At 67.8% G+C, this 111,830-nt stretch carries 99 protein-coding genes and 2 pseudogenes (1 of these 101 running past the window's edge); 51 read left to right on the top strand and 50 right to left on the bottom strand.

The window, feature by feature from the left end:
* The 9 genes from B2J86_RS04215 to B2J86_RS04255 form a co-directional block, all read right to left on the bottom strand.
* Positions 1–623, bottom strand: a 623-nt coding sequence (locus tag B2J86_RS04215) for an electron transfer flavoprotein subunit beta/FixA family protein (RefSeq protein ID WP_173024793.1), incomplete at its 3' end; no start/stop codon positions are given.
* Positions 620–1,636, bottom strand: a complete 1,017-nt coding sequence (locus B2J86_RS04220; RefSeq protein ID WP_169170102.1) for a nitronate monooxygenase family protein — start codon at positions 1,634–1,636, stop codon at positions 620–622. The genes B2J86_RS04215 and B2J86_RS04220, both read right to left, overlap by 4 nt.
* 7 nt (positions 1,637–1,643) lie before the next feature.
* Positions 1,644–2,636: a tripartite tricarboxylate transporter substrate binding protein gene (locus B2J86_RS04225; RefSeq protein ID WP_169170101.1), complete on the bottom strand. Its 993-nt coding sequence runs from the start codon at positions 2,634–2,636 to the stop codon at positions 1,644–1,646.
* A gap of 73 nt (positions 2,637–2,709) precedes the next feature.
* Positions 2,710–3,918: a CaiB/BaiF CoA-transferase family protein gene (locus B2J86_RS04230; protein ID WP_169170103.1), complete on the bottom strand. Its 1,209-nt coding sequence runs from the start codon at positions 3,916–3,918 to the stop codon at positions 2,710–2,712.
* A 76-nt stretch (positions 3,919–3,994) separates the two neighbouring features.
* Positions 3,995–4,804 carry an oxepin-CoA hydrolase, alternative type gene (locus B2J86_RS04235; protein WP_169170100.1) on the bottom strand — a complete coding sequence of 270 codons (810 nt, stop codon included), beginning with the start codon at positions 4,802–4,804 and terminating at the stop codon, positions 3,995–3,997.
* The gene (locus B2J86_RS04240; RefSeq protein ID WP_173024794.1) at positions 4,801–5,931 is read right to left on the bottom strand and encodes an acyl-CoA dehydrogenase family protein; all 1,131 of its coding nucleotides are present in this window, start codon (positions 5,929–5,931) and stop codon (positions 4,801–4,803) included. The genes B2J86_RS04235 and B2J86_RS04240 overlap by 4 nt, the downstream gene beginning before the upstream one ends.
* 10 nt (positions 5,932–5,941) lie before the next feature.
* Positions 5,942–7,150, bottom strand: coding sequence for an acyl-CoA dehydrogenase family protein (locus tag B2J86_RS04245; protein ID WP_169170098.1), 1,209 nt, complete (start codon positions 7,148–7,150; stop codon positions 5,942–5,944).
* A gap of 14 nt (positions 7,151–7,164) precedes the next feature.
* Positions 7,165–8,346 (bottom strand): acetyl-CoA C-acyltransferase, encoded by a 1,182-nt coding sequence (locus tag B2J86_RS04250; RefSeq protein ID WP_169170097.1) that lies wholly within the window; start codon positions 8,344–8,346, stop codon positions 7,165–7,167.
* A gap of 135 nt (positions 8,347–8,481) precedes the next feature.
* Complete coding sequence (locus tag B2J86_RS04255; protein ID WP_173024795.1) at positions 8,482–10,599, bottom strand: 3-hydroxyacyl-CoA dehydrogenase NAD-binding domain-containing protein; 2,118 nt, start codon at positions 10,597–10,599, stop codon at positions 8,482–8,484.
* A gap of 112 nt (positions 10,600–10,711) precedes the next feature.
* Here B2J86_RS04255 and B2J86_RS04260 point away from each other — a divergent pair, with 112 nt between their 5' ends.
* The gene (locus B2J86_RS04260; RefSeq protein ID WP_173024796.1) at positions 10,712–11,626 is read left to right on the top strand and encodes a LysR family transcriptional regulator; all 915 of its coding nucleotides are present in this window, start codon (positions 10,712–10,714) and stop codon (positions 11,624–11,626) included.
* Between the two features lie 108 nt (positions 11,627–11,734).
* Here the strand turns inward: B2J86_RS04260 and B2J86_RS04265 are convergent, their stop codons facing one another.
* The 3 genes from B2J86_RS04265 to B2J86_RS04275 all read right to left on the bottom strand — a co-directional run bounded on the left by B2J86_RS04265 (position 11,735) and on the right by B2J86_RS04275 (position 15,574).
* Positions 11,735–12,952 carry a M20 aminoacylase family protein gene (locus B2J86_RS04265; protein WP_169170094.1) on the bottom strand — a complete coding sequence of 406 codons (1,218 nt, stop codon included), beginning with the start codon at positions 12,950–12,952 and terminating at the stop codon, positions 11,735–11,737.
* Positions 12,953–13,208: 256 nt separating this feature from the next.
* Positions 13,209–14,309: a porin gene (locus B2J86_RS04270; protein WP_173024797.1), complete on the bottom strand. Its 1,101-nt coding sequence runs from the start codon at positions 14,307–14,309 to the stop codon at positions 13,209–13,211.
* 209 nt (positions 14,310–14,518) lie between these two features.
* Positions 14,519–15,574 (bottom strand): porin, encoded by a 1,056-nt coding sequence (locus B2J86_RS04275; RefSeq protein WP_173024798.1) that lies wholly within the window; start codon positions 15,572–15,574, stop codon positions 14,519–14,521.
* 317 nt (positions 15,575–15,891) lie between these two features.
* Between B2J86_RS04275 and coq7 the strand changes: the two genes are divergently transcribed.
* Positions 15,892–16,509, top strand: a complete 618-nt coding sequence (gene coq7, locus B2J86_RS04280) for a 2-polyprenyl-3-methyl-6-methoxy-1,4-benzoquinone monooxygenase (RefSeq protein WP_169170091.1) — start codon at positions 15,892–15,894, stop codon at positions 16,507–16,509.
* A gap of 9 nt (positions 16,510–16,518) precedes the next feature.
* On the opposite strand, the gene B2J86_RS04285 is transcribed toward coq7, so the two are convergent.
* Positions 16,519–16,968 carry an OsmC family protein gene (locus B2J86_RS04285; RefSeq protein ID WP_173024799.1) on the bottom strand — a complete coding sequence of 150 codons (450 nt, stop codon included), beginning with the start codon at positions 16,966–16,968 and terminating at the stop codon, positions 16,519–16,521.
* Between the two features lie 333 nt (positions 16,969–17,301).
* Between B2J86_RS04285 and ilvA the strand changes: the two genes are divergently transcribed.
* The 3 genes from ilvA to B2J86_RS04300 all read left to right on the top strand — a co-directional run bounded on the left by ilvA (position 17,302) and on the right by B2J86_RS04300 (position 20,340).
* Positions 17,302–18,873 carry a threonine ammonia-lyase, biosynthetic gene (gene ilvA, locus B2J86_RS04290; RefSeq protein ID WP_169170089.1) on the top strand — a complete coding sequence of 524 codons (1,572 nt, stop codon included), beginning with the start codon at positions 17,302–17,304 and terminating at the stop codon, positions 18,871–18,873.
* Positions 18,874–18,949: 76 nt separating this feature from the next.
* On the top strand, positions 18,950–19,774 hold the full coding sequence (locus tag B2J86_RS04295; protein ID WP_169637089.1) for an adenosylcobinamide-GDP ribazoletransferase: 825 nt from the start codon (positions 18,950–18,952) through the stop codon (positions 19,772–19,774).
* Positions 19,771–20,340, top strand: a complete 570-nt coding sequence (locus B2J86_RS04300; protein WP_173024800.1) for a histidine phosphatase family protein — start codon at positions 19,771–19,773, stop codon at positions 20,338–20,340. Before B2J86_RS04295 ends, B2J86_RS04300 begins: the two co-directional genes overlap by 4 nt.
* Before the next feature lie 37 nt (positions 20,341–20,377).
* Here B2J86_RS04300 and B2J86_RS04305 read toward each other — a convergent pair whose 3' ends face one another.
* Positions 20,378–20,818 (bottom strand): general secretion pathway protein C, encoded by a 441-nt coding sequence (locus B2J86_RS04305; protein WP_169170086.1) that lies wholly within the window; start codon positions 20,816–20,818, stop codon positions 20,378–20,380.
* A gap of 66 nt (positions 20,819–20,884) precedes the next feature.
* Between B2J86_RS04305 and gspG the strand changes: the two genes are divergently transcribed.
* From gspG to B2J86_RS04355, 10 genes are all read left to right on the top strand, one after another.
* The gene (gene gspG / locus B2J86_RS04310) at positions 20,885–21,334 is read left to right on the top strand and encodes a type II secretion system major pseudopilin GspG (RefSeq protein ID WP_169637091.1); all 450 of its coding nucleotides are present in this window, start codon (positions 20,885–20,887) and stop codon (positions 21,332–21,334) included.
* Between the two features lie 41 nt (positions 21,335–21,375).
* The gene (locus tag B2J86_RS04315) at positions 21,376–21,813 is read left to right on the top strand and encodes a prepilin-type N-terminal cleavage/methylation domain-containing protein (RefSeq protein ID WP_169170084.1); all 438 of its coding nucleotides are present in this window, start codon (positions 21,376–21,378) and stop codon (positions 21,811–21,813) included.
* Positions 21,810–22,163, top strand: coding sequence for a type II secretion system minor pseudopilin GspI (gene gspI, locus B2J86_RS04320; RefSeq protein WP_169170083.1), 354 nt, complete (start codon positions 21,810–21,812; stop codon positions 22,161–22,163). Before B2J86_RS04315 ends, gspI begins: the two co-directional genes overlap by 4 nt.
* Positions 22,164–22,883 carry a type II secretion system protein J gene (locus B2J86_RS04325; protein ID WP_169170082.1) on the top strand — a complete coding sequence of 240 codons (720 nt, stop codon included), beginning with the start codon at positions 22,164–22,166 and terminating at the stop codon, positions 22,881–22,883.
* Positions 22,880–23,854, top strand: coding sequence for a type II secretion system minor pseudopilin GspK (gene gspK / locus B2J86_RS04330; protein ID WP_169170081.1), 975 nt, complete (start codon positions 22,880–22,882; stop codon positions 23,852–23,854). Before B2J86_RS04325 ends, gspK begins: the two co-directional genes overlap by 4 nt.
* 100 nt (positions 23,855–23,954) lie before the next feature.
* Positions 23,955–25,187, top strand: a complete 1,233-nt coding sequence (gspL, locus tag B2J86_RS04335; protein WP_169170080.1) for a type II secretion system protein GspL — start codon at positions 23,955–23,957, stop codon at positions 25,185–25,187.
* Positions 25,184–25,747, top strand: a complete 564-nt coding sequence (gene gspM, locus B2J86_RS04340; protein ID WP_169170079.1) for a type II secretion system protein GspM — start codon at positions 25,184–25,186, stop codon at positions 25,745–25,747. Before gspL ends, gspM begins: the two co-directional genes overlap by 4 nt.
* A gap of 35 nt (positions 25,748–25,782) precedes the next feature.
* Positions 25,783–26,628 (top strand): type II secretion system protein N, encoded by an 846-nt coding sequence (gene gspN / locus B2J86_RS04345; protein ID WP_173024801.1) that lies wholly within the window; start codon positions 25,783–25,785, stop codon positions 26,626–26,628.
* A gap of 14 nt (positions 26,629–26,642) precedes the next feature.
* Complete coding sequence (gspD, locus tag B2J86_RS04350) at positions 26,643–28,880, top strand: type II secretion system secretin GspD (protein WP_169169221.1); 2,238 nt, start codon at positions 26,643–26,645, stop codon at positions 28,878–28,880.
* Positions 28,880–30,268 carry a GspE/PulE family protein gene (locus B2J86_RS04355; RefSeq protein ID WP_169169222.1) on the top strand — a complete coding sequence of 463 codons (1,389 nt, stop codon included), beginning with the start codon at positions 28,880–28,882 and terminating at the stop codon, positions 30,266–30,268. Before gspD ends, B2J86_RS04355 begins: the two co-directional genes overlap by 1 nt.
* Positions 30,269–30,391: 123 nt before the next feature.
* Here the strand turns inward: B2J86_RS04355 and B2J86_RS04360 are convergent, their stop codons facing one another.
* Positions 30,392–30,877 (bottom strand): CZB domain-containing protein, encoded by a 486-nt coding sequence (locus B2J86_RS04360; protein WP_169635966.1) that lies wholly within the window; start codon positions 30,875–30,877, stop codon positions 30,392–30,394.
* 163 nt (positions 30,878–31,040) lie between these two features.
* Between B2J86_RS04360 and B2J86_RS04365 the strand changes: the two genes are divergently transcribed.
* The 3 genes from B2J86_RS04365 to B2J86_RS04375 all read left to right on the top strand — a co-directional run bounded on the left by B2J86_RS04365 (position 31,041) and on the right by B2J86_RS04375 (position 34,402).
* Entirely contained in the window at positions 31,041–32,072 is a 1,032-nt protein-coding gene (locus B2J86_RS04365) for an LLM class flavin-dependent oxidoreductase (RefSeq protein ID WP_205763792.1), read from the top strand.
* A gap of 154 nt (positions 32,073–32,226) precedes the next feature.
* The gene (gene gspF / locus B2J86_RS04370; protein WP_169169224.1) at positions 32,227–33,456 is read left to right on the top strand and encodes a type II secretion system inner membrane protein GspF; all 1,230 of its coding nucleotides are present in this window, start codon (positions 32,227–32,229) and stop codon (positions 33,454–33,456) included.
* Between the two features lie 28 nt (positions 33,457–33,484).
* Positions 33,485–34,402, top strand: coding sequence for a 5'-nucleotidase (locus B2J86_RS04375; RefSeq protein WP_169169225.1), 918 nt, complete (start codon positions 33,485–33,487; stop codon positions 34,400–34,402).
* Between the two features lie 76 nt (positions 34,403–34,478).
* On the opposite strand, the gene B2J86_RS04380 is transcribed toward B2J86_RS04375, so the two are convergent.
* The 3 genes from B2J86_RS04380 to B2J86_RS04390 form a co-directional block, all read right to left on the bottom strand.
* Entirely contained in the window at positions 34,479–34,910 is a 432-nt protein-coding gene (locus B2J86_RS04380; RefSeq protein ID WP_169169226.1) for a hypothetical protein, read from the bottom strand.
* 149 nt (positions 34,911–35,059) lie between these two features.
* Positions 35,060–35,542, bottom strand: coding sequence for a DUF1854 domain-containing protein (locus B2J86_RS04385; RefSeq protein WP_169169227.1), 483 nt, complete (start codon positions 35,540–35,542; stop codon positions 35,060–35,062).
* An 11-nt stretch (positions 35,543–35,553) separates the two neighbouring features.
* Positions 35,554–37,869 carry an ABC transporter ATP-binding protein gene (locus B2J86_RS04390; RefSeq protein ID WP_169169228.1) on the bottom strand — a complete coding sequence of 772 codons (2,316 nt, stop codon included), beginning with the start codon at positions 37,867–37,869 and terminating at the stop codon, positions 35,554–35,556.
* A 196-nt stretch (positions 37,870–38,065) separates the two neighbouring features.
* Here B2J86_RS04390 and cphA (B2J86_RS04395) point away from each other — a divergent pair, with 196 nt between their 5' ends.
* The 3 genes from cphA (B2J86_RS04395) to B2J86_RS04405 all read left to right on the top strand — a co-directional run bounded on the left by cphA (B2J86_RS04395) (position 38,066) and on the right by B2J86_RS04405 (position 43,603).
* Positions 38,066–40,273 (top strand): cyanophycin synthetase, encoded by a 2,208-nt coding sequence (cphA, locus tag B2J86_RS04395; protein WP_169169229.1) that lies wholly within the window; start codon positions 38,066–38,068, stop codon positions 40,271–40,273.
* Between the two features lie 60 nt (positions 40,274–40,333).
* A complete protein-coding gene (gene cphA / locus B2J86_RS04400; protein WP_169635965.1) occupies positions 40,334–42,901 on the top strand; it encodes a cyanophycin synthetase in 2,568 nt (855 codons plus the stop codon).
* Positions 42,902–43,102: 201 nt separating this feature from the next.
* Positions 43,103–43,603 carry a CreA family protein gene (locus B2J86_RS04405; protein WP_173024802.1) on the top strand — a complete coding sequence of 167 codons (501 nt, stop codon included), beginning with the start codon at positions 43,103–43,105 and terminating at the stop codon, positions 43,601–43,603.
* Positions 43,604–43,719: 116 nt separating this feature from the next.
* On the opposite strand, the gene B2J86_RS04410 is transcribed toward B2J86_RS04405, so the two are convergent.
* From B2J86_RS04410 to B2J86_RS04425, 4 genes are all read right to left on the bottom strand, one after another.
* Positions 43,720–44,619, bottom strand: coding sequence for a PEP-CTERM sorting domain-containing protein (locus tag B2J86_RS04410; protein WP_173024803.1), 900 nt, complete (start codon positions 44,617–44,619; stop codon positions 43,720–43,722).
* A 462-nt stretch (positions 44,620–45,081) separates the two neighbouring features.
* Entirely contained in the window at positions 45,082–45,753 is a 672-nt protein-coding gene (locus B2J86_RS04415) for a DsbA family oxidoreductase (protein ID WP_173024804.1), read from the bottom strand.
* 89 nt (positions 45,754–45,842) lie between these two features.
* A complete protein-coding gene (locus tag B2J86_RS04420; protein WP_173024805.1) occupies positions 45,843–46,412 on the bottom strand; it encodes a sterol desaturase family protein in 570 nt (189 codons plus the stop codon).
* Between the two features lie 157 nt (positions 46,413–46,569).
* Positions 46,570–46,986 (bottom strand): VOC family protein, encoded by a 417-nt coding sequence (locus B2J86_RS04425; RefSeq protein ID WP_173024881.1) that lies wholly within the window; start codon positions 46,984–46,986, stop codon positions 46,570–46,572.
* 207 nt (positions 46,987–47,193) lie between these two features.
* On the opposite strand from B2J86_RS04425, the gene B2J86_RS04430 reads away from it, so the two are divergent.
* Together B2J86_RS04430 and B2J86_RS04435 are read left to right on the top strand one after the other, a co-directional pair.
* The gene (locus tag B2J86_RS04430; protein WP_173024806.1) at positions 47,194–48,114 is read left to right on the top strand and encodes a ketopantoate reductase family protein; all 921 of its coding nucleotides are present in this window, start codon (positions 47,194–47,196) and stop codon (positions 48,112–48,114) included.
* A 41-nt stretch (positions 48,115–48,155) separates the two neighbouring features.
* A complete protein-coding gene (locus tag B2J86_RS04435; protein ID WP_216842298.1) occupies positions 48,156–48,479 on the top strand; it encodes a VanZ family protein in 324 nt (107 codons plus the stop codon).
* A gap of 28 nt (positions 48,480–48,507) precedes the next feature.
* Here the strand turns inward: B2J86_RS04435 and B2J86_RS18335 are convergent, their stop codons facing one another.
* The 10 genes from B2J86_RS18335 to B2J86_RS04485 form a co-directional block, all read right to left on the bottom strand.
* Positions 48,508–50,022 (bottom strand): NAD(P)H-dependent oxidoreductase, encoded by a 1,515-nt coding sequence (locus B2J86_RS18335; protein ID WP_173024807.1) that lies wholly within the window; start codon positions 50,020–50,022, stop codon positions 48,508–48,510.
* A gap of 235 nt (positions 50,023–50,257) precedes the next feature.
* Positions 50,258–51,781 carry a mercuric reductase gene (locus B2J86_RS04445; protein WP_173024808.1) on the bottom strand — a complete coding sequence of 508 codons (1,524 nt, stop codon included), beginning with the start codon at positions 51,779–51,781 and terminating at the stop codon, positions 50,258–50,260.
* Between the two features lie 23 nt (positions 51,782–51,804).
* Complete coding sequence (locus tag B2J86_RS04450; RefSeq protein ID WP_371736134.1) at positions 51,805–53,121, bottom strand: glucoamylase family protein; 1,317 nt, start codon at positions 53,119–53,121, stop codon at positions 51,805–51,807.
* Between the two features lie 31 nt (positions 53,122–53,152).
* On the bottom strand, positions 53,153–54,811 hold the full coding sequence (gene pgm / locus B2J86_RS04455; protein ID WP_169169239.1) for a phosphoglucomutase (alpha-D-glucose-1,6-bisphosphate-dependent): 1,659 nt from the start codon (positions 54,809–54,811) through the stop codon (positions 53,153–53,155).
* Positions 54,812–54,825: 14 nt separating this feature from the next.
* On the bottom strand, positions 54,826–56,937 hold the full coding sequence (gene tkt / locus B2J86_RS04460; protein WP_173024810.1) for a transketolase: 2,112 nt from the start codon (positions 56,935–56,937) through the stop codon (positions 54,826–54,828).
* Positions 56,934–58,619, bottom strand: coding sequence for a glucose-6-phosphate isomerase (pgi, locus tag B2J86_RS04465; RefSeq protein WP_173024811.1), 1,686 nt, complete (start codon positions 58,617–58,619; stop codon positions 56,934–56,936). The genes tkt and pgi overlap by 4 nt, the downstream gene beginning before the upstream one ends.
* Entirely contained in the window at positions 58,616–59,707 is a 1,092-nt protein-coding gene (gene tal, locus B2J86_RS04470) for a transaldolase (protein WP_173024812.1), read from the bottom strand. The genes pgi and tal overlap by 4 nt, the downstream gene beginning before the upstream one ends.
* Positions 59,708–59,743: 36 nt before the next feature.
* The gene (gene zwf / locus B2J86_RS04475; protein WP_173024813.1) at positions 59,744–61,144 is read right to left on the bottom strand and encodes a glucose-6-phosphate dehydrogenase; all 1,401 of its coding nucleotides are present in this window, start codon (positions 61,142–61,144) and stop codon (positions 59,744–59,746) included.
* A 1-nt stretch (position 61,145) separates the two neighbouring features.
* Positions 61,146–62,177 carry a phosphogluconate dehydrogenase (NAD(+)-dependent, decarboxylating) gene (gene gnd, locus B2J86_RS04480; protein ID WP_173024814.1) on the bottom strand — a complete coding sequence of 344 codons (1,032 nt, stop codon included), beginning with the start codon at positions 62,175–62,177 and terminating at the stop codon, positions 61,146–61,148.
* Positions 62,162–66,082, bottom strand: a complete 3,921-nt coding sequence (locus B2J86_RS04485) for a GH36-type glycosyl hydrolase domain-containing protein (protein ID WP_173024815.1) — start codon at positions 66,080–66,082, stop codon at positions 62,162–62,164. The genes gnd and B2J86_RS04485 overlap by 16 nt, the downstream gene beginning before the upstream one ends.
* A gap of 454 nt (positions 66,083–66,536) precedes the next feature.
* Between B2J86_RS04485 and B2J86_RS04490 the strand changes: the two genes are divergently transcribed.
* From B2J86_RS04490 to B2J86_RS04500, 3 genes are read left to right on the top strand one after another with little or no spacing between them, the layout of a single operon-like run.
* Positions 66,537–66,722 carry a hypothetical protein gene (locus B2J86_RS04490; RefSeq protein WP_169635958.1) on the top strand — a complete coding sequence of 62 codons (186 nt, stop codon included), beginning with the start codon at positions 66,537–66,539 and terminating at the stop codon, positions 66,720–66,722.
* On the top strand, positions 66,719–67,741 hold the full coding sequence (locus B2J86_RS04495) for a class I fructose-bisphosphate aldolase (protein ID WP_169169247.1): 1,023 nt from the start codon (positions 66,719–66,721) through the stop codon (positions 67,739–67,741). The genes B2J86_RS04490 and B2J86_RS04495 overlap by 4 nt, the downstream gene beginning before the upstream one ends.
* The gene (locus tag B2J86_RS04500) at positions 67,738–68,328 is read left to right on the top strand and encodes a histidine phosphatase family protein (protein ID WP_169169248.1); all 591 of its coding nucleotides are present in this window, start codon (positions 67,738–67,740) and stop codon (positions 68,326–68,328) included. Before B2J86_RS04495 ends, B2J86_RS04500 begins: the two co-directional genes overlap by 4 nt.
* A 137-nt stretch (positions 68,329–68,465) precedes the next feature.
* Here B2J86_RS04500 and B2J86_RS04505 read toward each other — a convergent pair whose 3' ends face one another.
* The 3 genes from B2J86_RS04505 to B2J86_RS04515 form a co-directional block, all read right to left on the bottom strand.
* Positions 68,466–68,957, bottom strand: coding sequence for a hemerythrin domain-containing protein (locus tag B2J86_RS04505; RefSeq protein WP_173024816.1), 492 nt, complete (start codon positions 68,955–68,957; stop codon positions 68,466–68,468).
* Positions 68,958–69,113: 156 nt separating this feature from the next.
* Positions 69,114–70,145, bottom strand: coding sequence for a hypothetical protein (locus B2J86_RS04510; protein ID WP_254067971.1), 1,032 nt, complete (start codon positions 70,143–70,145; stop codon positions 69,114–69,116).
* Between the two features lie 336 nt (positions 70,146–70,481).
* Complete coding sequence (locus B2J86_RS04515) at positions 70,482–70,892, bottom strand: hypothetical protein (RefSeq protein ID WP_173024817.1); 411 nt, start codon at positions 70,890–70,892, stop codon at positions 70,482–70,484.
* Positions 70,893–72,619: 1,727 nt separating this feature from the next.
* On the opposite strand from B2J86_RS04515, the gene B2J86_RS04520 reads away from it, so the two are divergent.
* The 3 genes from B2J86_RS04520 to B2J86_RS04530 are packed head-to-tail and all read left to right on the top strand — an operon-like array spanning position 72,620 to position 74,985.
* Positions 72,620–73,522, top strand: a complete 903-nt coding sequence (locus tag B2J86_RS04520) for a glutamate ABC transporter substrate-binding protein (RefSeq protein WP_173024818.1) — start codon at positions 72,620–72,622, stop codon at positions 73,520–73,522.
* Between the two features lie 3 nt (positions 73,523–73,525).
* Entirely contained in the window at positions 73,526–74,188 is a 663-nt protein-coding gene (locus B2J86_RS04525) for an amino acid ABC transporter permease (protein WP_169169252.1), read from the top strand.
* A complete protein-coding gene (locus B2J86_RS04530) occupies positions 74,185–74,985 on the top strand; it encodes an amino acid ABC transporter permease (RefSeq protein WP_169169253.1) in 801 nt (266 codons plus the stop codon). Before B2J86_RS04525 ends, B2J86_RS04530 begins: the two co-directional genes overlap by 4 nt.
* Positions 74,986–75,628: 643 nt before the next feature.
* Here B2J86_RS04530 and B2J86_RS04535 read toward each other — a convergent pair.
* The 7 genes from B2J86_RS04535 to B2J86_RS04560 all read right to left on the bottom strand — a co-directional run bounded on the left by B2J86_RS04535 (position 75,629) and on the right by B2J86_RS04560 (position 82,945).
* A complete protein-coding gene (locus B2J86_RS04535; protein ID WP_169169254.1) occupies positions 75,629–76,693 on the bottom strand; it encodes a TAXI family TRAP transporter solute-binding subunit in 1,065 nt (354 codons plus the stop codon).
* 1 nt (position 76,694) lies between these two features.
* Positions 76,695–77,492 carry a zinc ribbon domain-containing protein gene (locus tag B2J86_RS18340; protein ID WP_173024819.1) on the bottom strand — a complete coding sequence of 266 codons (798 nt, stop codon included), beginning with the start codon at positions 77,490–77,492 and terminating at the stop codon, positions 76,695–76,697.
* A gap of 681 nt (positions 77,493–78,173) precedes the next feature.
* Complete coding sequence (locus B2J86_RS18345) at positions 78,174–78,299, bottom strand: hypothetical protein (RefSeq protein ID WP_371736139.1); 126 nt, start codon at positions 78,297–78,299, stop codon at positions 78,174–78,176.
* On the bottom strand, positions 78,296–78,622 hold the full coding sequence (locus B2J86_RS18350) for an FAD-binding protein (RefSeq protein WP_371736140.1): 327 nt from the start codon (positions 78,620–78,622) through the stop codon (positions 78,296–78,298). The genes B2J86_RS18345 and B2J86_RS18350 overlap by 4 nt, the downstream gene beginning before the upstream one ends.
* Positions 78,623–78,716: 94 nt before the next feature.
* Entirely contained in the window at positions 78,717–80,795 is a 2,079-nt protein-coding gene (locus B2J86_RS04550) for an acetate--CoA ligase family protein (protein ID WP_173024820.1), read from the bottom strand.
* A complete protein-coding gene (locus tag B2J86_RS04555) occupies positions 80,792–81,766 on the bottom strand; it encodes a tripartite tricarboxylate transporter substrate binding protein (protein ID WP_173024821.1) in 975 nt (324 codons plus the stop codon). Before B2J86_RS04555 ends, B2J86_RS04550 begins: the two co-directional genes overlap by 4 nt.
* Positions 81,767–81,790: 24 nt before the next feature.
* Positions 81,791–82,945, bottom strand: a complete 1,155-nt coding sequence (locus B2J86_RS04560; RefSeq protein ID WP_169170292.1) for an acyl-CoA dehydrogenase family protein — start codon at positions 82,943–82,945, stop codon at positions 81,791–81,793.
* Between the two features lie 180 nt (positions 82,946–83,125).
* Between B2J86_RS04560 and B2J86_RS04565 the strand changes: the two genes are divergently transcribed.
* Positions 83,126–84,457: an MmgE/PrpD family protein gene (locus B2J86_RS04565; protein ID WP_173024822.1), complete on the top strand. Its 1,332-nt coding sequence runs from the start codon at positions 83,126–83,128 to the stop codon at positions 84,455–84,457.
* Between the two features lie 6 nt (positions 84,458–84,463).
* Positions 84,464–85,560, top strand: a pseudogene (locus B2J86_RS04570) (AbrB family transcriptional regulator).
* A gap of 156 nt (positions 85,561–85,716) precedes the next feature.
* Here B2J86_RS04570 and B2J86_RS04575 read toward each other — a convergent pair.
* On the bottom strand, positions 85,717–86,595 hold the full coding sequence (locus B2J86_RS04575) for a LysR substrate-binding domain-containing protein (protein WP_173024823.1): 879 nt from the start codon (positions 86,593–86,595) through the stop codon (positions 85,717–85,719).
* Between the two features lie 501 nt (positions 86,596–87,096).
* Positions 87,097–88,986: a glutamine--fructose-6-phosphate transaminase (isomerizing) gene (glmS, locus tag B2J86_RS04580; protein ID WP_173024824.1), complete on the bottom strand. Its 1,890-nt coding sequence runs from the start codon at positions 88,984–88,986 to the stop codon at positions 87,097–87,099.
* A gap of 129 nt (positions 88,987–89,115) precedes the next feature.
* On the opposite strand from glmS, the gene B2J86_RS04585 reads away from it, so the two are divergent.
* The 4 genes from B2J86_RS04585 to B2J86_RS04600 all read left to right on the top strand — a co-directional run bounded on the left by B2J86_RS04585 (position 89,116) and on the right by B2J86_RS04600 (position 92,203).
* Positions 89,116–89,601, top strand: coding sequence for an Lrp/AsnC family transcriptional regulator (locus B2J86_RS04585; protein WP_173024825.1), 486 nt, complete (start codon positions 89,116–89,118; stop codon positions 89,599–89,601).
* A 147-nt stretch (positions 89,602–89,748) separates the two neighbouring features.
* Positions 89,749–90,738, top strand: coding sequence for a DnaJ C-terminal domain-containing protein (locus B2J86_RS04590; RefSeq protein WP_173024826.1), 990 nt, complete (start codon positions 89,749–89,751; stop codon positions 90,736–90,738).
* 2 nt (positions 90,739–90,740) lie between these two features.
* Positions 90,741–91,064, top strand: a complete 324-nt coding sequence (locus B2J86_RS04595; RefSeq protein WP_169170288.1) for a MerR family transcriptional regulator — start codon at positions 90,741–90,743, stop codon at positions 91,062–91,064.
* A 50-nt stretch (positions 91,065–91,114) separates the two neighbouring features.
* Positions 91,115–92,203 carry a diguanylate cyclase gene (locus B2J86_RS04600; RefSeq protein ID WP_173024827.1) on the top strand — a complete coding sequence of 363 codons (1,089 nt, stop codon included), beginning with the start codon at positions 91,115–91,117 and terminating at the stop codon, positions 92,201–92,203.
* A gap of 34 nt (positions 92,204–92,237) precedes the next feature.
* Here B2J86_RS04600 and B2J86_RS04605 read toward each other — a convergent pair whose 3' ends face one another.
* Together B2J86_RS04605 and B2J86_RS04610 are read right to left on the bottom strand one after the other, a co-directional pair.
* The gene (locus B2J86_RS04605; protein ID WP_169170286.1) at positions 92,238–92,432 is read right to left on the bottom strand and encodes a DUF2905 domain-containing protein; all 195 of its coding nucleotides are present in this window, start codon (positions 92,430–92,432) and stop codon (positions 92,238–92,240) included.
* A gap of 176 nt (positions 92,433–92,608) precedes the next feature.
* On the bottom strand, positions 92,609–93,742 hold the full coding sequence (locus B2J86_RS04610; RefSeq protein WP_173024828.1) for a class I SAM-dependent methyltransferase: 1,134 nt from the start codon (positions 93,740–93,742) through the stop codon (positions 92,609–92,611).
* Positions 93,743–93,753: 11 nt separating this feature from the next.
* Here B2J86_RS04610 and B2J86_RS04615 point away from each other — a divergent pair, with 11 nt between their 5' ends.
* The 7 genes from B2J86_RS04615 to B2J86_RS04645 are packed head-to-tail and all read left to right on the top strand — an operon-like array spanning position 93,754 to position 100,136.
* Positions 93,754–94,539 (top strand): SDR family oxidoreductase, encoded by a 786-nt coding sequence (locus B2J86_RS04615; RefSeq protein ID WP_173024829.1) that lies wholly within the window; start codon positions 93,754–93,756, stop codon positions 94,537–94,539.
* Between the two features lie 22 nt (positions 94,540–94,561).
* Entirely contained in the window at positions 94,562–94,933 is a 372-nt protein-coding gene (locus B2J86_RS04620; RefSeq protein ID WP_169170283.1) for a dihydroneopterin aldolase, read from the top strand.
* Positions 94,934–94,947: 14 nt separating this feature from the next.
* Positions 94,948–95,895 (top strand): tRNA 2-thiocytidine(32) synthetase TtcA, encoded by a 948-nt coding sequence (gene ttcA, locus B2J86_RS04625; protein ID WP_173024884.1) that lies wholly within the window; start codon positions 94,948–94,950, stop codon positions 95,893–95,895.
* A gap of 43 nt (positions 95,896–95,938) precedes the next feature.
* Positions 95,939–96,517 carry a DUF4136 domain-containing protein gene (locus tag B2J86_RS04630; protein WP_173024830.1) on the top strand — a complete coding sequence of 193 codons (579 nt, stop codon included), beginning with the start codon at positions 95,939–95,941 and terminating at the stop codon, positions 96,515–96,517.
* Positions 96,517–97,155, top strand: a complete 639-nt coding sequence (locus B2J86_RS04635; RefSeq protein WP_173024831.1) for a histidine phosphatase family protein — start codon at positions 96,517–96,519, stop codon at positions 97,153–97,155. The genes B2J86_RS04630 and B2J86_RS04635 overlap by 1 nt, the downstream gene beginning before the upstream one ends.
* Positions 97,139–98,308 carry a DSD1 family PLP-dependent enzyme gene (locus B2J86_RS04640; protein WP_173024832.1) on the top strand — a complete coding sequence of 390 codons (1,170 nt, stop codon included), beginning with the start codon at positions 97,139–97,141 and terminating at the stop codon, positions 98,306–98,308. Before B2J86_RS04635 ends, B2J86_RS04640 begins: the two co-directional genes overlap by 17 nt.
* Before the next feature lie 19 nt (positions 98,309–98,327).
* On the top strand, positions 98,328–100,136 hold the full coding sequence (locus tag B2J86_RS04645) for a lysoplasmalogenase family protein (RefSeq protein WP_173024833.1): 1,809 nt from the start codon (positions 98,328–98,330) through the stop codon (positions 100,134–100,136).
* Between the two features lie 27 nt (positions 100,137–100,163).
* Here B2J86_RS04645 and cobA read toward each other — a convergent pair whose 3' ends face one another.
* Complete coding sequence (gene cobA, locus B2J86_RS04650; RefSeq protein ID WP_169170758.1) at positions 100,164–101,084, bottom strand: uroporphyrinogen-III C-methyltransferase; 921 nt, start codon at positions 101,082–101,084, stop codon at positions 100,164–100,166.
* Between the two features lie 235 nt (positions 101,085–101,319).
* Here cobA and B2J86_RS04655 point away from each other — a divergent pair, with 235 nt between their 5' ends.
* Genes B2J86_RS04655 through B2J86_RS04685 form a run of 7 tightly spaced genes read left to right on the top strand, consistent with a single transcriptional unit; the run spans position 101,320 to position 107,797 of the window.
* Positions 101,320–101,664 (top strand): cytochrome c, encoded by a 345-nt coding sequence (locus B2J86_RS04655; protein ID WP_169170759.1) that lies wholly within the window; start codon positions 101,320–101,322, stop codon positions 101,662–101,664.
* Positions 101,661–102,899, top strand: coding sequence for a cytochrome D1 domain-containing protein (locus B2J86_RS04660; RefSeq protein WP_173024834.1), 1,239 nt, complete (start codon positions 101,661–101,663; stop codon positions 102,897–102,899). The genes B2J86_RS04655 and B2J86_RS04660 overlap by 4 nt, the downstream gene beginning before the upstream one ends.
* A gap of 19 nt (positions 102,900–102,918) precedes the next feature.
* Complete coding sequence (locus B2J86_RS04665) at positions 102,919–103,935, top strand: Lrp/AsnC family transcriptional regulator (protein WP_173024835.1); 1,017 nt, start codon at positions 102,919–102,921, stop codon at positions 103,933–103,935.
* On the top strand, positions 103,919–104,389 hold the full coding sequence (locus B2J86_RS04670) for an Lrp/AsnC family transcriptional regulator (protein WP_169169542.1): 471 nt from the start codon (positions 103,919–103,921) through the stop codon (positions 104,387–104,389). Before B2J86_RS04665 ends, B2J86_RS04670 begins: the two co-directional genes overlap by 17 nt.
* Positions 104,376–104,870, top strand: coding sequence for an AsnC family transcriptional regulator (locus B2J86_RS04675; protein WP_169169543.1), 495 nt, complete (start codon positions 104,376–104,378; stop codon positions 104,868–104,870). The genes B2J86_RS04670 and B2J86_RS04675 overlap by 14 nt, the downstream gene beginning before the upstream one ends.
* 4 nt (positions 104,871–104,874) lie before the next feature.
* Positions 104,875–106,149: a heme d1 biosynthesis radical SAM protein NirJ gene (gene nirJ, locus B2J86_RS04680; protein WP_173024836.1), complete on the top strand. Its 1,275-nt coding sequence runs from the start codon at positions 104,875–104,877 to the stop codon at positions 106,147–106,149.
* Complete coding sequence (locus B2J86_RS04685; RefSeq protein ID WP_254067972.1) at positions 106,142–107,797, top strand: nitrite reductase; 1,656 nt, start codon at positions 106,142–106,144, stop codon at positions 107,795–107,797. Before nirJ ends, B2J86_RS04685 begins: the two co-directional genes overlap by 8 nt.
* Before the next feature lie 55 nt (positions 107,798–107,852).
* Here the strand turns inward: B2J86_RS04685 and B2J86_RS04690 are convergent, their stop codons facing one another.
* Positions 107,853–109,871 (bottom strand): lytic transglycosylase domain-containing protein, encoded by a 2,019-nt coding sequence (locus B2J86_RS04690; RefSeq protein WP_169169545.1) that lies wholly within the window; start codon positions 109,869–109,871, stop codon positions 107,853–107,855.
* Positions 109,872–109,885: 14 nt separating this feature from the next.
* Here B2J86_RS04690 and B2J86_RS04695 point away from each other — a divergent pair, with 14 nt between their 5' ends.
* On the top strand, positions 109,886–110,458 hold the full coding sequence (locus B2J86_RS04695) for a 5-formyltetrahydrofolate cyclo-ligase (RefSeq protein WP_169634275.1): 573 nt from the start codon (positions 109,886–109,888) through the stop codon (positions 110,456–110,458).
* A gap of 52 nt (positions 110,459–110,510) precedes the next feature.
* Entirely contained in the window at positions 110,511–111,194 is a 684-nt protein-coding gene (locus B2J86_RS04700; RefSeq protein ID WP_169169547.1) for a glutathione S-transferase family protein, read from the top strand.
* 40 nt (positions 111,195–111,234) lie between these two features.
* On the opposite strand, the gene B2J86_RS04705 is transcribed toward B2J86_RS04700, so the two are convergent.
* Both B2J86_RS04705 and B2J86_RS04710 read right to left on the bottom strand, forming a co-directional pair.
* Positions 111,235–111,465, bottom strand: a complete 231-nt coding sequence (locus B2J86_RS04705; RefSeq protein ID WP_169169548.1) for a hypothetical protein — start codon at positions 111,463–111,465, stop codon at positions 111,235–111,237.
* Positions 111,466–111,683: 218 nt separating this feature from the next.
* Positions 111,684–111,830, bottom strand: a pseudogene (locus tag B2J86_RS04710) (hypothetical protein) (its annotated part continues 165 nt past the right edge of the window); the annotation flags it as partial.

A 111,830-nucleotide genomic window follows, 5' to 3' on the forward strand; every position in this document is an offset into this window, starting at 1 on the left:
TCCTCGGGCTTGACGACGTCGAGCTGCTTTTTCTTGGCCTTCATGATGTTGGGCAGCGTCACGTAGCGCGGCTCGTTCAGGCGCAGGTCGGTCGTGACGACGGCAGGGAGGCTCAATGCCAGGGTCTCCAGCCCCCCGTCGACTTCGCGCGTGACGTGGACTTTGTCACCAGAGACTTCGACCTTGCTCGCGAACGTGCCCTGGGGCAGGTTGGCGAGCGCTGCGAGCATCTGGCCGGTCTGGTTGGCGTCGTCGTCGATCGCCTGCTTGCCCAGGATGATGAGGCCCGGTTGCTCCTTCTCGACCAGGGCCTTGAGCAGCTTGGCGACGGCCAGCGGCTGCAGCTCGAGGTCCGCCGGGGTCTCGACGAGGATCGCGCGGTCGGCGCCGATCGCCATCGCCGTGCGCAGCGTCTCCTGGCTCTTGGCGTCGCCGCACGAGACTGCGATGACTTCCGTGGCGGCGCCCTTTTCCTTGAGGCGCACGGCCTCCTCGACGGCGATCTCGTCAAAGGGGTTCATGCTCATCTTGACGTTGGCGATGTCCACACCCGTGTTGTCCGACTTCACTCGGACCTTCACGTTGTAGTCCACCACGCGTTTGACGGGTACGAGGATTTTCATGAAAAGGCTCTTTCCTGGTTTTGAAGGGTGGCGGAACGCTGGCCGGCCAGTCCGGCCAGCCGTTCGGTGATGAGTGCATGGGCCTCGCCCATGATGCGGTCGATCAGCTGCTGCACGGTGGGCACGTCCTGGATCAGGCCGGCCACCATGCCGCAGGACCAGGCGCCGGCCTCCATGTCGCCCTGCTGCATGATGCGCGGATAGACGCCGGCGACCTCGGGCAGGATGTCCTCGAACGTGATGGAGGCGCCCAGCGCGCGCTCCTTCTGTAGCAGGCGCTCCACGGCCGCATTGGTCAGCACGCGCTCGGTGTTGCGCAGCGGGCGCATGACCAGGCGGGTGTCGAGTTCGCTGGCCGCGACGATGGCGCGCTTGACGTTCTCGTGCACCGGCGCCTCCTGCGTGGCGATGAAGCGCGTGCCCATGTTCATGCCCTCGGCACCGAGCGCCAGCGCCGCCACGAGCGAGCGGCCGTCGGCCATGCCGCCCGACGCGACGAAGGGGATCGTCAATTCCTCGGCCGCGCGCGGCAGCAGGATGAAGTTGGGGATGTCGTCCTCGCCCGGGTGGCCGCCGCATTCGAAACCATCGACGCTGATCGCATCGCAGCCAATCGATTCGGCCTTGAGCGCATGGCGCACCGAGGTGCACTTGTGGATGACCTTGATGCCGGCGTCCTTGAGCGCGGGCAGCCACTTCTGCGGGTTGTTGCCGGCCGTCTCCACGACCTTGACGCCGCCTTCGATGATGGCTTTCACATAGCCCGGGTAGTCGGGCGGGTTGACCGAGGGCAGGAAGGTCAGGTTCACGCCGAAGGGCTTGTCGGTCATGGCGCGGCAGCGAGCGATCTCGCGCGCCAGCAGCTCGGGCGTGCGCTGCGTCAGGCCCGTGATGATGCCCAGCCCCCCGGCGTTGGAGACCGCCGATGCCAGCTCGGCCAGGCCGACGTGGTGCATGCCGCCCTGGAGGATGGGGTGTTCGATGCCGAAAAGTTCGGTGATGCGTGTCTTCATGGGTGTGTCACTCGGAGGCAATGCCCTTGTCGCGGATCAGCTGGCCCCAGCGGGTGTAGTCCTGCTGGATGCGCTGGCCCATCTGCGCCGGCCCCTGGAACTGGGCGATGGCGCCGACGTTCAGCAGCTTGTCCTGGATCTCCTTCTCGGCCAGGATGTGCTTAACCTCGCCCGCAATGCGTTCCACCACGGCCTTGGGCGTGCCGGGCGGCGCGAGCAGCCCGCCCCAGGACACGGCGTCGTAGCCCTGGATGCCCTGCTCGGCAATGGTCTTGACGTCGGGCAGCATGGTCACGCGCTGGGGCGAGCCCACGGCGATGGCGCGCAGCTTGCCGGCTTGGATGTGCGGCAGCGCGGCCACGAGGTCGGCATACATGATGGGCACCTGGCCACCGATGGTGTCGGTGATGGCCGGCACGCCGCCCTTGTAGGGCACATGCTGCATGTCGAAACCCGCCATCTGCTTGAGCATTTCCATGCTCAGGTGGCCGAAGCTGCCGGCGCCCGAGCTGGTGTAGTTGAGCGGCGTCTTCTGCGCCTTGGCGTGGGCAATCAGGGTCTTGAGGTCGACCACATCGGGCAGCAGCTTGGGGTTGACCACCACCACGATGGGCAGGTCGTACACCGTGGCCACGGGCGTGAAGTCCTTCACGGTGTCGTAGCCGGGCTTCTTGTAAAGATGCGGCGCCAGCAGCGTCGGTGTGGCCAGCATCATCAGCGTGTAGCCGTCGGCCGGGGCCTTGGCGACCTGGGCGGCCGCGATCGAGCCCGAAGCGCCCGGGCGGTTGTCCACCACCACGGTCTGCTTGAGGCGTTCGCCCAGCTTCTGACCGACGATGCGCGCAGCTGTGTCGGTGGGGCCGCCGGCCGGAAACGGCACGACGAGCTTGATCATCTTGTCGGGCCAGGCAGCCGCCTGCTGCGCGATGGCGCTGCCGACCAGCAGCGGTGCGGCCGCCAGGGCCAGCACGGTGCGGCGGCCTATTTGCGAAAAATTCATGCCAGTCTCCTTTTGCATAAAAACAGGCTGCAGCGCTTGTGCATCAAGCGCCAGCAGCTATCATTTTTAACATTCAACCTTGCGGCAGTGTCAGTACGCCCTTGTCGCGCAGCGCCTGCAGCTCCTGCTCGGACAGCTGCAGCAGCTGCTGCAGCACCTCGCGCGTGCCCTCGCCCAGCGTGGGCGGCGCGCTGCGGATGGGCAGGCGCTGGCCGTCGAGGCGGTAGGGCGGCGCGAACACGTGCGTGCTGCCCGCCACCGGGTGCGGCATTTCCTGCAGCAGACCGCCGCGGCGCGTGCGCTCGCTGGTCAGGGCCTCGTGCAGGCCCGCGACCTTGCCGCAGGGGATGCCGGCGGCCGCCATGCGCTCGAGCAGCAGGTCGCGCGCAAAGCTGCCGATCAGCTGCTCCATCAGCGGCTGCAGGGTGTGCCGGTTCTTGGCGCGCTCGACGTTGGTGGCGTAGCGCGGGTCTTCGACGATGTCGGGGCGCATCACCACCTGGCGGCAGAACTTGTCGAATTGCTTGTTGTTGCCCACGGCCACGATCAGCGGGCCATCCTGGGCCTCGAACATGCCGTAGGGGACGATGGACGGGTGGGCGTTGCCATAGCGCTGCGGGTCGTGCCCGAGCAGCATGGCGTCGAGGCCGTAGTAGCCGGTGACCATCAGGCCGCAGTCGTACAGCGCCATCTCGATCAGGCGGCCCTTGCCGGTGCGCGTGCGCTGAAAGAGCGCCGCCAGCACGGCCTGGGCCGCGTACATGCCGGTCATCAGGTCCACCACGGCGACACCGAATTTGAGCGGCGGCGTGTTTGCCTCGCCGTTGAGGGCCATCAACCCCGTCTCTCCCTGGATCACCAGGTCGTAGCCCGGGCGCTGGGCCTCGGGGCCCGAACTGTCGTAGCCGGCCACCGAACAGTAGATCAGGTCGGGCTTGATTGCCTTGAGCTGCTCGTAGCCCAGGCCCAGCTTCTCGGCGCCGCCGGTCTTGAAGTTCTGCACCACCACGTCGAACTGCGGCAGCAGGTCGTGGATCAGCCGGGCGCCTTCGGGCGTCTGCAGGTCCACGGTGATCGACCGCTTGTTGCGGTTCATGCTGTTGTAGTAGGTGGTTTCGGTCTTGCCGATGCGCATGCCCCAGTCGCGCGTGTCGTCGCCGCGGCCCGGGTGCTCCACCTTGACGACCTCGGCGCCGAAGTCGGCCAGCACCATGCCGCACAGCGGGCCGGCGAAGACGCGCGAGAGGTCGAGCACGCGCACGCCCTCGAGCGGAAAGTCCATGCCGCCGCCCGGGGCGGCGGGGGTGTTGGGGGAAGGGGTGGGGGTGGTTGTCACAGGGGGGTTTCCATGCCAGCGCCTACGCCCGGCTCTGCCGTAGCGTAGCGAAGTCGGGCTGGCGCTTTTCGAGAAAGGCACCAATGCCTTCGCGTGATTCTTCGGTTTCCTGCGAGCGCACCATGGACTGGGCTTCCTGTTCGAGCTGCTCTTCCAGGGTGTGCACGTAGGCGTTGCGGCACAGCGCCTTGATGCGCGCCATGGCCTGGTCGGGCCCGGCCGCGACCTGGGTGGCCAAGGCCAGCGCCTGCGCGAGGGCCTGGCCCGGCTCGGCCAGGCGGTTGACCGGCCCCAATGCATGCAGGCGTTCGCCGCTGATGCGTTCGCCCGTGAGGCACAGCTCGGTCAGCACCTGGCGCGACACGAACTCGGCCAGGAAAGCGGTCGCGCCGCCGTCGGGCGTGAGGCCGACCTTCACGTAGGCCACCGAAAACACCGCGTTCTTGGCGGCCACCAGCATGTCGCAGGCCAGCGCCAGCGACAGGCCCGCGCCCGCGGCCGCGCCTTCGACGGCGGCGATCACCGGCTTGCGGCAGTCGCGCACGGCGCGCACGAGGTCGTGCAGGCCTTCGAGCTTGGCGCGGCGCTCCTCCATCGGCAGTTCGCGGCGCTTGGCCAGCTGGCGCAGGTCGCCGCCCGAACAGAAATGCCCACCCTCGCCCGTCAGCACAATGGCGCCGACGCCGGGGTCGGACTCGGCCTGCGACAGTGCCTGCGTGAGCGCGGCATAGAACTCGGGCGAGAGCGCGTTGCGCGCGGCCGGGTTGTTGTTGGACAGCACCAGCACCGCGCCAACGCGCCGCTGCAGCAGCGGGGTGTCGGCGGCGCTCATGGGCGGCCCAGCGCGGTGAAGCGCTCGAGGTGGTGGTCGGTGTCGCCCAGCTCGTGGTCGACCATCACCAGGCGCTTGGCATAGTGCGACAGGGGCAGCTCCCAGGTCATGCCGATGCCGCCGTGCATCTGGATGCTCTCTTCCGACACCAGCGCGCCGATGCGGCCGATGGTGAACTTGGCCGCCGACAGCGCGCGCTCGCGCTCCACGCGGCCCGCGTCCATGGCGGCAGCGGCGTTGATGACCGCCGAGCGCGATTGCTCCACTTCGAGCAGCAGGTCGGCCATGCGGTGCTGCAGCGCCTGGAAGCTGCCGATCGGCACGCCGAACTGCTTGCGCGTCTGCAGGTATTCGAGCGTGTCTTTCTTGGCCACTTCCATGGCGCCCAGCGCTTCGGCGCACAGCGCCAGCACGCCCCAGCCCACGGCCAGCTCCAGCGTGGCAAAGCCCTGGCCCTCGGCGCCCAGCAGCGCGTCCGCGCCCAGCTGCACGTTGTCGAGCGTGACTTCGGCCACGCGGCCGCCGTCGATGCGGCCCATGCCCCGGCGCACCACGCCGGGCGCATCGGCCGGCACGAGGAACAGCGAGATGCCGTCCGCGCTGTCCACCGCGCCCGCAGTGCGGGCCGACACCAGCAGCAGTTCTGCGTTGTCGCCCTGCAGCACCACGGCCTTGGCGCCCGTGAGGGCCCAGCCCTCGGCGCTGCGCACCGCACGGGTGGCGACGCGCGCGAGTTCGTAATGGCTGCCCGGTTCATCGTGCGCCAGCGCGGCCACGGTGCTGCCGTCGATCAGGCTGGCGATCTGCTCTTTTTGCGCTGGCGTACCGGCCGCGGCTAGGGCGCGCCCGACCATCAGGGCGCCCAGGAAAGGCTCGACCACCAGGCCCCGGCCCAGCGACTCAAACACCACGGCGATGTCAAAGCCTGCGCCGCCAAAGCCGCCCTCGGCTTCGGGGAACAGCGCCCCGATGGCGCCGAGCTCGGCGAACTGGCCCCACAGGGCGGGCGACATGCCGGTGTCGCCATAGGCGATGGCGTTGCGGGTTTCAAAGCCGTACTGCTCGGCCACGAAACGGTCGAGGGTGTCCGCCAGCATGCGGCGGTCTTCGGTGTGTTCAAAGTTCATCGCAGCAACCTCACAGGCCCAGGATCATCTTGGAGATGATGTTCTTCTGGATTTCATTGGAGCCGCCGAAAATCGACAGCTTGCGGTAGTTGAAGTAGTTGGCCGCGGCCGTGGCGGCCTCGGCGGGCCCGACGGGCGCGTCGGCATAGCCCTCGTACTGCGCCTCTTCGATGAAGGGCAGCGCATACGGGCCCACGGCGCGGCGGATCAGCGACAGGATCTCCTGGCGGATCTCGGTGCCGCGGATCTTGAGCATCGAGCTCTCGGCCCCCGGCACGCCGCCACCGGCGACCGCGGCGATCACGCGCAGGTTGGTGGTCTTCATGTTCTCGAGGTCGATCTCGACTTGGGCCATGCGGGCCGCGAACTGCGGGTCCTGGTCCAGCGGGCGGCCGTTGCGCTGCACCTTGCTCGCGACCACCTTGAGCTTTTCGAGCGCCGCGACCGAGAAGCCCACGCCGGCGATGCCGGTGCGCTCATAGGTCAGCAGGTACTTGGCGTAGGTCCAGCCCTTGTTCTCTTCGCCGACCAGGTTCTCGGCCGGCACGCGCACGTCGGTGAAGAACACCTCGTTGACCTCGCGGTCGCCGTCGAGCGTGCGGATCGGGCGGATTTCGACGCCGGGCGTGTCCATGTCCACCAGCAGGAAGCTGATGCCCGCCTGCGGGCGCACCTGCTTGTCGGTGCGCACCAGGCAGAAGATCATGTTGGCATGCTGGCCCTGCGTGGTCCAGGTCTTCTGGCCGTTGACGATGTAGTGCGCTCCTTCAGCGTCCAGGCCGCGCACGGCCGTGGTCTTGACCGAGGCCAGGTCCGAGCCCGAGCCCGGCTCGGAGTAGCCCTGGCACCACCAGTCGGCGCCGCTCAGGATGCGCGGCAGCCAGTGCGCCTTTTGTGCCTCGTTGCCGTACTTGATCAGCACCGGGCCCAGCATGTTGAGGCCGAAGGGCACGATGCGCGGCCCGCCCGCGAGCGCGCACTCGTTGTCAAAGATGAACTTCTGCACGGCGCCCCAACCGGGGCCGCCGTATTGCTCGGGCCAGTGGTTGGCGAGCCAGCCGCGCGCGTTGAGGATGGCGTGCCACTCCTCCTGGTCGGCCTTGGTCAGGCGCTGGCCGGCCTTGACCTTGTTGGCGATCCGGGCGGGCAGCTTTTCCTTGAGGAAAGCCTGCACCTCGGCGCGGAAGGCCTCTTCTTCGGGAGTGAAATTCAGGTCCATATCGTGTCTTTGCGTCAGTAAATTTCGAACAGGCCGGCGGCGCCCATGCCCCCGGCGATGCACATCGTGACCACGCCCCACTTGGCCTTGCGGCGGTGGCCTTCGAGCAGCAGGTGGCCCACGAGGCGCGCGCCCGTCATGCCGAACGGGTGGCCGATGGAGATCGCGCCGCCGTTGACGTTCAGCCGCTCGCCGGGAATGCCCAGCGTGCGCTGGCAGTACAGCGCCTGCGAGGCGAAGGCCTCGTTCATCTCCCACAGGTCGATGTCCTGCACGGTGAGGCCGTGGCGCGCCAGCAGCTTGGGCACGGCGAACACCGGGCCAATGCCCATCTCGTCGGGCTCGCAGCCGGCCACGGCAAAGCCGCGGAAGGCGCCCAGCGGTTGCAGGCCCAGGCGCTCGGCCACCTTGGCTTCGACCACCACGCAGGCACTCGACCCGTCCGACAGCTGCGAGGCATTGCCGGCGGTGACGAAGTTGCCGGCACCCTTCACGGGCTCCAGCTTGGCCAGGCCGGCCAACGTGGTGCTGGCGCGGTTGCAGTTGTCCTGGGTGGCGACCACGTCGCGGTAGCTGACCTCGCCGCTGTCCTTGTTCTTTTCGGCCATGCGCGTAGCGCAGGGAATGATTTCGTTGTCGAACAGGCCGGCCGCCTGCGCAGCGGCGGTGCGCTGCTGGCTCAGCAGCGAGAACGCGTCTTGGTCTTCCCGCGAGATGTGGTAGCGCTTGGCCACCACGTCGGCGGTGTCGATCATGGCCATGAACAGCTCGGGCTTGCGCTCGACCAGCCAGGGGTCCATGTCGGTGGGCAGGTTGTTGCCGGCGCGGATGCCGGAGATGGTTTCCACGCCGCCGGCCAGCATGGCGTCCACGCCTTCGGCCACCACGCGGCCTGCGGCCATCGCGATCGACTGCAGGCCCGAGGCGCAGTAGCGCGTGATGGTGGTGCCCGCGATGCCCAAAGGCAGCTCGGCGCGCAGCACGGTCTGGCGGCCCAGGTTGCGGCCCTGGAAGCCGTCGGGGTTGCCGCAGCCGAGGACCAGGTCTTCGATCATCGCGGGATCGATGCCCGAGCGCTCGACCGCCGCCTTGACGGAAAACGCCGCCAGCTGGGCGGCCGGCGTGGTGTTGAACTCGCCGCGGTGCGACTTGGTCAGCGGGGTGCGGGCGGTGGAAACGATGACGGCTTCGCGCATGGCTTGCTCCTTAATTGATAGCTTCCAGCGCCTTTGCTTCCTGCGTTTCAGATAAAAAATACTATGAAACCCAGTAACCGCAAGCGCTGTGCGCTCTTCTTTTGATAGTTTTCCGGTGTCTCCAGCGTCCGGCGTTCAGGCGGCCCGGTTCAGGCTGTCGAAGTTCCGGCCTTCCTGCACCAGCTTCACGAGCAGCGGCGAGGGCTTCCAGAACAGGGCGTCTTCCTTCGCGAACTCCTCGATGTCGGCCAGCACCTTGGGCAGGCCCACCGTGTCGGCCCACTTCATCGGGCCGCCACGGAAGCGCGGAAAGCCGTAGCCCGAGATGAACGTGACGTCCACGTCGAGCGGGCGCAGCGCAATGCCTTCGTGCACCACGTTGGCGCCTTCGTTGACCATCGCGGCCATGTAGCGGCGCATGATGTCGTCGGCCGTGAACGGGCGCGGCACCACGCCGGCGCGCTGGCGCTCGGCATCGACGATGGCCAGCACCTCGGGGTCGGGCTGGCCCACGCGGGCGCCCTGCGGGTAAAGGTAGAAGCCGCGCTGGGTCTTCTGGCCGAACCAGCCGCGCTCGCAGATGCGGTCGGCCACCTGCACGTAGCGGGCCTTGGGGTCGCGCGTGGCGGCGCGGCGCTTGCGCGTGGCCCAGCCGATGTCGCCGCCGGCCAGGTCGGTGACCTGGAACGGGCCCATCGCAAACCCAAAGCCGCGCACGGCCTCGTCGATTTCGTAGGGGCTGGCGCCGTCTTCCATCAGGTAGTCGGCGGCCTGCTTGTAGACGGCCAGGATGCGGTTGCCGATGAAGCCGTCGCAGACGCCGGCGCGCACCGGCACCTTCTTGAGCTTCTTCGCCAGCTCGAACGCCGTGGCGACCACGTCGGCGGACACCTTGGCGGGCACCACGATCTCCAGCAGCTTCATGATGTTGGCCGGGCTGAAGAAGTGCAGGCCGATCACGTCCTGCGGGCGGCTGGTGGCCGCGGCGATGGCGTCGATGTCCAGGTACGAGGTGTTGGTGGCGAGCACGGCGCCCGGCTTGCACACGCGGTCGAGCTCCTGGAACACGGCCTTCTTGACTTCGAGGTCTTCGAACACGGCCTCGATCACCAGGTCCACGTCCTTGAGGTCGTCGTAGGAGGTGCTGCCGGTGTAGCGGGCCAGGACGGCGGCCTTGGCCTCTTCGGTCATGCGGCCCTTGGCGACCAGGCCGGTGTAGACCTTCTCGACGTTGGCGCGGCCCCGGGCGATGGATGCGGCGTCGCGCTCGACCATGGTCACGGGGTAGCCCGCGTCCAGCGCCGACACGGTGATGCCCGCGCCCATGGTGCCGCCACCGATCACGGCGATGCTGGCGAACGCGCGCGGCGCGGCGGCCTTGGCCTCGGGCACCTTGGCGACTTCGCGCTCGGCAAAGAAGGCGTGGACCAGGCCGGCGCGCTGCGGGCTGTCGAGGCACTCCACGAACAGCGCGCGCTCGCGCGCCATGCCTTCGTCAAATGGCAGCTGCACCGCGGCCTGCACGCATTCGATGATCTTGAGCGGCGAGAACAGGCCGCGGGTCTTCTTCGCGGTCTCGGCCTTGAGAAGCTCCAGGTCGGCCAGCGCCGCCGCCGGGTCGGCGATGGCGATGTCGCGCGTGCGGCGCACGGGCGCGTTCTGGGCCAGCAGTTCATTGGCATAGGCCAGGCCCGCGGCCACCGGGTCGGCGCCCTCGGCCAGGCGGTCCACCAGACCGGCCTGCTGGGCGGCCTTGGCGCCCAGGTGCTTGCCGCTGAGCATCAGCTCGGTGGCGGCCTTGACGCCCATCAGGCGCGGCGCGCGCTGCGTGCCGCCCGAGCCGGGCAGCAGGCCCAGCGTCACCTCGGGCAGGCCGAGCTTGGCGGCGGGCAGCGCCACGCGGTAGTGCGCCGACATCGCCACTTCCAGGCCACCGCCGAGCGCGGCGCCATGCAATACCGCGACCACGGGCTTCGGAGAGTCTTCGATGCTGCGGCACACCTCGGGCAGCGACGGGGGCATGGCGGGCTTGCCAAATTCGCGGATGTCCGCGCCCGCGATAAAGGCCTTGCCCGCGCCCACCAGCAGCACGGCAGCGACGGATGCGTCGGCCTGCGCCGCCGCCATGGCCGCGGCCAGCCCCTGGCGCACCGCGACACCCAGCGCATTGACCGGGGGGTTGTCGACGGTCACGACCAGGACGGCGCCCGCGCGGGCGGTGGTGACAACGGAATCGGGGATGGCTGCGCCCATGCGGGGTTCTCCTGGTGGATTAGAAAAAAGCTTCCTATTGTTGATGCGCTAAACAATCTTGACAATGACATTGATCATTGACAGACTGTCAAATATTTTTTTACACCTAGCCATGGAACTCACTTCCCTGACCGTGCTCGTGGACATCGTGGACGCCGGCAACCTCAGCCAGGCCGCGCGCAACCTGAAGATGACGCGCGCCAACGTGAGCTACCACCTCAACCAGCTCGAAAAATCGGTGGGCGTGCAGCTGGTGCGCCGCACCACGCGCCGCGTCGAGCCGACCGAGCTGGGCCTGCGCCTGTACCAGCATGGTCGCGCCATCCAGAACGAAATGCTGGCCGCGCGCGAAACCATCACCACGCTGGGCCAGGGCCTGCAGGGCCGCGTCGGCGTGAGCGTGCCCAGCGGCTACGGGCAGATGGTGATGTCCGACTGGCTGATCGACTTCAAGCGCCTGTACCCGGGCATCGTGCTCGACGTGCTGTTCGAGAATCGCGTGGACGACCTGATCCGCGACGACGTGGACATCGCCATTCGCGTCATGCCCGAGCCGCCGCCCACCCTGGTCGCGCGCGACCTGGGAGCGGTGCGCTACATCGCCTGCGCCTCGCGCAGCTACGCCGAGGCGCATGGCCTGCCCGCGGGGCCCGAAGCGCTGCGCACCGCGCCGCTGATCACGGCCGGCGTGGTCGGGCGCCAGCTGCGCCTGCGCGCCTACCAGGGCGAGTTGCGCGAAGAAGTGACGCTGGAGCCGACGCTGATATCCGAGCATTTCCCGTTCCTGCGCCAGGGCATCCTGGCCGGGCTGGGCGTGGGGCTGGTGCCCGACTATGTGGTGCAGGACGCCGTGGCCAGCGGCGAGGTGCTGACCGCGCTGGACGCATGGCGGCTGAGCATCTTCGGCACGCAGATGTTCATGCTCTACATGCCCAACCGCCACCAGACACGCGCCGTGCGCACCTGCATCGACTACCTGCTGGGCCGCGCCCTGCCCGGCGGGGACCACGGCCTGCCCACCACCTGAAAATCAGGTCCAATCGGCTTCAAACGCTTACTGGCAAAGCGCCAGGCGCTTCTTTTCCAATAGCAAATCTCCACAACGCGTCTGGAGCGGCCAACGGCGTAGACAGGGTCACAGCATGGGCAGCGGCATGGCCTGCTCGGCCAGCCCGGCGTGCAGGGCCGCCCCCAGGGGCAGGACGTCGTCGTTGAAGTCGTAGCGGCTGTTGTGCAGCCCGCAGCTGCCCGCGCCGTTGCCCTGGCCCAGACGCAGGTAGGCGCCGGGCTTGCTTTGCAGCATGAACGAGAAGTCTTCGGCCCCCATGCTCGGTTCGAGGTCGCGCACCAGATGCTCGGCGCCGACCAGGCTCTGCGCCACATCGCCGGCGAAGATCGCCTCGCGCTCGGTGTTGATGGTCGCGGGGTACATGCGCTCGTAGTGCACGGTGGCCGTCGCGCCAAAGCCCAGCGCCACGGCGCTGCACAGCTCGTGCAGGCGCTGCTCCACCATGTTCTGCAAGGCCGGCTCGAAGGTGCGCACCGTGCCCACCAGGGTGGCCTTGCCTGGCAGCACGCTGAAGGCGCCGAGGTCGCCGGCCTGTATCGCGCACAAGCTGATCACCGCGCTGTCGAGGGGGCGCACATTGCGCGCCACGATGCTCTGCACGGCGGTGATGATCTGCGCCGCCACCAGCACCACGTCCACCGTCTGGTAGGCGTGCGCGCCGTGGCCGCCGCGGCCCGTGATCTCGATGGTGATGCGGTCGGCCGCCGCCATCATGGGCCCGTTGTTGAGGCCCACGGTGCCGGCCTTCATGGCCGGCCAGTTGTGCATGGCATACACGGCATCGACCGGAAAACGCTCGAACAGGCCGTCCTCCATCATCACGCGCGCACCGGCAAAGCCCTCTTCGCCGGGCTGGAAGATCAGCACCGCCGTGCCGTCGAAGTTGCGCGTGGCCGCCAGATAGCGCGCCGCGCCGATCAGCATGGCCGTGTGGCCGTCGTGCCCGCAGCCGTGCATAACCCCGGACTTGGCCGACTTCCAGGGAAAGTCGTTGTGCTCGGTCATCGGCAGCGCGTCCATGTCGGCACGCAGGCCCACCATGCGGCCACTGGCCGTGCTGCGCCCGCGAACCACGGCCACCACGCCCGTGCGGCCAATGCCATCGTGGATCTCGTCCACGCCGCAGACCTTGAGCGCCTCTTTCACGCGGGCGCCGGTGTAGAGCTCTTCAAACCCCAGCTCGGGGTGGGCATGCAGGTCGCGGCGCAGCGCCACGAGCTCGGGGTAGTACTGGGCGATGTGTGCAAAAGCACGGCCACCGGCCTTCAAACGGGACGCTTGCATCAAGGGACTCCAGCCCTGCCCCGCACCATGCGCTCGGGCAGCCGTACAGAACAAAAAACCATTGTGCCGCGAGACGCAGCGCCCGGCAGGCGCTCCACCCCGGCCCGCAGGCGCGCGGCACTTTGTGTCGGCAGCGCGCAACACCGGCACGGTCCTGGGCCGTGGGTGCGCAAAACAAAAAAGCCGGCCTCCTGGCAGGAGGCCGGCTTGGCAAAACGCCGGAAGCGTTCAGCCCTGGGGCTGAACACTGTCGGGGTCAGAAGCGGTGGCGCAGGCCGATGGTGAAACCGCTGCGGGACGTGGCGCCATTGGCAAAGGCGATGTTGCCGCCCTTGAGCTTGGTCCGGTCGACTTCCAGATAGGCATCGGTGCGCTTGGAGAACGCATAGTCCGCCGCCATCGTCAGGAAGTCGGCCGTGCCGTCTGCCGAAGAGGTCGCGCCCGACTGCTTGGCGCGGAAATAATGGGCGCCGAGATTGATTTGCGGCGTGACCTGGTAACCCGCGCCCACCGTATAGATGGTGCGCTTGTTGGCGTTCAGGAACATCGCCCCGCTGCCAAAGCCGCCGTTGGCGGCAGAGCCCCACATGGCGCCCAACACCGCGGAGTCGGTGGGCGTCAGCCCCGTGTCCACCTTGTTTTGGCCATAGCCCAGGTTGACGTACCAGGGGCCGGTGCGATAGGAGCCGCCCAGCGTGTAGGCCTTGACTTTCTTGCCCGAGGCAAATTCGTAGTCCTGGTAACCCGCACCTGCGGCGATGCCGTTGGCTGCATAGCGCAAATAGCCGCCGATCGACTTGCCACCCGTGGGGCTCTTTTCGTCGAACGCGTACTGCAATGCACCGCGCACTGCGCCGACTTCGGCCATGTACTTGATCATGTTGTCGTTGCGCGCACCCAGGGAAAAGCCGATCTCAGGCTTGTACACGTCCATATAGGGCGAGTAAGGGTACGAAGCATAGGTACTGGTCACCAGATCGAACAGGATGTTGTACTGACGGCCCATGGTCAGCCGGCCAAACCCCCCTTGCAGGCCCACCCAGGACTGCTGGAAGTAGGGCGTGGTGGCAGCGCCGGTGTCGGCGCCAAAACGGTTTTCCAGGTTGACCAGCGCCTTCAGACCGCCACCCAGGTCTTCGTTCACGTTGATGCCCCAGCGGCTTTGCGACATGCCACCGCCCACCATCTGGTTGAGCGATTGGCCTGGATCGCTGGCCGGTCCTTCGTTGGACGTATGGCGATAGGCCACGTCCACGATGCCGTACAGCTGCACGCTGCTCGTCTGCGCACAGGCGAAGCCGGAGGCCAGTGCGACCGCGCACAGGGCGACAACTTGTTTGAACGCGATTTTCTTCATGCCGATGTCTCTCTTTCTGCGGTTGGTTACAACCAATTCAGTTTAGTGACTCCATCGCCTTGAAAACGCATTGTTGCAAACTGCCGACACAGGGATAACCATGGGCGAGCGGGCATGCTCCAGCACAACTGGGAACCCAAAAGAAAAAGCCGCCAACCCGAAGGTTGGCGGCTTGGCGTTTCACGCTGCTGGCTCAGGCCAGCAGGGGATTAGAACGCGTGGCGGATGCCGACTTGGTAGCCGTCGACGTTTTCGCCAGCGCCAACGGTCACGTTGCTGTTGAAGCTGCCGCTCACGCCGCCCAGGTTACGGTTTGCGCCGTTCTTGTTCTTCATGTGGGCGTACGTGCCATACACAGCGGTGCGCTTGGACAGGTCGTACACGTAACCGATTGCGTAAGCGTCGGAATCGTTGCTGCTGTTCTTGTCGTCATAACGAGCGTACGAACCGATCAGCTTGCCAGGACCCACGGGCGCCGTCAGAGCCAGCATCCAGGTGTCGACCTTGGCGTTCGAGGTGGCGCCGCCCTTTTCCGAGTGGTATGCGAAGGCAGGCTTCACGACACCCAGGTCGTACGAAGCACCCAGGCTCCAGGTCTTAAGGTCGTTAGCCAAAACTGCACCCGCACCGTTATAGCCGGTTTGCACAATGCCGGCCTTGACGCGGTCAGCCGCCAGGGTCACGCTGATGGGACCGTTGTCATAGGCACCCGACAGGCCCATGTAGCGGCCCGAGCTGTTGTTGCCAGCTTGCTCGCCGAAACCGTAGTGGGCCATTGCAGAGAAGCCGCCCAGGTTGCCGGGGGTGGTGTAGCTCACACCGTTGCTCACGCGGACGGTGGTCCAGCCTTGCAGCGAAGCCAGGCCGACTTGACCGAAGGGATCGTACGAGGTGGGCTTGGCATAGCCAGCAGCCAGTTCACGGCCCAGGCGCACTTCACCGAAGTTGCCAGCCAGGCTGATGGTCGAGCGGCGCGAGAAAGCGAAGCCAGGGCCAGTGTTGTTGGCGCCAGCGCCGGTACCGGTGTCAGGCGAGATAGCGCCTTCCAGCCAGAAGCCAGCCTTCAGACCACCACCGAGGTCTTCCACGCCGCGGAAGCCCAGACGGCTGGAGGAGTTGCCGCTTTGCGTCACGCCGGTCACCGAGTTGGTGGCCGACACATGGCCAACGCCCACGTCAACAATACCGAACATGGTGACAGACGACTGAGCCATTGCAGCGCCGGAAGCAGCCAGCACGGCCAAGGCGATCAGGGATTTTTTCATTTCGAATTACTCCAAGGTTTAACGTAGGGCACCGGTACGGGAGGGATGGCAAGAGGTGACTCCTGCCATGCACCACCGGTTGCCCGGGCCAACCTCCTGGTAGGGAAGTTGTGGTCTATTGCACCAGACGGCGCCCCCTTTCGCAAAGAAATTCCCCCACAATGTCCGTCAAACCAGGATTTCGTTGCAATGAAACAACACAGGACAAGATCCTTCCAAATCGGCCGTTCTTACGCCAGCACACCCATATTTCAGGCGCATGAAAGTATCCAAAAGAAACAACAACCTCAATCAACACCAACTAGGGTAAGACGAGCATGGACAAACTCCTGACCGCTGCCGACGCCGCCTTGCGCACGCTTTTTGCCACGCCGCGCGCCAGCGAAGACTCTCCCGCCGCACTCCTTCCCGCCACCGAGCTGGACCCGGATCAAAAACGCCTGTCGGGCGCCTTGATGCGCGTCAACCATGTGGGCGAGGTCTGCGCGCAGGCGCTCTACACCGCACAGGCTGCCGTGACCCGCGACCCGCAGCTGCGCGCCCATTTGCTGGACGCAGCACGCGAAGAAGGCGACCACCTGGCCTGGACGCGTGAGCGCCTGCAGGCCCTGGGCGACCGCCCGAGCCTGCTGAACCCGCTGTGGTACGCCGGCGCGTTTGCCGTCGGGCTGGTGGCGTCCAAGGTGAGCGACCGCGTGAGCCTGGGTTTTGTGGTGGAGACAGAAAACCAGGTGGCTGCGCACCTGCAGAGCCACCTGGAGCGCCTGCCCGCGCAGGACCTGGCCTCTCGCGCCGTGGTGGCGCGCATGAAGGCCGACGAAGAGCGCCACGCGGCCAACGCCCTGGCAGCGGGAGCGCTCACGCTGCCGGCGCCGGCACGCGCGCTCATGAAAGCGGCCGCCAAGCTCATGACGACCACCGCACATTACGTTTGAAGACCTGGTTTACACCTCAACAACATCAAAACTGGTGGTGATCTCGGCCGTCTTGGCCAGCATGATGCTGGCCGAGCAGTATTTCTCGTGGCTGAGCGCAATGGCGCGCTCGACAGCCGTGGGCGCGAGCTCCTTGCCGGTCACGGTGAAGTGCATGTGGATCTTGGTGAACACCTTGGGCTCGGTGGCGGCGCGCTCGGACGTGAGCCGGACGCTGCAGCCGCGCACGTCGTGGCGCCCGCGCTTCAAGATCAGCACCACGTCGTAGGCGGTGCAGCCGCCGGTGCCGGCCAGCACGGTTTCCATGGGGCGCGGCGCCAGATTCTGGCCGCCGTTCTCGGGCTTGGCGGCGTCGGGCGCGCCATCCATGGCGAGCACATGGCCGCTGCCCGTCTCTGCCACGAAACCCATGCTCGAGCGTGTGCCCGCCGCCCCTGTCCAGCTCACTGTGCATTCCATGCCGTGTTCTCCTTGTGGTGCATCATTGCCACGATTTGACCCAAAAAATGAATGGTTTTTGCTGCAATGCAACATCTTCCCGCCGGACTGCGTTAAACTCCATCACAGCACAGCCGCCCAGCGCCAAATGCGCGGCGGGCCCACCCGGCAGGTACGCCCTGCCATGCAACGATTGTCTCCTCCATCTCCTCAAAAGGATGGATTCAGCCCCCGGCCTCACGGCCAGGGGCTTTTTTTTGGCTGCGCGGCCCGGGAGGCGCGCGGCGCGCGCGCCTATGATGGCTGCCGCGCCAGGCCGCGCACCGCGCGGGCGGCGCCGTTTCGCACCCGACCATGACCCAGCATCTCACCCCCCTCGACTACCTGAAAAAAATCCTGACCGCGCGCGTCTACGACGTGGCGGTCGAGTCCGACCTGGACCCCGCCCGCAACCTGAGCCGGCGCCTGCACAACAAGGTGCTGCTCAAGCGCGAGGACCAGCAGCCCGTGTTCAGCTTCAAGCTGCGCGGCGCCTACAACAAGATGGCGCACCTCACGCCCGAGCAGCTGGCGCGCGGCGTGATCTGCGCCTCGGCCGGCAACCATGCCCAGGGCGTGGCCATGAGCGCACGCAAGCTCGGCACGCGCGCCGTGGTGGTCATGCCGACGACAACGCCGCAGCTCAAGGTCGATGCCGTGCAGGCGCTCGGCGGCGAGGTGGTGCTGCACGGCGAGAGCTATACCGACGCCTACGACCACGCGGCCGTGCTGCAGCAGGAGCAGGGCCTGAGCTTCGTGCACCCGTTCGACGACCCCGACGTGATCGCCGGCCAGGGCACGATCGCCATGGAAATCCTGCGCCAGCTGCAAAAGCTCGGCAGCAACCGGCTCGACGCCGTGTTCGTGGCGATTGGCGGCGGCGGCCTGATCTCGGGCGTGGCCAACTACATCAAGGCCGTGCGCCCCGACATCAAGGTGATCGGCGTGCAGATGAACGACTCGGACGCCATGGTGCAGTCGGTGGCGGCAGGCCACCGGGTCACGCTGCCCGACGTGGGCCTGTTCTCGGACGGCACGGCCGTCAAACTCGTGGGCGAGGAAACCTTCCGCATCGCGCGCGGTCTGGTCGACGACTACATGACCGTGGACACCGACGCGGTCTGTGCCGCGATCAAGGACATCTTTGTCGACACGCGCAGCATCGTTGAGCCGGCCGGCGCGCTGGCCGTGGCCGCGATCAAGCAGTACGTCGCCCAACACAAGACCAAGGGCGAGACCTACGCCGCCATCCTGTGCGGCGCCAACATGAACTTCGACCGCCTGCGCTTCGTCGCCGAGCGCGCCGAAGTCGGCGAGGAGCGCGAGGCGCTGCTGGCCGTGACCATCCCCGAGGAGCGCGGCAGCTTCAAGCGCTTTTGCGAAGTCATCGGCGGCCTGCCGGGCGGCCCGCGCAACGTTACCGAGTTCAACTACCGCATCCACGACGCGGCGCGCGCCCATGTCTTCGTGGGCCTGGCCACGCACGGCAAGGGCGAGTCGGAGAAGATCGCCAAGAACTTCCAGCGCCACGGCTTCGAGGCGCTGGACCTGACGCAGGACGAACTGGCCAAGGAGCACCTGCGCCACCTCGTGGGCGGCCACTCGGCGCTGGCGCAGGACGAGCGCCTGCTGCGCTTCGTCTTCCCCGAGCGCCCGGGCGCGCTGCTCAAATTTTTGAGCCTGATGCAGCCGACCTGGAACATCTCGCTGTTCCACTACCGCAACCAGGGCGCCGACTATGGCCGCATCCTCGTGGGCCTGCAGGTGCCACCCGGCGACGCCGCCGCGTTCGACGCCTTCCTGGCCACGCTGGGCTACCCGCACGTCGAGGAAACGCTGAACCCGGCCTACCGCCTGTTCCTGCAGGCGCCCGCCGTCCCGGCCTGATACTTCAAGCAAAAACAGCGTCCAGCGCTTACTCAGTCTGCGTTGGCAGCTATTGTTTTTGAGAAACAGCGACCCCATGCAAGCGTTTCGCCACTACCTGCTGGCCGTGCAGTTCTTCACGCGCATCCCCGTCACGGGGCGGCTGGCGGCGTGGGTGGGCTTCAGCCCGGCGCTGCTGCGCGCCAGCAGCGCGCACTTTCCGGGCGTCGGTTGGCTGGTGGCCGCGGTGGCGGCGGGCGTGTACGCGGCGCTGCAGTGGGCGCTCGGCGCGCAGCCGTTCGCGCCGCTCGTGGCCGCGGTCTTCAGCACCATCGCCACGGTGCTGGTAACAGGGGGCTTCCATGAAGACGGCCTCGGCGATGTGGCCGACGGCCTGGGCGGCAGCGCCCAGAAGGAGCGCGCGCTCGAGATCATGAAGGACTCGCGCATCGGCGCTTTTGGCGCCATGGCGCTGGTGCTGGCGCTGCTGGCCAAGACCAGCCTGCTGGCGCTGCTGGGCGCGCACAGCCTCGCCGCCGCGCTGTGCGCGCTGGTCGGCGGCCATGTGCTGTCGCGCTTTTGGCCGCTGGGGCTGGTGCGCGCCCTGCCGCATGTGGGCGACACCGCCACGTCCAAGAGCAAGCCGCTGGCCGACCAGATCAGCGCGCGCGCGCTGTGGGCTGCGGGTTTGTGGTGTTTTCTGCCTCTGGCCCTTGTCTGGCAAGCGCATTCAGCTCTCTTTCTGATAGCAGGCGTGGCCTGCAGCGCGCTGGGCGCCGCGCACATGGCGCGGCGGTTTGCACGGCGCCTGCAGGGCTTCACCGGCGACTGCCTGGGCGCCGTGCAGCAGGTCAGCGAAGTGGGTTTTTACCTCGGCGCCGCGCTGGCGCTGGGGCCGCTGGCGCGCTGGGTGGGCGCGTGAGCGCCCGGCGCCTCTGGCTGGCGCGCCACGCTCAGCCACTGGTGGCCCCCGGCACCTGCTATGGCGCGCTCGACCTGCCGGCCGACGCCGCGGCCACGGCCGAGAGCGCGCGGCGCCTGGCCGCGGCCCTGCCGCACGGCCTGGCGGTGCGCCACTCTTCGCTACAAAGATGCGAGCTTCTGGCGCTTGCCCTGCAAGGGCTCAGGCCCGATCTGACGCTTCAAGCCGACGCGCGGCTGGCAGAGATGGACTTTGGCGCCTGGGAAGGCCGGCCGTGGGATGCCATGGCGCGCGCCGACATCGACGCCTGGACCGCCGCGTTCGCCACGCACCGCCCTGGCGGCGGCGAGGCGCTCGAGCGCATGCTGGCGCGCGTGGGCGCCGCGCTGCGGGACGCCCAGAGCCGCACCCACGGCGGGCGCGATGTGCTCTGGATCACCCACGCGGGCGTCGCGCGCTGCGTGCAGTGGCTGCTGCAGGCCGCGCCCGGCGCAGCGCTGCGTGCCGACGCCTGGCCGACCGCAGCGCCAGCGTTCGGCGCATGGACGGTGTGGGACCTGGAGTGAGACACCGGGGTGCGGCGCACCGATGCGCCCAGCGCCGTCACTGGCGCGCCGGCATCTCCAGCGTGATCGTGGCGGGGCCGTCCAGAGCCGGGCCCAGGCGGGCCTGGCGCGGGCCCAGCGACTGCAGCACCAGGCCGGCGTCGACCACGGCGCCGGCGCGAAACGGCTTGGCCGGCTGGCCGTCCACGGCGATCAGCGCCGCCCCGCCGCCACTGCTGCGGCCGGCGAGCACGCCCACCAGCGCAAAGCGGCTGGCCAGCGCCGGTGCCGTCGGCGCAGCGGCCGTGGACACGCCCAGCAGCCGCGCCATGGCCTGCGCGTCGGGGGCCGGCGGGGCTGCAGACACGGCCGGCACGGGCAGGCCCGAAGGCACGGCCAGCAGGCGCAGCGCCCAATAAAAGACGCTGGCCGCGGCCAGCGCCCACAGCGCCATGGTTGCCAGGCGCACGTTCCAACGGCCTTCGGTATTTGTCACCATCGCAGGATTATCATTCACGCGATCCGCGCGGCACACGCGCCTTGCCCCTACCGATTGCCCATTGCCATGAAACGCCCCCTCTCTCTTGCCCGCGCCGCGCGCCGCCATATCGCCCGGGGCTTCACCCTGATCGAACTGATGGTGGTGCTGGTCATCATCGGCGTGCTGGCCGCGCTGATCGTGCCCAACGTGCTCGACCGCGCCGACGACGCGCGCGTCACGGCGGCCCGCACCGATGTCACCAACCTCATGCAGGCGCTCAAGCTCTACCGCCTCGACAACCAGCGCTACCCCACGGGCGATCAGGGCCTGCAGGCCCTGATCGCCAAGCCCACGGCCGGCCCGCCGCCTCCCAACTGGAAGCCCTACCTCGACAAGCTGCCCAACGACCCCTGGGGCCGGCCTTACCAATACCTCAACCCTGGCGTCAAGGGCGAGATCGACGTGATGTCCTTGGGCGCCGACGGCCAGCCCGGCGGCGAAGGCAAGAACGCCGACATCGGCAGCTGGCAATAGCCGCACTTCCCCTGCCTGCGCTGCGGCGCCGGCACCACCCCATGCACCCCGCCACCCGCCGCCGCGCCCACGGCTTCACGCTGCTGGAGCTGTTGGTGGTCGTCAGCATCATGGCGCTGGCCACGGCCGGCGTGGGCCTGGCGCTGCGCGATCCGGGCCAGACACAGCTCGCGCGCGAAGGCGAACGGCTGGCGGCGCTGCTCGAATCGGCACGCGCGCAGTCGCGGGCCAGCGGCGTTCCGGTGCGCTGGCAGGCGGTGGCGGGAGGCTTTCGCTTTGACGGCGTGCGCGCCGGCACGCTGCCCGCGCAGTGGCTCAGCGCCGACACCCGGGTGCGCGGCGCCGCAGTGCTGGTGCTCGGGCCCGAACCGTTGATCGGCCCGCAGGCGGTGACGCTGTTTCTGCAAGACCACCCCGAGCGCGCCCTGCGCGTGGCCAGCGACGGTCTGCGCCCGTTCACTGCCGAGCCGGTGCCATGACGCAGCGCGGCTTCACCCTGGTCGAGGTGCTCGTGGCGCTGGCCATCGTCGCCATTGCGCTGCTCGCGGGGCTGCAGGCGACGAGCGCGCTCACGCGCAACGCGCAGCGCCAGGCCGACGTGCTGCTGGCCCACCTGTGCGCCGAGAACGAGCTGGTGCAGGTGCGCCTGTCGCGCCAGATGCCGTCCGTCGGCGACAGCCAGCACAGTTGCGTGCAGGCCGGACGCGAGTTCACGGTCGCCGTGGCGGTGCGGCCGACGCCCAACCCGAGCTTCCGGCGCGTCGATGCGCAGGTGCTGGCCGAGGGCAGCCCGGTGCTGCGCCTGTCGACCATCGTGGGGCGGCGCTAGATGGACACCCGGACGCGCGCGCGCGGCTTCACCCTGGTCGAGCTGCTGGTGGCCCTGGCCGTGATGGCCTTGCTGGCCATCGTGAGCTGGCGCGGCCTCGACGGCATGGTGCGCTCGCAGGAACAGACGCGCCAGCGCGGCGACGCCCTGCTGGTGCTGCAGGCGGCCCTGGCGCAGTGGGGCACCGACCTCGATGCGCTGCTGCCACTGGAGCACACCGTGCCCATTGCCTGGGACGGACAGGTGCTGCGCCTCACGCGCCGCAGCAGCGCCGTGCCGGACCCCGGTGCCCTGGTGGTGGCCTGGGCGCAGCGCAATGTGCAGGGACAGGGCCAGTGGCTGCGCTGGCAGTCTGCGCCGCTGCGCACGCGCGCCGAGTGGCAGCAGGCCTGGCAACAGGCCGCCCTCTGGGCGCGCAACCCGGGTGCGGCCGAAAAGCGCGGCGAGGTGGCCCTGCTTCCGCTGGCCGGCTGGCAGGTGTTCTATTACCGCCGCGACGCCTGGACCAACCCGCAGTCGAGCAGCGACGCGTCCGCACCCTCCGGCGCCCCTGGTGCGCCTGGTGCGCCCGGCGCCCCGAATGCGCCCGCTGCCCCGAGCGCGGACACCACCATCCCCGACGGCGTGCGCCTGCAGCTGGACCTGCCGCCGGGCGCGGGGCTGGCGGGGCCGGTCATGCGCGACTGGGTGAATCCGCTGCGCGGCGGCGGCAAGTCATGAGCGTGCGTCCACGCCAGGCCGGCGCCGCCCTGCTGGCCGCGATGCTCACCGTGACGCTGGTGGCCACCTTTGCCGCCAGCGCCATGTGGCAGCAGTGGCGCGCCATCGAGGTCGAGACCGCCGAGCGGGCGCGCGTGCAATCGGCCTGGATCCTGGTCGGCGCGCTCGACTGGTCGCGCCTGATCCTGGCCGAAGACCGCAACGCCGGCGGCGCCGACTACTTGGCCGAACCCTGGGCCGTGCCGCTCGAAGAAGCCCGCCTGTCGACCTTTTTGGCGGCCGAGGGCGGCGTGGCGCAGCAACCCGACGCCAGCACCGACACCAGCGATGCCTTCCTGTCGGGCCAAATCATCGACCTGCAATCGCGCCTGAACCTGGCCAACCTGGTGGTGGACGGCGCCGTGCAAAAGGACGTGCTGGCACAGTTCCAACGCCTGTTCGCACGCCTGGGCCTGCCGCCGGCGGCAGCGGGCTCCCTGGCCGAGTCGCTGCGCCTGGCCCAGCAGGCCGGCAGCAACAATGCCGAGCTGCCGCTGATGCCACAAACCTTGGCACAACTGACCTGGCTGGGCCTGGCGCCCGCCACCGTGGCCCTGCTTGCGCCGCATGTGACGCTGCTGCCGCGGCCCACCCCGGTCAACCTGAACACCGCAGGCGCCGAGGTGCTGATGGCCTGCATCGACGGACTGGGCCAGGCCGGCGCCAACAAGCTGATGGCGGTGCGTGAGATCCAGCACTTTCGCAGTGTGCAAGAGGCGCGCGCGCTGCTGGGCAGCGGTGCCACGGTGGGCAATGCGGCGCTGGGCGTGCGCTCGGACTACTTTGAAGTGCGTGGCCGGCTGCGCCTGGGCGACGTGACGGTGCAGGAGCGCTCGCTGGTGGTGCGCGACGGCGCCACCGTGCGCGCCCTGTGGCGCGAACGCGGCGCCACCGCGTGGGCCGGGGCAGCTGCGGCGCCCACAACGCCGTGAACGCGCCCCGCCAGCGGCTCCAGCACGCGCCGTCCGGCAGCAGACGTCCAGATACACCCACGACACAACCGACCTCTACAATGGCCCGCCACTGTCTTCCATGAGCACCCTGATCCTCCACCTGCCCCTGGCGCGCCTGGGGCCTAACACCGAATTGCGCTACACGCTGAGCGCCGACGGCCACCACGCCAGCGGCCACGCCAGCGCACGCGCGGCCCAGTTGCCCGAGTCCGGCCGCGCTGCCGGCGAGGTGGTGGCCGTGGTGCCGGCGCGTGCGCTGTCGTGGCAACGCGTGCAGTTGCCGCAAGGCGTGGGCCGCCAGTCGCCGCGCCTGCGCGCCGTGCTCGAAGGCCTGCTCGAAGAGCGCCTGCTCGACGACCCTGAACAGCTGCACTTTGCGCTGGAGCCCGGCGCCCGGCCCGGCACGCCCGCCTGGGTGGCCATTTGCGACCGCGCCTGGCTGCGCGAAGCGCTGCAGGTGCTCGAAGCCGCGGGCCGCCCGGCCACGCGCGTGGTGCCCGAATTTGCGCCGGGCGCCACCGCCAGCGGCCAGAGCGAGATGTTCGCGCAGGGCACGCCCGAAGACGCGCAGCTGGTCGTCACCGGCCACGGCGCCGACCTGGGCGTGGCCGTGCTGCCCCTGTCGGGCGCCGCGCTGGCGCTGGCCGGCGCCAGCGAAGACGACCCCGTGCCCGTGCGCGCCGAACCCGCCGTGGCCGCGCTGGCCGAGCGCGTGCTGGCGCGCCCCGTGCAGCTCGAGAGCGCGAGCGAGCGCGCCCTGCAGGCCGCGCGCAGCGACTGGGATCTGGCGCAGTTCGACCTGGCCAGCTCGGGCCGCACGCGCACGCTACGCAAGGCCGGCTCGCTGGCCGGCGCCGTGCTGCGCGCGCCGCAGTGGCGCGCCGCGCGCTGGGGCGCCGCCGTGCTGGTGCTGGCGCACGTGGTGGGCCTCAATGCCTGGGCCTGGCAAGAGCGCCAGGCGCTCGCCGCCAAGCAGGGCGGCGTGCGCCAGGCCCTCACCGCCACCTTCCCGCAGGTGCGCCTGGTGGTGGATGCGCCCGTGCAGATGGAGCGCGAACTGGCCCTGCTGCGCCTGTCCGCCGGTGCCCTGTCGGCCAGTGACCTCGAACCCCTGCTCGCCGCCACCGCCGGCGTCCTGCCCGCCGCCTGGCAGGCCAGCGCCATCGACTACAGCGCCGGCGCGCTGCGCCTGCGCGGCCCCGCGCTCAGCGCCGAAGAGCAGGGCCGCGCCACCGCCGCCGCGCGCGCCAGCGGCTACCAACTGGACACCGAGGGCGACAGCCTGCGCGTGCGCGCCGGAGCCACGCCATGAGCCCCCAGGCCGTCTCCCACGCCACCGCCGCGCAGCTGCGCACGCGCTGGCAGGCCCTGGCCCCGCGCGAGCGCCGTCTGGTGCGCGCTGCGTCCGCCGCCATTGCGCTGGCCCTGCTGTGGTGGGTCGGCATCGCGCCGGCGCTCCAAACGCAGCGCACCGCGCCCGCACGCCATGCGGAGCTGGATGCGGAGCTGCAGCGCATGCAGGCGCTGCAGGCCGAGGCCCAGCAACTGCAAGGCACGCCGCGCGCCGATCCCGACAACGCCCGGCGCGCGCTGGAAAGCGCGGTGACCGAACACCTGGGCGGCAGCGCCCGCCTCAGCCTCTCCGGCGACCAGGCCACCGTCACGCTCAAGGGCACGCCGGCCGATGCGCTTGCGCCCTGGCTGGCGCAGGTGCGCAGCAACGCGCACGCCGTGCCGCAAGAGGTGCACCTGGTGCGCAGCGGCGCCGCAGCGGCCGAAGGCCGCCGCACCACGGCGCTGTCCGACCTGCCCGCTGCCGCCCCCGCCCCGCTCTGGGATGGCACGCTGGTGCTGGCCCTGCCGCCGCGCTGAACGGACCCGCCGGCCTGCGCGCCCTCCTGCCCGCCATGACATCCCTGTTCCGCCCCCGTGTCCTGCCACGCAGCCTGGCGCGGCCCGCGCGCGCCGCCCGGCCGGCACGCAGCACGCGTGCGCCCTGGGCCTGGGCGCTGGCCGGTGCGCTGGCCGGCGCGCTGCCCGCGCTGGCGGCCTTTGCCCCTGCGCAGTGGCTGGCGGGCGGCGTGGCCCGCTCCAGCGGCGGCCAGCTGCAGCTGGCGCAGGCGCGCGGCACGGTGTGGACCGGCTCGGCGCAGCTGGTGCTCACCGGCGGCGCCGCCAGCCAGGACATCGCCGCGCTGCCCGGCCGCGTCGGCTGGCGCGTGCGCCCCACGTGGACCGGGCTGCGCGCCGACGTCCACGCCGCCTGCTGCACCGCCGTGCCCCTGCAGCTGCGGGCACGGCCGCGCTGGGGTGGCGCACACCTGGCGCTGGCCGACGGCCAGAGCCAGTGGCCCGCGGCCGTGCTGGCCGGTCTGGGCACGCCCTGGAACACCCTGCAGCCGCAGGGCCAGCTGCTGCTGCGCACCACGGGCCTGCAGGCCGACTGGGCTGCCGGGCGCCTGGTGCTGGCAGGCCAGGCGCAGCTCGATGCGCTGGCCATGTCGTCGCGCCTGTCGACGCTGCGGCCCATGGGCAGCTACCGCTTTGCCTTGCAGGGCGGCGAGGTGCCCACGCTGACGCTGCAAACGCTCGAAGGCAGCCTGCAGTTGAGCGGCAGCGGCCAATGGGTTGGCCAGCGCCTGCGCTTCGCGGGCGAAGCCAGCGCCGCGCCCGAGCGCGAGGCGGCCCTGGCCAACCTGCTCAACATCATCGGGCGGCGCAGCGGTGCGCGCTCCATCATCACCCTGGGTTGAACCTGGAGTACCGAATGCATTTTCCCCCCAAGCACCCCCTGCGGACCGCTATTCAAATCATAGCCTCCAGCGCTTTACTGGCAAGCGCTACAGGCCCAATTCATGCCCAAACCGCGGTGGACACGGGCAGCACCAGCGTGCGCCCGGGCGAGCCGGTCACGCTGAACTTCGCCAACGCCGAGATCGAGGCCGTGGCCCGCACCATGGCCACCATCACGGGGCGCAATGTGGTGGTCGACCCGCGCGTCAAGGGCACGCTGAACCTGGTCACCGAGCGCGCCGTGAGCCCGGCGGCGGCCTTCCAGCAGTTCCTGGCGGCGCTGCGCCTGCAGGGTTTCACCGTGGTCGAGTCCGCCGGCCTGTACAAGGTCGTGCCCGAGGCCGATGCCAAACTGCAAAGCGGCAGCGTGAGCGTGGCCCGCGCCGGCAGCAGCGGCCCCGCGGGCGGGCAGATCGTGACGCAGATCTTCAAGCTCAACTACGAAAGCGCCAGCAACCTGGTGCCCGTGCTGCGCCCGCTGATCAGCCCGAACAACACCATCAACGTCAACCCCGGCACCAACGCGCTGGTCATCACCGACTATGCCGACAACCTGCAGCGCCTGGGCAAGATCATTGCGGCGATGGACGTGTCGAACGCGAGCGACGTGGAGATCATTCCTCTCAAGAACGCCCTGGCCACCGACCTGGCACCGCTGGTCGCACGCCTCATCGATTCCGGTGCAGCCCCGGGCGCGGCCGGCGGTGCCACGCCGGGCCAGGCCGACACCTCGTTCAAGACCACGCTGCTGGCCGAGCCGCGCAGCAACGCCCTGGTCCTACGCGCCGCCAACCCGGCGCGCGTGGCCCAGGTGCGCGCCCTGGTCGAGAAGCTCGACCAGGCGCCCGTGCCCGGCAGCTCGGCGGCCCACGGCAACATCCATGTGGTCTACCTGAAGAATGCCGACGCCACGCAACTGGCTACCACTTTGCGCGCCGCCATGTCGGCCGGCAGCGGCAACGCTGCGAGCGCGGGCTCGGGCCCCGGTCCGCAGTCGCCCGGCCTGTCGCCGCCGCCGAGCAGCACGGGCAGCAGCAACGCCGGGCTGAGCACCGGCATGGGCGCCAGCCTGGGCAGCAGCGCCAGCAGCAACCAGCCGTCCACCGGCGGCCAGATCCAGGCCGACCCGTCGACCAACTCGCTCATCATCACCGCGCCCGAGCCGCAATACCGCCAGCTGCGCGCGGTCATCGACCAGCTCGACGGGCGCCGCGCCCAGGTGCTGGTCGAGAGCCTGATCGCCGAGGTCAACATGGACAAGGCGGCGCAGTTCGGCGTGCAGTGGCAGAGCCTGCTGGGCCAGGGCAACAACGTCGTCGGCGTGGCGGGCAGCAACTTCACCGTGGGCGGCATCAACCTGTTCTCGCTCGCGGCCGGGCTCTCGGGTGGGGTCACGGCCACCTCGCCAGTGCCGTCGCCGGGCTTCAACTTCGGCGTGGCGGCCAAGCACAACGGCAAGTTCGTGCTGGGCGCGCTGGCCAACCTGCTGCAGACCTCGGGCGACGGCAATGTGCTGTCCACGCCCAACCTGCTGACGCTCGACAACGAAGAAGCAAAGATCCTGATCGGCGAGAACGTGCCCTTCGTCACCGGTTCGTACTCCACCACCGGCAACACCAGCACCGTCAACCCGTTCACGACCGTGGAGCGCAAGGACGTCGGCCTGACGCTGCGCGTGAAGCCGCAGATCAACGAGAACGGCACCGTCAAGCTGGTGATCTACCAGGAAACTTCCGCCGTCAAGGCCGGCACCGAAAACTCCGCCAACGGCCCCAGCACCACCAAGCGCTCGATCGAATCCACGGTGCTGGTCGAAGACGGCGCCATCGTCGTGCTCGGCGGCCTGCTGCAGGACCAGTACACCGGCAGCCAGCAAAAAGTCCCCTACCTGGGCGACATCCCCGGCGTCGGGGCGCTGTTTCGCAGCGACACGCGGGCGCGCACCAAGACCAACCTGATGGTCTTCCTGCGCCCCGTGGTGGTGCGCGACGCGAACGAGAGCAGCCAGTTGTCGCTGGACCGCTACGACATCATGCGCGGCGTGCAGCAGGCCGCCCAGCCCGTGCCCAGCGGCACCGTTCCGGTCAACGAAGCGCCTCTGCTGCCGGCCCTGGCCGGCCGCCCCGGTGCGGCGCCCGCGGCCGCCGTGCCCGCGCCGCTGGGCAATGTGCCGACCGCCCCGGTGTCCGAGCCGCTGCCCTCGCCCCAGTGATGCGCCACCCGCTGCCCTACGCGTTTGCGCGCACCGCCCAGCTGCTGCTGGAAGACGACGGCCAGCGGCTCGTGCTCTGGCACGGCCCCGCGCCCAACACTACGGCGCTGAGCGAAGTCCTGCGCAAGCACCCGGTGCAGCAGCTGCAGGCGCTCGACGCGCACGGCCTGGCGCAGCGCATCAGCGCAGCCTATTCGCAGGGCGAATCGAGCGCCGCGACCGTGGTCAGCGAGGTGGAGTCCGACACCGACCTCTCGCGCATGATGCAGGAGCTGCCCGCGGTCGAAGACCTGCTCGAAGCCGCCGACGACGCGCCCATCATCCGCATGCTCAACGCGCTGCTCACGCAGGCCGCGCGCGACGGCGCCAGCGACATCCACATCGAACCCTACGAGCGCCTCAGCAGCGTGCGCTTTCGCGTCGACGGCGCGCTGCGCGAAGTGGTGCAGCCCAACCGCGCGCTGCACGCGGCGCTGATCTCGCGCCTGAAGATCATGGCCGACCTCGACATTTCCGAGAAGCGCCTGCCCCAGGACGGCCGCATCAGCCTGCGCCTGGGCACCCGCGCCATCGACGTGCGCGTCTCCACGCTGCCCAGCGCGCACGGCGAGCGCGCCGTGCTGCGCCTGCTCGACAAGAGCGAGAGCAAGCTGAGCCTGGAGGCCGTCGGCATGCAGGGCGAGACCCTGCGCCGCTTCGAGGGCCTGATCGCCCAGCCGCACGGCATCGTGCTCGTCACCGGCCCCACGGGCTCGGGCAAGACCACCACCTTGTACGCGGGCCTGGGCCGCCTGGACGCCACGCGCAACAACATCATGACGGTCGAAGACCCGATCGAGTACGAGCTGCCCGGCGTGGGCCAGACCCAGGTCAACAGCAAGATCGACCTGACGTTCGCCAAGGCCCTGCGCGCCATCCTGCGCCAGGACCCGGACATCATCATGATCGGCGAGATCCGCGACTTCGAGACCGCGCAGATCGCCATCCAGGCCAGCCTGACCGGCCACCTGGTGCTGGCCACGCTGCACACCAACGACGCGGCCAGCGCCGTCACGCGCCTGACCGACATGGGCGTGGAGCCGTTTCTGCTGAGTTCGTCGCTGCTCGGTGTGCTGGCCCAGCGCCTGGTGCGCAAGTACTGCCCCGCCTGCCATGGCGCCGGCTGCGACGCCTGCGGCCAGACGGGCTACCAGGGCCGCACCGGCCTGTTCGAGCTGCTGGTGACCACCGATGCCATCCGCGCGCAGATCCACAACCGGGCGTCCGAGGCCGACATCCGCGCCGCCGCGCTGGGCGGCGGCATGGCGCTGATGCGCGACGACGGCGAGCGCCTGATTGAGGCCGGTGTCACCAGCCGCGAAGAGGTGCTGCGCGTGACGCGCGACTGAAGGCCGCGCCGCGCGGCCCTATCCGGGGTTGCCTTCCATCGGATCACTGGGCGGAGAGCCGCAGACAGTGCTGCAGCACCCCAAGGCGAGCCCACAACGTGTACGGTGAAAGGCCAACCCGTCTCAGCGCCCCATCCCGCGCTTGAGCTCCTTGAGCAGCACCACCACCTGCGTCGACGACTGCCGGTAGCTGCCCTGCAGCGTGCGCTGCGCCTTGTCCAGCTCGCCCGCGCGCAGATGCGCTAGCACCGCCGCCGCCTGCACATGGAAGTAGCGGTGGCGCGCGACCAGCATGTCGAAGGCCGGAAAGCGCCCCAGCGCATCGCGCCCGTCGCCGTGCAGCCAGCGGCCCAGAAAGCAATGTTCTGCGCGGCACAGCGTGTCGGGCTGCAGCGCGGGGTCGGGCGCGCCATCGAGCATGCGCTGCAAGCGGCCCCGCAGCGCCTCGTGCGCCGTGATCGCGGTGTCGATGTCGATCTCGGTCATCAGCGTGGAGGCGTACTCCTCGTCGAGCACCAGCTCGCTGGCGTTGTCCTCGCTGGCCCAGGCGCTTTCCAGGCTGTCTGGGCCCTGTGGGCGAATCTTGAACAAGCGGTTGAAAAATCCCATGCTGCACCTCCGGCACCCCCTCCCGCGACACAAACGCCGGAGACAACGATTGGATACATTTTGTTTGATATCGGGGCGCCGTGGGCACCGCTTTCAGCGCCGATACCACAGCTGCGCCGCACGCACTGGCACAAGGGCTTGAAGAGCGCGGGACAATGGGGCCATGACAACCCCCCTCTCCTCCCCTGCGCTGTCGATGCTGGACTTGGTGGCCGTGCGCGAAGGCGGCACCGTGGCCGAGGCGCTGCAGATCGCCCTGCGCACCGCCCAGCACGCCGAGTCGCTCGGCTTCAAGCGCTACTGGCTGGCCGAGCACCACAACATGGCCGGCATCGCCAGCTCGGCCACGGCCGTGCTGGTGGGCCACATCGCCGGCGGCACGCGCAGCATGCGCGTGGGTTCGGGCGGCGTGATGCTGCCCAACCATGCGCCGCTGGTGGTGGCCGAGGCCTTTGGCACGCTGGCCGAGCTCTACCCCGGCCGCATCGACCTGGGCCTGGGCCGCGCGCCCGGCACCGACCCGCTGACCATGCGCGCGCTGCGCCGCGACCGGCTCGAGACCGCCGACGACTTTCCGCGCGACGTGGCCGAGCTGCAGCGCCTGCTGGGGCCCGCGCAGCCGGGCCAGCGCCTGGTGGCCACGCCGGGCGCCGGCACCAACGTGCCGATCTGGCTGCTGGGCTCGAGCCTGTTTTCGGCGCAGCTGGCGGCCGAGCGCGGCCTGCCGTACGCGTTTGCTTCGCACTTTGCGCCGCGCCTGCTGCTGCAGGCCATCGAGCTGTACCGCCGGCTGTTCAAGCCCTCGGCCCAGCTCGCCAAGCCCTATGTGGTGATGGGCGTGCCGCTGATCGCGGCGCCGACCGACGAGGAAGCCGAATTCCTGGCCAGCAGCACCTACCAGCGCGTGTTGGGCATCCTGACCGGCGACCGGCGCCTGCTGCTGCCGCCCGTCGAGAACTTTGCCGCGCAGCTCGACCCGCAGGCGCGCATCGCGATCGACGACTTCCTGGCCGCCGCCGTGATCGGCGGGCCCGAGACCGTGCAGCGCGGCCTCGCGGCCCTGCTGCAGGCCACGCGCGCCGACGAACTGATGCTGGTGAGCGACGTGTTCGACCCCCAGCTCCGCCTGCGCTCGCTCGACATCGCGGCCGCGGCCTGCGCGGCGCTGTCGGGCACGGCACAGCAAGGACTATAGAAAAGTGAGCTGACAGCGCTTACCTGGCAAGCGTTTGAGGCACTTTTGACCTAAAACCATCCGCCCCACTGCCACCGCAGGCGCGCGCCCGGCGCTGGCCGCGCAGCGGCTACCATCGCAAGCTGCCCCCACCACTGCGCCGCACCACCGTTCCATGCCCGCCTATTCCTATGAAGCCCTCGACGCCCAGGGCCAGACCCGCAAGGGCGTGATGGAGGCCGACACGGCCAAGGCCGCGCGCAGCCAGCTGCGCGCACAGGCGCTGGTGCCCCTGAACGTCCAGATCGTGGGCCCGGACGCCGCGCCGGGCAGCGCCGGCGCGCTGGGCCGTAGCCTGTTCACGCGCCCGGTGTTCAACGCCACGGGGCTGGCCATCTGGACGCGCCAGATCGCCGGCCTGGTGTCGTCCGGCCTGCCGCTGGAGCGCGCGCTCACCGCGCTGGCCGAGGAGGCCGACGACGAGCGCCAGCACCACCTGGTGGCCATGCTGCGCGCCGAAGTCAACGCCGGCGCGACCTTTGCCCGCGCGCTCGAGCAGCACCCGCGCGAGTTTTCCGATATTTACTGCGCCGTGATCGGCGCGGGCGAACACAGCGGCAACCTCGGCCTGGTGCTCGAGCGCCTGGCCGACGACCTCGAGGAGCGCCAGGCGCTGCAGGCCAAGCTGCTGGGCGCGGCGCTCTACCCGGCCATCGTGACCCTGATCGCCATCGCCATCGTGCTGTTCCTGGTCAGCTACGTGGTGCCGCAGGTGGCCAGCGTGTTTGCCGGCACCAAGCGCGCCCTGCCGTTCCTCACCGTGGCCATGCTGGGCCTCAGCGCCCTGGTGCGCAACCACGGGCTGTGGCTGCTGGGCGCTCTTGTATTAATAGCATTCAGCGGACGCTGGGCTTTAGCCAGGCCCGTTTTTCGTGAAAAATTCGATGCCGCATGGCTGAACCTGCCGCTGGTCGGCAAGCTCGCGCGCGGCTACAACGCAGCGCGCTTTGCGAGCACGCTGGCCATGCTGGCGGGCGCCGGCGTGCCCATCCTCAAGGCGCTGCAGGCGGCGGCACAAACGCTGAACAACCGCGCCATGCGCGCCGACGCGCTCGACGCGCTGGTGGCCGTGCGCGAGGGCGCACCGCTGGCCACCGCGCTGGCGCAGAAAAAACGCTTCCCGGGGCTGCTGGCCATGTTCGCACGCCTGGGCGAGCAGACCGGCCAGCTGCCCGTGATGCTGCAGCGCGCGGCCACGCAGCTCTCGACCGAAGTGCAGCGCCGCGCCCTGCAGCTGGCCACCATTCTGGAGCCTCTGCTCATCGTGGGCATGGGCCTGGTCGTGATGCTGATCGTGCTGGCCGTGCTGCTGCCCATCATCCAGCTCAACCAGTTCGTCAAATGACGCCGCACCGGCGCAGAAAGGCAGTGCCATGTCCGTGGGCCTGGGCGACCGACTCGTGGTCGCGATTTCCTCGCGCGCGCTGTTCGACTTCGAAGAGGAAAACCGCCTGTTCGACCAGGGGCGGGCGCAGGACTACATGCAGCTGCAGCTCGAGCGCCTCGATGTCACGGCGCGCCCGGGCGTAGCCTTCTCGCTGGTCAAGAAGCTGCTGGCCTTCAACGAACCCGGGCAGCAGCGCGTGGAGGTCGTGGTGCTCTCGCGCAACGACCCGGTCAGCGGCATGCGCGTGTTCCGCTCAGCCCGGGCGCACGGCCTCGCGAGCGTGCAGCGCGGCGTGTTCACGCAGGGCGCGGAGCCGTTTCGCTACCTGCGCCCGCTGGGCGCGCACCTCTTCCTGTCGGCCAACGGCGCCGATGTGAACGAGGCGCTGGCGATGGGCTTTCCGGCCGCCCGTGTGGCGACCCAGTCGGTACAGGCCAGCGCCACGCACCCGCAGGAGGTGCGCATCGCGTTCGACGGGGATGCCGTGCTGTTCTCGGACGAGGCCGAGCGCGTGTACCAGTCGTCGGGGCTCGATGCCTTCCAGGCCCACGAGGTCGAAAAGGCGCTGCTGCCTCTGCCCCCCGGCCCGTTCAAGCCCTTCCTGTCGGCGCTGCACCGGCTGCAGCAAAGCGGCGCGCACGGCATGCGCATCCGCACCGCGCTGGTCACGGCGCGCGGCGCGCCCGCACACGAGCGCGCCATCCAGACGCTGATGAACTGGAGGATCGCCGTGGACGAGGCGATGTTCCTCGGCGGGCTGTCCAAGGGGGAGTTCCTGCGCGAGTTCGAGCCGGACTTCTTCTTCGACGACCAGACCGGCCATGTCAGCAGCGCCGCCCTGCATGTGCCGGCCGGCCATGTCAGCAGCGGCATCGCCAACCAGCCGCCGCCGTCCGCGGACTGATCGGCGGCGGCGCGTCGGGGCCTGCACAACCGTGGCGAGGGCGGTGCGCCGCGCCGGTGCGCGCAGAGCGCGCGCTTCAGAGACCGCCGGTGCGCTTGGCCTTGGGGTCGGCGTAGGTCAGCGGCTCGTTCTTGGCCTGCTGCGCCATGCGCTCGGCCAGCGTGGTCTTGTTGATCTCCTGCGCCATCTCGATGGCGCTGCCGCTGGCGCGCCACATGGCCTGGATGAACTCCAGCAGCTGCTTGGAGATGGGCTCTTTCGGCGGCTCGGGGGGCTCCTCGACCGTTTCCTTCTTCTTGACCTCGGTCCAGTCGCGGTTGGGCGCCTCGGGCGACGACGGGGTGTCCGGCGTCGTCACGATGGCGCCCCCGCCCAGCCGGTCCATGGACTCGACCGGGTTGGCGACCTGGACGGGGCGCACAGGCACCGCACCCGACGCTCCGGTCGAATACAAGTCAGCGCCCTGGGGACGCCAGGGCGGCGATCGGTCTACAGGTGGCAGTGGCATGGCAGTGGCCCACGGTTGAGAGAAACAAAAAAGGCTTTACGGCCTCCTCGTGCACCCATTACGGCAAAAAGCCGGGGAAGTTGAGCCCTTTTTGCGCCTTTGGTGCAAAAACCGGGTTTTCACCTAGGCACTTGGACCCGGTGGGCACGCTACAGGAAGCGCTCCAGCAGCCGGCGCGAAGCCCGGTCGAGCGCCGTGGTATCGGCCACCGAATACTGCACGCCGTCGTTGCCGGCGATCAACAGCCGTGTGCGGCCGCCCAGGCGGCGGATGTCCTCCTCGGCCTTGAGCACCAGCTGGGTCGGTCCGCGATCGGTGTCCACCTCCCAGGTGCTGGGCGTCGAAAAGCTCGACACGCTGTGGATCTTCTGGATGGCGGGCACGAACTCGCGCACCGCCAGCTCCTCCTCGATCAGCGGGCGCACGGACGCGGGCAGGTCGCCCAGGCGCTCGATCCACAGCAGTTCGTGGCCGTCGCTGCCGACCAGCGACAGACCCTCGTCGGGGGCGGCGATCGGAAAGGCGCGCACGGGCAGCACGCCCGCGTGTTCGCTGCCGTCGGGCAGGGTCAGCACCAGGCGGCCATGGGCGTTGCGGTGCAGTTGCAGAGAAGGGGATGTAGACAGGAGCATGGCGTGTCGTTTCAGGAGTTGCCGGCAGGATGGGCCGGGTGCAGCAGGCCGCTGTCGAGCACGACGCCGGCGGCCTGCGCATCCTCCTCGGCACGCCGCGCCTGGGCCTCGTACAGCCGCCAGTAGGCGCCCTCGCGGGCCATGAGTTCGTCGTGCGGACCTACTTCGACGATCTCGCCGCGCTCCATCACGACCAGGCGGTCGGCCTTGCGCAGCGTGGACAGGCGGTGCGCAATGGCGATGGTGGTGCGGCCCTGCACGAGGTTGTCGAGCGCGGTCTGGATCTCGCGCTCGGTCTCGGTGTCCACGGCCGAGGTCGCCTCGTCGAGGATCAGGATGCGCGGGTCGATCAATAGCGCGCGCGCAATGCTGATGCGCTGGCGTTCTCCGCCCGAGAGCCCCTGTCCGCGTTCGCCCACGAGCGAGTCGTAGCCGTGCGGCAGGCGCAGAATGAACTCGTGCGCATGCGCGGCGCGCGCCGCGGCAATGATCTCGGCGCGCGTGGCGTCCGGCTTGCCGTAGGCGATGTTCTCGGCAATGGTGCCGAAGAACAGAAACGGGTCCTGCAGCACCAGACCAATGTGGCGCCGGTAATCGGCCACCTTGAGCCGGCGCACATCGACGCCATCGACCCGGATGGAGCCGCTGCTGACGTCGTAGAAGCGGCAGATCAGGTTGACCAGGGTGCTCTTGCCGGAGCCGCTCTGACCCACCAGGCCGATCATCTCGCCAGGGCGGATCACGAGGTTCAGGCTCTTGATGACGGCGCGGCTGCCATAGCGAAATCCGACCCGGTGCATGGCGATGGATCCCTGGACCCGCTCCAGCTTCACCGGCTGGACCGGATCGGGAACGTTGCTCACATGGTCGAGGATGTCGAAGATGCGCTTGGCACCGGCAGCGGCCTTCTGCGTGACCGAGACGATGCGGCTCATTGAATCGAGCCGGCCATAGAAGCGCCCGATGTAGGCGATGAACGCCGTCAGCACACCGACCGTGATCTGGCTGCGCGAGACCAGCCAGATGCCGAAGCCCCAGACCACGAGCAGGCCGATCTCGGTCAGCAGCGACACCGTGGGCGTGAACAGCGACCAAGTCTTGTTGAGCTTGTCGTTGACCTCCAGGTTGTGCTGGTTGGCCTCGTGGAAGCGCTGCGCCTCGCGCCTTTCCTGGGCAAACGCCTTGACCACGCGGATGCCGGGAATGGTGTCGGCGAGCACGTTGGTCACCTCGCTCCAAACGCGATCGATCTTCTCGAAGCCCGTGCGCAGGCGGTCGCGCACCGTGTGGATCATCCAGCCGATGAAGGGCAGCGGCACCAGCGTGACCAGCGCCAGCCAGGGGTTGATCGAGAACAGGATGGCCGCCGTCATGCCGATCATCAGCACGTCGGTGACGAAATCCAGCGCGTGCAGCGACAGGAAGACGTTGATGCGGTCGGTCTCCGAGCCAATGCGCGCCATCAGGTCGCCGGTGCGCTTGCCGCCGAAGTAATCGAGCGACAGGCGCAGCAGGTGCTCGTAGGTGGTCGTGCGCAGGTCGGCGCCGATGCGCTCGGACACCAGTGCCAGGATGTAGGTGCGCGCCCAGCCCAGGCCCCAGGCGGCGAGCGCCGAGGCCAGCAGGCCCGACAGGTACAGCAGCACCAGGCCGGGCTCGATCTGCTGGCCGTTCTGGAACGGGATCAGGATATCGTCCATCAGCGGAATCGTCAGGTACGGCGGCACCAGCGTGGCGGCCGTGGAGGCCAGCGTCAGCCCGAAGCCGGCGGCCAACTGCATGCGGTAGGGCCGGGCAAAGCGCCACAGCCGCAGCAGCACCCAGGTCGATGGCTGCGGCGGCTGCGCGCGCGCGCAGGCCGGGCATTCTTCGGTATCGGGCGGCAGCACGGCGTGGCAGACCGGGCAGGTGGCGTCCTGCGCGTCGGCCGGCGCGGCCGCCGTGGCGGCACCCAGGCGCGCGCTCTGCAGCTCAAAGCGCTGCACCAGGCGCAGCGCCTGCGCGTGGTGGGCCAGGCGAAAGCGCCACAGCGCGAGGCGCTGCGCCGGGTCGTGCAGCTCCAGCGTGCCCACGCCGCCATGGTCCACCAGGCGCAGTGCGAGGCCGGGTGCCAGCGGCCAGTCGCGCCAGTCGCTGGTGCCGGGCTCGCAGGCCAGCAGCCGGTCCTCGGTCAGTGCCACGGCCCCGGCGCCAAACTGCATTCGGGCGCTCAGGTCAACCTCCAGCGAGGCCAGCACGTTTTCGTGAGGTGCGAGCTGTGCTCGCAATGCGGTCCCGAGGGGGCCAAGAAAGACACCTGAGGCGTCCACAGGAGGGAGATGTTGCATTTTGATTCGGCTTTGCGCGGAAAACGCTGCACGGCGGCGGTGCGTGCAAGAGCCCGAATTCTGACCGAAACCCGCTGGCAGCACGCAACACCGTGTGCCTGCCCACGCCGCCGCACTGCACGGACCCGTGCCAAACTCGGCGCACAATCTCCCGTCATCTTCGGCACGACCGGCCTCCACTGACCCGTTGCGACCCATGGAAAAAATCAAAGACATCGAACTGCTGCGCATCAACTACCTGCGCGGACCCAACATCTGGACCTACCGCCCCGTGCTGGAAGTCTGGCTGGACCTCGGCGCGCTCGAGGACTGCCCCTCCCACAAACTGCCCGGCTTCAACGACCGCCTGACCACCTGGCTGCCGGCCCTGGTCGAGCATCACTGCGGCGTCGGCGAGCGCGGCGGTTTTCTGCAGCGCCTGCAGGAGGGCACTTGGTGCGGCCATGTGCTCGAACACGTCGTGATTGAGCTGCTCAACCTCGCCGGTATGCCCACGGGTTTTGGCCAGACGCGCAGCACCTCGCAGCGCGGCGTCTACCGCATGGTGTTCCGTGCCCGCGAAGAGCAGGTGGCGCGCATGGCGCTGCAGCAAGGCCACCGCCTCATCATGGCGGCCATCAACGACGAGCCCTTCGATGTCGCCGCCGCCGTGGCGCGCGTGCGCACCGAGGTCGACGACCGGTATCTCGGCCCGAGCACGGCCTGCATCGTCACCGCCGCGGCCGACCGCGGCATTCCGCACATCCGCCTGAACGACGGCAACCTGGTGCAGCTCGGCTATGGCGCCGCGCAGCGCCGCATCTGGACGGCCGAAAGCGAATTCACCAGCGCCATCGCCGAGGGCATTGCCAGCGACAAGGACCTGACCAAGGGCCTGCTCAAGGCCTGCGGCGTGCCCGTGCCCGAGGGCCAGGTGGTCGACAGCCCCGAGGCGGCCTGGGAGGCCGCGCAGGACATCGGCCTGCCGGTGGTGGTCAAGCCATCCAACGGCAATCACGGCCGCGGTGTGACGCTCGACCTGCGCCGGCGCGAAGACATCGAAGCGGCTTGGCACGTGGCCGAGCCTGAAGGCAGCGAAGTCATGGTCGAGCGCTTCATCCCCGGCGACGAGCACCGCTTGCTGGTGGTGGGCGGCAAGGTGGTGGCGGCGGCGCGCGGCGAGCTCGTCAGCATCACCGGCAACGGCCGCTCCACCGTGCGCGAACTCGTGGACAGCCAGCTCAACTCCGATCCGCGCCGCGGCTACGAGGAAGAGTACCCGCTCGAAATCATCGACCTGGCGACCGATTCCAAGGTACAGCTTGAACTCAAGCGCCAGGAGCTCGATGCCGACGCCGTGCCCGCCGCCGGCCGCCAGGTGGTGGTGCAGCGCAACGGCAACGTGGCCGTGGACTGCACCGACGAGGTCCACCCCGAGGTGGCCTACATCGCCCAGCTCGCCGCGCGCGTCGTCGGCCTGGACATTGCCGGCATCGACATGGTGGCGCAAGACATCTCGCGCCCGCTGCACGCGCAAAGCGGTGCCATCGTCGAAGTCAATGCCGGCCCGGGCCTCCTGATGCACCTCAAGCCCGCCGTCGGCGCGCCGCGCCCGGTGGGCCAGGCGATTGCGGAGCACCTGTTTCCTATCGAGGAAGGCAAGAGCGAGAGCGACGCCGGCCGCATTCCCGTGGTGGGCGTGGCGGGCTCGCGCGACACCTCGACCCTGGCCCGCCTGGTGGCCTGGCTCGTGCACCTGAGCGGGCGCTACACGGGCCTGGCCTGCAAAGACGGCATGTTCATGAACGAGCGCCGCGTGGACACGCGCGACTGCGCCGACTGGGAAGGCGCGCACCGCCTGCTGATGAGCCAGATGGTGCAGGCCGCCGTGATCGAGAACGACGCACGCACCATCTTGCGCGACGGCCTCGCCTACGACCGCTGCACCGTGGGCGTGGTGACCGACATGGACGGCGCGCACGACCTGGGCATGTTCGACATCCAGGAACCGGAGCAGATGGCCCGGGTGCTGCGCACCCAGGTCGATGTGGTGCTGCCCAGCGGCGCCGCCGTGCTCAATGCCGACGAGCCGCAGGTGGCTGCCCTGGCGCGCCTGTGCGACGGCGCAGTCATCCTGTATTCCACGGATGCGCAGAACCCGGCCATCGCCGCGCACCGCGCCGCCGACCAGGGCCGCGCCGTGCTGCTGCACGGTGGCCACGTCGTGCTGGCCAGCGGCAGCAGCGAGAAGTCGCTCGGTGCGCCCGAGCGCCTGGGGTTCGGCCACGACACCCCCACACTGCTGGCTGCCATCGCCGCCGCCTGGGCGCTGGACATTGCGCCCGACCTGATTGCCGCCGGCATCAAGACCTTCGAGCCCGGACTGTCCGCCAGCGGCAGCCCGCGCACCCTTCTTCCTCTCTGAGCCGCCCGACTTTGCCCATGCGTGGGGCCCCGGGCCCCGCCGCAGCATCGAAAGAACCCCATGGACGTATCCCGCATTCGGGCCCTGCGCGGCCCCAACCTTTGGAGCCGCAACACCGCCATCGAGGCCGTCGTGTCCTGCGCCGACCACGAACGCGCGATGGCGCAGATCGCCGGCTTTGAAGCCCGGTTGCGCGCGCTGTTCCCGGCCATCGGCACCCTGCACCCCGAGGGCAGCGACAGCGACATCTCGCTGGCCCATGTGCTGCAGTCCGCAGCGCTGGCACTGCAGGCGCAGGCCGGCTGCCCGGTCACCTTCAGCCGCACCGCCGCCACCGCCGAATCGGGTGTCTACCAGGTCATCGTTGAATATACCGAAGAGGCCGTGGGCCGCCAGGCCTTTGACGATGCCCAGGCCCTGATCGAGGCCGCGCTGGGCAGCGGCAGCTTCGACGGCGACGCCGTGGTGGCCCGACTGCGCGAACTCGACGAGGAAGAACGCCTGGGCCCGAGCACCGGCGCCATCGTCGAAGCCGCCGCGGCACGCGGCATTCCGTGGCGGCGCCTGACCCAGGGCAGCCTCGTGCAGTTTGGCTGGGGCTCCAAACAGCGCCGCATTCAGGCGGCCGAGATCGACTCCACCAGCGCCGTGGCCGAATCGATTGCGCAAGACAAGGATCTGACCAAGCGCCTGCTGCACGCCGCCGGCGTGCCCGTGCCGCTGGGCCGCCCGGTCGAGACCATGGAAGAGGCCTGGGCCGTGGCGCGCGAAGTGGGCCTGCCCGTGGTCGTCAAACCCCAGGACGGCAACCAGGGCAAGGGCGTGACGGTGAACATCACCGAGCGCGCCGCGCTCGAAGAGGCCTACGCCACCGCCGCCGAATACGGCACGGTGATGGTCGAGCGCTTCCTGCCCGGCCATGACTTTCGCCTGCTGGTCGTCGGCGACCAGCTGGTGGCCGCCGCGCGCCGCGAGCCGCCGCAGGTGCTCGGCGACGCCATCCACACCGTGCGTGAGCTGGTCGACCTGGTCAACCTCGACCCACGCCGCGGCGAGGGGCACGCCACATCACTCACCAAGATCCGGCTGGACGACATTGCCATCGCGCGCCTGGCCGCGCAGGGCCTTGGGCCCGACTCCGTGCCGCCCAAGGGCCAGCGCGTGGTGCTGCGCAACAACGCCAACCTGTCCACCGGGGGCACCGCCACCGATGTGACCGACGACGTGCACCCCGACGTGGCCGCGCGCGCCGTGGCGGCGGCGCGCATGGTGGGCCTGCACATCTGCGGAGTCGACCTGGTGTGCGAGAGCGTGCTGCACCCGATCGAGGAACAGAACGGCGGCATCGTCGAGGTCAACGCCGCGCCCGGACTGCGCATGCACCTGGCGCCGTCGTATGGCAAACCGCGCGCCATTGGCCAGGCCATGGTGGGCGAGGTGTTTGCCCACGGCAACGACGGCCGCATTCCCGTGGTCGCCGTCACCGGCACCAACGGCAAGACCACGACGGCGCGGCTGATCGCCCACCTGTTTGCGGCCCAGGGCCTGCGCGTGGGCATGACCAACACCGATGGCGTGTACATCAACGGCCGCCAGATCGACAGCGGCGACTGTTCCGGCCCCAAAAGCGCGCGCAACGTGCTGCTGCACCCGGAAGTGGACGCGGCCGTGTTCGAAACGGCGCGCGGCGGCATCCTGCGCGAGGGCCTGGGCTTTGACCGCTGCCAGGTGGCCGTGGTCACCAACATCGGCGAGGGCGATCACCTGGGCATGAATTTCATCACCACGGTGGAAGACCTGGCCGTGCTCAAGCGCGTGATCGTGCAGAACGTGGCGCACGATGGCTACGGCGTGCTCAACGCCGCCGACCCCATCACCGCCGCAATGGCGCCCGCCTGCCCCGGCAAGATCATCTTCTTTGCCGCCGACCGCCACCACCCCGTGATGGCCACGCACCGCGCGCAGGGCCACCGCTCGGTGTACGTCGATGGCGACTCCATCGTCGCCGCCGAGGGCTCGTGGCGCGAGAACATCCACCTGCGCGACGTGCCCATCACGCGCAATGGCAAGATCGGCTTCCAGGTCGAGAACGTGATGGCCGCCGTGGCCGCCGCCTGGGGCGCGGGCCTGCCCTGGCAGACCATCCGGCGCGGCCTCTCGGGCTTTGTCAACGACAGCGACAACGCCCCCGGCCGTTTCAACCTGATGGACTACAGGGGCGCCACCGTGATCGCCGACTACGGCCACAACCCCGACGCCATGCGCGCCCTGGTGGCCGCCGTGGACGCGCTGCCGGCCCAGCGCCGCAGCGTGGTCATCAGCGGCGCCGGCGACCGGCGCGACGAGGACATCCGCGCGCAGACCGTGATCCTGGGCGCGGCGTTCGACGACGTTTTGCTCTACCAGGACGCGGCCCAGCGCGGGCGCGGCGACGGCGAGGTGATGGCCCTGCTGCGCCAGGGCCTGCAGGGCGCCGTGCGCACAACGCACACCGAAGAGATCCACGGCGAATTCACCGCCATCGACACCGCCCTGGCGCGCCTGGCACCGGGCGACCTGTGCCTGGTGCTGGTCGACCAGGTCGAAGAGGCGCTGGCCCACCTGGCGCGGCGCTGCAGCGAAGGCTGAAGCCAGCGCACGCCAACGCCTGCGACAAGGCCCTGGTGCGCTCGCCAGGGCCTTTTGCGTTTCACTACCAGTTCAGTAGCTGCATACCCTTGCTGCATCAGCGCTAGAGGCCAATTTGGCTTGGAAATCGGGCCATCCATTTCCGGGTGCGCCGCAGCCGGACCGGCCCGACGCAGGGCCCTGCGGCACAATCGCTGGACCATGCACGCACTGCCCCGCCCCGCCCTTCTTTCGCTGCGCCTTGGCGCCCTCTGCCTGGCCGCGGCCGCCTGCGCCAGCGCCCAGGCCGAGAAGATCGGCAGCGTGGACACGGCCTTCCAGTGGATAGGCCGCGACCACGACATCCTCGTGGAAGCCTACGACGACCCCGGCGCCCCGGGCGTGACCTGCTATGTCTCGCGCGCGCGCACCGGCGGCATCAAGGGCACGCTGGGCCTGGCCGAAGACCGGGTCGAAGCCTCGATCGCCTGCCGCCAGACCGGCCCCGTCACCTTCCCCAAGCCCCTGCGCCAGCAGGAGGAAGTGTTCAGCGAACGCATGTCCCTGCTGTTCAAGCGCCTGCGCATCGTGCGCATGGTGGATGCGCCGCGCAACACGCTGGTGTACCTGACCTATTCCGACAAGCTGATCGACGGCTCGCCGCAGAACAGCGTCACCGCCGTGCCGGTGGACCGCGCCACGCCGATTCCGCTGAAAAAATAGCGGCGCACCTGTGCGCCAGCGCTCTTGCACAGCACGCAACGGCTGCCGCACTGACCAAAAAAAGCGGGGCTCCATGCCCCGCTTCGCCGCTGCGCTCCGAGGCGCCGCGCCATCGCTCAGCCTTGTTTGTTGCGCCGGCGTGTCACTGCACCCAGACCGAAAAGGGCCATGGACAACAGTGCGATGGAGCCAGGCTCCGGAATTTGGCCAGTGACTTGGGCCACCGACTTGACTGTCCAGCCAATGCTGCTGGCCACCCCATTCACGTCGTCATAAGCCACTGTCAAAAAGGCGTCATTTTTGCCACCATTTCTGTTGGTCAGAGAATTCGTGTCAAAGAATGCCAGCGCGGAGCCGCTCGTGAAATCAAGAAAACCTTGCCCATTGCCAGCGACAGAGGCGTTATTGAAGAGCGATGTGTAACTGGTGGTCGAGTCACCCGCAATCACGGCACCGCCTGCAAAGACGCCTCCCAAGAGAAGACTTCCGCCCGTGATGCCAGGGTACGTTCCTGCATCCAAACTCACACCGCCGCCCGTCGGACCGAGGATCGGGTTGTAATCTGTCGCGTTGCTATAAATTCTGAAAAATCCTCCTACGGAATTGGCCAGCGTTGTTGGCGAACCCCCCAGAGTCCCCACTTCGACGAAGTAATCGTTGAGCCCGCCAAAAACCCCGGTCAGATAGGGGCCGAACGTGATACCGCCCAGCGTGCTGGAAGTACCGCGTACGTATTCAGTCTGGCCAGTGCTCAGGTTTTCGATAGCGGCTATCGACAAGATGCCCGCCGTATCGCTGGTAGTTCCGGGCGCTGGTCTGGCTGCTGCTGCATTGCATCCGGCCACCGTCGTGCACTTGACACCCGCCGTATCCCCATAGCCCAGCGTGCCAGAGTCGTAGTTGTCGAACGTGATCTTGTAATTGCCCGCCGTGAGTTCAATGGCGTTGGCGGATACAACCGGTCCGATCAGCAGTGCGGCACCAACAGCGGCCGCTAGAAAGGTGCGTTTGAACATGGAACCTCCTACGTTAGGAATCAAAAAGGACTTGCACTGTGATCAAGCACTATCCATGCCAGATTAGAAAATGGCCATAAGACATTGATTTAGCAAAGTTTTTTTTTGAATCCGTCGGACCGGCTTCAGCGGAGTGTTAAGTAACCCGACAAATCCGGGGCCTCTGATCCTGCGCATTGGACGAATGCCACGCCTCGGTGACGCGCGGCCCTGCGACCGCGGTGCAAAAATTGTTCTGGCGCACGGCGGCGGCACACCGCCAACCCAGCGCCAGGCAGCGTACGTTGGAGGCTCATCGCGGGGGCTTGTGCCACGAGCGACCGATTGGTTTCCTTGAATTGGTCGCCCAAGACGCGGGCAAGAAAGTCTCCCCGGACGGGCCGGGAGGTGGAAATAGCCTCAAATCGCCCTCTAACGCTTACTGAACAAGGGCTGATAGCTATTTATTGGATAGCAAATGCATCAGCTTGCAGCAGCAATCTGGCGCAGCGCCTGCTCGAACACCTCCACCGGCTGGCCGCCCTGGATCAGGTGGCGGTCGTTGACGATGATCGCCGGCACCGAATGGATGCCCTGGCTTTGGTAGAAGCGCTCGCGCTCGCGCACCGCGCCGGCAAATGCGTCCGACGCCAGCACCTCGCGCGCGCGCTGCGTGTCCAGGCCCGCGCTGGCTGCGGCACGCAGCAAGACCTCGGCGTCGCTCGGATCCTGCCCCTCGGTGAAATAGGCCGTGAACAAGGCATGCTTGAGCGCCGCCTGGGCTCCGGCCGGCCCCTCTTCACCGGCCCAGTGCAGCAGGCGGTGCGCGTCAAAGGTGTTGTAAATGCGCGCGCGCTGGTCCATGCGGAACTCGAAGCCCAGCTCTGCGCCGCGCGCGGTGATCGCGTCGCGCGTCTGCTGCGACTGCGCAGGCGAGGCGCCGTATTTCTGCTGCAGGTGCTCGGCGATGTCCTGGCCTTCGGGTGCCATCTGCGGGTTGAGTTCGAACGGCTGGAAATGCAGTGCCAGCGACACCTCGCCGCGCAGGCGCTCGGCCGCCTGCTCCAGCGCATGCAGCCCGATGGCGCACCAGGGGCAGGAGATGTCGGAGACAAAGTCGATCTTCAAGGTGGTGGGAGCGGCAGGGGGCGTCATGGCGGCAAGGGCGTGGCAAAGGGTATGCCCATGGTACGGCGCCTGTGCGGCGACCGCCGCGGCCCCACAGCGCGCAGGGTGGTTTTACTTCATGCCTTGCGGTCGGCATCCGGCCGGTGGCCAGTGCCGAAGACACGGTCCCAGAGTGCCGTGGTCACGCCATAGCAGTCCCCGGGGTCGCCCGCGCGGTGGTGCAGCGCGTGCCAGTGCCGTCGCCGCTGCAGCCACCGGCCCGGGGCCATCCCATGGTGCAGCGCATGGTGCACCACCGCATAGGTCAGGTAGCCTGCGAGCAGGCCCAGCGTCAGCGCACAGGCACGCCACAGGTCGCTCAGCAGCAGGGCGGGCAGAAACACGAGCAAGGCGATGAGGGCGGCACTCAGCAGCGTCGGCGTGCAGATCAGAGCGGCAGGATGCGCGTGGTGCAGCGCATGCCAACGCCGAAACGGCTGCAGGCCGTGCAGCACGAAGCGGTGCAGACCGTATTCCACCAGGGTCCATGCCCCCAGCCCGAGCAGCGCCGTGGCCGCCAACTCCGCGCCCCGGCCCTCAGGCCCGAAAAACCCCAGGGCCACGGCCAGTGCGAGGACGGCTGCCCCATACAGGGCGAAGTCCGCCAGGTAGGCGGCCTTGCTGTGTTCCAGGGCAAAAAGACGCATGGGGCGGCCTTTCTTCGGGCCCGGGTGCCTGCCACGGGCATGGGCGCTGCAGCGCCAGGTGTGCGGCGGTCCAAGTCAGTCAGGTACGCCGGGTGCGCACACCAGAATACCACCGCAGGGCCCTGCCGCGCCCCTGCACCGCAGGCCGCTCTATCCCTCACTGGTGGGCGTAGACGGCATCCTCGGTGGCAAAGGCCTTGAACTCGATCGGGTTGCCGAACGGGTCGAGGAAGAACATGGTCCATTGCTCGCCGGGCTGGCCCTCGAAGCGCACCTGCGGCGGCAGCACAAACGCGCAGCCTGCGGCGGCCAGCCGATCGGCCAGTGCCCGCCACGCCGGCAGCTCCAGGATGGCGCCGAAGTGCGGCATGGGCACCATCGCATCGCCGACCCGGCCGGTGCGCGCCGTCGCAAATGGCTCGCCCAGGTGCAGCGAAATCTGGTGCCCAAAGAAATCGAAGTCGACCCAGGTGTCTGTGCTGCGCCCTTCGCGGCAGCCCAGCGTCTGGCCGTAAAAGCTGCGTGCCTGCGCCAGATCGGTGACGTTGAACGCGAAGTGGAAAATGGAAGGCAGTTGCATAGTGCTTTCTGAATAGGGGGGTGGGCGCCAGGCTGCCTGCAGGAACTGCACGGCGCGGCCATTGCGGCAGGCCCCGATTTTGGACCGACCATGGCAACCTGCGCCACCCGGGGCGTATATGGACTCCGGACGATGGCGCCGCACAATGGCGTCGCCGGCCACCCCTGTGTGGGCCAACCGAACTCGAACGAAAGGACTGCCATGAAGATCGCTTTGATGGGCGCGGGCGCCGTGGGCTGCTATTACGGCGGCATGCTCGCGCGCGCGGGCCACGAAGTCACTCTCATCGCCCGCCCCGCCCATGCCGAGGCCCTGCGCCAGGGGGGTCTGTGGCTGGAGACACAGGCGTTCCAGGAACGCGTTCCGGTGCAGGCCAGCACCGACGCCAGTGCCGTGCGCGGCGCGCAGTGGGTGCTTTTTTGCGTCAAATCCACCGACACCGAGAGCGCAGGCCGCGCCATGGCCCCGCACCTGGCCGATGGCGCCGTGGTGCTGAGCCTGCAAAACGGCGTGGACAATGCCGAGCGCCTGGAGGTGGTGCTGGGGCGGGCGGTCGTCCCGGCGGTGGTCTACGTCGCCACCGAAATGGTGGCGCCCGGCCACGTCCGGCACCACGGGCGCGGCGAGCTGGTGATTGCGCCATCGCCCGCCAGTGCATCGATCGCGGCCGTCTGCAGCGCCGCCGGCGTGCCCGTGCAGGTGTCCGGCAACGCCACCGAAGCCCTGTGGGCCAAGCTGGTGCTCAACTGCGCCTACAACGCGCTCTCGGCCCTCTCGGGCCTGCCCTACGGGGCGATCGTGCAGAGCCCCGACCTGCCCGTGGCCCAGGTGATGGCCGACATCGTGCGCGAATGCCAGGCCGTGGCCCAGGCCAGCGGTGTGGCGCTGCCGCACGACATCCTGGCGTCCACGCTGGGCCTGGCGCGCACGATGCCGGGGCAGATGTCGTCCACCGCCCAGGACCTGGCGCGCGGCAAGCGCACCGAGATCGACCACCTCAACGGCTTCGTCGTGCGCCGCGGCGAGGCGCTGGGCCTTGCCACGCCGGTCAACCGCCTGCTGCACACATTGGTGCGCCTGCGCGAGCAGCAGCCCACGCCCCACGAAGGCGGGGCGGCATGACGCGGCGCGCGGTGCTCCGGGGCCCTTTGCGCTGGGCCCCCGTGGCCGGCTTTTGGGTGCTGCTGCTGGGCGTGGCGGTAATGTCCTTGCTGCCGGGGCAGTACCTGCCGCCCCAGACCGTGAACATCTGGGACAAGGCCCAGCACGCGGGCGCCTTTGCCGCGCTGGGCACCTGGGGCCTGTGCGTTTACCCGCGCCATCCGGGGCGCGTGCTGATCGGCCTGCTGGCCTTTGGCGGCGCGATTGAGCTGGCCCAGGCCGCCACCTGGTGGCGCGATGGCGACTGGCACGACTGGCTGGCCGACGCCGTGGGCCTGGCGGCAGGCGCCGCGCTGGCCATGCTGCCATGGCGACGCTTGGCCTGAATGCGGGGTACTGCCTGGTGCGGCTCCCTCACGCGAGCACGAGCAGCGGCGGAATGCAGAACCAGAGGATGAACGTAAGTGCCAGCACGATGGCGCCGTCGATGCGCTCGGGCATCTCCTGCACGGTGAACCTGCGCAGGTGCTGGCACAGCCAGGCGCCATGGACAGCGCCGCCGAGGGCGCCCCAGCCCAGCAGTGCCGCCATGTCGGGCCGCGCCAGCGCCAGCAGCGCCGCCGTGGCGGGCGCAGCGACGGTCGCCGCCATCGCCAGGCGCGCGGTGTTGCGCTTGCCGAGCAGGACCACGAGCGTGCGCTTGGCCGCGGCCTGGTCGGCCGCGTGGTCGGGGCAACCGGCAAGCAGGATCGAGGGCAGCACGGCGATTCCGAGGGGAAGCGCCAGCAGCCACGGGACGCGGTGGCTCCAGCCACCGCCCTGCGCCACATAACCGGCCAGGATGGCGCCGACGCTGTGGGTCAGCGCGACATCGAGTTCGCCAAGCCCGCGGTGCGAGAGCTTGAGCGGCGGAACCGTGTAGAACAGTGCGAACGCGGCAAACACGGCATACAGCAAGGCCACCGGCAGCGCCGAACCCGCCGGAGCCGCCGCGATCAGGGCGACCAGCGCCGCCACTGCTGCCAGGAGCGCCAGGGCGATGCCCTTGCGCATCGCTGCACGGTCGAGCCGGCCGTCGACCAGCACGCGCGAGCCGCCTGTGAACGGCCCGGCGTTGCGGTTCCGCCGATCGCTGTCGAAATCGAACCATTCGTTGAGGAAGACGGTCGCGGCTTCGAGGAAAAACAGGGCCAGGTAGCCGAGCAGGTATGGCGCCATCGCCAGCGGCGGGCCCGCGCCCGCGGCAAGTGCCCCGACGGTGTAGGCGATCCACGTCATCGGGTAGAACTGCAGGCGCAACGCGGCAAGCCATGCCAGGACCCGCTGCGCACGGCGCTGCGCGGGCGAGAGGGCGCCGTGCGCCAGGCGCGCACCGCTCGCGCGCGCACGCTCCAGCCAGCGGCTGCGCTGCGCAGCGTCGGAGGCGATGACCGGTCCGAAGCTGTCGGCGCGCACCGTGCGCAGGCCGCAGTAGCCGAGCGTGGCACGGGCCAGCGCCTGGCGCCCTGGCGCCCGGTAAATGAACCGATAGATGGGCGGCGGTGTGTCCATCGTCGTGAGCAGGTCGGCCGTTCGGCCCGCGAGCAGCTTGTCCCACCGGTCGTGCGTGACATGGCGAAAAGCGAACCCTGGGACCAGGACGCGGTCGAGGAAGCCCTTGAGCAGCGCCGGGAAGGTGCCCCACCACGTGGGGTAGACGAACACCACGTGCTCGGCCCAGGCGATGTCGTGCTGCGCGCGCACGAGGTCCGGCTCCAGTGGCTGCAGCTCGGGAGAGACCGCATGGACATTCGGGTCGAACTTCAACGCGCTGAGGATCAGCTCCCGGCATTCCACGCCCGCTTGGCGTGCGCCCGCAGCGTAGGCGTCGAAAAGTGCACCGCAAAAACTGTCGCGGCGAGGGTGGGCAAGGATCAGCAGACAGCGCATGGCTCAACGCCGAAGGCGGGGATGCCCGGCCACGCGCCGTGCCATGGCCTGAAGGTCGGGACATTGGGGTCCATGGGCTCGCTCCTCTTGCCGGCCGCACCGTGCGGACAGCTCCAGACACATCCGCCACCGTTTCTCACCCCAGTCCGCGCAGTGAACCAACGTGCCGGGACAGCCATCGCAGCGCAGCCGATGTTCGCACTCGCGGCCCCTTGCGTGCCCACGCCGCACCCTCTCATCGCTGCAGCCACTTGCGTTGGAGCCAGGCCAGCAGCGGGGACGCGTGCGCGCAGGCGCAGGCACGGGCGGCCTGCCGGATGGCGTCGCCCTGCGTCGGGTAGGCATGGACCACTTCGGCCAGCCGGCGCAGGCCGATGCCGGCCACCATCGCCAGGGACACGGTGTTGATCATTTCCCCGGCGTAGCGGCCCACGATGGTGGCGCCCAGGATATGGTCGCTGCCTTCGCGGACATGGATTTTCACGAAACCGTCTTCTTCGCTGTCGGTGACAGCACGGTCGACGTCGTGCATCGGCACCGTGAAGGTCTTGACCGGGATGTGGCGCTCGCGCGCGTGCCGGACATACAGGCCGACATGCGCCACCTGCGGGTCGGTGTAGGTGCACCAGGGGATCGTCAGCGCGCTCATGCGCCGGCGCCCGAGAAACAGCGCATTGCGCACCACCAGTTGGGCAGACGCCTCGGCCGTGTTGGTGAACCGGTGCTCGAGGCAGACGTCGCCGACCGCGTAGATGCGCGGGTTGCTGGTGCGCAAAAAATCATCGACGTGGATGCCCGCGCTGGCGTCGTAAGCCACGCCAGCGCGCTCCAGGTCCAGCGCCTGCACGGCGGGCCGGCGGCCAATGCCGGTCAAGATGGCGTGCACCACGGTGCTGGAGAGGTTGCCGGCACTGAGCATCTGCACGCGCTTGGCGCCGTCCTCGGCCCGCACGCTGACGACCCGGCAGTTGAGATGGGTTTCCACACCGTCTTGCGCCAGGGCATCCGACACCATCTGCGCAGCGTCGCGCTCTTCCTTGGGCAAAAACAGCGGTTCGCTATGGACCATGACGGTGCGCGTGCCAAAGCGCGCGAAGGCCTGGGCCAGCTCGCAGCCCAGCGGCCCGCCGCCAATGACCAACAGGCTGGCCGGAAGGGCCGTGAGGTCGAACACCGACTCGTTGTTCAGAAAGCCCGCCTCGTTCAGTCCCTCAATCTGGGGCAGCACCGCGCGCGACCCCGTGGCAATCACCGCCTTTTTGAACGGCAGGCGTGTGCCTTCGACGTCCACCGCATCGGGGGCCACAAAGCGGGCGCAGCCAAAGTAGAGCTCAATCCCGGCTTCGCTCAGCTGCGCCGGTGCGTCGGTGCGCCCCAGGCGGTCGCGCACGCGCCGCATGCGCGCCATGGCCTGGGCAAAATCCACGGGCACGGCGGGCGGCAGCGCCACGCCATAGCGCTCTGCGCTGCGCATCTCGGCATATAGCTGCGCACTGCGCAGCAGGGTTTTGGAAGGGATGCAGCCTTCGTTGATGCAATTGCCACCGATCTGCTGGCGCTCGACCAGTGCCACCTTGGCGCCAGCGGCCGCGGCCGTGCGCGCTGCCGCCAGGCCGCCCGGGCCTGCGCCAATCACCAGCAGGTCGTAGCGGCCACGCACAGGCGGGTTGCGCCAGTCTGCGGGCCGCATGTTGGGCAGGGACTCGCGCTGCAGCGCAGCGCTCGCACGCGTGCGGTGGACAGCGGAGGTGGGCAGCATGGCCATGCGGTGTATCGCAGCGCTCAGGGCTGCGCGGCCGTATCCAGCCAGCCACCCCGAAAGCCGGCGCGGCGCAAACCGGTCTGCATGAAGGGGCAGGCACGCAGCAGGCGCCACAGCAGGCCCGAGCGGAAGTTCTCGACCATCAACACGACCATGCCCTGGTCCAGGCCAAACTCCCCCTCCGATATCCAGGGGCCGGACTCGGCCGGGGTGTCTGGACTGCGCGCGGTGGCGTTGAAGCCGCTGGCCTGCACCGCTCGGGTGGCAGCTGCGCCGCTGCGCGCCAGCAGCGTACGCAGGGTCGGCAACACGATTTCGGGGGCGAACACCAGCGACGACACGATGCCAGGCACGGAAATCGTGCCATCGTCGGGCCCATAGGGCACGCCGCGCGCGGCGTAGCCATAAAACGCCTGGCGGCGGCCGGCAACATTTTGCGGTGCCACGCTGGGCCCGTCGCCGGCCGTCAGACCCCAGCACTGCGCGTTGTAGCCGACAAAGCTGCGCGGGTTGCGGATGGCGTACTCGCGCTGCACATAGGTGGCGCGGCGGCTGTTTTCAAAATAGTCGCAGCGCTTCTCGCGCATGAAGCGGTCGCGGATGCCACGAAAATCGATCCATGCGTGCGAGAACTGGTGGATGAACAGCGGCCCGGCATACAGGAAGTCGTAGCCATACAGGTTCTCCCATTGGTAGGTGGCGCTCCAGGCCTCAAAGCTTGCTGTGGTCAATGGACGGGTCGGCGAGCCCAGTCCCAGCACATACAGCAGGATGGCCTCGCTGTAGCCCTCCCAGCCGTAATGCAAAAACCCCCCTTCAGGTTTCCACCCGTGCACCACGGCGGCGCCATGGTGTTGCGCCCAGTGCCAGTCGACCCTGCCGTACAGCGCATGGGCCAGTTCGCGCAGCTCGGTCTCGGCCGGGGTGCTGTCCGTGAAATACGCTGCCGCAGCGAGCATGCCTGCGAGCAGCAGCGCGCTGTCTATCAGCGACACCTCGCAGGCCCAAACGCGGAGGCCGCTGTCCATGTCCAGGAAATGGTAATAAAAGCCGTGCCAGCCGGTCGACTCGGGCGTGCCACCTTGGTCGCTGTGCCAGAAAAAACGCAGTGCCACCAGGCAGCGCTGCACGGCTTCGGCGCGCGGAATCCAGCCGCGCTCCACCCCAACCGGGTAGGCCGACAGCGCAAAACCGACGGTGGCGATGCTCGAGGGCGAGTTGGGGCGCGAGGTATCAGCCACCAGGCCGTTGACCGGGTTGCCGTGCTGCAGAAAGTAGCCGAAGGCGTGTCGCTGCAGGCGATCGAGCATCGCTTCGTCGTCAGGGGTGACGTCCACCCAGGGCCGATCCGCCTTCACGTTTGCTCCTTCACCGCGGCGCGGGCGCCAACGCCGCATCGACGGTCGCTTGCGCCTCACGCAGGATCTGTTGCAGGTGGTCGGCGCCTTGGAAGCTCTCCGCGTAGATCTTGTAAATGTCTTCGGTGCCCGAAGGGCGGGCGGCATACCAGCCGCTGGGAGCGCAGACCTTGATACCGTCGATCGGTGCCCCATTGCCGGGGGCCTGGCTTAAAACCGCCGTGATTTTTTCTCCGGCCAGATCGGTCGCCGTGATCTGGGCCGGTGACAGCGCCGCCAGTTGCTGCTTTTGCTGCGCGCTCGCCGGCGCTTCGACGCGGTCGGCGACCGGGCTGCCCAGCTCCTGCGCCAGCGCAAGGTAGAGCGCGCCAGGATCGCGACCGGTGCGGGCCGTGATTTCGGCGGCCAGCAGGGAGGCGGTGATGCCGTCCTTGTCGGTGGTCCAGACCTTTCCGTCGCGGCGGAGAAACGCCGCGCCGGCGCTTTCCTCACCGCCAAACCCCAGGCGGCCATCGAGCAAGCCTTGCGAGAACCACTTGAATCCGACCGGCACGTCAAACAGCGTGCGCTGCAACCGGGCTGCGACACGCTCGATCAGCTGGGTGCTGACCACGGTCTTGCCGACGGCGGTCTGCGCCCCCCACTGCGGCCGGTGGCGGAACAGGTAGTCGATGGCGACCGACAAATAGTGGTTGGGCGCCAGCAGCCCGCAGCCGGGCGTGACGATGCCATGGCGGTCGTGGTCGGTGTCGCATGCGAAGGCAATGTCGAAACGGTCTTTGAGGGCAATCAGCCGCTGCATGGCGTAGTGCGACGACGGGTCCATCCGAATCTGCCCGTCCCAATCGAGCGGCATGAAGGCAAAGGTGGGATCGACGACTTGGCTAACCACGCTCAGGTCCAGTTTCCAGCGCTCGGCGATGGCGGCCCAGTAGTGCACGCCAGCGCCGCCCAGCGGGTCCACGCCCATGCGTATTTGGGCGTTGCGGATGGCATCCATGTCGATCACCTGCCCCAGGTCGCTGACATAGCAGGCCAGGTAGTCGTGGCGGTGCGTGGTGGGCGCATTCAGTGCCTGGGCGTGGGGCGTTCGCCGCACACCCTCCAGGCGCCGCTCCAGGTAATGGTTGGCCGCCGCCTGAATGAGCCGGGTGATGTCTTCGCCGGCCGGGCCGCCGTGGGGGGGGTTGTATTTGAAGCCGCCGTCGCGCGGCGGGTTGTGCGAGGGCGTGATGACGATGCCGTCGGCCCGCGCCGCCCGGCCGACGCCGTTGTGCCGCAGGATCGCATGCGAAATCGCCGGTGTCGGTGTGAATTCGCCGCGGGGAGCCAGCATCACGTCCACGCCATTGGCGGCGAGCACTTCGAGGGCACTGGCGCAAGCGGGCGGCGACAGGGCGTGCGTGTCGATGCCAAGGAACAGCGGCCCCGTGGTGCCTTGGGCCCGGCGGTGGTCGCAGATCGCCTGTGTGATGGCCAGCACATGCGCTTCGTTGAACGTCGCGTCGAACGCCGACCCCCGGTGGCCCGAGGTACCGAAAGCGACGCGCTGCGCCGCCACCGTGGGGTCGGGTTGTTCCGAAAAATACGCTGCGACGAGCTTGTCCACGTCGACCAACGAGGCCGGCGGGGCCGGCTGTCCGGCCAAAGGACTGAGGTGGGTGCCCATAGTGATGCTCCCTCTCAAGTGGCAGTCGCATGCCGGGCCAGCTGCTCCCGGGCAGCAGCGACGACATGCGCGGCATTGAAGCCAAAATGGGCTTGCGCCACCGCGCCAGGGGCAGACACGCCGAACGAGCGCATGGCCAGGATGGCGCCATGGCGTCCGACATAGCGCTCCCAGCCCAGCGCCGCCGCCGCCTCGACCGAGACACGCGCCCGCACCGCCTCGGGCAGAACGCTCTCGCGGTAGGCCCCGTCCTGGCGCTCGAACAGCTCCCACGACGGCATGCTGACCACGCGCGCCCGGATGCCTTCGCTGCGCAGCTGCTCGTACGCGGCGATGCACAACGCCACCTCGCTGCCGCTGGCAAGCAACAGCACATCGGGCGCTCCGCTGGCGGAATCCGCGAGTACGTAGGCGCCGCGCGCCACGCCGGCGGCACTGGCATAGCGGCTGCGGTCCAGCGTAGGCAGGGCTTGGCGCGAGAGCACCAGGCTGGCCGGGCGGTCGGTGAGCTGCATGGCCACACGCCAGGCCTCGACCACCTCGTTGGCGTCGGCGGGGCGCAGCAGCACCATGCCGGGCATGGCGCGCAGCGATGCCAGCTGTTCGATCGGCTGGTGCGTGGGCCCGTCTTCCCCCATGGCGATCGAGTCGTGAGTCCAGACATAGATGACGGGCAGACCCATCATGGCGGCCAGCCGGATCGCGCCGCGGGCATAGTCAGTGAAGACCAGAAAGCTGGCGGCAAATGGGCGCAGCCCCGCCAGCGCCATCCCGCTGGCGGCGGCGCACATGGCATGCTCACGGATACCGAAATGGAAGTTTCTTCCCGCATAGCTGCCCACAGGGCTGGCATCGCCTGCGATGCCGGGCGCCTCGAAAGCGCCAGCAAATTCAAAGCCCAAGTGCGTTTTGGTGGACGGAGACAGGTCGGCGGCGCCTCCCAACAGCCAGGGCACGCGTGCGGCAATGGCATTGAGCAATTGCCCGGCCGCGTCCCTTGAGGCCATGCCTTTGGCATCGGTCATGAAACGGGGCAGCGCAGCGTCCCAGCCTTCGGGCAGGCGGCCCTGCTGCATGGCAGCGAGTTGCTCGGCCAGGTCCGGGTATTGCACCTGGTACGCAGCGTAAAGCGCTTGCCATGCAGCGTGCGCGTCGGCGCCGCGCTGTCCCAGGTGGGCGCTGAAATGCGCCTGCACGCCGGGCGGCACGGCGAATTGTGCATTCGGGTCGAAGCCATAGAACTCCTTGGCCAGACGCACTTCTTCGGCGCCGAGCGGCTCGCCGTGCGCTTCCTTGGTGTCCTGCTTGTGCGGTGCGCCGTAGCCGATGTGGCTTTGCACGATGATCAACGTGGGCAGGTCCTGGGCCTCGCAGAACCGCTGCAAGCAGCCCGTGAGCTGTTCGATGTCATTGACATCCTCGACATGCAGCACCCGCCACCCATAGGCCTCAAAGCGCGCGCCCACGTCTTCGGTGAAGGTGATGGCCGTGGAGCCTTCGATGCTGATGTGGTTGCAGTCATAGATCCAGCACAGCTTGCCCAGACCCAGATGGCCCGCGAGTGAAGCGGCTTCGGCGCTGACGCCCTCCATCATGTCGCCGTCGCTGGCCAGCGCGTAGACCTTGTGGTCGAAAAGCGTGAAGCCGGGGCGGTTGTAGGTGGCGGCCAGCCAGGCTTGCGCCATCGCCATGCCCACACTGGTCGCCACGCCCTGGCCCAGCGGCCCGGTGGTGGTCTCGACCCCTACGGTCCAGCCATGCTCGGGGTGGCCGGTGCAGCGGCTGCCCGCCTGGCGAAAGCTCTGCAGATCGTCCATGGAAACAGGCTGCGCAGCGGTGGTGTTGCCGGCGTTGCCCGAGGCCGCCCTCACCCCAGCCAGATAAAGCAGCGCGTAAAGCAAGGCGCAGGCGTGGCCTGCCGACAGCACGAAGCGGTCGCGGTTCGGCCACGCGGGGGCGCCCGGGTCGTAGCGCAAGAAGCGTTGCCACAGGCAGTAGGCGGTCGGCGCCGCCCCCATGGGCGTACCCGGGTGGCCGGAGTTCGCCTTCTGCACCATGTCCATGGCGAGGGTGCGCAAGGTATTGATGCACAGCAGGTCGAGGGTGTTCTCATCACCAGAGGTCATGGCGGATCCTTGCGCAGTTGCCGGTAGCGGCGCATCAGTGTGTTGGTGGAGCTGTCGTGGGCTAACACAGGCGCGTCGGCGCTGGAAAGTTCAGCGGATGTCTTTGCCGCCAGGGCCTTGCCCAGCTCGACCCCCCATTGGTCGAAAGAATCGATGTTCCAGATCGCGCCCTGGGTAAATACACTGTGCTCGTACAACGCCACCAGCGCGCCCAGCGCATGCGGCGTCAAGCGCTGCGCCAGCAGGGTGTTGCTGGGGCGGTTGCCTTCGAACACGCGGTGCGGCACCAGCGTCTCTGCCGTGCCTTCGGTGCGCACTTCTTCGGCCGTCTTGCCAAAGGCCAGCGCCTCGGTCTGCGCGAAAAAACTGGCCATTAACAGGTTGTGCTGCCCATCGGTTTGGCTGGCGTCGTGTCCCAGCGGGTTCAGGCTCTGGCAGAAGCCGATGAAGTCGCACGGCACCAGAGGCGTGCCCTGGTGCAGCAGTTGGTAGAACGAGTGCTGTCCGTTCGTGCCGGGCTCGCCCCAGACAATCGGGGAGGTGGCGTAGTTCACGCGCGTGCCAGCGAGCGTGACATGTTTGCCATTGCTCTCCATGGTCAACTGCTGCAGGTAGGCCGGAAAGCGCGTCAGGTACTGCTCGTAGGGCAGCACGGCCTGCGTCTGGGCATGGTGAAAATCGATGTTCCAGACCGCCAGCAGCCCCATCAGCAGCGGCAAATTCTTACCAAACGGCGCGCTTTGGAAATGCCCGTCCATGGCATGAAAGCCGGCCAGCATCGCGCGAAAGTGCTCGGCGCCAATGGCAACCATCAACGACAGGCCGATTGCCGAATCCATCGAATAACGTCCACCGACCCAGTCCCAGAAGCCAAACATGTGGGCCGGGGAAATGCCGAACTCTGCCACGCCCTCGGCGTTCGTGGACACCGCGACAAAATGCCGGGCAACCGCCCGCTCGTCGCCCAACTGCGCCACGCACCAGGCACGCGCCGCGTGGGCATTGGTGAGGGTCTCCAACGTCGTAAAGGTTTTGGAGCAGACGATGAACAGCGTCTCAGCGGCATCGAGGTCGCGGGTAGCCTCGACCAGCGCAGTGGCATCGACATTGGAGACAAAACGACAGCGCAGGTCGCGCTGGCTGTAGTGGCGCAGCGCCTCATAGGCCATGACAGGGCCGAGATCGGAGCCACCGATACCGATGTTGACGATGTTGCGCATGGGCTTGCCGCTGTAGCCCCTCCATTGGCCGCTGCGCAGTGCGTCGGCGAACGCGGCCATGCGGTCCAGCACAGCATGCACTTCCGGAATCACATCGACCCCCTGCACCAGCAGGTGTGCGCCCGCCGGCGCACGCAATGCGGTGTGCAGCGATGCGCGCTTTTCGGTCGCATTGATCGGGTCGCCGCGGAACATCGCGTCGATGCGTTCGCGCAGACCGCTGCTCTCCGCCAGGCCGAGCAACAGGCGCAGGGTCTGGTCGTTGATGCGCTGCTTGGAATAGTCGAGGTACCAGCCAGCCGCATCGGCATGGAGGCGTTCGCCACGCCGGGCATCGTCGGCAAAAAACTGCCGCAGGTGCCGATGGCCGATGAGCTGGTGGTGTTCCACCAGCGCCTGCCAGGCCGGCCGGCTGGTCAAAGGCGGCAGGGCGGCGCCCCCCCGCACAGCGATGCGGCTCATCGCACAGCCGCTTGCGTGAATGCAAGTGCCTTGTGTGCGATGTGCTCCAGCAAGCTGCTCCAGGAGGACGAGAACGCTTGCGCACCGTCATCTTGCAATCGCTCGGCGAGCGCGTCGGGGTCGATACCTGCCTGGCGGCACGCAGCCATCACGGCATCCGCGCCGTTGCCGTCGCCCGCCAGGGCCTGCTGTGCCCGGCCGTGCTCTGCAAAAGCGAGCAGCGTCTTCTCGGGCATGGTGTTGATGGTGTCGGGAGCGGCCAGCGCATTGATGTAGAGCGTATCGGGGGCCGATGGGTCCTTGGTGCCGGTGCTCGCCCACAGCAAGCGCTGCGTACAGGCGCCGGCAGCAGCCATTTTGTGCCAGCGCGCCGAATCCAACAGCGTCCGGTAGGCCTGGTATGTCTGCGCCGCCACGGCAATGCCCAGCCGGTTGTGCAGATGCGCGGGCAGCGTTTGATTGGCCGCCACGTCCCAGCGGCTGACAAACAGCGAGGCCACCGAATGGACGCGCGGGTTCAGCCCAGCCGCGATGCGGCGAGCGATGCCGCGCAGGTAGGCCTCGACCGCCGCCTGGTATTGCGCTGGCGAAAACAACAGCGTGACGTTGATGGGGATGCCCGCGAAGATCGACTCCTCGATCGCCACCACGCCCTCGGGCGTGCCGGGAATCTTGATGTACACGTTCGGGCGCTCGGCAAGCGCATGCAGGTGCGTTACCGCCGCAATGGTCTGGACTGCATCGTGGGCCAGCAAGGGCGAAACCTCCAGCGAGACCCAGCCGTCGACGCCATCGGTGGCATCGAACACCGGCCTGAACAGGTCGGCCGCGCGCCTGAGATCTTCCAGCGCAATTTCAAAAAACAGTGCCTCGCCCGAGTGGCCTTCCTGCGTTTTTTTGCGAATGGCTTCGTCATAGGCGTCGGATTGGCCGATCGCATGCTCGAAGATCGTCGGGTTCGAGGTCAGCCCGGTGATCGCGAATTCGCGGATGTAGCGCTCCAGGGTGCCGCTGTCGAGCATCGGGCGGGTGATGTTGTCGAGCCAAAGACTTTGGCCAAGATCGTGCAATGCCTGTGCTTTGTTCATGATGGCTCCTTGAATTCAACGGGTCCGTCTGTGGCTTCACCCCATGGCGTTGTGCCAACCGCCGTGCTCGGCGATCAGCGCATCGGCGGCCGGTGGTCCCCAGCTGCCGGGCGCATAAGGAAGAGCCGGTGCATGCGCGATGAGCACCGGATCCACCACGCGCCACGCAGCCTCCACGGCGTCTTCACGCGCGAACAGCGCCGGGTCGCCCCCCATGGCATCGGTGAGCAGGCGCTCGTAGGGCGCCTGCTCACCCGCTTCTTCCTCGATCAGCACCAGCTCATGTTGTTCGCCCACGAAGGCCTTGCCGGCCTGCTTGACGCGCGCGGCCAGCGCAATCAGCGAGTGCGGTGACAGGCGAAAGCGCAGGTAGTTGCCCTCTTCTCCTGGGGCCACGGCATCTGCGAAGAGCCGCAACGGAGGGGACTCCAGGCGCACCAGCACTTCACACGCCGTGGCCGGCAGGCACTTGCCCGCGCGCAGATACCAGGGCACGCCGGACCAGCGCCAGGAGTCGATGTGCAGCCGCAGCGCACAGTAGGTTTCCACTTCCGAGCAATCGCTGACCTGGGGTTCGCGCCGGTAGCCCGCGTACTGCCCGCGCACCAGGTCGCTGGAGCACAGCGGCCGCATCGCATGGAACACCTTGAGCTTTTCGGCATCGACGGCGGAAAAATGCCGGCCAGCGGGTGGCTCCATGGCCAGCAATGCAACGATCTGGAACAGGTGGTTCTGCACCACATCGCGCAGGCAGCCTGCCGTTTCGTAGAAGCTGCCCCGGCCCTGCACGCCGAATTGCTCGGCCAGCGTGATCTGCACGCTCGCGACGTGGTTGCGGTTCCAGATCGGCTCCAGGAATGAGTTGGCGAAGCGGAAATAAAGCAAATTCATGATCGCTTCCTTGCCCAGAAAGTGATCGATGCGGAAGATGGCGCTTTCAGGAAACACCTCCAGCGCGACACGGTTGAGTGCGCGCGCCGAGGCGAGGTCGCGGCCGAACGGCTTTTCGACGATGACGCGGGCATCTGCCGCCAAAGCGGTCGCGCCCAGACCCCGAATGACCGTCGGAAACAGGGCCGGCGGAATGGCCAGGTAGTGGGCCGGTCGCCGCGCAGTGCCCAGCGCCTGCTTGAGCACTTCGAAGGTGGCGCTGTCCTGGTAGTCGCCGCTCACGTAACGCAACAGCGAAAGAAACGAATCGAGCCGGTCCGGATGGCCATCCGCACCGGACTCTTCAATGCTGTTCTTGGCGTGCGCGCGAAGCTGCTCCAGGGTCCACGGGGATGACGCTACGCCGATCACTGGCACGGTCAGCGTGCCGTGCTGGTGCATGGCATAGAGCGCTGGCAAGACCTTCTTGTGGGCCAGGTCGCCTGTGGCGCCAAACAGCACCAGCGCGTCGCAGGGTGCTGCCGGGTGCGTCAGGTCGGGTGCCATGTCAATCCTTGGGTGGTGGATCGGCGACCGGTTTTTCGACATGGCCGCCGAATTCATGCCGCATGGCCGACTGCAAACGGTTGGCAAAGTCGGATGCGCCGCGCGACGCAAAGCGTGCATAGAGCGCCGCGCTCAGCACCGGCACCGGCACGGCTTCGTCGATGGCGGCCTGGACCGTCCAGCGGCCCTCGCCGGAATCGGACACGCGGCCCTCAAAACCGGCAAGCGTGGAATCGGCGGCCAGTGCCACCGCTGTCAGGTCGAGCAGCCAGGAGCCGATCACGCTGCCACGCCGCCAGACTTCGGCGATCTCGGGCAGGTCCATCTCATACTGGTAGCGCTCCGGGTGCCGCAGCGGCGCCGTTTCGGCGTCCGAAGACTGGGCGTGCTTGCCAACATCGGCGTGGTGCAGGATGTTCAAGCCCTCGGCATAGGCGGCCATGAGGCCGTACTCGATCCCGTTGTGCACCATCTTGACAAAGTGCCCCGCACCGTGCGGCCCGCAATGCAGCCAGCCCCGGTCTGCCGTGCTGGCAGCCGAGGCGCGCCCCGGTGTCGGTGCCGAAGCTCCCGCGCCCGGTGCCAGCGTCTCGAACACCGGGGCAAGCTGCTGCACGGCCTCGTCGCCACCGACCATCAGGCAGTAACCGCGCTCCAGGCCGGCCATGCCGCCGCTCGTCCCCACGTCCACGTAATGGATGCCGAGGGGCTGCAAGGCGGCGGCTCGGCGCAGATCGTCGTGGTAGTGCGAATTGCCTCCATCAATAACGCTGTCGCCAGCGTCCAGCAGCGGCGTCAACTGCGCCAGCAGGGCATCGACGACAGCCGCTGGCACCATCAGCCAGAGGGCGCGCGGCTGCGACAGCGTGGAAACCAGTTGCTGCAGAGAGGCGGCGCCGGTCGCACCCAGCGCCTCCAGGCTCTGGACGGCCTGCGGATTCTGGTCGTGGACGACGCAATCGTGGCCGCCGCGCAGCAGCCGGGTGGCCATGCTGGCCCCCATGCGCCCCAATCCAATCATGCCGATTTGCATTGCGAGTCTCCTGTCGTGTGGACTTGCACAACCACTGCGTGTTCACGGCCATCGTCCACCAAAGGGACCGCCGGGCCAGGGAGCTCGGCGCCGTCCAAAATGACTGCCGGCCCGGTCTGTAGCTTGGGCGTCTGCCGCACCTCGATCAGGTAGAGCGTTGCGCGGTAGCGATAGTTCACCTGGAACGCGCCCCAGTGCGCTGGCAGGCACGGCACGATGCGCAGCGTGTCCGATTCCACGCGCAAGCCCAACAGCGACTCCAGAATGAAGCGCCACATCCATCCGGCCGAGCCCGTGTACCAGGTCCAGCCGCCGCGCCCGGTGTGCGGTGGCAGCGCATACACGTCCGAGGCGATCACGTAGGGTTCGGTCTGGTAGACCGCAAGCGCTTGGGGCGAGTCCGCATGGTGGAGGGGGTTGAGCATCGTGCACAGCTCCCACGCGCGCTTTGCATCGCCCAGTGCCGCAAAGGCCATGCCTGCCCAGACCGCGGCGTGGGTGTACTGGCCGCCGTTCTCGCGCACGCCGGGCACATAGCCCTGGATGTAGCCGGGGCTGGGGGCCGAATGGTTGAACGGCGGATCGAGCAATTGGACCAGCGCCGCGCCGCGGTGCACGAGCTGCGCATCGACGGCGTCCATCGCCTGGCGCGCGCGCTGGGCGTCTGCTGCGCCAGACAGCACCGCCCAGCTTTGCGCGATCGAGTCGATGCGGCACTCCGCGTTGCCTGCAGTGCCCAGGGGCGAACCATCGTCGAACCAGCCGCGCTGGTACCAAACGCCGTCCCACGCACTGTGCTCGATCGCTCCACGCAGCTGCGCCGCCTCGGCCTGGCAGCGCTGCGCGAATGCCGCATCGCCGTGCCGCCGCGCCAGGGCCGCGAACTGCGCCAGCACCTGGCACAGAAAGAACCCCAGCCAGACGCTCTCGCCTTTGCCCTCGGCGCCAACAAGGTTCATGCCATCGTTCCAATCGCCGGTGCCCATCAAGGGCAGGCCGTGCGCGCCGAAACGCAGGCCGTGCTCGAGCGCGCACATGCAGTGTCGGTACAGGCTGGCGGTGGTCTCGGAGCGCGTGGGCAGATCGTAGTAAGAACCTTCGTGCTCTTGCAGTGCCCTGCCCTCCAGAAAGGCCACCTGTTCCGTGAGCACGCCCATGTCGCCCGTGACTGCGACATACCGGCACACCGCCAGCGGCAGCCACAAGTAGTCGTCCGAACAGCGCGTGCGCACACCGCGGCCCGAGGGCGGATGCCACCAGTGCTGCACATCGCCTTCCGGAAACTGGCGCGACGCGCAAAGCAGCAGGTGCGCACGCACGCGAGCGGGTGTCGCATGCACCAGGGCCATCGCATCCTGCAGCTGGTCACGAAAGCCGAAGGCGCCGCTGGCCTGGTAGAACGCGGTGCGTGCCCAGAGCCTGCACGCCAGGGTCTGGTACAGCAGCCAGCCATTGGCCAGAAGGTCCAGCGCGCGGTCTGGTGTTTGAATTTGCACCGCACCGAGCGTGTGTCGCCAGTACTGCCGTACCGAATCCAGCGCTGCGTGCGCTGAAGCCGGGCCGCGCCAGCGTTGCACCAGGCTGCGCGCTTCTTCGGGCGTTGCGCCCGCCCCCAGGCGAAAAATGATTTCGTGCGTTTGCCCTGGTGCCAGCACGAACGGGACGCGCAGGGCGGCGCACGGGTCCAGCGCCACCCCAACGCTGCCGCAGAGCCGAAGCTGCTGCATTGCCGCCGGGCGCCGCAGGTTGCCGTGCATTCCCAGAAACGCACGGCGATCACCACACGCGCTGGCAGCTGCATCAGCGGCGCCATCGACATCAAAGAACGCGGTGCGGCCCGTGAAATCCGTGTGGTATGGGTTGCAGGCCAACAGTGCGCCGCTGTCCGCATCCCGCTCGGTACCAATGTGCATGGCGGTCTTGGTGCGCTCCTCGCCCAGAACCCATTCGACATAGCCGGTGACCGAGAGACGCCGCTCATGCTCCGAGCGATTGCACAGCTGCAACCGTGCGAACTTGACCGGCGCGTCTTGGGCGACAAACACCGTCAGCTCAGAGTGGATGTCACCTTGGCTGTGCTCGAAAACGCTGTAGCCAAAGCCGTGGCGCGCCACGTACGACGCGCCCGGGATGGGGCTGGGCAGCACGGTGGGGGACCAGTAATGGCCGCTGTCTTCGTCGCGCAAATAGAACGCCTCGGTATTGGGATCGATGACCGGGTCGTTGGACCAGGGTGTCAGGCGAAATGTCTGGGCGTTTTCGCTCCAAGTGTGTGCACTGCCGCTCTCGGAGACAAAACTGCCAAAAAAGGGGTTGGCCAGAATGTTGATCCAGGGCATGGGCGCCATACGCTCTGGCGTGAGCGTGACGACGTACTCGTTCCCGTCCGCTGTGAAACCCCCCAGGCCATTGGGAAAAATCAGCGCCTGTTCTGACGCCGCATCCTGCGGCTGGGATAGGGGAGGTTTCAGGGTGGGAAAATGGTGTGTGCTCTGCGGGACAGGTGATCTCGGGAGGCGCTGTGCAAGTTGCTGCGCCAGTGCCCCGCCACGGCCATCGAGCACGATGCGCGCCACCGTTTTCAGCAAAACGGCATCTGCCTCCGGGAGGGCGGCGCTGGCACGCACAAAAATGCCGCCCGGCCTGTCGATGGCGGCCGCTGCATCCTCGGCGGCGACCAGCGCCACCACCTGCTGCGCCAGGTCAGAGCTCTCCAGCTGCGGATTTTCCGCCAGCACCACCAAATCCACACGCAAGCCCGACATGCGCCAGTACGCATGTGCCTGCACGAGCTGGCGCACGAGTTCCAGATGGCCCGGGTCACAGATCTGCAGCAGCACGATGGGCCAATCGCCTGAAATGCCATAGCGCCACAGGCTGGACTGGCCTTGTCGGTTACTGGAGAGCACGGCGGGCCGGGCCCTCAGAACGGCGTTGGCATACAGCACCGCAGCGGCCAGGGCGGCATAACGTCGCGCGTCGGCAGCGCTCACATGCAGCCCGTCCAGAAGCGCCTGCGCATGTGTTGGCGCAGAAGCCAGGGCATGGTCGGCCATGCGCTGATCCTGGTACCTTTGAACCAGACTTGCGCAAGCGTCGCGGGTGTCTGCAACGCCGCTGACCCAGGCGATGGTGGTGCTTGCGCCAGGGCCCAGAAAAATGGGGCAACGGATCGCCACCACAGGATCGAGCACGGCACCAGCGCTGCCCGACAGCGGCGCATGGTTGTCCAACGCCTGTGGATCGGCGGTGCTGCGGCCACGCCCGATAAAGCGGGCCCGGTCGGTCTCGTAAGACACGGCTGCTGCGCTGGGCCTGGACAGGGCCAGCAGGTGGAACAGGCATGGCGTCGCTTCGCCCGGCGCGCGCGCACGGCGGGTGCACACAATGGCCCGCGATGCGGGCAGGATCTCGGTTTCGACGAAGAGCTTTTCAAACGCTGGATGCGCCACATCGGCCGCGGCAGTCGCCAACACGACCTCTGCATAGCTGGTGACGTCCAGCAACCGCTGCTGGCGCGAATGGTTGGTGATGCGGATTCGGCGCACCTCCACATCGTCGTCGCCAGCCACGGCGATCTCGGTTTCCACCTCGATGCCATGGTCGCGGCGGCGAAATGTTGCTTGTCCCACCGAGAAGGTGGCTTCAGAGACGTCGGCCTGCTGCAGTGTGGGCTGGAGGGTCGCCGACCAGATGTGGCCGCTCGTGCGGTCGCGGAGATAACAAAAACTTCCCCAAGGGTCACAGGTCGCGTCTTCGCGCCAGCGCGTCAGCGCCACACCCTTCCAGTGGCTGTATCCGCCGCCCGCCCGCGAAACTACTGCGTGGTAGCGACCATTCGACAGCAACTGCACCTCCGGCAAGGGGGCCGTGTGAAACGACCGCGCGGTATGAAAGGCAACCATGTGTGCGGTTCCAGGAGCAGACCGGCTGGCAAAAGGGCGTGGCTACCTGAGCCCAGAGTGGTGCGTTGTCGGGTCTGCACGCTATTTCACGCACCACTGCGCCGCGCACGGACCAAGGCTGATCGCCATGTGGGTGCGGTAACACAGACTACACCCGATACTGCTTTTGCAAAAGTACCTTCTGACGATATAAAAATACAGCCTGTTGCGCGCATTTCTATGCGAAGGAGTTCCACCCTGGACCCCGGGTCCGAGCGACAAGGACTGCAACATGCCGCTCACACTGGACAAGCCCCTCAATTTCGGTTTTGATGACCATTCGTGGCTGGTGCGTCGGCCGACATGCCACCGTGCGCAGAAGGCACACTACAAACCGATCGAGCAACACGGCCAAGCTCTGCCAAAGATTGCGGTTGGAAGGCCGAACGCTCCCGCGCCTTGAAGGAGGTATGCCATGGCACAAATGGAACGGTGTGAATTGGGTGCGCACCGGGCGGATGTCGACAAATACCGCGCCGCCTTCAAGCGGCGTGTACCCGACGTGGACGCAGACATGGCAGGCCCGCTGATGGTGCTGGTGCTTCGCCAGACGACCCCGGGCCGCATCGAGCCCGCTCTGCCGGGCGCGCCCTTGCCATGACCAGCCTGCACGCCACAGCGCAGGCCCTCGTGGCCGCCGGCAAGGGCTTGCTCGCCATGGACGAGAGCATTGGCACCTGCACGAAGCGCTTTGCCAGTGTCGGCTTGGCGCCCAGCAGCGAAACGCGCCGCGCCTACCGCGAGCTGCTTGTCACAACGCCTGGTCTAGGCGACTACATCAGCGGCGCGATCCTTCATGAAGAGACCTTGGTCCAAAAGACGCAGAACGGAACGCCTTTGGTGCAGGTGCTTATGGCGGCAGGCATCCTTCCAGGGATCAAGGTCGATCAAGGCACCGTGGACCTGGCAGGCCTCCCTGCTGAGCGCGCGACGGAGGGGCTTGATGGCCTGCGCGAACGCCTGAAGGATTACGCCGCTGCGGGCGCGCGTTTCGCCAAATGGCGCGCGGTATTCACCATCGGCGCAGGCTTGCCCACTGCAGCTTGCATCGAAGCCAACGCGCATGACTTGGCGCGCTATGCGGCCCTGTGCCAAGAAGCGGAACTGGTGCCCATTGTTGAGCCAGAGGTGCTCATGGAGGGCAGCCACACTTTGGCGCGCTGCCAGGCGGTCACCGACACGGTATTGCACCAAGTCTTCGACCAACTGCACACCCAGGGCGTGGTGCTGGAGGCGCTGGTACTGAAGCCCAACATGGTGTTGCCGGGTTTGGAGTGCTCCACGCCCTCCTCGGTGGACGAAGTGGCCGAGGCCACGGTGGCGTGTCTGCGCCGTGCCGTGCCGGCTGCAGTGGCCGGCATCGCCTTTCTGTCGGGCGGGCAATCGAGCGAGCTGGCTTCGGCACGGCTCAACGCCATGCATCTTCGACGGAGCGGATCGGCACTGCCCCCTTGGCCGCTGACCTTCTCGTTCGCTCGCGCGCTGCAGCAGCCGGCACTGCACCTCTGGGCCAGCGCGCCCGCGAACCGCGCGGCGGCCCAGCAAGCGCTGCTGCACCGTGCCCGCTGCAATGGCGCTGCCCTGCGGGGTGCGTACGACCCTGGCATGGAAAACCAGTGACTGCCTTGCTAGAAATCTACCTCGTCCGACATGGCGAAACGGCTTGGTCGCTCAGCGGCCAACACACCGGCCACACCGAAGTGCCTCTGACCGAGCATGGCGAGTCCCAGGCGCGGGCACTGGCGCAGCGCCTGGGTGAAACTGTGTTCACGCACATCCTGGTGAGTCCCCGCCTGCGTGCGCGCCAGACCTGCGCTCTGGCAGGCTGCGCGGCAGCGAGCGAAATAGAACCGGACTTGGCCGAATGGGACTACGGCGATTACGAGGGCCTGCGCTCCGAAGACATTCGCAAGGCACGCCCTGACTGGAACGTGTGGCGCGACGGATGTCCGCACGGCGAAATGCCTGCCCACGTCTCTATCCGTGCCAACCGGCTCATTGCGCGGCTGTGCACCCTGCAGGGCAGGGTCGCGCTGTTCTCCCATGCCCAATTTGGCGCTGCGCTGGCGGTCCGTTGGATAGGGCTGCCATTGGATACAGGCCAACATTTCGCGCTGTTTCCCGCGTCTGTGAGCGTGCTGGGCCACGCTTCCAACCACCCGGCAACACGGGTTGTCGCTCTTTGGAACGAAACCCCTGCCGTTTGAGACAACAACATGCACGCACTTGCCAAACCTTCATGGTCTGAGTACGCATCGGCCCTGTTGGCCAGGCCGTGTAAGCAGGCCCTTTCCGCTGTCGGTTGGCGGTCTCTGTGCGCTGCCCGTGATACGGCCGGTGTGGTTCAGAGCGTATGCCGGGAAGCCAACAACTCATCCTTGCGCAACGCCATCTGAGCTCCCAATGCGCGCATGTCCAGGGCAGTCTTCTTTGCTTGAGGGAACATTTGTGTCTGCTCCTCCTTCACATGGTGCTTGACATATTCAGACAGCACTTTGATTTTGGCATCGAACATTTCACCATCGGGCTCGACCCCTTCCACTTGGGCGATCAGGCTTTTCAACGTCGCATGCTCCACCGTGGCTTCGGGGACGAGCTCTTTATCGCGCAGGGCCTTTTTGACCGCAGGATAAAAAATCTCTTCCTCGATCTGCGCGTGAACGCTCAACTCGGTACAGATCGTGGTGACCAGATCCTTCTTCTTGGCCGCTGAACGGGTTTTTTCATATTGTTCGAACAGCCCGCTGACACGCTGGTGATCGGCTCGCAGCATGGCAGTCGCCTCTGGGTGTTTCGAAGGGGCCGTTGTGGTTTTCGCCTTGGGTGGGGTCGCCATGGTGTGATTCCTCCAGTGGTTTTCTTCAGTGAAGCAATAGGCAGTGAAGCAATAGGCCGGTCAATGCAAGAAAAGGGCCAGCAGAATGATGATGGGAATGGGAACTCCCAGAAAGAACAACAGCAGCGAACGCATACGATTTCTCCTTGGCTGGTGTTAAAACAGGTCGCGCTGGCGTCCGCCAAAAGTTGCCGCCAGGCTGGCAAAGAAGGCGCCAATCAACAGGGACACGAACAACCACAAGGCACTGTAGGCAGAGGCTTTTCTTGCTTTGTCGGCGGCATTGCGCGCGGCCGTTTCTGCCTCCTTGGCACTCGCCTGCAATTGTCCAAACACTTGGGTGACCCGATTTTCTGCGTCTGCCTGGGGCATCCCGGTGCGCTGGGCGACCAGCTGACCCAGGTACTTTGCATCGCCGCTCGGCAAGGTCCCCTTGCCCATCGCATTGGCGAAGATGCGTCCAGCTTCTGCCGATGCAGATGGAGACCCAGGCGCGGACACGGATGCGGACACCAGTGCGCTTGCAGTTGCAGATGGGGTGTTATTGGAACCCTCAACGGTGGGAACAGTCGCCACCACATCCGGCGCGGACGAGGAAGCCTCGGAATTCTTCCGAAAGAGTGCGTCAACAAAATAGCCCTGGTTTGGCAATGCACCGTCCTTCATGGCGCCTGCGGCCACAGCCGGCATGGCTGCGCTGGATGCGGCGCTTGCGGCGCCAGACGCCATTTGCGCGCCGGCTTGCACACTGCCATGGACGATGCCTCCGATGGCCGATGTCAACAGGCCTGCCGTCACCAACGTGGCAACTGCCCAGGCAAGAAACCCGTGGGCCGTGTCCCGAAAGTAGACCTCGTCCGTATCGAGTCCTGCCCAGCGTGTGCGCAGGCGCCCGGCCAGATAGCCGCCCAAGCCTGCCGCTGCAAGCTGAGTGAATGAAATCCACACAATCGTGGCGACGCCAAAAGTGTCGGCCGCCGCGCCTTGTCCCGACCAGGGCGATACGGCCGACAAGCCCAGACCCACCCCCAGGATAAGCAGAATCAGCGACAGCGCTGCAGCGCCAGCGGCACCTGCAAGGATGGCCGCCCAGGAAACCGCACTGGCCGGGGGCACCGGATTTGGCAGATATGGAACCGTGGACCCTGGGCCAGCGCTCCTTGGACCAGGCACTATGTTTTCATTCATGCTATGACTCCCACAGAGGAGATTGCATGGTGCGGCTGTCGGCCGTGGACCCATGTCGGTTTCGTGCCTGCCGCGTTGTAGGACGGCGCTATTACTCTCGGTAAATAAGGCGCAAATCCAAGCCTACTGCGGTGCAGACTTGCAGCGGCCCGGCAGCTCCCCTTCTCTTTCTCCAAGGCAACGGATCCCGGCGGAAACCCTGCCGTCGTGGAAAAAACCGCCAGCGGGGTCACTGGCCCGTCGGCTCCACTGTTCCGGCATCCACGCGGGGCGCATCGACCACGCCACCGAGCCCTCTCGTGGACGGCGGGAGGCCAGAAGTCGCGAAGTGTCCGGTCAGGGTGGTAGGCTCGGCACCAAGCGCGGAAACGGTGTGCCGCCCCCCTTGGAAAGTTCCAGGTGCTCGGCCTCCTTGTGCTGCTGCCACCAAGCCAGCATGGCATTGAAATCGCCACCGAATTTGCGCTGCCGCAGCGCCTCGGTGAGGCTGCCGCAGGCGATCGCGTTGCCAATGTCGACAAGGTCGATCGTCGCCGCGTAGTCGCAGACCCAGAAGGCCTTCTCGAGCTCATCCAGACGCAATTCGACGTCGATGGTTGCTTGCGCGCGGCTCGGCGCAGAACCGCCTGCCACGCCGGTGACGATCAGCGCTGCGGTTGCGACCTTCATCGCCGGCGAGCACCGGACCCTGATCGCACGGCAGAGCCTGGTGGAGGCTTCCCGTGCCTTGCGGTGCGTAGTATTCATGGCGTTCTCCATTCATCCCTAGAAGCTGTGCCCCTTGGCCGTAACGCGCCCCACTTCCCTCGGCGGCGAGGGTCGCCCGGGCAGGCCTGCGTCGTGCGCGGTGCTGCGTGCTTCACTCAGGTGGGATCGTGTTGAGAGGTGATACCGGCAGTCGATCACTGATTGCGATCCTTTCGGCGAATACGCTGCCCGCGCAAGAGCAGTCTCAAAAGGCACCATCTCGGGCTTGCTGGCCGCATGGGTCGAAGGAGGTCGGTTGGCTTCGGCTGGCAGGTGTCTCGCTCGCACAGGCCTTGGGATAAATCTCCCCATCCTCACCCGTCGCCGCAGGCGCTGGTGGTTCATCCGGACGAGCCTTTCCATGCCTCCAGCGCACGGTCGCGTTCGCGCACACGAACCCCGACCCTGATGTACCCCTCCCGGTCAACGGAACTTCGCCCAACCCCATCCGCAGCAGGCGAATCCGAATTTACGGGTGCAGAACCGGACAGCCAGGCGACCGCTTTCAGCCGGCAGCGCACAGTCCAGGCCACCCATCAAGATAGTGCGCTCAAACCAACCTGGCGTGCACGCCAATTTCGCCACGTCATCAGGGTGATGACTTGGAACTTACAACGCGTCTCGCTGTAACCCCACGCCAGTGCCTGAAGCGGATTTACAACTTTATCTGCAGGCTTACGACTTTAATCACGCAAACAGCCCTTGCTATTCTGGGTAAATAAAGTCGTAAACGTCGGCCTAGGATTATTCATGCGGGTTTTTGGGGTGGTCAACTGAAACAGCATCTAGCTAAAGTCGTAAACACTTAATCGCAACCCTCAGCATCACCGCGAAGCGATGACAAACTCGACATCGGCGACACCACCAAGATGATTTTTACTGACTCATTCGAGCGCCGCATCTTTCTCGACCGCACGCACTCACACTAGATGAACCCGTTGTCGGAGTGAATCGTCCCGGCTTTCACGAAGGCTGGTTGGTGCGAGTCAGGCCCGAATGGCATGGCCGGCGAATTTCCGATATAGATTGCCTCGGCTTCAGCCAGCGGGATTAACCAATAAATACCGTCAGCCAGTGACGATTGAACCACGAGACACGCCTACAGGCGATCCAGGCAAGCCAGCATGCGTTCTTGTGTCACCCCGTGCCCCACTCCTCAAGATGGGTCCATGCCTCGCGTATGGCTGGGCTGGATGAGGCGTCCAGCGTGCCGCGCCACTGCGCCACTTGGGAGTCAAAAAGCCCCCGGCCGATCTGCGTGTTGGATACCTGCTTGAGCCAGAGAACTCTACCGGCTCATGCGTCAAGCTGTGAGAGGGTTTTCACACAGCCTCCAGCGGTTGCGGTCCTCCGGTTCGTGAGCCCGACCAGCAGCTCTGAAGCTGCATGCAGCCATTCAGCTTCAGCGGTCGAATGGCCACATTTGCGCAAACCGGCTGTACAAGCGAGAAGTGCCATCGTTCATGGTGCGCCCCGAGGCCGCAGCTCGCCAATACCCGCTCCTGGCCTATGGTGAGCTGCGGGCAAGCTTTGGCAAGGCCGCTGCTAACTGGCGCGATGGAGGGGAATACGCGGAACAGCTCCAACACGTCGAGCCGTGGCGGCAGGGCGGCCATGAATGAGAGGATGGTGCATCGCGTGCACAACGGTGGACGAACCGGACGAGCAGTCTGCGCACTCCATAACTGCTATATATTGGTTTGTGTCACCCCCTCCAAAAGTAATGCATGTCGATCAAAACCATTCTGAAATCCACCATGGTGTCACTGGCGATTGTGACCGGTGGGCCGCTTTTCGCCCAGGGCACGCCCATCAATACAGCGGCGTTTGACGCGCTGGTCGCGCAGGGCCCCGTCGCCGACGCTGCGACCATCGCATCGAGCACCTGGGCCAGCAAGATCAAGCAGGCCGGCACGCTGCGCCTCGGCGGCACGCAAACCTCGAATCTTTTCTCGCTGCTCAACGAGAAAGACGGCAAGATCCGCGGCTTCGACGCAGGTCTGGCCCAACTCATCACGCGCTACATCCTGGGCGATGGGGCCAAGGTCCAGTTCACGCAGGTGACCTCGTCCACGCGCGAGCAGGTGCTCATCAACGACCAGGTGGACATGGTGTTCGCCACCTACTCCATCACCCCCGCCCGCACCGAGAAGATCTCGTTCGCCGGTCCCTATTACACCTCGCAGGCCGCGGTACTGGTCAAGGCGAACAACAAGACGATCCAGTCGTACAACGATCTGGCCGGCAAGAAGGTCGCCACGCAGGCTGGCTCCACGGGACCCGCGATACTGGCGCAGTACGCGCCCAAGGCGGTCGTACAAGAGTTCCAGACGCACCAGGAAGCCCTTGACGCACTGCGCCAGGGACGCGTGGATGCCTACGTAACCGACCACACGCTGCTGCTCAACGCCCTGAGCCTCGGAACCGGCGACGCGAAGCTGGCGGGCGCGCCCTTTGGTGCGCAGGACCCCTACGGCGTCGGACTGCCCAAGGGCTCGGACGGCGTGGCCTTCGTCAATGCCTTCCTGAAGAAGGTGGAAGCCGACGGCACCTGGGCCAAACTTTGGACCATATCCATCGGACAGCGCACCGGCAGCACAGCCGTTCCGACACCGCCCGCTCTCCCATAACGGATGGGCGAGGTTTCAAGGCTCTTGGCCGACTATCGGCCTGCCTTCGGGCAGGCCCTTTTGCTGACATGGAAGCTCACAGTGGTGTCGTTCGTGCCCGGCTTCTTGCTGGGCATGGTCGTGTCGGTGCTTCGGCTCCTCCCGCTGCCACCGCTGCGCTTCGTCCTGACCGGCTACGTCGAGATCTTCCGCAACATTCCCAGCGTAGCGCTGCTGATCTTCATCGTGTTTGCGCTGCCCGATCTCAACGTCCTGATCGACTATGAGCCCAGCGTGATCCTGACCTTGGCGCTGGTCTGCTCCGCGTTCACGGCGGACTACCTGCGCTCAGGCATCAACACCATTCCCGGTGGCCAGATTGAGGCCGCACTCAGCCTGGGCATGCGGCCGATGCGCGTCATCACTGCGGTGGTATTGCCGCAGGCACTGCGTGCGGTGGTGCAGCCGATGACCTCCCTGCTCATTGCGCTGATGTTATCGACCTCGCTGGCGTCGCAGGTGCCGTCTCCGGGCCGGGAGCTCACCGCGCTCGTGTCCAAGATCGCCAACGACTCCGCCGCCGGCATTCCCGCCTTCGCGGTGGCAGCTGCGATGTACGTGGTGACTGGGTTGCTCATCGCGTGGGCTGGTGCCACCTTGGAAAAGAAGGTGCGGATACTGCGATGAGCCGCCCTTTGGAAGAGATTCTGTTTCGTAATCCGGGCCCCCAGGCCCAAACCGTCATGCGGGCGGTTAGTGTGGTCGCAGCGGCCTTGCTGCTCCTGCTGGCTGCAGGTGTCGTGTTCCGGTTCCATACCGCAGGGCAGCTCGACGCCCGATTCTGGGAATTCTTCGCCTGGCCGACGACCTGGGCCTTCCTGGCTGCAGGCTTCCTAGGCACGCTTGCATCGGCGGCGATGGCCGCCGTCATCGCGTTGACCCTCGGGCTGGTGCTGTTGGTGGGGCGCCTGGCGCGGCTGCCGTTCGTGCGTTGGCCGAGCATCGCGGTCATCGAGTTTCTGCGTGGCACGCCGACGTTGCTGCTCATCTATGTGTGTTTTCTGGTTCTTCCGCAGGCCGGGATCAAGCTGAGCACCTACTGGATGCTGACCTTGCCCGTCGGCCTGAGCACGGCCGCGGTGGTGGCCGAGGTTTACCGCGCGGGCGTGCTCGCTGTTCCCCGCGGCCAGACCGATGCTGCGCGAAGCCTCGGGATGTCCGAAGCCCAGGTATTCTTCCTCGTCGTCTTCCCCCAGGCCCTTCGCTACATTGTCCCGGCGCTGGTCGCGCAACTGGTCATCGTGGTCAAGGACACCACCTTCGGCTACGTCGTCACCTACGGTGAGCTCATGCAGAACGCCAAGGTGCTCATCGCCAACTACCACGCGCTGGTGCCGGTGTACCTCGTTGTAGCGCTGCTTTACTGCCTGGTGAACTACGCGATATCAAGGGCGAGCAAACGGCTCGGCGGGCCGATGCATTGATTATCACCAAGCTGCTCACGTCTCGATGGCGCGGCGCTCTGCGAAGGGAAAAGGTCTAGGTCCGGTTATGGCCGGTAGTGTGATTTCAGCGTTGTCCCCGAAACTGACATTGGGTAACTAATGGTTCGCTCGCCGGTTGGCGGCTTCCTGGGGCAGCGGCGAACTTGCGTTCTCGGCCAGGAGCAGGCGCTCATGGAGGGCGGCTTGGTGTACTGGCGGCGGCTGTGGTCGCTGGTGCGACCAGCACCACGCCACGCTCTTGCTTGCTGTGCTAGGGGAAGTCACAGCGCCTCAGTACGCGGCTGATGTGCTCGTAGCGCTTGGTGTCTCCATTGCCTGCAGCGCTTGAGAAACTTACCTCGGGAGTTGCGCCTAGAAACTCCTACAGTTGCGCAATGGTACGCAGCTTTGTCTCGTCCTTGTTGATCAACATCCTTGCGATGGTCAAGCCGGCCGCATTTCAATCTCAAATTCGACCCTTCAGGCTCATTTCTGGGTGGAAATACAGGAGTCGTTCAGGCTCATACCTCGTTGGACAAGGCTGTATCCGTGGCTGCGGATGGCTAACGAATAAAAGCGCAGTGACGCGGAAAGTCCGGGCGCGATTTTTTTCGGCTGAAGCGGTTTGTCCACGCTACTGCGGCTAGACAGGACTGCACAGACCAAGGATCTGTTCCTGCTGCGAGCAGTCCTTCGCAGGTTTTGATTTCACAGGCGTTCCCAGCTTCGCCTTTCCGGCGATACAGGAGCGGATCTCACGCGTCGTCGGTGGATAGTAGAACCAACCGCGACCGAGATCCGGAAGCGCTATCTCAACCTCTCGCCACTTCGGGTGTCCTTTTTCTTGAAGCGTCGAGAAGTTCTGACACAGCGAACGCGTCATATTGCGCAGGTGGTTCTCGGTATCCTTGAGCTGAAAATCATAGGTAACAAGAAACGCCTTGACCGCCACTGCCGGGATATCTGTTGTAAGTAGGTTGGGATAATTGCTGGCCAGAACACTGGCTGCAAAATAGGTCTTGAGAACCGCTGCACTGGTCGAATGATGGGGGTCAAACTTGAGCAATTTGATGAGTTTGCGCGATTCAGGTTTCATGTCAACGAGCAGTTTGGCGGGCTGACCGGCGACGACCGCGACCACGTCAATAGTCTTATCAGTCACCAACTTGCTCAGCGCCTCCTCGTTGGACAAGTAACTTGTGCCTGCCTGCGGCATGGGTTCGCCAAACATCAAGCGGTAGAGCGTTGCCGAGGTAAGCGCTGTTCCGCTCCCTGACTCGCCTGCACTGATCTTTGCATTCTTGATCTCGTGGATATAGTTCAGCTCCGAGTCAGCCCGAACGATAAAATAGATTTCCTCGTTATAGAGCGGCATGACCACCCGCAATGGCCGGATCATGTCGCGGGCTTCCACATTTCCGCCAGCGGCAATGTCGAGAAAGGCCTGATAGACATCCGATTGCACCAAGGCCAGTTTGACGCCCGACTCGTAACGCAAGCGCCGAACATTTTCCGCCGATCCGGCTGAAGGCAAGACGTGGAGTTTGATGTCCGCAGAAGGCGCAACAAACTGGGCGAGATCGTGCCCGATCTTGATATAGGTTCCCCGCTCGGAAGCCGTGACTATTTTGTATTCCACCGCCGCGAGCGCCGAGATATGGAAGAGCATCCCCGCCATCAGCAGCGTGCTCAGTATGAATTTTTTCATTTTAGGGCTTCTCCTGTTGAGTATTCATATTGCAGAGCCCTAGCGTTGCGACGGCTGGTGGACATTTTTCAACTACCGATGGATCTTGTAGGGTCTTTGTTTCGGCATCAGTCGCCGGCAATGGGCGAGCAGCCAGCGCGGCGTCAGCACTAGGTGGCGTAAGCGAGGGCGTTTTTTCAGGGTTATTCGCACTGGCTGGGGGTGTTTGAACCGTGTCTATTGGTTTCAAAGCAGCATCCATTCCTGCTGCCCCATTTGATGGTACAGAGTCGCTGGGCTTACGCGCGCCGGATACGTCAATGACTTCCTGCTTTTGGCCCTGCGTCTGCGCGGGTTGTGCAGTATGACCAAGGTATAAATACACTGACACAGCGGTTGTTATCAACAGGAGCAATATTGCCGGGATCGCAAAAGGTGTGCCGCGTCGCCAACTGGTCGCGGTAGCAGACGTTTCCGGCGGAAGGGCTTCGTCGACCGGTTGCCGTTCAGGGTGCGAGTAAGTCAGACCAGCATTGAGGTGCTCAGCCTCAGAATCCGCAACTCCAGGATCTGTTGATGTTGGGTAGGTGAATTCGTTGTCAGCGATCGCTGGCGTGAACGGGAAGTCAACTCCCGGTGCTATAGGCAGAGAGAATTCGGCGCCACATTTGTAGCAGTTGGTAGCAGTTCGGAGGTCAACCGCGCCACACCGGTCACAGGGTTGCAGGTTTAACTGTCCGCCACAATTATTGCAAAATACTGCATCCGACGGATTGAGATGCTGGCAGAAGAGACACTGGAGACTGGGCATCTGCGACATCTCAGGTAAGTGACCTTAATCTAGTCAACGAAGTTGCGTCAGTACTTTAGTAAATCAGGGCCAGTATTCAGAGCGCGAGCGAATCTGAGGCAGACTTTATCTCAAGTCAAACTGCCGAAACTGTAGCTATTGTTTTAATCTGTTCACCAAGCTGAACCGCCCTGAACCGCCTACCTGGTCCGCCCAAGAAGCGAAAGTCAGCTATGGGTCGGCGCCGCCAGTTTGCAGTCTATGAAAGCTGGCTTTGACCGGCGTGGTGCCTCGGCCCTTGATCGCTCTAAGAAAGAGCTCTACAGGGTGGCCGGTCCTGGCAGTGCAGCGGACGTTCAAACCTCAAGATGTTCAGTGACCGGTAGTGGTGGCAGCGGCCATAGCCGCGCCAAGTCTGAATGTAGGCAGCCAGCCTGGAAACCGCCCTCACCTTGGCGATGTCGGCTTCGCAGCGGTTGCTGCCGGTCGAGGCAGCCAGCGAATTCACGGTATGTGCCATATAGGGGCCACAGGCATGCGCTGGTTCGATCAACTCGAACTTTCACTCGGAGTGGGCTGCGGAGATTAGTGAATGCAGCAATGCAGTTCACAGTAACAACGCCGGGAGCCGCCTCTCGACCTCATTGCCGGCACCGGGGTTGACTCGCGACTTTTCGGCCGCGAGAGTGCCATTTTTGGCACGACAAAGTGCTACAGCATCTTCACGAAATCAGGCACGGCCGCAAACAGGTCCGCTTCGAGCCCGTAGTCGGCCACCGAGAAGATCGGCGCCTCGGGGTCCTTGTTGATCGCCACGATCACCTTCGAGTCCTTCATGCCCGCCAGGTGCTGGATCGCCCCCGAGATGCCCACGGCCACGTACAGCTCGGGCGCGACGATCTTGCCCGTCGCCCGACCTGCCAGTCGTTGGGCGCGTAGCCCGCGTCCACCGCCGCGCCCATCGCGGCTCCCAGCTTGTCGGCCAGCGGCGTGATGACTTCTTCGAACTTTTCCTTGCTCCCGAGCGCCTGCCCGCCCGAGACGATCACCTTGGCGGCGGTGAGCTCGGGGTAGTCGCTCTTGGCAATTTCGCTGCCGACGAAGAGGCTTTTGCCTGTGTCTGCCGTAGTGACGCCGCCGCCAGCACAGGCGCGCACCATCGTGCCGCGTTTCGTGGCGGCTCCCCTGGGCAGCCAGTTGCCGCAAGGCGGCGTCGGGCCGCCACTACGTCTCTCGGGTCAGGCAGGCACAGGGTCATGCCTGGAAGATCAGTGCATCGACAGCCGTCACGCCCTGGCCTTCGGGTAAAATCAGCAGCGGATTCACCTCGGCCTCGACGATGCGCAACTCGGGCTTGAGCGCCAGTTGCGAGAGCGCGCTGACCGCACGCGCCAAGGCATCCAGGTCCCCCTTCGTCTTGCCACGCAGGCCCGTCAGCGGCTTGAGCGCATTGACCTCGGTAATCATCTCGCGCGCGGTCTCGACCGTGACCGGCGCGAGCCGGATGCTGCGGTCCTTGGCGACCTCCGCCCAGATGCCGCCAGCGGCCAGCATCACAATAGGGCCGGCCTCAGGGTCCACCCGGTAGCCCACCAAGACTTCGCCCAGGCCCTTCTGCATGGGCTGCACCAGCACCTCCTCACAAGCCGCCTGGGGCGCTTTGTCGGCCAGGTTCTGCCGCAAGGTGGCGATGGCGGTTGCGAACTCTTGCTCGTTACGGATGTTGAGCACCACGCCGCCCACTTCGGTCTTGTGCGGTATGTCAGCGGAGCAGACCTTGGCGACGACCGGGTAGGCAAACGGCAGGGGCTGGGTCGCGTCGGCATCGAATCGCCGGACAGCGGTGGGCGCGTGCGGCAGGCCGATCTCGTCGAGGATGCCGTAGGCCTGGGCCTCGCTCAGAGTGGTCCCGGCGGCCTGGCGTGCCAACGTGACGGGCTCCTGGCCGGGCTGCCGGCGTGCCAAGACGGCGGCGATGGCGTCGCCGCAGGCCTCGGGCGACCGAAAGCACGGTACGCCCGCCGCGGTGAGCGCAGCCAGCGCCTCGGGTGCATCGGGCACCAGCATGGCCGCGAGCGGCTTGGGCTGCCCTGCGCATTCGACGATAGGCTTGACGGCCAGTTGCGGCTGGAAGCGCGCAGACGACCCTACTACGGCTAGCACCAAGTCGAACTCGGGTGCAGCGAGCAAGATGTCCAGCGTGCCCTTCATGGTTTCGTACTTCGTACCCGCGAGCGTCATGTCGAGCACGCGGCCGGGCGTGCAGGGCAGGCCAGCCTGCTCCAAGCGCTTGAGCGTTTCTGCGGAAGGCGGTTCCACGACCACGCCCCGGATACCGAGCTGGTCCACAGCCATCGCCGCACCGCCGCCGGTGGTGGTGACCACACCCACGCGCTTGGGTGCACTCTCCAGCGGAATACGCTTGGCGAGCGGGAAGGTTTCGAGCAGCGCGTCCAGCACGCCCACACGGGCGATGCCCAAATCCTTGAAAAAGGCGTCGGCGATGTCGTCTTCGCCCGCAATGGCACCGGTGTGGGTGGTGGCCATCTCGGCGGCTGCGGCGCTGCGCCCGAGCTTGTAGGCGATCACCGGCTTACCCGCCCGGTGCGCCGCGCGCGCGAAGGCTCGCAGTTCGGGGCCGTGGCGCATGCTTTCCAGGAACAGCAAATAGCCCTCTATTGCAGGGTCATCCAGAGTGGCAGCGCAGATCTCGCCTACGTTCAGATCCACCTCGCTGCCCACCGACACCAGCCCAGCGAAACCTACGCCGCGCGCCTTTCCGCGCGAGACCAGCGCGCCGATCATGCTGCCGCTGTGCGAGGCGACGAAAACTTTCCCGGGCGGGATGTCCGGCTCGGCAAAGGCTGCGTTTGCCGTAAGCACCAGGCCCGTGCGCGGGTTGACCACGCCCAGGCTGCTCGGACCGAGGACGCGGATGCCCGTCTCGCGGGCTATCTGGCGTAGTTCTTCTTCGCGCTGCATGCCCTCGGTACCGGACTCGGAAAATCCACTGGCCAGAATGGTGACAACTTTCACGCCCAAGGCCGCGCATTCGCGCACCGCTGGGATCACGGTTTCGGTGGGCGTGAGCACGAAGACTTGGTCTGGCACCTCAGGCAGGCTTTGCAGGCTGGGCCAGGCCTGCAGGCTCTGAACCTCGGCCCGCTTGGGGTTGATCGGATAGATGCGACCGGCAAAACCCGAGCGCTTCAGGAACTGCACGGGCCGCCCGCCCATTTTGCTCACGTCGTCCGAGGCGCCGTAGAGGGCGATGCTGACCGGATGGAAAAGCGCCTGTGCCAGCGCAGTCGTGTTGTCGTTGTGTGGTTTCATTGCGTGTCGATTTTGATGTTCTTGAACTGCTCGCCCCAGTGCGCGACCTCGCGCTGGATGTCGCCGCGAAACTCCTCGGGGCTGCTGCCGATCACGATAGCGCCCAAGGACTCCAGCTTGGCTTTGATTTCAGGGGTTTGTAGCGCCTCGACGGCTGCTGCGTGGAGCATATTGACGATGACAGGGGGCGTGCCCGCCGGGGCGAGCAGGCCGTTCCACGAGTCCGAAACCATTGCCGGAAAACCCACCTGCGCGAAGGTGGGCACGTCGGACAGGCCCGACAGACGCTGCGGTCCAGCCACCGCCAGGGGTTTCACCTTGCCCGCCTGCAGAAACGACATGGCGCCACTGGCGGACACAAAGGCCAAATCCACATGCCCAGCAATCAAATCCGTCATGACATTGCTGGCCCCTTTGTAGGGGATGTGCGTGAGCTGCACGCCCGCCAGGCGTTGGAGCAATTCGGTTGCCATGTGTTGCGACCCGCCCAGGCCGGTGGTGCCGTAGGTGAGCTTGCTCGGCTCTTTTTTCGCCAGGGCGATAAGCTCCTTGACATTGCCCACACCCAGGTCGGGCCGCACTGCGAGCACGCCGGGCGAGGAGGACAGCTTGGATATGGGCGTGAAGCTTTTGACGGCGTCGAATTTCAGCTTCTTGTAGACGTAACTGTTCATCGTGAGCGGAGCGGCGGCTACCAGCAATGTGTAGCCGTCGGCCGGGGCAGCGGCCACAGTTTCGGAAGCGATGTTGGATCCGGCGCCGGGGCGGTTGTCCACTATAAAAGGCTGGCCCAGCCGCGTCTGAAGATGAACCGCGATCATGCGCGCAACCAGATCGGTAGGGCCACCTGCAGAATAGCCCACGATGATACGCACGGGCTTGGCGGGGTAGGCGGCATCGGCCATGGCACCACCGGCCATGGCCAGAGTCAGCGCCGCGCAGGCGGCCACCGAGAAATTGCGACGATTCATATCTGTCTCCGTGATTTGTAGTTTTCAGTCTTTGCTTGAACGCTGCGAGAACGTGCGGCCAAACACGCCTTCGGCGATGCGGTTCTTCAGGATCTCGATGGAGCCGCCGGCGATCATCCAGCCGCGCGTGCGCCTCACGCAGTACTCCACCAGCGACTCCTGGCTGAAACCCATGCCGCCCATCACCTGGAGCGCATCGTTGGACACCTCCCAGCCGGCCATGTTGCAAGCCAGCTTGGCCATGGCCGTGCTTTGCGCGCTGGGCAGGCCATGTTCACCCTCCATGGCCGCGCGGTACAACATCAATTGCGCTTGTTCCAGCTTCATGGCCATGTCGGCAAACTTCCACTGCAGCCCCTGAAACTCGCACAGTTCGCGCCCGAACTGCTTGCGTGTCATGGCGTGCTCACGGGCCGCGTTGAAGGCGTAGCGACCCAGCGCCAGTGCGCGCGAGGAGTTGCCCAGGCGCTCCACGTTGAAGCCGGAAATCTGCTTCTTGAAGCCGCCCGGCCCCAGCAGCACGTTGGCGGCTGGAATGCGGCACTCATCGAAATAGAGCTGCGACCACTGCTCGCCGTTCATGAAGTTCGAGGGTGTGCCGACCTGAAAGCCGGGGGTGCCGCGCTCAACCAGCACCGAGCCAATGCCGCCCACGCCAGGCCCAAAGCGCACATAGATCAAGAACAGTTCCGCTTCCGGGCTATGGGTTGAAAACACCTTGCTGCCGTTGATGACATAGTGGTCGCCGTCCAGGCGGGCACTGGTCTTGAGTTCGGTGACAGCAGAGCCGGCATCGGGCTCGCTCATGCCCAGCGAGATCAGCTTGCGGCCCGCCAGCAGGTCGGGCAAAAAGCGCTGCTTTTGCTCGGGCGTGGCGTACTCGACGAAGGTGCGAATGGGTCCGAAGTTGCCCGCCTGCACGATGTCTGCACTCTTGGGGCAGACCAGCGCGATCTGCTCGATGGCCAGCACGGCGTGCATCAGCGTGCCGCCCTGGCCGTGGTCTTCCTCGGGGAAGGCAATGCCCAACAGGCCCTGCTCGGCCAGCAGCGCGGCCGTTTCCCAGGGGTAGTGGGGCGAATGCGCACGCGCCAGTGCGCCGTCCTTGAGCTTGGCCTGAGCAAAACGTGCCACCGAGTCGGCAAATGCCTGGTGCTCTTCACTGAGTTTGAAATCCATGTGCGTTCCTGCGGGGGTGTGTAAGTTGGCTCAATAGTGCCGACGCCTCCCTGTTTTGAGAACTTCGTCTTTTGTCAGGAGTCCCTACAAATACTCATACCACCACCACTTCTGCGAAGTTCACAGCAACGCCCGCACGCGCGACGATACGTACCCATGCAAACAACATCGCTGAACCTCATGACCGCCGCCCAACGCCTTGCCGAATTCGCCTCGTCCCTGAACCAGGCAACTCTCGCGCCCGAAGTCATCCACCATGCCAAGCGCGCGATTGTTGACTGGTACGCGGCGCTCTTGCCTGGCGCCATCGAGCCCCCGCCCACGCTGCTGGAGCAGACCCTGGCCGAAGACCTGGACCGTGGCGACGCACGACTGGCCCTGGGCCGTGCGGCCACCGTGCGCACGGCAGCGCTCATCAACGGCACGGCCGCACACACCGTCGAGGTGGACGACATCTACCGCGAGGCCATTTACCACCCCGGTGCCCCCACCATCGCCGCCGCGTTGGCGATGGCCCAGGCGCGGCGGGCCACCGGGCTGCAGATGATCCGCGCCGTGGTGGCGGGATATGAGGTCTCCACGCGCATTGGCGCGGCGCTGGGACGCGCTCACTACCGCTACTGGCACAACACGGGCACGGTGGGCACCTTTGGCGCCGCGTCAGCCGCAGCCACGCTGCTGGGACTGGACGCCGAGCGCCACGCGCACGCGCTCTGCACGGGTGCCACCTTTGCGGCCGGTCTGCAGCAGGCGTTTCGGATGGATTCGATGTCCAAGCCGCTGCATGCGGGCCACGCCGCCGAGGCTGGCGTGCTGGCCGCTTTGGCGGCCGAGCGCGGTGTGACCGGCTCGCTCGACGTGCTCGATGGTGACGCCGGCATGGGCCGGGCCATGGGTGACGCGCCCGACTGGAGCCAGGCCACCTCCACGTTAGGGCGCGACTTCCACATCACACGCATGACGTTTAAGAACCACGCCTGCTGCGGCCACACCTTCGCGCCCATCGACGGCGCGCTGGAACTGCAGACGCGCATGGGCCTGCGCTGGCAGGAGCTGGACGCCGTGGAGGTCGCCACCTACGGCCCGGCGCTGGCGGTGGCAGGCAACTTCACGCCCCGCACTGCGGCCGAGGCGCGCTTTTCCATCCCATTCGTGGTGGCTACGGCCCTGATCTACGGCAGCGTGCGCCTGTCGGCCTTCACACCCGAGCGCCTGGAAGATGCGGAAATCCGCGCGCTCATGGCGCGCATCCGACTCACAGTCGATCCCGCGCTGGATACGGGTTTTCCGGGCCAGCGGGCCGCGCGCTTGCACTTCGCCACCACGGACGGCCGGCAAGCGGAGTACCTGCAACCCACGCGCAAAGGCGATCCAGAGCAGCCCCTGACGGACGAAGAGCTCTCCGGCAAATTCATGGAGCTGGCCGCGCCGGTGGTAGGCGATGAGCGTGCGCGCACCTTGCTGGACGGCCTCTGGGCACTGGACACGCGCACACACCTGCTGGATCTCTGACGGCCCATGCGCAGCGCCCCATCCAAGCTCCTCACTCTCCTGCTGGCCTGGACGGCTGCCGAAATCTGCCGCCGCCTGCACATGCCTGTGCCGTGGATGGTCGGCCCGCTGCTCGCCACGGCGCTGGCCACGCTGGCCGGTCTGCCCACGTGCAGCAGCCTGCGGCTGCGCAATGGTGGGCAATGGGTGATGGGCGCGTCGCTGGGTCTGTATTTCACGCCCACCATCGTGACCCAGCTGGTCAACCTGTGGTGGGCGGTGCTGGCGGCGGTCGCTTGGTCGCTGGTGCTCGGCATGGTGTATGGACACTGGCAGTACCGCTCCTGCGCAGGCCGGTTGCGCGGCGTGCACGATGAGGCGCTGCGACCCTCGGCCTACTTCGCGGGTGCCATCGGCGCCGCATCCGAGATGACGCTGCTCGCCGAGAGGGAAGGCGCGCGTACCGACCTCGTTGCAGCCTCGCACAGCCTGCGCGCATGCTGATCGTATTGCTGGTCATGCCCTTCGGCATGCTGCTGGCGAAGTTCTGGTGGAACCTGGAGGTGGTGGATCACGCTCCAACGGCCAGCGCGCCCTTCACGGTGGTGGGCGGGGCATGGCTGGCGCTGTTTACTGTGGCAGGGGGCTTGGCCCTGAAGCTGCTTCGCCTACCCAACCCCTGGTTTCTCGGCCCACTGCTGATGGCCATCGGGCTGGCCGCCAGCGAATCGGCTCCTGCGACCGTGCCCACGCTGCTATCCAACACGGCGCAGCTGGTCATCGGCGTCAGCCTGGGCGTGCGCTTCAGCCCGCAATTCCTGCACACCGCGCCGCGTTGGCTCGCACGCGTGGCGCTGGGTACCGTGGGCCTGATAGCGGCCTGCGCTGCGTTTGGCGTGTTGCTGGCATGGGTCACGGGGCTGCATCCGGCTACCGCCATTCTGGGCACAGCGCTTGGCGGCATGGCGGAGATGTCCATCACCGCCAAGGCGCTGCAATTGGGCGTACCCCTCGTCACCGCCCTGCAGGTGACGCGGCTGGTAGCGGTGCTGATTCTGGTGCGGCCGGCATACCGCCTGTGGGGGACTGGTCTTCGCGAGGGCATGCGTTCGCGGCAGCCATGACCAAAGCGCTCCCGCGGCTATGCGATAAACTACTATCCGGCAATCTACCGCCTGGCGCGCGCTCAAGAAGCCTAACTTCTTGCGCATACCTGGCCTGTATTTCGGAGTCAAATCCGCTAGAAATCCACTATCTGCAGGAACAAGCAGCTCACCTTTTCATAGTTGCCTCGCCTCGCGCATCAGCCAGTCCTTGAACGCGGCGATCTTGTCAGAGTGGCGCTGCAGCGCCGGTGTGACGATGTAGTGACCCTGGCCCGTGCTTAGCGGGCGTGCGAAAGGGCGCACGAGGCGGCCGGCCTGGAAGTCGGAGTCCAGCATATGCTGCTGGCCGATGGCAATGCCAAGGCCGTCCATGGCCGCCTGCCAGGTGAGGATGGAACTGCTGAAAACCATCTTTTCGGCCGTCTCGAACACATCGGTCATTCCCGCGTGCGCGAGCCAGCGCGGCCAGTCGTCCTTGCGGTACTTAGAGACCAGCAGGCGCTTTCCGCGCAGCCCTTCTAGGGTCGCCGCGCCCTCGATGAAACCAGACGCGCAGACCGGCTCCACGACGTCCTCCAGCAGCAGCGTGGCATCAGCGTCGGGCCAGGCGCCGACGCCCAGCACGATGGCAAGGTCGCACTTCTCCACTCCGAAATCCAGCTGCGCGTTGCTGTTGAGGATGGATACCTCCACCTCCGGGTGCTGTGCCTTGAAGTGCGGCAGACGCGGGATTAGCCAGCGCGCCGTGAGCGTGGTGTAGGTGCGCACGCGGATGACGTTGTTGGAATATTTTTGCGTGATGAAAGCGGTGGCGGCGGAGATTTCCTTGAACGCCGGCCCGATCCTGCGTGCGTAGGTTTCTCCGATTTCGGTAAGTCGCACGCCAACTCGTTCGCGTGCGAAGAGCTGCACACCCAGGTATTCCTCCAGCACGGCCACCTGCCGACTCACGGCCGACTGACTCACATTCAGCTCGCTGGCCGCCAACGTGAGATTACTGGTGCGTGCGACGACTTCAAAGACCTTGAGAGGATTGAGTGGGGGTGTTTTCATCAGAATGCCATTGTCAAGCCTGCCGGTTGGACTTATCGAGCCCGCTCCGGGACGGTTCAATACCGGCTGCCACTAGCGCCGCAAGTAGGCTTTGCCGGCCGTGCTCCCATCCGTGGAGTGACCATTTCAAAAGGTACAGGGCATCCAGGCCAAGGTTGGCCAACTTCCAGTGTCACCATTAGCAGTCATCCGGCGATTAATGCAGGGCGGCCGCTATCAGCCTGATGCGGTCACCACAGCTCCAACAGGCTGCCCATGACGAAAAACGATTGGCTTTTCACCAACAAAAAAGAGCGCTCTTCCCGAGCGCTCTTTTTTCTGTAGCAATCGTTGCATGGCCTAAGGGAGCAAGGCTCGCATTCAATTTACCCAAGAATCAACTGGATCTGTGTTTACGACTTTACGGTTACAAATCACCTGCCCGCAAACCCGCATGGATGCTAGAGGCTTGTTTACGACTCTAATTACCCGGAATAATAGCCCTTGCTGCATCACCCCACGCTACTCCACCGTGACGCTTTTCGCGAGGTTGCGGGGCTTGTCCACATCCGTTCCGCGCGCGCAGGCCGTGTGGTAGGCCAACAGCTGCAGCGGCACCACGTGCAGCAAGGGGCTGAGCGGGCCGTAGTGGTCGGGCATGCGGATGACGTGGACGCCTTCGCTGCTGTCGATGCGCGTGTCGGCGTCGGCAAGCACATAGAGCACTCCGCCGCGCGCGCGCACCTCCTGCATGTTGCTTTCGAGCTTTTTCAGCAGCGCATCGTTGGGCGCCACCGTGACCACGGGCATGGCGCTGGTCACCAGCGCCAGCGGGCCATGCTTGAGCTCGCCGGCCGGATAGGCCTCGGCATGGATGTAGCTGATTTCCTTGAGCTTGAGCGCGCCTTCGAGCGCGATCGGGTAGTGCAGGCCGCGGCCCAGGAACAGGGCGTTTTCCTTGCGGGCAAAGTCTTCGGCCCAGCTGATGATCTGGGGCTCCAGCGCCAGCACGGCCTGCAACGCCACGGGCAGGCGGCGCATGGCCTTGAGGTGTTCGGCCTCTTGCGCTTCGCTCAGGCGCCCCTTGGCCTGCGCCAGCGCCAGCGTCAGCAAGAACAGACCCGCCAGCTGCGTGGTGAAGGCCTTGGTGCTGGCCACGCCGATCTCGACGCCGGCGCGCGTGATGTAGGCCAGCTTGCATTCCCGCACCATGGCGCTGGTGGCGACATTGCAGATGGTCAGCGTGTGCTGCATGCCCAGGCCCTGCGCGTGGCGCAGCGCGGCCAGCGTGTCGGCAGTTTCGCCCGACTGGCTGATGGTCACCACCAGCGTGCGCGGGTTGGGCACCGATTCGCGGTAGCGGTATTCGCTGGCCACCTCGACCTGGGTCGGTAGCTTGGCGATGGACTCCAGCCAGTACTTGGCCGTGCAGCCGCTGTAGTAACTGGTGCCGCAGGCCAGGATGAGCACCGAGTCGATCTCCTGGAAGACCCGGTAGGCGCCGTCGCCAAACAGCTCGGGCACGATGCCGACCACGCCTTCGAGCGTGTCGCCAATGGCGCGCGGCTGCTCGAAGATCTCCTTTTGCATGTAGTGGCGGTAGGGCCCGAGTTCGGCCGCGCCGCTGTGCGCGTGCACGGTGCGCACCGGGCGCTGCGCGGGCGCGAGCGAGCGGCCATCGCGCCCCACCACCCAGTAGCGGCCCAACTGCAGGTCCACCAGGTCGCCTTCTTCGAGGTAGACGATCTGGTCGGTCACGCCGGCCAGGGCCATGGCGTCGCTGGCCAGGAAATGCTCCTTGCCATCCTGGCCCACGCCCAGGATGAGGGGCGAGCCGGCGCGCGCGCCGACCACGCGGTGCGGCTCGTCTTTGTGCATCACCGCAATCGCAAACGCGCCGTGCAGTTGCGCCACGGCGGCCTGCACTGCCTCGAACAAGTCGCCGCTGTAGAGGCTGTCCACCAGGTGGGCAATGACCTCGGTGTCGGTCTGGCTGGCGAACACGTAGCCGCGCCCGCGCAAATGGGTGCGCAGCGCTTCAAAGTTTTCGATGATGCCGTTGTGCACCACGGCCACGCGGCCTGCGGCGGCGCCAGCGGGCTCGGTGTCCGCGCCGGCGCCATAGCTGAAATGCGGGTGGGCGTTGCACTCCACGGGCGCACCGTGCGTGGCCCAGCGGGTGTGGGCAATGCCGGTCGCGCCTTCGACGGGCGTGGTTTGCACCTGTTCCAGCAGCTCGGCCACGCGTGCCGTGCTGCGTGCGCGCTGCAGGCCACCGCCGCCCGCGCCCAGGCTGGCCATGTGCACCGCCACGCCGCACGAGTCGTAGCCCCGGTATTCGAGGCGCTGCAGACCCTGGACGAGGATGGGGACGATATTGCGCGCTGAAACCGCGCCGACGATGCCGCACATAAGAAATCTCCGGTGGAAAGTGGTGCCATGGTAGGCGCAGCACTCAGAAATATCCGATTGATATTTGTATATAAATGAACTTATATTCCATAAAATAACACTCATGAAATTAAAATCTATAAAAATCACATGAATGAATTTTTTGATCTTGATGCCACCGACCTGTTGCTGCTGGACCTGCTGCAAAACGACGCCGCGCAAAGCAACCAAGCGCTGGCCGCGCGCGTGCATGTCTCGCCGCCCACCTGCCTGCGCCGCGTCAAACGCCTGCACGCCGCCGGCCTGATCGAGCGCCAGGTGGCCCTGCTGCAGCCCGAGCGCGTGGCGGCGCTGGTGGGCCATGGTCTGCAGGCGATCGTGGAGATCACGCTGGAGCGCCAGGGCGCCGAACTGCTCGATGCGTTCGAGGCGCGCGCCGTGCAGGACGCGGCCGTGCAGCAATGCTGGCGCGTCTCGCCCGGCCCCGACTTCGTGCTGGTCACGCACACGCGCGACATGCCCGCCTACCTGGCGCTGGCGCAGCGGCTCTTCACCAGCGACGCCAACGTGCGCAATGTGCGCGCGTTCTTCAGCACCCGGCGGGCCAAGTTCGATCCGCGCGTGCCTTTGGCATGAAAAACCACCCAAACGCTTTATCAGCAAGCGCAAATAGCTATTAAATAAATAGCATCCAATGCCTCCGCCCTCGCCTGCCTAGCGAAACGCTTGCCGCGCCCCGGCAATCGCGTAGAGTGCAGGCAGCCCACGGACAGGAGCACCGGCATGGAGTTCAAGGACTACTACCAGGTTCTCGGCGTCGCCAAGAACGCGAGCGCCGAAGACATCAAGAAGGCCTACCGCAAGCTCGCCCGCAAGTACCACCCGGACGTGAGCAAAGAGCCCCACGCCGCCCAGCACATGAGCGAGGTCAACGAGGCCAACGCCGTGCTCTCCGACCCCGAAACGCGCGCCGCCTACGACAACCTGGGCGCCCAGGCGGCGCAGGCGGCGCATGGGGGCCGCGATTTCCGGCCGCCGCCCAACTGGGACGCGGGCTTCGAGTTCTCGGACGACGGCACTGCGGGCGACGCGGGCGACTTCAGCGACTTCTTCGAGCAGCTGTTTGGCCGCGCCGCGCGCGCCCAGCACGCCCAGCGCGGCCACCGTACGCATGGCGGCGATGGACGGCATGCCGAGCCGGGCAGCGACCACCACGCCAAGATCGAACTGGACCTGCGCGACGCTTACCACGGTGCCGAGCGCACCATCCACCTGCGCGGCGCGCACCTGGACGCCCACGGCCATCTGGTGCCCGACGAGCGCAGCCTGCAGGTCAAGATCCCCAAAGGCGTGCGCGAAGGCCAGCTGATCCGCTTGGTCGGCCAGGGCAGCCCCGGCACCGGCGGCGCGCCCGCGGGCAACCTGTTCCTCGAAGTGCATTTCACGCCGGGCGGGCCCTGGCACGCCGAGGGCCGCGACGTCTACCAGTCCCTGCCCCTGGCGCCCTGGGAGGCCGCACTGGGCGCCAGCGTCGAAGTGCTGACGCCCACCGGCCCCGTGGAGGTGAGCGTGCCCGCGCACTCGCGGCCCGGCCGCAAGCTGCGCCTCAAAGGCCGCGGCATCCCATCGACGCCGCCGGGCGACCTGTACCTGGAGCTCGACATCGCCCAGCCCCCGGCCGACAGCGACAGCGCGCGCGCCGCCTATGCCGCGCTGGCCAAGGCCTTCCCGCACTTCAATCCGCGCCAGAACCACCGCGCCGAAGGAGCCTGACCATGACCCACGCATTCCACCTTCCCGTGCAACTGGGCGAGCTGCTGGACGAGCATGCGCTCACGCGCGAAGAGCTGGCGCGCGCCTGCCGCCGCCACCCGGACTGGGTGAGCGCGCGCGTCGAGGCCGGCGTGATCGAAGTCGCCTCGCCGGGCACGGGCGAATGGCATTTCACGGGCACCACGCTGGTGCGCGCACGCCGCATCGCGCAACTCGAGGCGACGTTTGACGCCGACCCCTACCTGGCCGCGCTGACCGCCGACCTGATCGAAGAGGTGGCGCAGCTGCGCCAGCGCCTGGCCCAGCGCGGAGACGGGACGCAGTGACAACTCTGCGCACAAGTGTTACAAACAGCAACCACTTCCGCCTGCGCACCATGCCCGACCCGCTCCCCACCTCCACGCAGGACACCGCGCCCGCACCGCGCCAGCGCATCCCGCGCCATATCTACCCGCTGCGCGTGCTGGGCATGGGGCTGGGCGCGCTGCTCGTGGGCAGTGTGCTGCGCGAGCTGCAGGCCCCGGCACCGCACTGGGCGCTGCTGGTGGCAACGCTGCTGTGGCCGCACCTGGCCTACCTGCTGGCGCGCCGCAGTGCGGACCCCTACCGCGCGGAAGTGCGCAACCTGCTGGTCGACTCGGCCATCGTCGGTCTGTGGGTGCCGCTGATGCACTTCAACCTGCTGCCCAGCACGGTGCTGGTGGCGGTCACCACCTATGACAAGATCAGCACCGGCATCAAGCGCCTGTGGCTGCATTCGCTGCCCGGCATGCTGGGCGTGGGCGCGCTCGCCACCCTGGTCACGCAACCCGCACCCTGGCTGGAGAGCCCGCTCACGGTGGTGGCGTGCACGCTGCCTTTGCTCGTCGTCCACACGCTCGCTACCAGCATGGCCAGCTACCGGCTGATCCGCACCGTCTCGCGGCAGAACCGCCAGCTCGAAGCACTGCGGCAGCTCGACGCCCAGACCGGCCTGTACGCGCGCAACCACTGGCAGGAGCAGGCAGAAGCGGCGCTGCGCCACGCCCAGGCCAGCGGCGAGCCCGCGTGCCTGCTGATGATCGACATCGACCATTTCAAGCCGGTCAACGACATCCATGGCCACACCGTGGGCGACGAGGTGATCGGCGCCGTGGGCCGCATCATCCGCGACTGCGTGCGCGCCCAGGACTGCGCGGGCCGCTACGGCGGCGACGAATTCGCCGTGGTCTGCCGCCGCACCACGCCCGACGAGGCGCTGGCCATCGCCCAGCGCATCCGCGAGCGCGTGCAGGCATTGCGCCTGCACGCGCTGCCCCAGCTGCGCCTGACGGGCAGCATCGGCGTGGCCCAGGCCGGGCCGCAGCATGCACAGCTGCGCGACTGGATGAACGAGACCGATGCCGCGCTCTATGGCGCCAAGCACGGCGGGCGCAACCGGGTCGCGCATGCCGGCGCGGACGCCCTTGCGCACGCCTCTGCCTGACGTGCCGCGGCGCCGCCCCCGCATTTTCTCGGCGCTAGAGCCACTTCACCGCCAAGCTCAGCAGCAAGCTCAGCAGCACCGTGCTCGCCAGCGGAATGAACCAGTCGCGGCCGAACAGGCGAAAGTGAAAATCCCCCGGCAGCCGCCCCAGCCCGAGGCGGCGCAGCCACGGCGTGAGGCCGTTGATCAGCACCAGCGCCAGAAAGACGACGATGAGCCAGCGGATCATCTCAGTGGTCCATTGCGCTGCGCGCCACCCGCAGCGCTTGAAACAGGCGCGGCCAGGCCAGCATCCGCCGCGCAAGGGCCGCCCCGCAGCGCTGGCGGCGTCCCCCTTCCCGCTTTGCGCAGCAATGCGAAGGAAGGGGGAAGGCGCGAAGCGCCTCAGGGGGTTGTCGTTTCATTTCACAGCCGGTGCGTGCGGTCGCCGTGCGCAAAGCCCAGAGCGTCCCAGGGCTCGCCCTTGCACAGCGCCAGCACCTTGAACAGCTCGCCCATCTCATGCTCCATGATCAATTTGGCCGCCAGCGTCCGCTGGGCCAGCGGTTGCAGCTCCATTTTTGGGAGCAAGCCGCAGTTGATGAGGAAGTGCGCCTGCGTCGTGTAGCCGAGCACGCTCCAGCCCTGGCCTGGGGGCAGGGCCTGGTCTTGCGCGGCCAGCGCCATGGCGGTGAAGTTGACGTGGGCGGTGATGTCCTTGAGGCCTACGTCGGCCAGCGGGTTGTCGTCCGCCTGGTGCGCGCGGTGGCACATCACCGTGCCCATGTGGCGCTGCGGGTGGTAGTACTCGCCCTCGCCAAAGCCGTAGTCGAGGAAGAACGCCGCGCCGCGCGTGAGGCGATCGCCCAGCGTGTGGAGGAAGGCCTCCGCCTGCGGATGGACCTCGGTCAGGTAGTCGTGCGGGCCCTCGATCTCGACCGGCGGGCGCAGATCGGTGGGCCGGTCTGCCCAGGCAAAGGCGCCGTCCCGCCAGGCCACGCCGCGCTCGTGCCAGACGCCGCCCTGCGCGCCGCCGTGGCGCGCGAGCAGCTTGACCGGCATGGCATCGAGCACCTCGTTGCCGACGACCACGCCCTCGAAGGCGTCCGGCAGCGCGTCCACCCAGCGCAGCTTGTCGGCGTGCGCGGCCAGCAGCGCCTGCTGGCGCGCGCGCAGGCTGCCCGACAGGTCGACGATGGTGTAGAGGCGCACCGCGCCGCCCAGCGCGTCGAGCAGCTGCAGCGCGAGCGCGCCCGAGCCCGCGCCGAACTCCCAGACCTCGTCGGTGCCGGTGTGCGCAAGCGCCTGGCCCACCTGCGCCGCCAGCGTCTGGCCGAACAGCGGCGTGAGCTCGGGGGCGGTCACAAAGTCGCTGCCCGAGCCCGGCATGGCGCCGAACTTGGGCAGCTCGCCGGCGTAGTAGCCCAGGCCCGGCGTGTACAAGGCCAGCGCCATGAAACGGTCAAAGCCGATCCAGCCGCCGCCCGCGGCAATGGCCTGCGCGATGTGGGCTTGCAGGGCGGTCGTTAAACTTGTTGGTTCTTTCGTCACGGCACGCATTGTCCCTCCGAATGTCCGAACCCTCCCGTCCGCGCACCGTCCTGGTGACCGGCGCCGCCCGGCGCCTGGGCCGCAGCATTGCGCTGGCCCTGGCCGCCGGCGGCTGGCAGGTGGCGGTGCACTACCGGGCGTCCGCGCGGGACGCTATCGATACGGTAGCTGCCTGCGTAGAGCTGTCGGGCGCCAGCGCCCATTTTGATGCCAACTTCGAGGACGAGGCCGCCGTGCGTGCGCTGCTGCCGCGCGTGGTGGCGCACTTTGGTGCCGTCGACGCCGTGGTCAACAGCGCCTCGCTGTTTGCGCACGACGACGCCGCCAGCTTCGGCTTTGCCGCGATGGAGCAGCACCTGCGCAGCAATACCGGCGCTCCCATCGTGCTGGCGCAGGCGCTGCACGCGCACCTGCAGGCGCGCGCCGACGCGGGCGAGGACGGCGCGCACGGCGCCGTAGTCAACCTGCTCGACCAGAAGCTGTGGAACCAGAACCCCGATTTCGTCAGCTACACATTGTCCAAGGCCGCGCTCGAAGCCGCCGGCACGATGCTGGCGCTGGCGCTCGCGCCGCGCGTGCGGGTGGTCGGCGTGGCGCCCGGCCTGACGCTGACCAGCCACCTGCTGAGCGACGAAAAGTTCGCCGCGCTGCATGCGCTCAGCCCGCTCGGGCGCTCATCCACGGCTGACGATGTGGCCCATGCCGTGCGCTTTGCGCTCGAAAACCGCTCGGTCACGGGCACGACCTTGCTGATCGACGGCGGCCAGCACCTGATGAAGTTTGACCGCGACTTCTCCATGATGTGAGCACAGGCTCACCCTACAATCCATGAACCAAGCCATTGGCAACCAGACCCTGACCCTGACCGGGCTGCGCTTCGACGCCAACCTGGGCATCCTGGCGCACGAGAAAAACGCCCCGCAACCGATCCAGGTCGACGCCGAACTGAGCCTGGGCGTGCAGCCGCTGGCGCCGCGCGACGACGACATCGGCCACGTGCTCGACTACCGGCGCGTGCGCCAGATCATCATCGACGAGTGCACGGCCGAGCATGTGAACCTGCTCGAGAGCCTGATCGGCAAGCTGGCCCAGCGGCTGATGCAGTTGCCCGGCGTGCTGGGCGTGCGCGTGAAAATCGCCAAGCTTGAAATTTTTGACGACTGCGAAGTGGCCATCCGCATGCAGACAGGACAGTGGTGAACGACATGAACGCAATGCAACCCCGCGCGGAGACCGCCACCTGGACCGGCGAAGACGCCGCAGCGCCCGCGCGCCCGGCGGCCGACTTCAAGATCGAGCGGGAAACGCACAAGCTCGAAAAGCGCCTGTGCCGCGAGGTGGGCCGCGCCGTCGTGCACTACAACATGATCGAGGACTGCGACAAGGTCATGGTCTGCATGTCGGGCGGCAAGGACAGCTACACCCTGCTCGACATCCTGCTCAAGCTCAAGGCGCGCGCGCCGATCCACTTCGACCTGATCGCGGTCAACCTGGACCAGAAGCAGCCCGGCTTTCCCGAGCACGTGCTGCCCGATTACCTGAAAAGCACTGGCGTGCCGTTCCACATCGAGAACGAGGACACCTACAGCATCGTCAAGCGCCTGATCCCCGAGGGCAAGACCACCTGCAGCCTGTGCAGCCGGCTACGCCGCGGCATTTTGTACCGTGTAGCCGACGAGCTCGGCGCCACAAAAATAGCGCTCGGCCACCACCGCGACGACATCCTGCAGACGCTGCTGCTCAACATGTTCTTTGGCGGCAAGATGAAGAGCATGCCGCCCAAGCTGGTCAGCGACGACGGCCGCCATGTCGTGATCCGCCCGCTCGCCTTCGTGGCCGAAAAGGACACGCAGCGCTGGTCGCAGCACCGCAACTTCCCCATCATTCCGTGCAACCTGTGCGGCAGCCAGGAGAACCTGCAGCGCAAACAGGTCGGCGAGATGCTGCGCGACTGGGAGAAGAAATTCCCCGGCCGGGTGGAAAACATGTTCAACGCGTTGCAGAACGTCGTTCCGAGCCACCTGCTCGATGCCGCGCTGTACGATTTCCAGGGTGCGCGCGCCACCGGCATCGCCGACGAGAACGGCGACAAGGCCTTTGACACCGAGGAGTTTGCCGCCGCGCCGGGCCTGCCCGGCGTGCAGGTGGTGCGGATCACCTGAGGCCAGCGCTGCGGCGCCCACCCCTCTCACCCAAGGAGCTGCCATGAAATGGATCCGATGGCCCCTGCTGTGCGCGGCGCTGGCGCTGGCCGGCTGCACCGGCGTTCGCCTGGTCGACAGCGACGTGCAGTCGTTCTCGCGCCTGGCCGCCCTGCCCGCCACGCCCACCTACCGCTTCGAGCGCCTGCCCTCGCAGCAAGTCCAGGACGCCCAGCAATCGGCCATCGAGGCCCAGGCCGCACAGGCCCTGGCCAAGGTGGGCCTGCGCTTCGATGCCACGGCACCGTTTTACCGCGCGCAGGTCTACGCCCGCACCGACCGCCAGATCTCGCCCGACTGGTACGGCCCCTGGTGGGGATGGGGTGGCCTGGGCTGGGGCGGGCGCGGCTTCCACGGCGGCCTGGCCATGCGCTTTCCGCCGTCCACGCTGTACCGCCGCGAGGTCGGCCTGGTGCTGCGCGAGGCGGCGAGCGGCAACGTGGCCTACGAAACCCATGCGGTGCACGAAGGACTCTGGAGCGACGACCCGGCCGTCTTCGGCGCCATGTTCGACGCGGCGCTCAGCGGCTTTCCGCTGCCGCCGCCCGGGCCGCGCCGAATCAACGTCGAGATCCCACGCTGATGGACGCCACCCGCATCATTGCCGTGCGCCATGGCGAGACCGCCTGGAACGTGGACACGCGCATCCAGGGCCACCTCGATATCCCGCTCAACGACACCGGCCTGTGGCAGGCCCGCCAGCTCGGGCTGGCGCTGGCGGGCGAGCCCGTGGGCGCCATCTATGCCAGCGACCTTCAGCGCGCGCACGCCACCGCGCAGGCCGTGGCCGAGGCCACGGGCGCGCCGCTGACGCCCGAGCCCGGCCTGCGCGAGCGCAGCTTTGGCGAGCTGCAGGGCCGCACCTTCGCCGAGATCGAGGCCGAGCTGCCCGAGCAGGCGCGGCGCTGGCGCAAGCGCGACCCGCTCTTCGCGCCCGAAGGCGGCGAGTCGCTGACCGCGCTGCGCGCACGCATCGCCGCCACCGTGCAGCGCCTGGCCGCGCGGCACTGCGGCGAACTGGTCGTGCTGGTGGCGCACGGCGGCGTGCTCGACGTGCTCTACCGCCTGGCCACGGGCCAGGAGCTGCAGGCGCCGCGCACCTGGCAGCTGACCAACGCCGCCATCAACCGCCTGCTCTGGACGCCGGACGGCCTGACGCTGATCGGCTGGGCCGACACCCAGCACCTGGACCACGCCAGCCGCGATGAAACCCTTACCTGACGCGCTGCGCGCCTGCCTGGGCCAGGGCGTGGACGCGATCGACACGCCCGCGCTGGTCGTGGACCTCGACGCCATGGAGCGCAACATCGAGCGCATGGCCGGCTTTGCGCGCCAGCACAGGGTGCGCTGGCGTCCGCACGCCAAGATGCACAAGAGCGCCGAAATCGCCTTGCTGCTGCAGCGCTCCGGCGCCACCGGCGCCTGCGTGCAGAAAACCGCCGAAGCCGAGGCCCTGGCTGCGGGCGGCGTGCGCGACATCTTCATCAGCAACGAGGTCATCGCGCCGCACAAGCTGCTGCGCGTGGCGCGCCTGGCCGCGCAGCTGGCGGCGCAGGGCGGGCACCTGGCCCTGGCGGTGGACAGCCTGGAGGGCATTGCGCGCCTGGCAGCGGCGATGGACCAGGCCGGCAGCGGCGCCGGCATCGATGTGTTCGTCGAGATCGACGTCGGCCAGGGCCGCTGCGGCGTGCCGCCCGGCGCACCCGCAGTGGCACTGGCCCAGGCCGTGGCGCGCCATGCGCGGCTGCGCTTTGCCGGCCTGCAGGCCTACCACGGCCGCGCGCAGCACCTCAGGGGCGCGGCCGAGCGGCGCGAGGCCCTGGCCGCCGCGGTGCAGGCGGCGCGCCACGCGCGCGACCTGGTCACTGCCAGCGGCCTGGCCGTGCCGCTGGTCACCGGCTCGGGCACTGGCACGCTCGCGCACGAGGCCGCCAGCGGCGTGTTTGGCGAGCTGCAGGCCGGTTCGTTCCTGTTCATGGACGCCGACTACGCGCGCAACGAGCGCGAGAGCGCCCAGCCGGCGTTCGAGCATGCGCTGTTCGTGAAGACCCAGGTCATCTCGGTCTGCGCCAGCTATGCGGTCTGCGACGCCGGGCACAAGAGCCATGCGATCGACTCGGGCCTGCCCACGGTGGCGCTGCTGCCGTCCGCGCAGGCGCTGCGCTATGCCAACGGGGGCGACGAGCACGGCATCCTGTATGCGGACAGCCCCGAGGCCCGCCTGCCGGCCCTCGGCGACACGCTGTGGCTCATCCCGGGGCACTGCGACCCGACGGTGAACCTGCACGACCACCTGGTCAGCGTGCGCGGCGGGCTGGCGCACGGCACGGTCGAGCGCATCATCAGGGTTGACGCCAGAGGCGCGCTGACCTGATCGGCGCAAGAATCGGGCCATGAGCCCGAGCCAGACCATTGTTCTCGCCACCCCGGTGTTCCTGCTGCTGATCGCGATCGAATTCGCGGTGGGCCGCGCGCGCGGGCGCAACACCTACCGCTTCAATGACGCGCTGGGCAGCATCAGCCTGGGCATGCTGAGCCAGACCAGCGCGGTGTTCACGCGCGTGCTGCGCATCGGCCTCTACAGCGCGGTCTTCAGCCAGGTGGCGCTGTGGCGCAACGACGCGTTCTGGACCAGCGCCTGGGGCTGGCTGCTGGCGCTGCTGTTCTACGATTTCTGCTATTACTGGCTGCACCGCATGGGCCACGAGGTCGGCGTGCTGTGGGCCGCGCACGCGGTGCACCACCAGAGCCAGGACTACAACCTGTCCACTGCGCTGCGCCAGACCAGCTCGGGCGCGCTGCTGGGCTGGGTGTTCTACCTGCCGATGGCGCTGGCCGGCGTGCCGCCGCTGGTGTTCGCGGTGGTCGGCCTCATCGACCTGCTCTACCAGTTCTGGGTGCACACCGAGCAGGTCGGGCGCCTGGGCTGGTTCGACCGCTGGTTCTGCGCGCCCAGCAACCACCGCGTGCACCACGCCGTGAACGACCGCTACCTCGACAAGAACTACGGCGGCATCCTCATCGTCTGGGACCGCCTCTTTGGCACGTTCCACGCCGAAGACGCGCGCGAGCCCTGCGTCTACGGCACGCGCGGCCTGCTCAACAGCTGGGACCCGCTGTGGGCCAACGCCCAGGTCTATGCGGCGCTGGCGCACGACAGCTGGCATGCGCGGCGCTTCAGCGACAAGCTGCGCGTGTGGTTCAAGCGGCCCGGATGGCGGCCCGCCGACGTGGCCGCGCGCTTTCCCAAGCCGGCGTTCGACCTCGCGCAGCTGCCGCGCTTCGACCCGGCCATAGACGCGCGCACGCGTTGGTTCGCGGGCGCGCAGTTTGTGCTGCTACTGGCCGGCGTGTCGGTCTTTCTGTGGCAGGCCGACGGCGCGCCGCTGGCGCACAACGCCGTCTGGTTTGCCGTGCTGCTGGCCGCGCAGTGGGCCCTGGGCGCCGTGGTGCAGGGCCGCATCGGCATGCTGCAGGCGCTGGTGGTCGAGGCCGGCGCGCTGGCCACCGCCACCAGCGCCCTGGGCTTGCTGCCATGGCACTGGCAGTTCAAGCCGCTGGCCATGGCGATTGCTATCTTATGGATAGCTCTCAGCGCTTGCCAGGCAATCGCTAGAGGCCGATTTGACCCAAAACCCTGGGGCCTGCTGCTGGCCGCTGTGGCGCTGTCGCTGGCCGGCGACGTGTTCCTGATGTTCGGCGGCCTCTTTCTGCCCGGCCTGGTGAGCTTCCTCGGCGCGCACCTGGCGTACCTTGCGCTGCTGCGCCAGGGCGTGCCCTGGTTCGCGCACCGCCCGGCGCTGCTCGCCACGCTGGCCACGGGCGCCGCCACGTACGCCTGCCTGTGGCTGGGCGGCCTGCCCGCCGCGCTGCGCGGCCCCGTGGCCGCCTATGTGCTGGTGATCGCGCTCATGGCCGCCCAGGCGCTGGGCCGCGCGCAGCGGCTGCGCAGCCCGGCCGCGCGCAGCGTGGCCGTGGGCGCCTGCCTTTTCATGCTGAGCGACGCGCTGCTGGCCACCCACCGCTTCGTGCTGCCGCTGCCGCTGGCGCCGCTGTGGGTGCTGGCCAGCTATTACGCGGCGCAGGTGCTGATCGTGCACGGCATGCTGCGCAGCCTGGGCGGCAGCGCCGTGCCCTGCGCCGGGGCGGACCGCGGCGTGGACCTTTCGCCCCCGGCACGCACTCCGCTGGGCAGCGCCTGAGCGGCGCGAGCACAGGCGTGGCCTGATTCACGCCATGTCGACGCTGGCGCGCAGCCGGGCCTGCGGCCCGCCGGTCCGCGCCGCGGGTGCCGCGGGCGGCGCCGCGGCAGGCACGGGCAGCCGGCCTTCGGCACCCGCTCCAATCACCGCGTGCAGCGACACCGTGGTGCCGATCACGATGAGCGCGGGCGCGCGCACGGCGTGCTGCACGGCCAGTTCCGGCAGGGTCTGCAGGGTGCCGACGATGGTGCGCTGCTCGGGCAGCGTGGCGCGCTCGATCAGCGCCGCCGGCGTCTCGGCCGCCATGCCATGGCGCACCAGCTGCGCGCAGATCACCGGCAAGGTGCCCACGCCCATGTAGATCACCACGGTCTGGCGCGGCCGCGCCAGCGCGTCCCAGTCCAGCGCCACGGTGCGCTCGCCCTCCTCGCCCTGCAGGTGGCCGGTGGCAAACACCAGCATGCCGGCGTGGTCGCGGTGTGTGAGCGGAATGCCGGCCGCCGCCGCAGCGCCCTGCGCGGCGCTGATGCCGGGCACGGTGTCGCAGGCAATGCCGGCCGCCGCCAGGGCCTGGGCTTCTTCGCCGCCGCGGCCAAAAATGTACGGATCGCCCCCCTTGAGGCGCACCAGCGACTTGCCCTGCTGCGCCAGCCGCACCATCAATTCGATGATGCCTTCCTGCGGCAACGTGTGGTTGCGGCTTTGCTTGCCGACATAGATCAGTTCGGCCCCGGGCGCCACATGCGCCAGCACGTCGTGCGAGACCAGGTGGTCGTAGAGCACGGTGCGCGCGCTGGCCAGCACGCGCGCTGCCTTGAGCGTGAGCAGTTCGGCATCGCCCGGCCCGGCGCCCACCAGCGTCACCCGGCCCCACTGCGCGGGCGGGACGGCGGTGCCCGGGTTGGCAGGGGATGGGGCGCCGGGGGCGGCAGAAACATCGGTGGTCATGAAAACTCCTGGGTCATCGGGGAGGCCGGACGGCTGACCCGATTGTCAAAACACCGTGTGCCAGCGTACTTGACGCACGTCAAGGACATGCGGGGCCACTGCGGTAACGATGCAGTCTGTCAGGCCCGCACACCCGCGCAGCCTGCCTCCCTTCCATTTTTGCACCATGGCCACCCCGCACCTTCTTCCCGCCGCGCCGCGCCGCGCACCCTCCCGCCGCTGCGGGCACACCGGCATGGCCTGGCTGGGCGCCGCGCTGGTGCTGCTGGTCGGCACCGCCCAGGCGCAGGCCCCCGCACCCCTGCCCCCGGGCGCCGAGCGCCAGCAGGCGCTGGTGCGCATGGTGCGCCAGGACTGCGGCTCGTGCCACGGCCTGCGCCTGACGGGCGGCCTGGGCCCTGCACTGACCCCCGAGGCGCTGGCGGGCAAACCGCTCGACTCCATGGTCGCCACCATCTACCGCGGCCGCCCCGGCACGCCGATGGCCCCGTGGAGCGCGATGCTCAGCGAGGCCGAGGCGCGCTGGATCGCCCAGCACCTGTTTGCCGGATTTCCGGAACCTGCGAAAGACCAGCCATGAAACGCCGCCACAGCCTGGCCCTGCTCGGCACCTGCCTGGGCGCCTCCACCCTGCCGCTGGCCGCTGGCGCCGCCGCCCCGCCCACCGCGCCCGCGCCGCCGGCGCGCGCCGCGGAGCCCTCCCCGCCGCTGCGCGGCACCGGCGACCTGGGCGCCGTGGTGGCGCGCGCCACGGGCACGCTGGCCATCGTCAACACCAGCGAGCGCATCGTGCTCGGCCAGGTCAGCGGCCTGGGCGACCTGTCGCACGCCTCGGTGGTGTTCTCGCGCGATGCGCGCTACGCCTATGTGTTCGGCCGCGACGGCGCGCTCAGCAAGGTCGACCTGCTCACGCAGCAGACCGTGGCCCGCGTGGTGCAGGCGGGCAACTCGATCGGCGGCGCCATCAGCGCCGACGGCACGCTGGTGGTGGCGCAGAACTACACGCCCGGCGGCATCAAGGTGTTCGACGCCGCCACGCTCACGCTGCTGGCCGACGTGCCGGCCGAATACGCGCCGGGCCAGCGCTCGCGCGTCGTCGGCCTGGCCGACCTGCCGGGCCGGCGCTTTGTCTACAGCCTGTTTGATGCGGGCGAGATCTGGATCAGCGATTTCTCCAACCCCGCGCGGCCGCGCACGACCCGGCTCCGCGACATCGGCCGCCAGCCCTACGACGCGCTCGTGACGCCCAACGGGCGCCACTACATCGCCGGCCTGTTTGGCGAGGACGGTCTGGCCATGGTGGACCTATGGGACGAACAGCCCCGGGTGCGCCGCATCCTCGGCGGCTACGGCCGGGGGCAGGAACCCTTGCCGGTCTACAAGATGCCGCACCTGCGCGGCTGGGCCGTGGCCGGGCGCCGCGCCTACCTGCCCGCGATCGGCCGCCACGAGGTGCTGGTGGTCGACACCGAAACGTGGGCAGAAGTGGGCCGCATTCCCGTGGCCGGCCAGCCGGTGTTCGTCATGGCGCGGCCCGACGGACGCCAGGTGTGGGTCAACTTTGCCGTGCCCGACTACCACCGCGTGCAGGTCATCGACACCACCACGCAGGCCATCGTGCGCACGCTCGAACCCGGCAAGGCGGTGCTGCACATGGAATTCACGCCGCGCGGCGAGGCCGTGTGGATCAGCTCACGCGACGACCACCGCGTCAGCGTGATCGACACCCAGACCTTTGCCACCACGGCGACGCTGGCCATCGACTCGCCCAGCGGCATCTTCTTCACCGCGCGCGCCGCGCGCATGGGTTTCTGAGCGCGAAGGCAGGCACGCCATGGCCCCCCTGGACACCCTGCAGCTGGCGCTGCTCAACCCCTGGCAGCGCGGCTTTCCGCTGGTGCGCGACCCGTTCCACCAGATTGCGCAGCAGGCCGGCATGGCGGTGGACGCGGTGCTGGCCGGCTATGCCCAACTGCAGGCCAGCGGCGCGCTCAGCCGCATTGGCGGCGTGTTTGCCGGCCACGCCGGAGGGGCGGCGCTGCTGGCGGCGATGGCCGTGCCGCCCGAGCGCCTGTGCGCCGTCGCTGCGCAGGTGTCGGCGCACCCGGGCGTGAACCACAACTACGAGCGCGAACACAGGCACAATCTGTGGTTCGTCATGACCGGGCACGACGACCCCGCCGTGCGCCGCGCCATGGCGGCGCTGGAGCAGCAGACCGGCCTGCCGGCGCTGCAGCTGCGCATGGAGCGCGCCTACCGCATCGACCTGGGCTTTGACCTGCGCAGCCGCACCGCCCCCGCGCCGATGGCCGCCGCAGCGGCGCGGACCGCCGCGCCCGTGGCCGCGGTCGACCGGCCGCTGGCGGCGCTGCTGGAGGGGGGCGTGCCGCTGGAACACCACCCGTTTGATGCCTGGGCGCAGGCGCTGGGCCGCACGCCGCACGAGGTGCTGCAGACGCTGCAGCACTGGCTGGACACCGGCACGCTGCGCCGCCTGGGCGCCATCGTGCGCCACCACGAGCTCGGCTTCGACGCCAACGCGATGACCGTGTTCGACGTGCCCGACGCCGAGGTCGACGCCTGCGGCGAAGCCCTGGCGCGCGCGGCCGGCGTGACGCTGGCCTATCGGCGCGCGCGCGCGGCCGGCTGGCCCTACAACCTGTACTGCATGGTGCACGGGCGCGACCGCGCCGCGGTGCTCGCCGTCATCGAGCGCGTGACCGCACGCAGCGGCCTGGCGCACGTCCCGCGCGAGGTGCTCTTCTCGCGCCAGCGCTTCAAGCAGACCGGGCCGCGCCGCTTTCGCGCGCTGCCGGGCACCACCGGGGAAGCCCATGCTCTCAGCCTTTGACGTGCGCCTGCTCGAGCGCCTGCACGGCGCGCTGCCGCTGACCGACACGCCCTTTGCCGACGTCGCCTCGGAGCTGGGTAGTAGCGAAGCGGTGGTGCTCGAGCGCCTCGGCGCCCTGCTGGCCGACGGCACGCTGACGCGCTTTGGCCCGCTGTTCCAGATCGAGCGCGCCGGCGGACTGTTCGTGCTCGCCGCCATGGCGGTGCCCGAGGAGCGCTATGCCGCCGTCACCGCCCAGGTCAACGCGCTGCCCGAGGTGGCGCACAACTACCGCCGCGCGCACGCGCTCAACATGTGGTTCGTGCTCGGCACCGAAACGCCGGCCGCCGCCGCGGCCGCCATGGCGCGCATCGAAGCCGACACCGGATTGCGCGTGCTGGCCTTTCCCAAGGAGCGCGAATTCTTCGTCGAACTCAAACTGCCGTTGACGGGAGCCACCCATGGCGCTGGATGATTTCGACCGCGCCCTGGTCGCCGCCACGCAGCGCGGCCTGCCGCTGGTGCCGCGCCCCTACGACGCCGTGGGTGCCGCGCTGGGCGTTTCCGGGCAGCAGGTGCAGGCGCGCATGGCGCAGATGCTGGCCTCGGGCTTCATCCGCCGCATCGGCGCCGTGCCCAACCACTACCGCCTGGGCTTCACCGCCAACGGCATGAGCGTCTGGGACGTGGACGACGCCCAGGTCGATGCCCTGGGCGAGCGCATCGGCCAACTGCCCGGCGTGAGCCACTGCTACCGCCGCCCGCGCCGCCTGCCCGACTGGCCCTACAACCTGTTCGCCATGCTGCACGGGCGCACGCGTGCCGAGGTCGAGCAGCAGGCTGTGCAGCTGCAGCAGCTGCTGGGCGCGGCCTGCCGCAGCCACGCCATTCTGTATTCCACCGCCATCCTGAAGAAAACCGGGTTGCGGCTGACACACCCTTCCAAGGAGGATTGAGGCCATGTTCCGCATCAGCCAATACCTGCGCGAACTCGCGCACGCAGAAAAAACCGGCCACTACCCGGAAGCCGCGCCCGCACGCAGGCACAGCGCCCAGGGCAGCGGCGGCGCACCCGGCCCGGTCGTCATCTGGAACCTGATCCGCCGCTGCAACCTGACCTGCAAGCACTGCTATGCGCTCTCGGCCGACCACGACTACGAGGGCGAACTCTCGACCCGCGAAGTGTTTGGCGTGATGGACGACCTGAAGGCCTACCGTGTGCCGGTGCTGATCCTCTCGGGAGGCGAGCCGCTGATGCGGCCCGACATCTTCGAGATCGCCGGACGCGCGAAGGCGATGAAGTTCTACACCGGGCTGTCGACCAACGGCACGCTGATCGACGAGGCCATGGCCGACCGCGTGGCGGCCACCGGCTTCGACTACGTCGGCATCAGCCTGGACGGCCTGCGCGAGACGCACGACCATTTCCGCCGGCTCGAAGGCGCCTTCAAGCGCAGCCTGGCCGCCGTGCGCCACCTGCACGCGCGCGGCGTCAAGGTCGGCCTGCGCTTCACGATGACGGCGCTGAACGCGCACGACCTGCCGGCGCTGCTCGACCTGATGCGCCAGGAGGCCGTCGACAAGTTCTATTTCTCGCACCTCAACTACGCCGGACGCGGCAACATCCACCGGGGCAAGGACGCGCAGTTCGAGGCCACGCGGGGCGCCCTCGACCTGCTGTTCGAGCGCGCCTGGCAGGCCGCACTGGAGGGCCGTGCCGAGGACTACGTGACCGGCAACAACGATGCCGATGCGGCCTACCTGCTGCAGTGGGTGCAGGCGCGCATGCCGCAGTGGGCGGCACCGCTGCGTGAGCGCCTGGTGGCGTGGGGTGGCAATGCGAGCGGCGTGAACGTGGCCAACATCGACAACCTGGGCACCGTGCACCCCGACACCATGTGGTGGCACCACGACCTGGGCAACGTGCGCCAGCGGCCGTTCTCGGCCATCTGGTCGGACACGTCCGAACCGCTGATGGCAGGCCTCAAGGCCCACCCGCGCCCGGTCGGCGGACGCTGCGCGCCGTGCCAGTACTTTGCCCTCTGCGGCGGCAACACCCGCGTGCGCGCGCAGCAGCTCACCGGCGACGCCTGGGCCGAAGACCCCGGCTGCTACCTGCGCGACGACGAGATTGGCCTCGCGGCGGGCAGCGACGCGCAGCGCGTGGCGCTGACCCCCTTTCGCAGCGCCCGCCGCGTGATCGACATCGTGGCAGCGGAGGGCCAGCATGTCTAAAGCACACACCGTTCTGGGCCGCGCCGCGCCGTGGCTGCTGGCCGCCGGCCTGCTGTGGATGGGCCACGGTCTGGCGCAGGCACAGGCCCCCGCTCCGGCGCCCGCGCAGACAGCGCCGCCGACCGCCCCGGCCGGCGCCGCCATCGCCGCCGGCGCGCTCTACCAGCAGCACTGCGCCGCCTGCCATGGCGTCACGCGCACCGGTGGCATGGGGCCCGCGCTGCTGCCCGAAAGCCTGGAGCGCCTGCGCAAGAAGGACGCGCTCGCCGTGGTGCAGCAGGGTCGCCCGGCCACGCAGATGGGCGGCTATGCGGCCCAGCTGTCGGACCATGAGATCGCCAGCGTGGTCGACTGGATCTACCAGCCCACCACGCCCGCGCCCGCCTGGAGCGACGCCGACATCCGCGCCTCGCGCGTGGAAACTGCCGGCGCCCAGCACCTGCCGGCGCGCCCGGCGTGGAAGGCCGATCCGATGAACCTGTTCGTGGTTGTCGAGGGCGGCGACCACCATGTCTCGCTGGTCGACGGCGACCGCTTCGAGGTCATCCACCGCTTTGCCAGCCGCTACGCGCTGCACGGCGGCCCCAAGTTCACGCCCGACGGGCGCTTTGTGTTCTTTGGCTCGCGCGACGGCTGGATCACCAAGTACGACCTGTGGAACCTCACGGTGGTGGCCGAGGTGCGCGCCGGCCTGAACATGCGCAACGTGGCCGTCAGCGGGGACGGGCGCTGGGTCATGGCGGCGAACTACCTGCCGCGCACCGCCGTGCTGTTCGACGCCGACCTGCAGCTCGTCAAGCGCTACGACGCCACCACGCTCGACGGCAAGAGCGCCTCGCGCGTCTCGGCGGTGTACGACGCGGCGCCGCGCCAGAGCTTTGTGGTGGCCCTCAAGGACATCCCCGAGGTCTGGGAGATTTCCTACGACCCCCAGGCCGCGCCCATTTATGACGGCCTGGTACACGACTACAAGATGGGCGAAGCCATTGCCAAGCCCGGCTACCAGGGCGTGCGCCGCACGCCGCTCGACGGGCCGCTCGACGATTTCTTCTTTGACCAGAGCTACACCCATGTGCTCGGCTCCACGCGGCCCCCATCGGGCGCGCAGGGCCAGGTGCCCACGGCCCAGGTCGTCAACCTCGATGTGCGCCGCAAGATCGCCGAGCTGCCGATTGCCGGCATGCCGCACCTGGGCTCGGGCATCACGTTCGCGTGGAACGGCACCACCGTGCTGGCCAGCCCCAACCTGAAGGACGGCGCACTCGACGTGATCGACATGAAGACCTGGAAGACCGTCAAGACCATTCCCACACCGGGCCCGGGCTTCTTCATCCGCAGCCACGAGAACACGCCCTACGCCTGGGCCGACTCGATGATGGCCCCGGCATCGAAGGACACGCTGACGCTGATCGACAAGGCGACCCTGGCGCCCGTGGCGACGCTGCGCGAACCCGGCCGCACGCTGGCGCACACCGAGTTCACCAAGAACGGCCGCTATGCGCTGGTGAGCGTGTGGGAAAGCGACGGCGCGATCATCGTGTTCGACGCGCGCACGCTCAAGGAAGTCAAGCGCCTGCCCATGAACAAGCCCGTGGGCAAGTACAACGTATGGAACAAGATCACACGCTCGGAAGGCACCTCGCACTAGGGGTGCGCGCTGGTGCGGCAGCGCTGCCGTGCCCATGCGCGCGCCCGGCGGTGCTTCAGGGCAGGTCCTGGCTCGGGTCGGGCGTGGACAGGTCCCGCGGTCCCACGGTGCCCAAGCGGCTGCGCAGCGACTGCGGCTGGCCCGTGAGGATGGCGGCGTAATTGGTCGTGTTGGCCAGCACCTTCTTGACGTAGTCGCGCGTTTCGGCAAAGGGCACGTTCTCGGCCCAGATGGCGGCGTCGAGCACCGGTCCGTTGCGCCAGCTGCGCGGGCGGCCCGGGCCGGCGTTGTAGGCCGCGGCGGCCATGGGCATGGAGCCGGCAAAGTCGTCGAGCGCGAGCTTCAGGTAGGCCGTGCCGATGGTGATGTTGGTGTCGCGGTCGTTGAGCTGGTCGGGCGTGAAGCCGGTCAGGCCGATTTTCTTCGCCGTCCAGCGCGCCGTGGCCGGCATGACCTGCATCAGGCCCGAGGCGCCGACGCCCGAGCGCGCGTCCATGATGAAGCGGCTCTCCTGGCGGATCAGGCCGTAGACATAGGCCGGGTCCAGACCTACGCCCTGGCTGTGCGCCACCACCGCGCTTTGGTGTGGCATCGGAAAGCGCTGCGCATAGTCCACCGCGCCCTTGGTGCGTTCGCTGGTGTTGATGCAGCGGTCCCACACCTCGCGCTGGCAGGCCAGATCGGCGGCGGCCAGCAGCTCGCGCTCGGCCATGCCGCCGGGGCTGTGCAGGTTGGTGGCGTAGTTCCACTCGCGCACGCCTTCGCTGCGCAGGCCGATGGCGATCGCGTAAAGGCCGCGCGCCAGCGACGGGTTGGTGCGTGCCGCGGCCTTTTCCTCGGCCGTGAGCGGCGCGGGGGCGGGCGGCACCGTGATGCGCTGGCCCAGGTCTTCCAGCGCCAGCTGTTCATAGAAACCGTGGGGGCCGGCAATGCGCTGCAGCAGCTGCTGCGCCTCGGCGCGCTCGGCCTCGCCGGGCCGGCCGGCGAGCAGCGCGCGCGCCTTCCAGTACACCCAGGTGCTGTCCGCGCGCGCCTCGTCGCCCATCGCATCGATGGCGCGGCGCACAGTCTTCCAATGGCCGGCACGCAGCGCGGCGCGCACCTTCCAGCCCAGCAGGTCGTCGCTGAGGTCGCGGTCCTTGGCAACCTTGTCGAAATATTCCGTGGCCGCGGGCGACAGCCGCAGCGCCGCCTGCTTGCCGATCACGCCCCAGGTCCAGTGGCGCTCCTCGGGCGTGAGGTGGCCGCCCCACTTGTTTTCGAGCAGCGCGGCAGCGCCATCGGGATCGCTGGCGGCGAGCTTGATCAGCCCCAGCACGACCAGCTCCTGGCGCTGGCGCGTGGGCGCGGCAGCGCGGCCGCCGAGAAACTTGGCGGGATTGGCCTGCAGCTCGTTGACCAGGCCCAGCACCTCGGGCGCCACGATGGCCACCGCATCGCGCGCCGCGCGCAGGCGGTTGGCCTCGATCGCCAGACGCGCCTTGCGCCACACCTCGGGCGCGCCGAGCTTGCGCGCGGCAAACAGCTCGCCAGCAGCGTGCGTGCAGCCGTCGTCGGCATCGCGCAGCGCGTGCCAGTTGCGCAGCACCTCCTGCGCGGCGCTGGCAGCGGCCTTGCCCTCCAGCAGGTCGATGGTGGTCGCATAGCAGCGCACCTCGCGGTCGTCACCCATGCGGAACGCCGGATGCAGCTCGGCAAAGCGCGCCCAGTCGCGGCGCTGGCCGAGCTGGCGCAGCCAGTCGTTGCGCAGCCGGTCTTCCTGGTAGGTGCCGGCCCAGCGCTGCAGGAAGGCCTGCACTTCGTTGGGCTGGGCCTCGTCCAGGCGCGCCCGCAGCTCCCAGTAGGCGGCCCAGGGCTCGAGCGCATGGCCGCGTGCGGCCGGCAGCAGCTGGCCCAGCCGTTGGCGGTCGCTCTTGCGGAAGGCCTGCTGCATCTCCAATAGCACGTCGTCGCCGCGGCCTGGCACGGCCGTGGCTGCGGCAGCAGGGCTGGCGGATTGGGCCAGGGCGGGGGGCACAGCGCAGGCCAGCACGGCCGAGGCGGCAAGCGGTGTCAGAATCTTCAGCAATTGCATGGGGGAATTATGTGATGGACAAAGCAGCCCTGCGCCGCATGTTGATAGAACAACGCCTGAACCTGCCCGACCGCCTGGAGCGCGCCGACCTGCTGCAGCAGGTCATGCGCGTCTGGCTGGTGGACCGGCCCGACGCCGTGATCGGCGCCTATTGGCCGATCAAGGGCGAGTTCGACCCCCTGCCCGCCCTGCACCGCTGGAAGGAAGACGGCGAGCTGCTGGACGAGCCCCAGCCGCGCCGCATCGGCCTGCCGGTGATCGACAAGCAGCACAAGACGCTCGCCTTCCATGCCTGGTACCCCGGCTGCCCGATGGAGGAGGACGCCTATGGCATCCCCAAGCCCAAGGAGACCGAGCGCATCGTGCCGACGCTGCTGTTCGTGCCCTGCGTGGGCTACGCCCCTGGCGGCTACCGGCTCGGTTATGGCGGCGGCTTCTACGACCGCACGCTGGCCGCCCTGCGGCCGCGCCCCTTCACCGTGGGCCTGGGCTACACCGGCGGCTACCTCGACGACTTCGAGCCCGAGGCGCACGACCTGCCCCTGGACGCCATCCTCAACGACAACGGCGTGGTCTGGCCGGTATGACCCGGGCCGGGGGGACCGGCTGCGCTTCGCTTTTTTGATGCAAGGTGAACACATGCTCAAGCTCTACATCGGCAACAAGAACTACTCGTCCTGGTCCCTGCGCCCCTGGGTGCTGATGCGCCAGGCCGGCATCGGCTTCGAAGAGGTGATGGTCCGCTTCGACAGCTTCGGGCCGCAGTCGCATTTCAAGCAGGCGCTGCAGGCCGTCAGCCCCACCGGCAAGGTGCCGGTGCTGATCGACGGCGACCTGGTGGTCTGGGACACGCTGGCGATTGCCGAGTACCTGGCCGAGCAGCACGCCGACAAGCACCTGTGGCCCCTTGAAGCGCGCGCGCGGGCGCAGGCGCGCAGTGCCTGCGCCGAGATGCACAGCGGCTTTGCCGCGCTGCGCAGCGCCTGCCCCATGAACATCGAAGCCCACCTGCCCGACGTCGGCGCGCTGGTCTGGCGCGACCGGGCGGCCGTGCGCGCCGACGTGCAGCGCCTGGTCGCGCTGTGGAGCGGCCTGCTGCAGACGCACGGCGGCCCGATGCTGCTGGGGCAGTTCTCGGTGGCCGACGCCTACTTCGCGCCGGTCTGCATGCGCCTGCGGACCTATGCGCTGCCGGTGCCGCCGCACATCACCGCCTACGTCGAGCGCGTGCGCGCGCTGCCGGCCATGCAGGAGTGGATTGCCGGCGCGCTGGCCGAAAAGGATTTCCGCGACTTCGAGGAGCCCTACCGGCTCGCGCGCTGACGCTGCTGACCGGGGCGCGGGCGCAGGGGGCGCTGGGGGGTCAGGTCTTCGCCTTGGCGGCGCCGCGGATGTTCAGCGCGGCCAGGCAGAACTGCAGCACGACCAGCGCCGTGGCGCCCGCAGACAGCCCCCAGGCAATCCACAGCGCGTTGCTGGCCAGGAACAGCCAGAAGCCCCAGTTGCGCTTGCTTTTGCGCTCCGAGGCCACGTACCACGCGGCCGCGACCGTGACGGCCATCGCGGGCCACTGCAAGAGGTCCATCCAGTCCATGATTCTGTCCTGTGGCGGAAAGCGCGCCCTGGCCGCCGGCGGGCGCATGCCAGGCGGCCAGCGCGTTCTCCCCAAAAGCGTGCGCGGCGCCACCCTGGCTGCGCTGCAGCGGTGCGGCTGCCCCGCCTAGCCCCCATCGTCGTGGCGCGCAGGACGGGGCGGCGGCGGCCAGGTGCGACAGCGCTTGTAGGACGCCAGCGCGCGCCGTCCGCCCGGCCTCAGCCCGGGCGGAACTGCTGGCGCAGAAAAGGCCGGTGGCGCGCGATGTGCGCCAGCTGCGCGGAGGCCACCGTGCCGCCGAGGTCGACGCCGTCGCCGTTGAGCACCTCGTTGGCATGCTGCAGGGCGCGCGCCACCACGTCGGC

It is taken from the genome of Acidovorax sp. SRB_14 (genome assembly GCF_012932145.1).
Taxonomy (GTDB): domain Bacteria; phylum Pseudomonadota; class Gammaproteobacteria; order Burkholderiales; family Burkholderiaceae_C; genus Simplicispira.

Bases quoted from the DNA above. Each gene is read 5' to 3' on its own strand.
- B2J86_RS04220 (WP_169170102.1), bottom strand. From the start codon at position 1,636: ATGAAGACACGCATCACCGAACTTTTCGGCATCGAACACCCCATCCTC.
- B2J86_RS04225 (WP_169170101.1), bottom strand. From the start codon at position 2,636: ATGAATTTTTCGCAAATAGGCCGCCGCACCGTGCTGGCCCTGGCGGCC.
- B2J86_RS04230 (WP_169170103.1), bottom strand. From the start codon at position 3,918: ATGGACTTTCCGCTCGAGGGCGTGCGCGTGCTCGACCTCTCGCGCGTC.
- B2J86_RS04235 (WP_169170100.1), bottom strand. From the start codon at position 4,804: ATGAGCGCCGCCGACACCCCGCTGCTGCAGCGGCGCGTTGGCGCGGTG.
- B2J86_RS04240 (WP_173024794.1), bottom strand. From the start codon at position 5,931: ATGAACTTTGAACACACCGAAGACCGCCGCATGCTGGCGGACACCCTC.
- B2J86_RS04245 (WP_169170098.1), bottom strand. From the start codon at position 7,150: ATGGACCTGAATTTCACTCCCGAAGAAGAGGCCTTCCGCGCCGAGGTG.
- B2J86_RS04250 (WP_169170097.1), bottom strand. From the start codon at position 8,346: ATGCGCGAAGCCGTCATCGTTTCCACCGCCCGCACCCCGCTGACCAAG.
- B2J86_RS04255 (WP_173024795.1), bottom strand. From the start codon at position 10,599: ATGGGCGCAGCCATCCCCGATTCCGTTGTCACCACCGCCCGCGCGGGC.
- B2J86_RS04260 (WP_173024796.1), top strand. From the start codon at position 10,712: ATGGAACTCACTTCCCTGACCGTGCTCGTGGACATCGTGGACGCCGGC.
- B2J86_RS04265 (WP_169170094.1), bottom strand. From the start codon at position 12,952: ATGCAAGCGTCCCGTTTGAAGGCCGGTGGCCGTGCTTTTGCACACATC.
- B2J86_RS04270 (WP_173024797.1), bottom strand. From the start codon at position 14,309: ATGAAGAAAATCGCGTTCAAACAAGTTGTCGCCCTGTGCGCGGTCGCA.
- B2J86_RS04275 (WP_173024798.1), bottom strand. From the start codon at position 15,574: ATGAAAAAATCCCTGATCGCCTTGGCCGTGCTGGCTGCTTCCGGCGCT.
- coq7 (WP_169170091.1), top strand. From the start codon at position 15,892: ATGGACAAACTCCTGACCGCTGCCGACGCCGCCTTGCGCACGCTTTTT.
- B2J86_RS04285 (WP_173024799.1), bottom strand. From the start codon at position 16,968: ATGGAATGCACAGTGAGCTGGACAGGGGCGGCGGGCACACGCTCGAGC.
- ilvA (WP_169170089.1), top strand. From the start codon at position 17,302: ATGACCCAGCATCTCACCCCCCTCGACTACCTGAAAAAAATCCTGACC.
- B2J86_RS04295 (WP_169637089.1), top strand. From the start codon at position 18,950: ATGCAAGCGTTTCGCCACTACCTGCTGGCCGTGCAGTTCTTCACGCGC.
- B2J86_RS04305 (WP_169170086.1), bottom strand. From the start codon at position 20,818: ATGGTGACAAATACCGAAGGCCGTTGGAACGTGCGCCTGGCAACCATG.
- gspG (WP_169637091.1), top strand. From the start codon at position 20,885: ATGAAACGCCCCCTCTCTCTTGCCCGCGCCGCGCGCCGCCATATCGCC.
- B2J86_RS04315 (WP_169170084.1), top strand. From the start codon at position 21,376: ATGCACCCCGCCACCCGCCGCCGCGCCCACGGCTTCACGCTGCTGGAG.
- gspI (WP_169170083.1), top strand. From the start codon at position 21,810: ATGACGCAGCGCGGCTTCACCCTGGTCGAGGTGCTCGTGGCGCTGGCC.
- B2J86_RS04325 (WP_169170082.1), top strand. From the start codon at position 22,164: ATGGACACCCGGACGCGCGCGCGCGGCTTCACCCTGGTCGAGCTGCTG.
- gspK (WP_169170081.1), top strand. From the start codon at position 22,880: ATGAGCGTGCGTCCACGCCAGGCCGGCGCCGCCCTGCTGGCCGCGATG.
- gspL (WP_169170080.1), top strand. From the start codon at position 23,955: ATGAGCACCCTGATCCTCCACCTGCCCCTGGCGCGCCTGGGGCCTAAC.
- gspM (WP_169170079.1), top strand. From the start codon at position 25,184: ATGAGCCCCCAGGCCGTCTCCCACGCCACCGCCGCGCAGCTGCGCACG.
- gspN (WP_173024801.1), top strand. From the start codon at position 25,783: ATGACATCCCTGTTCCGCCCCCGTGTCCTGCCACGCAGCCTGGCGCGG.
- gspD (WP_169169221.1), top strand. From the start codon at position 26,643: ATGCATTTTCCCCCCAAGCACCCCCTGCGGACCGCTATTCAAATCATA.
- B2J86_RS04355 (WP_169169222.1), top strand. From the start codon at position 28,880: ATGCGCCACCCGCTGCCCTACGCGTTTGCGCGCACCGCCCAGCTGCTG.
- B2J86_RS04360 (WP_169635966.1), bottom strand. From the start codon at position 30,877: ATGGGATTTTTCAACCGCTTGTTCAAGATTCGCCCACAGGGCCCAGAC.
- B2J86_RS04365 (WP_205763792.1), top strand. From the start codon at position 31,041: ATGACAACCCCCCTCTCCTCCCCTGCGCTGTCGATGCTGGACTTGGTG.
- gspF (WP_169169224.1), top strand. From the start codon at position 32,227: ATGCCCGCCTATTCCTATGAAGCCCTCGACGCCCAGGGCCAGACCCGC.
- B2J86_RS04375 (WP_169169225.1), top strand. From the start codon at position 33,485: ATGTCCGTGGGCCTGGGCGACCGACTCGTGGTCGCGATTTCCTCGCGC.
- B2J86_RS04380 (WP_169169226.1), bottom strand. From the start codon at position 34,910: ATGCCACTGCCACCTGTAGACCGATCGCCGCCCTGGCGTCCCCAGGGC.
- B2J86_RS04385 (WP_169169227.1), bottom strand. From the start codon at position 35,542: ATGCTCCTGTCTACATCCCCTTCTCTGCAACTGCACCGCAACGCCCAT.
- B2J86_RS04390 (WP_169169228.1), bottom strand. From the start codon at position 37,869: ATGCAACATCTCCCTCCTGTGGACGCCTCAGGTGTCTTTCTTGGCCCC.
- cphA (WP_169169229.1), top strand. From the start codon at position 38,066: ATGGAAAAAATCAAAGACATCGAACTGCTGCGCATCAACTACCTGCGC.
- cphA (WP_169635965.1), top strand. From the start codon at position 40,334: ATGGACGTATCCCGCATTCGGGCCCTGCGCGGCCCCAACCTTTGGAGC.
- B2J86_RS04405 (WP_173024802.1), top strand. From the start codon at position 43,103: ATGCACGCACTGCCCCGCCCCGCCCTTCTTTCGCTGCGCCTTGGCGCC.
- B2J86_RS04410 (WP_173024803.1), bottom strand. From the start codon at position 44,619: ATGTTCAAACGCACCTTTCTAGCGGCCGCTGTTGGTGCCGCACTGCTG.
- B2J86_RS04415 (WP_173024804.1), bottom strand. From the start codon at position 45,753: ATGACGCCCCCTGCCGCTCCCACCACCTTGAAGATCGACTTTGTCTCC.
- B2J86_RS04420 (WP_173024805.1), bottom strand. From the start codon at position 46,412: ATGCGTCTTTTTGCCCTGGAACACAGCAAGGCCGCCTACCTGGCGGAC.
- B2J86_RS04430 (WP_173024806.1), top strand. From the start codon at position 47,194: ATGAAGATCGCTTTGATGGGCGCGGGCGCCGTGGGCTGCTATTACGGC.
- B2J86_RS18335 (WP_173024807.1), bottom strand. From the start codon at position 50,022: ATGCGCTGTCTGCTGATCCTTGCCCACCCTCGCCGCGACAGTTTTTGC.
- B2J86_RS04445 (WP_173024808.1), bottom strand. From the start codon at position 51,781: ATGCTGCCCACCTCCGCTGTCCACCGCACGCGTGCGAGCGCTGCGCTG.
- pgm (WP_169169239.1), bottom strand. From the start codon at position 54,811: ATGGGCACCCACCTCAGTCCTTTGGCCGGACAGCCGGCCCCGCCGGCC.
- tkt (WP_173024810.1), bottom strand. From the start codon at position 56,937: ATGACCTCTGGTGATGAGAACACCCTCGACCTGCTGTGCATCAATACC.
- pgi (WP_173024811.1), bottom strand. From the start codon at position 58,619: ATGAGCCGCATCGCTGTGCGGGGGGGCGCCGCCCTGCCGCCTTTGACC.
- tal (WP_173024812.1), bottom strand. From the start codon at position 59,707: ATGAACAAAGCACAGGCATTGCACGATCTTGGCCAAAGTCTTTGGCTC.
- zwf (WP_173024813.1), bottom strand. From the start codon at position 61,144: ATGGCACCCGACCTGACGCACCCGGCAGCACCCTGCGACGCGCTGGTG.
- gnd (WP_173024814.1), bottom strand. From the start codon at position 62,177: ATGCAAATCGGCATGATTGGATTGGGGCGCATGGGGGCCAGCATGGCC.
- B2J86_RS04485 (WP_173024815.1), bottom strand. From the start codon at position 66,082: ATGGTTGCCTTTCATACCGCGCGGTCGTTTCACACGGCCCCCTTGCCG.
- B2J86_RS04490 (WP_169635958.1), top strand. From the start codon at position 66,537: ATGGCACAAATGGAACGGTGTGAATTGGGTGCGCACCGGGCGGATGTC.
- B2J86_RS04495 (WP_169169247.1), top strand. From the start codon at position 66,719: ATGACCAGCCTGCACGCCACAGCGCAGGCCCTCGTGGCCGCCGGCAAG.
- B2J86_RS04505 (WP_173024816.1), bottom strand. From the start codon at position 68,957: ATGGCGACCCCACCCAAGGCGAAAACCACAACGGCCCCTTCGAAACAC.
- B2J86_RS04510 (WP_254067971.1), bottom strand. From the start codon at position 70,145: ATGAATGAAAACATAGTGCCTGGTCCAAGGAGCGCTGGCCCAGGGTCC.
- B2J86_RS04515 (WP_173024817.1), bottom strand. From the start codon at position 70,892: ATGAATACTACGCACCGCAAGGCACGGGAAGCCTCCACCAGGCTCTGC.
- B2J86_RS04520 (WP_173024818.1), top strand. From the start codon at position 72,620: ATGTCGATCAAAACCATTCTGAAATCCACCATGGTGTCACTGGCGATT.
- B2J86_RS04525 (WP_169169252.1), top strand. From the start codon at position 73,526: ATGGGCGAGGTTTCAAGGCTCTTGGCCGACTATCGGCCTGCCTTCGGG.
- B2J86_RS04530 (WP_169169253.1), top strand. From the start codon at position 74,185: ATGAGCCGCCCTTTGGAAGAGATTCTGTTTCGTAATCCGGGCCCCCAG.
- B2J86_RS04535 (WP_169169254.1), bottom strand. From the start codon at position 76,693: ATGAAAAAATTCATACTGAGCACGCTGCTGATGGCGGGGATGCTCTTC.
- B2J86_RS18340 (WP_173024819.1), bottom strand. From the start codon at position 77,492: ATGTCGCAGATGCCCAGTCTCCAGTGTCTCTTCTGCCAGCATCTCAAT.
- B2J86_RS18345 (WP_371736139.1), bottom strand. From the start codon at position 78,299: ATGAAGGACTCGAAGGTGATCGTGGCGATCAACAAGGACCCCGAGGCG.
- B2J86_RS18350 (WP_371736140.1), bottom strand. From the start codon at position 78,622: ATGGTGCGCGCCTGTGCTGGCGGCGGCGTCACTACGGCAGACACAGGC.
- B2J86_RS04550 (WP_173024820.1), bottom strand. From the start codon at position 80,795: ATGAAACCACACAACGACAACACGACTGCGCTGGCACAGGCGCTTTTC.
- B2J86_RS04555 (WP_173024821.1), bottom strand. From the start codon at position 81,766: ATGAATCGTCGCAATTTCTCGGTGGCCGCCTGCGCGGCGCTGACTCTG.
- B2J86_RS04560 (WP_169170292.1), bottom strand. From the start codon at position 82,945: ATGGATTTCAAACTCAGTGAAGAGCACCAGGCATTTGCCGACTCGGTG.
- B2J86_RS04565 (WP_173024822.1), top strand. From the start codon at position 83,126: ATGACCGCCGCCCAACGCCTTGCCGAATTCGCCTCGTCCCTGAACCAG.
- B2J86_RS04575 (WP_173024823.1), bottom strand. From the start codon at position 86,595: ATGAAAACACCCCCACTCAATCCTCTCAAGGTCTTTGAAGTCGTCGCA.
- glmS (WP_173024824.1), bottom strand. From the start codon at position 88,986: ATGTGCGGCATCGTCGGCGCGGTTTCAGCGCGCAATATCGTCCCCATC.
- B2J86_RS04585 (WP_173024825.1), top strand. From the start codon at position 89,116: ATGAATGAATTTTTTGATCTTGATGCCACCGACCTGTTGCTGCTGGAC.
- B2J86_RS04590 (WP_173024826.1), top strand. From the start codon at position 89,749: ATGGAGTTCAAGGACTACTACCAGGTTCTCGGCGTCGCCAAGAACGCG.
- B2J86_RS04595 (WP_169170288.1), top strand. From the start codon at position 90,741: ATGACCCACGCATTCCACCTTCCCGTGCAACTGGGCGAGCTGCTGGAC.
- B2J86_RS04600 (WP_173024827.1), top strand. From the start codon at position 91,115: ATGCCCGACCCGCTCCCCACCTCCACGCAGGACACCGCGCCCGCACCG.
- B2J86_RS04605 (WP_169170286.1), bottom strand. From the start codon at position 92,432: ATGATCCGCTGGCTCATCGTCGTCTTTCTGGCGCTGGTGCTGATCAAC.
- B2J86_RS04610 (WP_173024828.1), bottom strand. From the start codon at position 93,742: ATGCGTGCCGTGACGAAAGAACCAACAAGTTTAACGACCGCCCTGCAA.
- B2J86_RS04615 (WP_173024829.1), top strand. From the start codon at position 93,754: ATGTCCGAACCCTCCCGTCCGCGCACCGTCCTGGTGACCGGCGCCGCC.
- B2J86_RS04620 (WP_169170283.1), top strand. From the start codon at position 94,562: ATGAACCAAGCCATTGGCAACCAGACCCTGACCCTGACCGGGCTGCGC.
- ttcA (WP_173024884.1), top strand. From the start codon at position 94,948: ATGCAACCCCGCGCGGAGACCGCCACCTGGACCGGCGAAGACGCCGCA.
- B2J86_RS04630 (WP_173024830.1), top strand. From the start codon at position 95,939: ATGAAATGGATCCGATGGCCCCTGCTGTGCGCGGCGCTGGCGCTGGCC.
- B2J86_RS04635 (WP_173024831.1), top strand. From the start codon at position 96,517: ATGGACGCCACCCGCATCATTGCCGTGCGCCATGGCGAGACCGCCTGG.
- B2J86_RS04640 (WP_173024832.1), top strand. From the start codon at position 97,139: ATGAAACCCTTACCTGACGCGCTGCGCGCCTGCCTGGGCCAGGGCGTG.
- B2J86_RS04645 (WP_173024833.1), top strand. From the start codon at position 98,328: ATGAGCCCGAGCCAGACCATTGTTCTCGCCACCCCGGTGTTCCTGCTG.
- cobA (WP_169170758.1), bottom strand. From the start codon at position 101,084: ATGACCACCGATGTTTCTGCCGCCCCCGGCGCCCCATCCCCTGCCAAC.
- B2J86_RS04655 (WP_169170759.1), top strand. From the start codon at position 101,320: ATGGCCTGGCTGGGCGCCGCGCTGGTGCTGCTGGTCGGCACCGCCCAG.
- B2J86_RS04660 (WP_173024834.1), top strand. From the start codon at position 101,661: ATGAAACGCCGCCACAGCCTGGCCCTGCTCGGCACCTGCCTGGGCGCC.
- B2J86_RS04665 (WP_173024835.1), top strand. From the start codon at position 102,919: ATGGCCCCCCTGGACACCCTGCAGCTGGCGCTGCTCAACCCCTGGCAG.
- B2J86_RS04670 (WP_169169542.1), top strand. From the start codon at position 103,919: ATGCTCTCAGCCTTTGACGTGCGCCTGCTCGAGCGCCTGCACGGCGCG.
- B2J86_RS04675 (WP_169169543.1), top strand. From the start codon at position 104,376: ATGGCGCTGGATGATTTCGACCGCGCCCTGGTCGCCGCCACGCAGCGC.
- nirJ (WP_173024836.1), top strand. From the start codon at position 104,875: ATGTTCCGCATCAGCCAATACCTGCGCGAACTCGCGCACGCAGAAAAA.
- B2J86_RS04685 (WP_254067972.1), top strand. From the start codon at position 106,142: ATGTCTAAAGCACACACCGTTCTGGGCCGCGCCGCGCCGTGGCTGCTG.
- B2J86_RS04690 (WP_169169545.1), bottom strand. From the start codon at position 109,871: ATGCAATTGCTGAAGATTCTGACACCGCTTGCCGCCTCGGCCGTGCTG.
- B2J86_RS04695 (WP_169634275.1), top strand. From the start codon at position 109,886: ATGGACAAAGCAGCCCTGCGCCGCATGTTGATAGAACAACGCCTGAAC.
- B2J86_RS04700 (WP_169169547.1), top strand. From the start codon at position 110,511: ATGCTCAAGCTCTACATCGGCAACAAGAACTACTCGTCCTGGTCCCTG.
- B2J86_RS04705 (WP_169169548.1), bottom strand. From the start codon at position 111,465: ATGGACTGGATGGACCTCTTGCAGTGGCCCGCGATGGCCGTCACGGTC.